Genomic DNA, 115,343 nt, shown 5'->3' with positions numbered 1-115,343 from the left:
GATTTAACAGATACTTTTAACTTTCCATAATATAAATCTAAATCAAAATAATCATTCATTCTTCCTTGTCCTAATAACTGCCTTACATCATAATGTATATGATCTGGCTTGCCAAAATAACTGATCACCTGATCGAGTGTATGACAGCCATGTCCATATAAAAATGACTGAGCGGGATCAAAAGAATGAACAGACTCAGGTACTTCGGGACGATAATAGTCATAATGCATTTCCACTTCGAGCAAGTCCCCTATTTTCCCTTCTTCAATGACCTTCTGAACAGTTAAGAAATCACTGTCAAAACGTCTGTTTTGATACGCCTGAACAAGTAACCCTTTCTCTCTTGCCATGGCAAATATTTCTTTTGCCTGTTCTGAGGTTTCCATAAAAGGCTTTTCAACCAAACAGTTTTTATTTTTGTTTAATACTAATTTTGCGTATTCATAATGACTGTCCGTTCTTGTGCAAATGACAATGAGTTGAATATCCTTGTCATTTAATAGTTCATCTAAATCAGAAGTATAATTTACTCCTGCAATCCTATCCCAACTTTCATGCTTAGGATTTCTTTGATAAATGGTTTTTACCTTTATATTCTCTCTTTGCAGTACGAACGGTAGATGGTATCTATTAGTACTTTTTCCATTTCCAATATACCCAATAGTAAGCATAGCAGCCTCCTTAAATATACTCCTGATATGTACATAAAGAGCACCTATCACGTAAGAATCAGAGATAGATGCTCTAAGAAATTTATTAAATATTACATCAAGTGGATTAAGTGGAAGACAATACCGACCACGAACAATCCAAGAATCATAATGATTGGAGAAACTTTCTTCTTAAGCAGCCACATGCAAAGGAATGTGATTAAGAGTCCTGCTAAACCAGGAATTAAGCTGTCCAAGTTGTTTTGTAAAGTAGTTACTTTAACAGGTTCTAATGAAAGACCCGCAGCTTGCTGTTGTAAGGCAGTTTTAATCCCTTCCGCTCCAGCAGGTAACTTATCCCAGTCGATATAAGCACCTTTGGAAAGTTTAACTTCAGATACCACCGGCGCAAATCTTACTGATACCCAGCGGTTAACTAATGAACCAAGGATGAACATACCCAAGATGGATGCACCTTTTGTAATATCTTGGAGTAATCCTCCAGATAAGTCGTCGGTAATTTTAGAACCAGCTTTGTAACCAAATTCTTGTGTGTACCACGTGAAGCCCATACGAATGAGATTCCATAAAACGAAGAAAATAATCGGTCCAAGGATGTTACCAGTCAAAGCAAGAGAAGCACCTAACGCACCAAGGATTGGTCTAACCGTGAACCAGAAAACTGGATCCCCAATACCTGCTAAAGGCCCCATCATCCCGACTTTAACCCCTTGAATGGCTGTGTCGTCAACTGGCGCACCATTTGCACGTTCTTCCTCAAGCGCTAAAGTAACACCAATAATAGGTGAAGCTACATATGGGTGAGTATTAAAGAACTCTAGATGACGTTTTAGTGCGGCAGCACGATCTTCTTTAGTCTTATATAATCGTTTGATTGCGGGAATCATTGTATATGCCCAGCCGCCATTTTGCATACGTTCATAGTTCCAAGAACCTTGAATGAAAGTGGAACGCCACCAAACAGAAATACGATCTTTTTTGGATAATCTCAAATCTTGTGCCATTTTTTGTCCCTCCTTCTTAGTAATTATCAATAATGGCGCCTAGTGGGTCTCCAGTATTACCGTTTCCGCCATTACCGGAACCGCCTTGTTTAGAAAGCGCTAAATAGATAAGTGCAAGTGCCACACCGATAGCACCTAGACCGATAAGTGTGATTTGTGAAATAGTCGCTAAAACGAAACCAATGGCGAAGAATGGCCAGACTTCTTTTGTAGCCATCATGTTAATAACCATTGCATAACCAACGGCTACGACCATTCCCCCACCGATTGCTAAACCGTCTGTCAACCAAGCTGGCATAGAGACAAGTAAGTCTCTAACCGGAGCTGCCCCAATAGCTACAATTAATGCAGCTGGAATGGCAATACGTAATCCCTGCATGCAGATCGCAACGACTTGCCAAAACTCAACTTTTCTGATGTTTCCTTCTTGAGCTGCAGCATCCATAAAGTGCACGATTGCTGTTGCAAGCGTACGAACGATGATAGTTAATAAAAGGCCAGCAACTGCAAGTGGAACCGCAATCGCAATTGCAGAAGCAACACCAGCTTTACCTTGTCCACCTAAAACTAAAATAATAGCAGATGCAACTGAAGCTAACGCAGCATCAGGTGCTACGGCAGCACCGATGTTTGCCCAACCTAAAGCGATCAATTGAAGAGTACCACCTAAGATAAGACATGGTACTAAATTCCCTGTAACTAAGCCAATTAACGTACAAGCAACAAGTGGCTGGTGGAATTGGAATTCATCCAAGATCCCTTCCATACCGGCTAAAAATGCTACGATAATGACTAATATTATTTGTATCACATTCAAATCCATGTTTATTAATCCTCCGTTTCCTCTGGATTTATTTTTGTTTGTTTAACTCTTCTTGAGCCCTCTTGATAATTTCATTCATGTCACCTTTTGAATCGTTCGGAACTTTACGTACATCGAAGTTCAAACCAAGTTCTTTTAACTTTTTAAAAGTATCAAGATCAGCTTGGCTGAAGGCTAACACTTTATTCGGCTGAACTTTACCAGGTGAGTGTGCCATCGAACCAACGTTAATCGTCTTCAATGGAACGCCGCCTTCAACCGCTCTAAGGGCATCTTGCGGATTTTCGAAAAGAAGCAACGCGCGCTGGCCGCCGAAGTGTTGATCATCTTTTGCAAGTTCAATCATTTTCTTGACAGGAACAACGTGTGCCTTTACACCTGGAGGAGCAGCCTGTTGGATTAATTTCTTACGAAGATCATCCTTAGCTACCGCATCAGATACAACAATGATCCGTGTAGGCTGAGTAGTTTTCGTCCAAGCAGTCGCTACTTGTCCGTGAAGCAAACGAGAGTCGATGCGTGCCAACACGTATTCAAAACTACCAGGGGCGCCTGCATTTGATGATTGAGCTGCAGGTGCAGCAGCTGATGTTGCTGGTGCTGGTTCTAATCCTTCTGGTCTTACTCTAACCCCTTCTTTAGCTGGGGCTAAAATATTTACGGCAATTTCATGCGCTGTGTTCATTGAGAAGCGCGATGCAAAAGCTTCAATCAACATTGGTAAGTTCATACCAGCAACGATTGCCCATTTGTCTTGGTGTCCCTCAAACAAGCTGTTGGCTTGGTTGAAAGGAGTTCCACCCCAAAGATCGACTAAGAATAATACTTCGTCTTGGTTATCGAAAGAGGCGATTGCTTCCTGCATTTTTGCCTTTACATCATCAGGTCCTTCGCTAGGCATCAATGTAACAGCTTTTACATTTTCTTGTTTTCCAAAGATCATCTCTCCAGATTGCAAGATACCATTGGCAAATTCACCATGACTAGCAATGATAATTCCTACCATCTTTTTACCTCCTATTATTATTGATATAGCTTAAAAAGCATGGTAACTCTTAAAGTATTTTTCTGCTCATCTAAAGCGGTTACAGTTTCAACAAAAACAATAAAAAAGGCATGAGCAAAAAGTCGACTGAATGAAGGTTTGGGTATAGATTACCCCTTTTCCTTCATTTCAATCAATACTTTTCACTCATGCCTGATCGAATCAGTAACACGTAAAAAATAATGGCTATATAAATTTATTTTGTAAACGCTGTAAATGAAGTGTTAAAAAAACAGCTTCTACATCAAATACATTCTTTTTAATATTTGCTGCAACACTTTAATGAGCTTCCATGAGGAATTATAGCACACCAGATATTCCTCTTTCAAGAGAGAATTTATTTTTTTTCTGGTTCCGCCATCTTCTCAATGTCCCAACAAAAAAAGACAAGTTCCAACCTGTCTTGTATGGTAAAACTATTACTTTTTAAATTTACTCTTCAAACCGCGTTTGATAACATCAAAGAAACTTAATGATTGGACCATATTATTCGGATCAACGTATTCACGAATTGCCCTTAATACTTTTTTCTGCTCTTTAGAAGAAAATGAATACGTCCCATTTCGCTTAGTTCGGATGGCATAACGTGGAATCCATTTCCCTTTGAACATGACCGAAGCAATCACGTAATCCACTTCTTCCCAAGGTATTTGAATAAACTTACGAGTATCCCGATCATGAAAGAATTCAAATCCCTTGTCACCGATCATGATTTTACCATAATCCGTCATTCCTGCATGTAAGGTTGCATCAATAACTAAATCGACTTTTGTATTGATTGATTGGACCATTAGATTTACTCCATTTCTTTCTTTTAATAAATAATTATTATACCCTTTTTTTCACTTAAATCAAAAAATACTTGTGACAAGTTCAGCAAAACAAAAAACCACTCCCTAAATTTATATAGGAAATGGTTTTTTCTATTTGTATAAATTATTTACGTGAGTATGATCCAGATTGCACCGTAAAGTTATTAGGCAATTTGTTCGGAATGCTCCGACACGAGCTTGTTATATAACTGTAAATCTTCTGCATATAAATTTAAATAAGTTGCCATTCCTTGACCCTTTACTATTTCAAAGGCTTCCATATCGACAATCCCGTATTCCCTATTCAACTTTTCAGCATTCGCCCAAGCCGTTTCTTCAAACTCTATATTCATCTTATGCTCCTCGATTAGCATGCCAAGAAGATTGCCATTACTGTATTGTTCGTATAGTGTATGGTTTTTCTTCATCTCGTAAAATTCCAGGGTTTTTGTCAGTGAATCCAATAAAGCCTTTCGGTCCAACGAATGCCCTAATTCATGCAGTGTAAGAGCTTTAACATACGATTCGAGTGAAACTTGACCCCGCATTTCCCTTATTGCTTCTTCTATTCGTTCAACATCGTAACCTATATAATCAAGGATAAAATTATAACTCATATTTACCCCAGTTAGTTCATGCTTCAATTCAAGATCTATTCCAACAGTTCTTATAGTGGACTGTACTAATTCTTCAATCCACTTTATTCTATTTTTTCCGTTCATTTTTACCCTTACTTTCACATTTTTTCTTATGGAGTAATCATATTTACAAAATATAACAGATGAGGTTTCCCTCAATTATATGAATATATATCAAAATAAATTCCAGTTCAACAGGTAATATATAAATTTCAAACATTACCCATAAAAAAAGTCGTTCTCTGTTAAACAGAGAACGACTTTTATCCGTGAAAGCAATAAAACCAAAAAGAAGCTGGCGAAAAACAAATTGTTTTTCACCAGCTTCTTACTATCTTTATAAACCTTTTAGACTGACTTGCTACAATTTGGATCATCTCTCGAATTCATTTCGATGATTCCTACTTACCTACTTAATCGTTGTTCCTATCGTTGTTCCTTTGGTTGGCACGTGCTTCGCCACCCTTTTGTCCAATTTCTTCGTAAAATTCCCTGTCATGATTTTTAGATGTGGCTTCGCCGCCTTTACGGCCGATTTCCTCATAGAACTCTCTGTCATGGTTTTTTGCTGTTGCTTCGCCGCCTTTGCGTCCTGCTTCTTCGACAGTCATGTTACCATTGTTGTTGTCACTGCGATTGTTCTTATTGTCCATAGCCATTTAAAAATCCCTCCATATTTTACTAGAATTGTACTACACTCCTTATATACCCGCCTTCTATTAAACTAAACACATGTTTCTTACCTTTATAATATTCGATTTACATTTGTTCTAGATTTCTATATTAAATTCTCATCGATATCACTCATAATTTGTAGATATTTCCCGGGAATTTGTTGAAATTTGAAATATTATCATTTCTTTTAGCTGATTGGGTCGAGGGGTAGATTTACAAATGTATCGGGTATCGCTATCCGCTTTATTGGTTGCTTCAATCTTTCTTTTGGTTGATACAAGCTCCTTAGCTGTATCGTCTATGTTCTTGACCATATCGGGTAACGATATGGTCGCTATAAGGTCGGAATGAACCAAGATACACGGATTGTCCCTAGCGTCATACCTTATTTTCGAAATATGGAGAAAATCCCTCCCCATTTTCCTTTGGGTTTTTGTATCGCCTCTTCTAAACGTTTATTAACATCATTTTGTGAACTCCACTCTTTTTTCTGTTCGTCCCGTAAATTTTGTATCTCTTTTTGTAAGAGTTCACTTCTTTGTTTTTCTTGCTGCAGCAATGTTTCATATTGGCTATTTTGCTGTTCAGTTAATTTTTCAATTTTAGTATTTGTTTTTTGCGCTGAATTTCCAATAGTAGAACTTATAACATGATGATCTTGCTGGAGTCGGGAAACCTTTGTTTTAAGCTCTGACATATCGTTTTTCAGTTGGACATTCATTTCCCGTGTGGCTGCGAGTTCATTGACTAAAAATGTAAAGAACTCTTTTAATTGATTAGGGTCATGAGGTAAATTTTCATATGTATCGGTTATCGCAATCTCTATTTCATTGGATCCTTCTAATCTTTCTTTTTGTTGATTCACAAGGTCTTTAGCTGTATCGTCTAAAGGCTTGTCCGTATCGCGTAACGCTATAAGCGCTCCGATGTCAGATTGAACAAAGATACGACGGTCGCCATCTTTCAAAAACACATACCCACTCCGCTCTAAGATCTGGCCATACTTTCGAACAGTGGGAGTTGCAATACCTATTTCTTCTGCCACTTCTTTGGAAGAAAAAGCTCGTTCATTCGGTTGTATATCAGGTCGCATATCGACCCCCCCTTCCTATTAAATATAAGGTTTTTAGATTTATTTGCAAGTTATATCGCCAAGCGATACAAAACAAAAAAGCTTCCCACAAGTTTAATACTGGTGAGAAGCTGCAATTTGCATCCGCTATGTGTTTTGTTTTATGTTCTCCTCCATTACTGTCCTTCACATCCTAAAAATTTTTAACCTCCTTCATTTATTTGTACAATAAGGGAGTTATACTTAAGAAACAGGAATAGCAAAGAAGTGTAGAATAATTTTTTTGGTATCCTAAAAAATATCTTACTAAAGAATCGGAGGTATTTAGCTTTGAATAGTCATGATCCACAATTTTTTATATCAAAACTTGGACTAACTCCACATCCAGAGGGTGGATATTTTAAAGAAACTTTCCACTCTACCGAAATGACTTCTGATCAAGAATTAACCATGGATTTTGAAGGGAAGCGCAAGCTGTTTACGAGTATTTACTTTCTGTTAAACTCAAATACCATTTCCCATTTTCATCGTTTGAAATCTGATGAATTATGGTATTATCATGCGGGAAGTCCTCTAACGATTCATATGATTAATGAAAATGGGGATTATAAAGAAATTAAATTAGGATTAAATGTGGATAAAGGAGAAGTCCCACAGGCGTTAGTTCCAAAAAATACGATCTTTGGATCATCTGTAATGGATAAGGATACATTCTCTTTAGTTGGATGTATGGTTTCGCCAGGTTTTGAATATAAGGACTTTGAATTATTCACACAAAACGAACTTTTGCTAAACTATCCTCAACATAAAAATGTAATAATGAAGATGGCTTATGAGAAAATTCCAATCTAATCTAACTACATAGAAAGAAAAAGAGGCTTCTCAAAAGTTTGGACAACTAATGAGAAGCCTTCAATATTAATTTATCCATTTTGATAAAATAACTCTGCGATCAATATCCGTCCCGTCAAACTACTCATGGAAAACCCTCAAATTTAGTACCTTATTTAAGAAAATGTTACCCTTTAAGTTTTTTACTAATAAATTAAATCCATTACTGAGCAGTATAACCGCCATCAATGACAACTGCTTGACCTGTAACACTCTTAATCACTGCTAAAAACCATTCATAATCGCGAAACTTGGGCAAGAATTAATGTAATAGAGAAAACCAATATTGGGTATAGACCCTATGTATGCATTTATTAAAGAGGAGGGAACGTATGAAAGCTGTAACGTTTCAAGGTGCAAAAGATATCCAAGTAAAGGAAGTAGCAGATCCTGCCCTTCAAAAGAATGAGGATATAATCGTCAGAATTACCTCAACGGCAATCTGCGGTTCCGACCTTCATATTTACAAAGGTGCTCTTCCGGCATCAAAAGATTATGTCATTGGACACGAGCCAATGGGGATTGTTGAAGAAGTCGGGCCAGAAGTAACAAAAGTGAAGAAAGGTGACCGCGTGGTACTGCCATTCAATATTTCCTGTGGACATTGCCATTTCTGCCAGAACCAAATGGAAAGCCAATGTGACCATTCCAATGGAAATCCACATATCGATACCGGCGGTTATTTTGGGTTTACAGAAAGATACGGAGGGCATCCAGGCGGCCAAGCCGAACTGCTCCGCGTGCCTTATGGCAATTTCATGCCGTTTGTGATCCCGGAATCCGCAGAGGTGCCAGATGAAGCGGTGCTGTTCTTATCTGATGTTCTCCCTACTGCTTATTGGAGTGTCGAGAGTGGAGGCGTTAAATCCGGCGATACAGTGGTCGTGCTTGGCTGCGGCCCAATTGGGTTAATGGCACAAAAGTTCGCCTGGATGAAAGGCGCTTCCCGAGTCATTGCAGTCGATAATCTTCCATACCGCCTGAACCATGCAAAAAAGATGAACAATGTTGAAACGATTAATTTTGATGACTACGAAGATGCTGGAGCATATATCGCTGAACTAACAAAAGGCGGAGCTGACGTGGTCATTGACTGTGTTGGAATGGATGGAGAAAAAACACCTAGAGAAACAGTTGAACAAAAAATAAAGCTTTCCGGCGGAACGATAAGTGCAATCAGAATTGGCATGAAAGCTGTGCGCAAATTTGGCACCATACAGCTGACAGGAGTATATGGCTCTAAGTATAATCAATTCCCTCTGGGAAATTTATTTGAAAGAAACATCCAGTTAAAAATGGGACAAGCCCCTGTCATTCATTACATGCCAATGCTGTTTGACATGATCACATCCGGCCAACTCGATCCTACAGAAATCATTACCCATCGTGTACCGCTTGATAAGGCAAGCGAAGCGTATAAAATCTTCAATGACCATGAAGACGAATGTATCAAGGTCATTTTGAAGCCATAAAGAAAAAAGGCTGCTAATCTAGCAGCCTTTGATTGTCGAGAAAGGTTTTTTCTCGGCATTTTTTTATTTTATTTATTTTCTTTGGTTGAGAAACATTGGCTTACTTGGAGGAATGGGATTAACCAAATTTCAACTTACAGGGAAGGTAATTTGTTGATGATTATATGACTTCTAAAATAAAAAAAAAGACTATTTCCGTATTTAGGAAGTAGTCTATCTCGTAAGGCCTAAAGGTTATTAAGGGTATGTAATGAACTTGCTTCAATTCAAGCTTGTAGTGTTCCTGCTGTAACATCTCTGTGCAGATAGAATTACTGGTTTAATATTTTTGTTATGGCTTAAGAAGAACCTTTAAGGCATTTCCTGATTTAATCAAATCAAAACCCTTTTCAAAATCAGCAATAGGTAGCACATGACTAATACAATCCCTAACATCTAGCCCTGCATCCAAAAGTCCCTGCATAATATTCCATGTACGGTAAAGTTCCCTGCCGGAAATCCCATACATATTTACTCCATTGTAAAATATATCCTCAAAGTTTAGACCAATTTCGCCAGAAGGCAAACCAGCCACAACAATTGATCCACCTCTCCTGATGTATTTTGTTTCGTCTATTATTGCTAGCTTACTGCCCGAAAACTCAAGGATAACTTCAGGACCTAAACCCTCGGCAGCATTTCTTACACTCGTAATGGTATCCTCTTTAAGGGGATTTACAGCAATTGTTGCGCCCATCTTTATTGCAGTATCGGCGCGATATTCATTAGTTTCGACAGCGATTATTTTTCTTGCGCCCATTTTTTTGGCTACTGCAACAGCCATAAGACCGATTGGACCACACCCAACTACGGCAACTGTTTTGCCAGCAAGTTCACACTTAGATGCCGCATGGACTGCAACACCTAATGGCTCAAGAATAGAATTGACTTCCTCAGGAAGATTGGGATCACAAATGATGGCGTTTTCATCCGGAATCACAACATATTCAGCAAAAGCCCCATCAAAATGCAATCCTATACAAGTGGTGTTAAGGCACACATTTGCCAGTCCTGCTTTACACATAGCGCAATGACCACAAACAACATGGCTTTCTGCCGATACAAACTTACCAATTCTTGTAGAATCAACACCATTTCCTACCTCAACTATTTCACCACAGAATTCATGACCAAGAATTACTGGAGGATTTAACCTTGCTGCAGCAAAGGGCTCCCAATCTTTAATATGGACATCCGTGCCGCATATTGCAGCCAATTGTACCCTAATGAGCACTTCACCAGGCCCCGGCTCAGGTATAGGTCTTTCACATAATTCAAGATTGTTCGGACCCGGCTTCGTTTTTATAACGCATTTCATCATTCCTCTCATTAACTCCCTCCTTTCTAAGTTTTATTGACTAGAATCAAGGAAAATTTTCTACCTTTCTCGATTCTGATAGAGTCATATTGTCCTCTTTTTATTGAACGTCACTTTTGTTATAGAAATTGAAAAGCTTAAACCCCATTGCCTCATCATATTTCCTGACAGGCTGGGCCTCATCTATTACATAGATGGTATATTCAATGGTGATTGCCACAGTATTAGTTCCTTCTAGGAAATGCCCTCCGTTTATCGTCTTACGATGGTCAATAAAGACACCATGAAGATGAATATCTAATTCACCATCTTCATCATGACCGATCACTCCATGCCCTGATAGCAATTCAACAGGAGTATTCCAATGTATAGGTGGAGAATAAAGCATATGATCTTCTTCATAATTTAATTGAATGATAGATACATGTGACAAAGAACCAATACAGTTCATCGTACCTGCTGTCACTTGATACTCTTCGCAAACTTTTTTAATCCCATTAATTAAGTCATCACCTGGTGCTAAACAACCAACAATGATGCCTCTTTTTTTATCATACACAGACTGAGAACGGCGGTTTACCATCATAACACCTCCGGTTTGATTAACCAATCACTGCACCTCCGTATAATATTTTGCAAAAAATCTACTCCACTATTTTATACCTAATAAATTAGGCAAAAATGTTGATATAGCTGGTATATAAGTGATCAGTATTAAAACAAAAATCGAAGCAACTACAAAAGGAACAATCGCTTTACTAATCTTATTGAGAGAAATATCTGAAATTCCACATGCAACATACAGATTGACACCTACTGGTGGAGTAAACAATCCAATTGCAAGGTTAACTGTCATAAATACACCGAACACTGTTGGGTCTACTTTTAGTGCAATCATAATCGGTAATAAAATTGGAACAAAGATATAGTAGGCAGATACTGCATCCATGAACATTCCAGCAATCAATAGAATAATATTGACAAGGATGAGAATTATATACTTATTCTCTGATATTCCGAGCACTGCATCTGATATTATAGTAGCGATTCCCTCCGTCGTGATCACGTACGCAAATAGGGAGGCTGAACTAACAATAAGCATAACAGTAGCTGTTTGTATGCCGGAATCAACTAATATTCTTTTTATATCTTTAAGTTTAAGTTCTTTATGAATGAATATCCCGACAAATAAACCATAAAACACCGCAACTACGGCCGATTCCGTTGGTGTAAAGACTCCCCCGTAAATACCGCCTAAAATGATGACTGGAACGAGTATACCCCAAATGGCACCCGTAAAAGCTGTCCATTTTTCTTTAGGAGTGGCGACTTCCCTTGTTGCAGCAATTTCAAACTCGACTCCAGCCTTCTGCGCTTCAAGCATCATTGCCTTCGTATCTTTTTTCTTTACATAGATTGCAGCCAAGTAAAAGCCAACACCCATGAGTAAGCCTGGAATAATTCCGGCAATAAACATTCTGCCAATGGAAACACTAATGGAATCTCCGGCAACAACAGCGAATACAATCAAGGCAATACTCGGTGGAATAACAATCCCTGTGGCGCCCGTTCCTGACAATAATGCAGCCGCAGATTCCTTTTTGTACCCATTCTTCACCAATGCAGGAATTAGGATACCGCCAATGGCTGCAACTGTCGCAGGACCGGAACCAGATATAGCTGCAAAGAATAGTGCAGTAATAACTGTTACAAGCGCCATCCCATGCTTTTTATGTCCAACAAATGTATCAGCAAAATTAATCAGACGCTTTGAGATCCCCGCATAGTCCATAATAACACCGGCTATAATGAAAAATGGAATGGAGAGCAATGTAAACTTCGCAACACTTGTATACATAATATCCGAAATTAACTCCAGTGAACTTATACCCATTGATGATATCAATGAGAGAATGGAAGCTGCACCAAGGGCAATAGCAATAGGTACTCTTAAAAATAATAGAAGAAAAAATACTCCAAAAAGAATTATAGCTATCATTTACATCATTCACTTTCCAAGCGTAAATTTTTGTATTCGATTACAGCAACTTCAATGGAACGGATTACGCATAATATACAGCCTAGTGGAAATGTTGATGAAACCATCCATTGGTGCCAGCCTAAGGCAGGTGTCATTTGAGCAACTGACATTTGATACAGGATCATATCTATCCCGTAATAAGCAAATAGGATAAATACTGCTGTGACTAAAAGGCCTGAAAAAACACAAAGGATCTTTTTAACTGGAAGATTGGCACGATCAAAGAGAAGGGTAAAGCCGAGGTGAGCTGAATTCTTCACCCCGACAGAAGCCCCTGCAAAAACTAAGAGAACAAATATATTGATCGTTATTTCTTCCGTAAATGCAAATGAGTTTCCTGTTACGTATCTCGATACTACATTCGCAAAGGTAATGATACACATTATGGCTGAACTAAATATGATTAAGCTATTTTCAACCATCGAAAGCAATTTGGACATAATATCACACCCTAATTATTATTTACGGATACTATTTATCTAAGAATAAATTTAAAAGGTCTTCTCCCCATACATTTTTATATTTGTCATAGATTGGCTGTGCTACTTCCTTGAATGAAGCTTTCTCTTCATCTGTTGGCGTGTAAATTTTCATTCCTGCTGCTTCTAATTCTTTGATTTGTTTTGTTTCTTTTTCTCTGGCAAGTTTAATTTGGTATTGATTCGCATTATCTGCAGCTGTTTGAATGATTTTCTTGTCTTCATCACTTAATGAATCAAATAATTTCTTGTTCATACCTAAAATTAGTGGGTCGTAAGAGTAGTTCCACATTGTAAGGTGCTTCTGAACTTCTTGAAGTTTAGAAGAGTAAATTACATCAATAGGATTCTCCTGCCCATCAACAGTTCCTTGTTGTAATGCAGTGAAAACTTCAGACATCGTCATTGTTGTTGGATTGGCACCATACATTGTCCATAAATCTGTATACATTTTAATTCCGGGGATACGAATTTTTAAGTTTTTTATATCCTTAGGAGACTTTATTTCTTTCACACTATTTGTAACTTGTCTAAAACCGTTTTGTCCGAAACCTAATGGCTCAACACCAAAATCACGAATAATTTTCTTAATTGCTTCTCCGCCTTCACCGGCTAATTTTGTATCGACATCATTTAAATCTTTGAAAAGAAATGGTGCACTTATTACACCTAGTTTATCGTTTAAGATAGAATAAATGATGGTTGAGTTATATGTTAGATCAATTGTTCCCTTTGACAAACTTTCTACAGCTTTCCCAGAATCCCCGCCAGATAACTGTTCGTTCGGATATACTTTAATTTTGATTCGGTCATTTGTTTTGTCTTTTACTTCATTAGCGAATTGTTCCGCGGCCTGATACCAAGTAGATGAATCTGATATAGTAACGGACATTTTTAAATTCATTTTTTTTCCTTCTGCAGATTTACCGCCTTCACCACTAGAGCTCTGGCTGCCACACCCCGTAATTATCAGCATTAAGATAGCGCTTACAATAAATATAAAAGATAACTTACTTTTTCTCATTTTCTTGACCCCTCTCCCGATTCACATTTTACATAACCTAGTAATCCTGATATTTTGCTCGCAATTTCAGTTCCTTCATCAACAATGGAGTATATTTTTTCATACGTAAAACGATGGGAGACACCTGAAATACTTAATGCAGCTACCATTTTATTGGTATAATCATAAATTGGAAACGCCATACCACGTAGATACTCTTCCCATTCCTGATTATCAATTGCAAAATTACAACTTCTAATTTTTGTGATTTCAGCCTTCATCTCGTCAATACTTGTAATTGTATTAACGGTAAAGGGTTTAAGCGTCTGTCTATTAAAATAGTCATCTAGTTGTTCATCACTAAAATGTGATAAGTATAATTTACCGCTTGCTACACAATATAACGGGGCTGAATTCCCTGGCTCCACCACAATTCTTAGTGTTGAATTCCATTCAATTTTATCTAAGAAATGTACAGCGTCATTTGTAAAGGACGAAAGTACTACGGTTTCATTTACTTTATTGACAAGCTCTACTAAAAATGGTTTGGCAACCTCTAGCAGGTTATTGTACCGTTCCATTTCTTTCTTTCCTAATGAATAGAGTTTTAATGTAAGCTGATAAAGCTCATTTTGATTTTTGTGGATATACCCTTGATCTTCCAATGTGGTAATAAACCTGTAAATTGTTGCTTTATTGCTGTTCAATAGAGTAATAAGTTCAGAAAAAGACCGGGGTTTTTCAGCAATTGCCTCCAAAATTCTCATGGTTTTTTCAACAGTTTTTACATTTTTTTGTTCAATCTTTTAACTCCCCCTTTATTTACAGAAAAAGTTACTGTTTGCATCTTTACTATTTTTGCAAAAAGTGAAACCTTAGTTTCATTTTTACAAGACTATATTTATAAAGTCAATAATTTTTCTGTCTTTTCTAAATATTTTTTAAAGTTCAATTTTTTAAAATAATTATTCTGTTTTTTTTCCTCCTTCTGAAATCTTACGAATTTCATTCGAAAACGGGTTATTTTTATGCCTCCCCATCCAATAATTTACTTTGAGAAACTTATTTTGAAATAACTTCCTTTTTTTGTGGAGATATTCAGTTATTTTAAATTTTTCGGAACATTGCTAATATATTCTCGTAACTACTTTTTGTTTTTTTCATATTCTATAGTTTTAAAAATTATAGAGGATTAGGGAAGGGAGAAACTTCATGAAATTATTAACAGAATTTCTGTCAAAAAGACTGCCATTGTTAATTCTATTAATTGCTGTCATTACTTACTTTTCACCAGTTTATTTACGGGCACCATCCTGGATTCCCAGTCTTTTATTAGGAATTGTTATATTTTTTACAGGGTTATCAATGGATATAGATGCCGTTAGAGGGATTAGAGAAAAAAAAAGAGAGCTCTTTATCGCTTCGCTGCTTAAATGGACCATCACCGTTTTTATTTCCATAGGGATTGCCTATTTGTTCTTCTCTTCTAATTCAGAACTAGCGGCGGGGATCATACTAGCTGGAACAGTACCAAGTGCCACTGCTGCAACTCTCTATACTTTCCTAGCCGGGGGTAATACTTCTCTTGTTATCGCTTCGTCCTTAATTGATGTTGTTGTAAGTCCGATTGTTACACCACTTTCGTTCTTGGGCATGTCAGATACTATAGTAACCATTTCTTTTTTTGATTTATTGAGGTCTTTTTTACTTATTGTGGTTCTCCCATTAACGGCTGGAATTATCACGCAAAGAAATTTCCCTAATTCAGCCTATCATTCAAAAGCAGCAACTAAATTTGGATCCTCCCTATCACTACTCTTAACTGTCCACATTATTGTCGGCAGCGGAAAGAATGCTATTGAAAAGGAAATGGCTATCCTGCCTATCCTGTGTTTGGCTATTTTTATTCAAGTTGTCTTACCTATGATTGCTTCTTATTTTATCGCGAAAAAATTATTAGTCAGTGAGGCCGATGCACGAGCCATACTATTTCAAGTTGGTTTATGCAATACCGCCTTAGCTGCAATTCTAGCCTTTGAATTTATTGGAGAGCTCGCAGCTATTGCCCCAATTATTAATATGATTATTAATCTATCAACGGGTTCGTGGATTTCCAATTATTTTGCCAGAAAAAGCATACCTAAAGAATACATGGTATCAAAAGTGCAAACGCCCGATAAGCAGAAAACAGCAAGGTAAACACAAAGGATTCGGAATTATTATATAGAATGTAGCAATATTGCATTATTTCATTGGCATTTTTGCTATAATTATGGCAGAAATGCCATAAAATTGTTGATTATTTGAGAAGGAGGGGTTAGATGGAGCGTCTTGAAAAGTTATTAAAAGATAAACCTGAATTTTTACTTCGCAAACTTATTGGCAGTTCATTTGATGGTGTAACGATCACCAATTCAAAAGGACAAACCATATGGTATAACCAATCCTTTTTACAAATGTCAGGCTTACTGCCTTCGCAGTTAGATAACTATTCCGCCGCAGAATTAATTGAAAATGGCTGGATGGAAGATTCCGCATCAATTGAAGCTATATCCAAAGGGGTTACAATTACAAAGTCCATTAAATACTCAACTGGAGTGGAAGCCTTAATATCAGCTACACCTATTTTTGATAATGATGGACAACTTTGTTATACATTTCAGAATATTAGAGACATCACAGAGCTTAATAAATTAAAGAAACAATTAGATGAAACCTATGCACTCTCAGAATCTTATAGACAAACCTTACAGGAGATTCAACTTAAAAATGTCAATGGCAGCCAAGTAGTCTATCAGAGTACATTAATGGAAAAAATTATCCTGCTTGCTCACAAATTTTCAAAAGTGAATACTCCTATTTTAATCCTAGGTGAATCTGGGGTTGGAAAAGATGTTTTAGCAAATTACATTCATACCATTGATACTCGAACCAGCAAAGGACCTTTCGTAAAAATCAACTGTGGAGCCATTCCTGAGCATTTACTGGAATCTGAACTTTTTGGATATGAATCTGGTGCTTTTTCCGGTGCGAATCGCAGTGGAAAGGCTGGATTATTTGAAATTGCTAATAAGGGGACCATTTTTTTAGATGAGATTGGGGAAATGCCCTTTTCTCTACAGGTAAAATTACTTGGCGTCTTGCAGGATATGAAAATTCAAAGAGTGGGCGGAACAAAACAAATACCAATAGATGTTAGGGTAATTGCTGCAACAAATGCGGATTTAGAAAAAATGATTAAAGAAAAACAGTTTAGGCAGGATCTTTACTTTAGATTAAATGTGTTGTCCATTACGATACCGCCTCTCCGGGAAAGACCTGATGATATCATGATCCTTATTGAGCATTTTCTGAAAATGTTTAATGCAAAACACCAGATAAACAAGTCCTTCTTGCCGACTGTCATTCAAACATTTCTTTCTTATGATTGGCCTGGAAATATACGTGAATTAAAAAATACAGTCGAAAGACTTATGATTATTTCTGATGAAAATATCATTAATGAAACACACATTCCGACTAATATGCGACAAAAAAGGAGCAGCACCGAACCTATCATGCTGGAAGATTCTGTTGAAGATGCTTCTGACATTGAGCTAAAAAGCATAATGGATGAATATGAAAAAAAGGTTCTATCTTTCTATCTTTCTAAGTATAAGCCTATGAAGCGTTGCGCTGATGTTTTAGGAATTGACCTTACTACTTTGGCCCGAAAGAAAAAACGATTTGGACTATAGTTCCTTTATTGAAGTGCTTACAAATAAATGCCAAAACATATAACCACTATGTTTTGGCATTTTCTTTTAGTTCTTATAAGAAATTATAATTTATTGATTATTTTAAATTTTGGCACGATACTTGCATATTAGTTTTATAAGTTTGATGATTTGTTGAAGAAGAGAAAAATTTTTCAGCAAAGACTTTTATTTTTTTTAAAAAAGGAAGCGTTTCCAGTTCTAGAAGACACTTATTACCACCAGGTAGAATCATTTTTTTGTCGATTTTGTTTTACCCAATAAAAATATTAGTAACGGAGAGGTGTAGAGAAATTGGTTAATGTAAAAAGCAGAATTGAAACTGAGAATACGTATTCAAAAGAATTTTTGTTGAAATTATATGAGGAAATGGTAAGGATCAGAACATTTGAAACAAAAGCAGGTGAATGCTTCAACAAAGGAGAGTTAGCAGGAAATATCCATCTTTGTATTGGTCAGGAAGCAACTGCCGTTGGTGCAAACTATGCCCTTGAGAAAAGAGATTTTATTACTAGTACCCATAGAGGACACGGTCATTGTATTGGAAAAGGCGCAAAAACAGATAAAACGATGGCTGAATTATTTGGGAAAGCAACTGGATATTGTCAAGGAAAAGGCGGCTCCATGCATATTGTGGATGTCAACTTAGGTATTTTAGGAGCTAATGGAATTGTGGGTGCAGGGATCCCAATTGCAACAGGGTCTGCATTAGCTTCCAAAATTAAAGGAAAAGATGAAGTGACACTATGTTTCTTTGGTGACTCTGGTGCGAATACAGGAGCATTTCATGAATCCATTAATATGGCTGCAACATGGAAGCTTCCTGTTGTTTACTTAATCGAAAATAATGGCCTTGGGGTTTCTGTTGACATCAAATCAGTAACTAATACACCTAATCTTTCTGTCAGAGCTTTAGCTTATGATATTCCTGGTAAAACAGTGGATGGAAATAATGTATTGGCCGTGTATGAAGCTGTCAAGGAAGCTGTTGATTACGCAAGAGCAGGCAACGGCCCATCCATCGTAGAGTGTGAAACGTTCAGACATGAAGGTCATTATTGTGGTGATCCTTCAAGCTATCGTCCAAAAGAGTATATAGAGGAAGCATATACAAAGGATGCAATTAAGAGATTAAAAGATTACCTGCTTGAAATGGATGTGACGGAAGCAGAATTAGCAGAAATAGACGGAGCCATGAAGAAAGAGATTGAAGACGCCTATCAGTTTGCAAAAAATTCTCCATACCCTGATCTCAGTGAAGCAACAACAGATGTATATTCTCAAGACAATGAAAGGAGTGTTGTACGATGAGTAAAAAGATAAGTGTTAGTGCTGCCATCAGAGAAGGCATGCATGAAGAAATGGTAAGAGATGAAAATGTCATTATGGTGGGTGAAGATTTAGGGAAAATGGGCAGCCCATTTGCTTTGACATTAGGCTTTTTAGATGAATTCGGTTCAGATCGCGTAATTGAAACACCTATTTCTGAGTTAGGATTTACCGGAATGGCTGTAGGTGCAGCTATGAGAGGAATCAGACCGGTTGTTGAACTAATGTACAATGATTTTATTAGTGTTAGTTTAGACCCCGTTATGAACCAAGCCGCAAAATTAAGATATATGACCGGCGGGCAGCTTACAATGCCGCTCGTGATTAGGGCGCCTATGGGAGCAGGACGGAGAAATGCTGGACAGCACTCACAGTGTTTAGAAGCCTTATTTGCACACATCCCTGGTTTAAAAGTAGTTTGTCCATCAACAGCAAAGGATGCAAAGGGGTTAATTAAAGCCGCCATTAGGGATAATGATCCTGTCATATTCCTGGAGCATAAACTCCTTTATGCTAAAAAGGAAGAAATCCCTGAAGGAGAATATGTGATCCCTCTAGGTGAAGCAGATGTAAAGAAGGAAGGAAAAGATATAACTATTATTACATGGAGCAGACAGGTTTACTTTGCTCTAGACGCTGCTAAAGAATTAGCAAAGTCAGGTATTGATGCGGAAGTATTAGATCTCCGCACAATCGTTCCACTTGATTGGGAAGCAATTAAAAAATCGGTTTTAAAAACACATAATGTAGTTGTAGTTGAAGAAGGGGTTAAAAGAGGCGGTTACGGTGGTGAAATAAGCGCTCAGATTATGGAAGAACTATTTGATGAATTAGATTCCCCGGTAGAACGAGTAGCCGGACTCAATATCGTATCACCTTTTAGCCCGCCATTAGAGGATGCAAATTTCCCACAAGTGAATGATATTGTCAGTGCCGTGAAGAAGGTTTTAAATAAACAAAACGCTGTGAACGTCATATAGAACTAAGCGTGTAACGAAAGAATCCCTAAAATTTATACGAACGAAAGATGAAGTATGGAAAATATGTTTGGAGGGTTTTAAATATGGCTGTTGAAGTTAGAATGCCACAGTTAGGTCTTACGATGGAGGAAGGAACCATTGACCAATGGTTAAAGCAAGTGGGTGACGAAGTAAAGGTCGGAGATCCGATTGCACAGATCCAAACTGATAAATTATCGAGTGAACTTGAGAGTGACGCAGACGGCATTTTATTGAAAATAGTAGCACAAGAAGGCGAAGATATTCCTGTTAAAGGTCTGTTAGCCTACATAGGAGCTCCAGGCGAATCAGTAGGTGCAGCAGATGAAGTAGCTGCGGCTGTTGAAGAATTAGCACCTTTGCAAGTGGAAACAAAAGTAGAAGAAACGGCTGAAACTTTCCCTGTAGTGACAGGCGGGAGAATAAAAATCTCTCCTCTTGCAAAAAAAACAGCTAAAAAATTAGGAGTAGATTATACAAATCTTAAAGGAACAGGTCCTGGGGGAAGAATTATTCAAGAGGATATCATTAAAAAGGCTGAAGAGCCGCAAGTGGAAGCTCCAATCCAAGCCCGTTCAGAAGCTGCAGCACCGAAAGGCGAAAAGGTTGAATTAATGGATGGAGATACTGTAGTTAAACTTTCCGGAATGAGAAAAACAATTGCGGAAAGAATGTACAAATCCCACAGTGAGATTCCTGTTGTAACTCAGGACGTGAAAATTGACGTTACAAAGTTAATGGAATTCAGAAAACAGCTTAATGCAAACAGAGAAACAAAACTATCGGTAAATGATTTTATGTTAAAAGCGGTAGCTAAAGCATTGAAAAGCAATAAAAATATTTTAGTCAGCCTTGATGGAGATAAGATTATTAAACGTGCTCACGTAAATCTTGGTATGGCAGTCTCCATGGATGAAGGCCTAATTGTCCCTGTTATCAAGGATGCAGACAAAATGGGCATTGAAGAATTATCAGCAGCAGCAAAAGATTTAGCAGCACGAGCAAGAGAAGGAAAACTTACGATGGATGAATATAAGGGCTCTACATTTACCATTTCTAATCTTGGCATGTACGGTGTTGACTCCTTTACCCCAATCATTAACCAGCCAGATGCAGCGATTCTTGGAGTAAATGCCATCCAAAGTGAACTGGATATGGATGATGATGGAAAAGTATTTAAAAAACAAGTGATGAAAATCTCCTTAACATTCGACCACCGGCTTCTTGACGGATCAGCAGCGGCAGTATTCCAACTAGACATCAAAAAGTTGCTTGAAAATCCTATTAATGTTCTTCTCTAATACTCAGAGAAAAAAGAACTTTTCAAAAGTTAAGGATTGTGTTTATTAAAAGTCTATTCACAAGGGAGTAAAGGAAAATTGGCTAATGAAAATGATTCAACAAAAAGTGGAAACGATGCTCAAGAAATCATTGTAATTGGTGGAGGACCTGGTGGATATGTGGCCGCAATTAGGGCCGCTCAACTAGGTGCCAAAGTAACATTAGTTGAAAAAAGTAAATTAGGTGGTACGTGCTTAAATGTTGGCTGTATCCCTACAAAAGTACTACTTCACTCTGCGGATTTATTAGCTGAAGCAAATCATGCAAATGATTTCGGCATTAATGTAAATGTAAATGGTTTTGATTGGAAAAAGGTTTTAAAGAAAAAGGATAGTGTCTCCAGTCAGCTTGTAAATGGTATTAAGGGATTAATGAAAGCAAACAAAATTAAAGTAATAAATGGAACTGCTGAGTTTCTCTCTTCCGATACCTTGTCCGTCACCAAATCAGATGGCAGTAAAGAAACATTGTCTGGCGGGAAAATCATCATTGCCACTGGCTCCGTTCCGGCAATACCACCAATCCCAGGTATTCAAGAAAATGATCATTGCATTGATTCTACAGGCGCCCTTTCCCTGCCAGAGGTTCCCAAATCACTTCTTGTAATCGGGGGTGGGGTAATCGGCGTGGAATTTGCATCCGTATACAGCCAATTTGGTACCAAAGTAACGATCATTGAAGCACTGCCAAAGCTGCTGCCTTTGATGGAAGGTGAATTAACTGCTATATTAAGAAACCGATTGGAAAAGAACGGTGTCGACATTTTTACTGAGGCAAAGGTTCAGTCGGTAGAGTCCTCATCCGTCGGCGCAAAAGTGAAAGTGGAATATAAAGGTGAAATAATAAGCTTTGAGGCAGAAAAAGTTCTTGTGGCAGTTGGAAGAAGAACAAATACTTCAAGCTTGAAACTTGAGAATGCTGGCATTGAGAATGACAGAGGCAGAATTACTGTTAATAATAAAATGGAAACAAATATAAATAATGTTTATGCTGTCGGCGACTGTTTGGGCCAAGTCATGTTAGCACATGTAGCTTCTGCCCAGGGTGAAGTCGCCGCAGAAAACGCAATGGGTATGGAAGCTTCTTATAATGGTAAAACAGTTCCTTCCTGCGTCTATACAAATCCTGAATTTGCAGGGGTTGGATTGACGGAAGAAAAAGCAAAAGATGAGGGTATTGAATATATAACCGGCCATTTCCCTCTTATGGCTAATGGAAAAGCACTTATCATGAACGGCGGAGAAGGTATGGTCAAATTAATTCTCGGCAAAGAGTTTAAAGAGGTTTTAGGTGTTCATATTTTAGGACCAAGAGCCACTGATTTGATTGCTGAATGTGCATTAGCCATCGGGATGGAAGCCACTGTAGAAGATTTAATTGAAACCATTCATGCGCATCCTACTTTAACCGAGGCCGTTAGAGAAGCAGCATTAGCTTCTGAAAATAGAGCTATACATGCAATCAATAAATAGACTCATAGAATTTAGAAAGGAGTGATTCCTATTAATAAAACAATTGGTTTTATCGGCTTGGGTATTATGGGATTACCAATGTCATTAAATCTTTTAAAGAAAAGTGATTACGCTATTATGGGCTATGATATTTTTAATGAAAAACGGAGTATTTTTATAGGAAACGGCGGTCACTCCCCAGATAACATAGACGAAATCTACCAAAATTGTGATATTATCTTTCTTTGCCTGCCTTCCAATGACCTTGTAAAAGAAAGTGTTCAGGAAATTATCCATAAAGGGAAAAAAGGTACTATTATTGTTGACCTTAGTTCTACAGCTCCTACTGTAATAAGAGAATTGTATGAGCTGGCAAAACTAGCGGAAGTAAGTCTAATGGATTCTCCTGTCAGCGGCGGTGAACCTGGAGCAATTGCTGGAACATTAGTCCTTATGTGCGGCGGTGATAGGAAAACATTTGATGAGGTTAGTCCTCTCCTTCATTGTATGGGAAGTTCCGTCACTTATATGGGCCAATCCGGGTGCGGCAGTGTTGCTAAACTTGCTAATAATATGATTGCCGGTGTTTATCTCGGTGCCCTTTCAGAAGGGCTGGCTTTTGCGGTAAAGGCTGGACTGGATCCTGAGACTCTCTTTCATGCAATAAAGGATGGATACGCTGGAAGTCCTATATTTAAAGTTAAGGCTCCCAAAATTATAAACCGAAATTTCGAAGCAAGTGCGAGAATTGCCGTCCATCAGAAAGATTTACAGAATGCAGTAGATCTAGCTAAGGAAATGGGTGTTGAAATCCCAATGTCTAATATGGTTCTCCAATATATGAATGAAATGGAGAGTTTGGGAAGGGTCAATGAGGATCACTGTGCTATCGTTAAAATTTATGAAAAAAATATGGACGTTCAAGTTAAAAGACAGCAGGAAATCAACATATAATTGATGTAATTTAGATTCTACAATTACATATTTTGAGAGTGTTTTTTCATAAAACACCGCCACAAAAAGGCACAACTAGGAATTAGTTGTGCCTTTTATCAATCTTATGTAAGAGAACCATTCGCAAAGGATTATCAGCTTATATATGGTTTCTGCTAAGCGGCTAACTTATTAATGGACTTTTGGGTAAAATACAGTTGTATTCTCACCAGAGGATAGATAAGATGTTGGAGGAATTTAGTATGAAACATTTTACAGAAGAAGAAAAGATAAAGATTTTATCTGACATTATAGCGATTAAATCTATTATTGAAAACGAAATCGAAGTGGCAAATTACTTGAAAGATTTATTTGCTGAATACGGCATTGAGTCTAAAATTGTTCCAGTTACAGACACTCGAGTTAACTTAGTAGCTGAAATTGGAAGCGGTAGTCCGGTCATTGGCGTGTCTGGTCATATGGATGTCGTTTCTCCTGGTGATGAAAGCGAGTGGACAACTGATCCGTTTAGATTGACAGAAAGAGACGGAAAATTATACGGACGTGGAACAAATGACATGAAAGCAGGTTTAGTTAACCTTGCTTTAGTAATGATTGAACTCAAGGAAAATAATGAACTAAAAAATGGCACTGTCCGTTTTATGGCAACGACTGGTGAAGAAGTCGGCGGTGCTGGTTCTAAAAAATTATACGAAGAAGGCTATATGGATGATGTAGATTATCTATGGGTAGCTGAACCTTCTCATGATACGATTATTTACTCTCACAAAGGATCACTTAACTTGCGTGTAACGTCTATTGGTGAAGCTGCACACAGTTCTATGCCTAACCAAGGTTATAATGCGATAAATCCATTGATGGAATATCTATTAGAATTAGACGAAAAATTGAATGGCGATGATCGTAAAAATGAAGTTCTAGATAAATTGGTTATGAGTACAACTATTTTTAATGCAGGGAACCAAGTAAACTCAGTTCCAGAAAAAGCAGTAGCTGAAATAAACGTGCGTACGATTCCAGAATTTGATAACGATGAAGTGATTGACTTATTCAAAACAACAGCAAGCATTTACAATAAAGAAGGCTCTGATATTAAGGTCGAAGTGACCATGTCATTACCAAGTGTTTTCACTTCAGGACAGTCTGAAATGGTTAATCTTGCAAAAGAACTCGGTAAAAAACATTTAGGTTTAGAAATTTCTGTTAAGGGCTCTCCTGGGGTGACGGATGCATCAAACTTATTACGAGGTAAAGATGACAACTTCCCATTCATGATGTTCGGTCCAGGCGAAACAAAAATGGCACACAAAACAGATGAATATGTCTACAAAGATTATTACTTTGCTTTCTTCGATATCTATAAAGAGTTAATTTTAGGATTATCGAAATAAAAGAGATTTTTTTAAACAATAAAGAGGTGACTACAATTTTGGTGGTCACCTCTTTGGAAATAAAAAAATCTTCAACGACCGCTAAGACAAATGTATCAAAGTCGTTTTAAAGTCATAATTTATTTATTTCTTAATCTACAATCATTTTTACATGTTACACGTGAAACATGTCGAATACTGTCGTTGGACTTATCCCTCAGCTTTCCTTGGCCTAAGACCACTCTATCCCTCTTTGGGTAATACCACTGCCTCATTTAAACCAACCTTAGCTGCTAAACTAGGAATAATCATTACGGGACTTTCATTGGCTAAAGCCCACTCTACTAAACCTCTCCTTTAATGAATTATATTAAAGGACCTACTCTCTTTTGTAGGACACGAGTAACCCACCGATTGGTTCTAGTCTCTTCACTGATTATATACAAATAAAATCAATGTTAACGTTTTTGTAAAACAAGTCTCAAATGCAGTTAGTAAGGAATGATACTGGTTCTCCTTCTTATGCGGTTAAAAATACTGCAATTTCCTCTTCTGACAAACTCGTTAATTGATTTTCCTGCATTAAACGCTCAACGGTTTTATCCAACAAAGCAAGCAAATAATCGAAATCAAACAGAACTGAGTATGCTTCCCAGTCTTCTAATTCTACCGTTTCAAAGACTATTCTATTATTTTTTCCAATGAATTGAACTTTTGATTCAGTTGATGTCACTCGTGATACGTGTAAACTATGAGGAACGATGGACTCATCATAAAAGCTGTAGCTTACATGACCGACATGAAGCGAACTTAAGGCTTTGTGTAAATCTGCAATCGTAAAACCCGGACTGCCAATATTTAATGAAGCACTTTTTTCTTTGAATGGAAAAATATAATTGCGGTAAAAGCTTGATTGTAATGTGACTAGAAGGAAATAAATAGCAGCCTGTGCTTCAGATTGGAAAGTTTCCAGAATGATTTCCTTTCTGCTGCCTCTTTCATTTTCGATAAATAAATAGACCCATTGATCTCCCCTTTTCTCTAGCTTATATATGTTTTCGTCCTGATGAGAAGGAATGACATGGATCGACACTTCCATTGCCTCCACTTAAATTCTTTCCTGTTCTAATAAATCAGCTACCTGCTTAATGGTCATAGTCTCTTAATCTCCTACGGCTTTTTTATGTAATTATTTTTCAATAAGTTCTCAACTGTTTCAGGAACATATTTGCCCATTCTATCCTTAACCATATAGTCCGTGTGAAATTGTGTCCCCATACCTGGTTGGTCAAACCACGGTGCAATTAGTCCAGCTTTCGCTTCCTTTTCAGAACCATTATTCATATTTTTTCTGAAACATAGACACCGTTTACTAAAGTGTATCTGTCAAAATATGTTACAAGTTTCTTTAGTTCTAACTCGAATATGGAGAAAAACATAAGAATATAAAATAAAATAATCTTTTATTTTACATCACAGCAAATTATGTTGTCAATATAAAGTTTGTGGTATCCCTGAAAATATGTTACAGTAATATGACAAGGGTTTTTTAAATCGTATTTCAAATTCTTATGTAATCTTTTTGCTGACAGAATTTGGGTGCGTTTTTTTTATATTCTTCTTACAATCGAAGGAACTGAAGAAAAATGAAAGTTGTAATGAATTTAGTTTAAATATTGAAAGTCACCTATGAAGGGCATCAACCAAATAGAAGAAAAGGCAATACAGAAACTTATCTCTAAATGGAAGTTAGTTGAATGTTGACTAAAATTTGACTCTAATTGTGTGAGCCAAATTTTAGTATTACAAGGAGGATAAAAATAATGAATCTAATCAATCAGGAAGTAACACACAAGCGTTTTGGCAAGGGAAGTGTTGTTAAACATAATGATTCTATCATAGAGATACATTTCGCAACGGAAAATAAAAAGTTTGTTTTTCCCGATGCATTTGGAAAACACCTAAAGTTACATGATAAAAGTGCTGCCAATTCACTTGAAAAGGTTATACAAAAAAAGGAAATAGAACAGGAGAAGATAGAACAGGAAAAGGAAGAAGAAAAAAAGCTACAACGTGAAAAACAGCAACTTCGCTTGGAACATGAAAAACTTATGAAGAATCATAAACTTCATCCCGAATCACAAATGGTTTTTTGGTGTGAGGCCGAAGATATGAGCAGGGTTTTTACAGAGTGGAAGGTTTTTACGGGCGTAATAAAAAGCGGTAATAACAAAGGAAAGCCAAACAAACCTATCCGCTTATTCCAAAATAGTGTTTGCCTTTTAACAGCAAGAGATTCCAGTATGCCTGAAAAAGACAGACGTATCTTAGGTGTTTATATGGTGAATGAAGATTTTATCGGTAAGTTTTGTGAAGATGGATATATTCCAGCTCATTCAGAATACAGACTACAACTTACAGAACAGGAATCTGATAGGATGCCTTTTTGGAAATATTATGTGAATGAAAAATTCCCTCAAAAAATGACTTGGAATACAGGGAAATACCGTTATTTTGATAATGTATGGATGGCTCAAATTTTACTTGATATTATTTCTTTGAAAAGTGACGCTCAGGAGCGAGAACTAGCACAGAACTTTTTTGAACATTTTTGTAAAATGAATCAGATCAGGGAAGAAGAGTTACCAGAGCCTAATGGTGCATTAATGCGTATATAGATAGTAGACATAAATATAACAAGTATTTTTACACACAACTGATGCTGTCCAAAAAAGCTATGCTGAAAAACTTGAGAATCAAAGGAAAACGTACTGAGAATTGATAAATAATGTCAAAAAAAGGTCACGAGCACAATCGTGACCTTTAATATTTTGATATAAAAGGGTTTAATGATGTTTATTACATCTTGCCTCCATAAGCTGAGGGTTTGTAATATCTTGAAAGATGTGTCTGCCGCTTTTTTAGGAATCTGCTCTTGGTCTTTCCATTCGACAGCCAAGTAGGCTAGAACTTTATAGATTTGGTCAGCCTTCTCTTTATCAAGCCCATAGCCCAAGCGGAGAGAAAGTAATAACCCATCATCATCAATCATCAGTTCCTCAAATAAATCTAAATTATCCACTACCATTCACCTCATTCGATGATTTCATATCATCAGGAGGGATGAGTCCTTCAACAAGAACTTCCAAATAACCCTTCGCCAATCTTTCTGCCGTACCCCCGAGCTGCCAGAAAAGTTTCCAGAAAAGAACAAGTTCACCGTCTATATCTAAGTATTTTAAATAAATGGTGGATTCCTCATCTGTTGTTTCAGTCTGAACTCCATCAACAGTACCTAGAATAACCAACTCCAACTCTAAAAGAGCATGATAAAAATAAAAACGTTCATCGGGTCTGCTAATTGCTGCTGACAATATTGAATCAAACGAATCTAAAGATTCCTTTAATCTTTTTACCATGTTAAACTCCAGACAGTTTTGTACTCCTATCTTACCATACCTATACATACCATTTAAGGTAAAAATATACTATCTCATTTCTATTATCATTCTTTCACTTATTAACTCATTAAAAGCTTTAAAATATGTTATAACTTTCCTTTTACAAAATTAAACAAAAAGCAACAATATCAAACAATAAAAACAGTTGATTGCCAACATATAGTTTATAGAAATTATAATAGAATAAAATTTAGTAATCTTGTGCTCCTAAAATGACTAGATTTTTCGAGTGGCACAGTACTTTCTAAATAGGAAAAACAGCCTAAAATTTAATCTTCTAAAATAAAGTATGATGTTATCTCAATAAAATTTTTTGTTGAGCGAATTTTTAACTGCCCCTGATTTTACGACAAGATATTAAGTACATTCAATTTACAATAAGCTTGTATTAAAATTTTTAGCATTATGGGGGTGCAGTTTTTGACAAAACAGAAAAAGCAGAAATGGAAAAGGAATTTAGTGGTGATGACTGCCATAACCGGACTAGGGTTCTCTACATTTTATCCAGGCCTTAGTATTCCAGTTGCAGCGGTCGAACAGCCTGACCAGCCGATTCCTAAGGAAGAATCGGTCTCAATTGTTCAACTTGTAGTACCAGATGAAAAGGCAAAGGACAAGCTTCTTGAGCTTGGAATTGACCTTACCCACAGAGTCGAAGCACACGACGGAGTCTATGAAGTGGATGCCGTTGTCACACCAACAGAAATTGCCATGTTAAAGACCTTTGGCATCAATGTAAAAGAGACCCTGATCACCGAAAATCAATGGAATACACGCGTGGCAGAGCGGCAATCTGCGGTTCAGCTGCAAGCCAGTCTGGCAGCTTCCGAGGATACACTTAAAGTCCTTAGGGCAAACCATTTTACGAATCAATCCGATACATTCCTTTATCTTGAAGTGAAATCGAGTGCTGGAGCTACGGCAAGTACAGCGCTTAAGGCAACTTGGACCGAGGATGGAATTGAAAAATCGGCAACACTTTCTAGATTCGTTGATTACGGAGAATATATCTATCACTATTTGATGTTGCCAGTAACAGCAATACCTACATCTGTAAAAATTGATAGTAGCCTAGGCGGAACAGTAACGAGCTCCGTTACGGAATGGCTAGGGAAAGAGCCGACACATCCAAAAACTGATTATGTTACGGATTTTGTTGACCACTATATGGCACCAAATGAATTATATGAACGTGCCGAAAAACTTGCAAAAGAATTTCCGAACTTAGTAGAAATCATTGATATGCCAAATAAAACAAATGGTTACAGACGTCTTGCCCAAGCAACAATCGGCGGCACGACCAATCTCGCAGTTGTTGTTTCCTCAAAAGCATGGGGGCATGAAGGCGGGAATAATGTATCGGTAGAATTCAAGAGTCCAGGAACCAATAATGCACCACTAAAAGTGACAGTGGATGGTACCAAGATTTTAGTAGATTTAGCTACTGATTCGTCAGGAAAGGCAACAAGTACCGCCGCACAGGTGGTTAAAGCACTAAATGAGAATGCTAGCCAACTAGTGACCGCGACTACATACCGCGGTAATGCTGGTGCTGGTGTTGTCGCACCAGCGACTGCGAAATTAACAGATAATCTAAAAGCAGCTGCAGACGTTTCCCGGGATCCTTTTACAGTAAAAGCGATCCGAATCGGCAAGCATCGTGATGGTTCTAAACCAGGTGTTCTTGGATATGCTCAGGAGCATGCGCGTGAATGGGTGACACCGCTCGTGACAATCGAAACAGCAGAAAGACTACTGCGAAACTATAGTCAAGATAGTGAGACAAGAAAGCTTGTCGATAACCTGGATATTTTCCTTGTTCCGTCGGTAAACCCTGATGGAGCCAATTACAGCTTTAATGATTACAATATGCAGCGTAGAAATATGACAAACTACTGTGGTCCTACTGAATCTGATCCTGCATACCGTAATTCTTGGGGAGTTGACCTAAACCGTAACCACTCGGTCGGATCTGCCTTCGACGGCTTTATTGGTGCATCAACAACAAACTGTAGAAGTGATACTTACGCTGGACCTGCTGAAAACTCTGAGCCTGAAGGAAGAAACCTTGTCTGGCTTGCTGACAAAAACCCAAATATTAAGTTTGCAATGAATATTCATAGTTACGGCGGCTACTTTATGTGGTCCCCTGGTGCATACGATTCAAAACGTACAACACTGCCACGCCCATCAGCTGGTGAAGAAGCGTTTTACTGGGCAGCTTCTGATAACATCTTAAATGATATTCAAGACCACCGCGGAACGGTCATTCTACCTAGCCGTACAGGTCCAATTCCTGACGTACTATACTCTGCTGCAGGTAACTCTGCGGACTACCTATGGTATGAAAAGGGGATTTATGCCTGGAACTTCGAAGTAGGAGCCGATTTATGGAATAAGGATACAAAAAGATGGCAGGCAGTTGGATTCCAGCCAGCCTTTGTAGAAGGCCATGAAGAAGCAATGGAATTTGCCAATGGGTTGATTGGTTTAATTAAAGTAGCCTACAATAGTGCAAAAGACCATCAGCCGCCTTCCTCAAAAGCTACACCTGGAAACGGTAAATACACAGGTCCGGTTGATGTTAAGATTGAAACAAGTGAGCCAGCTACCATTTATTATACGCTTGACGGCAGCCGCCCTACCTTCCAATCAGCTAAAATTAAATTAAGCGGCACCCGTGAATTTGCAGAAACATTAAAAATTGAAAAGACAACAACCATCAATTATTTCACTGTGGACGCCGCAGGAAACATTGAGAAAAACTACAATCCACTTGGTAATGGGAAAAACTATAATTCTGTAACGCTTACAATAAAATAACAGTTTGCAAGGGGTTGCCTTATGGGGTCAACCCCTTTTTCATTGGTACCTTTGAACTGAGTATCTTTTTTTCCGTTCCACTAAAAAATATTAATATGACTTTTTCATTAGGAAGACAACAATTCCATAAATAAATCTACTATCATTTCTAAAAGGGATTAAAGAACGCCTTCCACTTCTATTTTTCCGTTATCAAACAATGAATGCCGATTATGATTATGACCCACTATAAGAACTGGTACATCAAACGGGACAACAATCCGTGATAGCGTAGTTATGACAGCTTTGGTGCAAAATATGAAACATTAAGTAGCTAACTTATTAATAAACTTTTGGGTAAAATATAGTTGTTATCTTCAACGACCGCTAAGACAAATGTATCAAAGTCGTTTTGAAGTCATAATTTATTTATTTCTTTATCTACAATCAATTCTTACATGTTACACGTGAAACATGTCGAATACTGTCGTTGACTTATCCCTCAGCTTTCCCTGGCCCTAAGACCACTCTATCCCTTATTGGGTAATACCACTGCCTCATTTAAACCAATCTTAGTTGCTAAACTAGGAATAATCATTACGGGACTTTCATTGACTAATACCTACTCTACTAAACCTCTCCTTTAATGAATTATATTAATGGACCAAGTCTCTGTTGTAGGACACGAGTAGCCCACCGATTGGTTTCAGTCTCTTCACTGGTTATATATAAATAAAATCACTGTTAGCATTTTTGTAAAACAAGTCTCAAATGCAGTTAGTAAGGAATGATACTGGCTCTCCTTCTTATGCGGTTAAAAATATTGCAATTTCCTCGTCTGACAAACTCGTTAATTGATTTTCCTGCACGAAACGATCAACGGTTTTATCCAACAAAGCAAGCAAATAAACGAAATCAAACAGAACTGAGGATGCTTCATAGTCTTCTAATTCTACCGTTTCAAAAATTATTCTATTATTTTTTCCAATGAATTGAACTTTTGATTCAGTTGGTGTCACTCGTGATACGTGTAAACTATGAGGAACGATAGACTCATCATAAAAGCTGTAGCTTACATGACCGACATGAAACGAACTTAAGGCTTGGTGTAAATCTGCAATCGTAAAGTTTGGACTGCCAATATTTAATGAAGCACTTTTTTCTTTGAATGGAAAAATATAATTGCGGTAAAAGCTTGATTGTAATGTGACTAGAAGGAAATAAATAGCAGCCTGTGCTTCAGATTGGAAAGTTTCCAGAATGGTTTCCTTTCTGCTGCCTCTTTCATTTTCGATAAATAAATAGACCCACTGATCTCCCCTTTTCTCTAGCTTATATATGTTTTCGTCCTGATTAGAAGGAATGACATGAATCGACACGTCCATTGCCTCCACTTGAATTCTTTCCTGTTCTAATAAATCAGCTACCTGCTTAATATTCATAGTTTCTTAATCCCCTACGGCTTTTTTATGTAATTTTTTTTCAATAAGTTCTCAACTGTTGCAGGAACATAATTGCCCATTAAGTAAGTTGGCGGTAAAATTTTTCGCAATAAGTGATGTTCACGTGATGAGTTATTTATTATCATAAGGTACTAAGCCGTAGTTCATAAAAATACTGCACAATTGGATGCTTTAACTTCATCTTCTCGGTCATGTTTAAAATTCGTTTTTTTCCTACCCGTCTGTCCACTAAAGCTAGAATATTCAATAGGATATCATTGCTCTCTAGGCTTTCCTCTATAGAAGTGGATAAAAACTTATTTGCTACAACGATAAAATTTGATTTACTTAATGATGACTGCGCTGCCAAAAGCTCTTTTGCATATTCTGATAATTTTCTACCCCTAGCAATTACTTTTAGACGATCCTCAGGAACCATCCCCTTGGTTTCTTTTCTTACGGCTTCAATTTCCTCATGGTTGATAGGAATTTGGATATCTGAATCATTCTTAATTTCCAGCTCCGTCTGATACCATCTGATTAAGGTAGTTGTGTCACTCATATTGAGTACATTCTTTTTATCTACTGCAATATAACAAATCCCTGCTTTATCAGGTAAATAACGGTAGCTTGTTGCACGGTATTCAACTCTTCCATATAATGCAGGACAGAGGAAACTTTCCAGATTTTGCTTTAATTTGCTCCAGGTCATGTAATTCTCCTTAATTTCTATATTATCAATATTATGATATATATTTTTCATTAAACCTCATACCGAACTTTACATCAAAGCTCAAAATACTTTTGACAGATTTATTCGTTGATTACTTTAGTCATAGAAAGAATTAACGTTACGAATATACAGTAGTCAGACAAGAGGACGTCTCAACTCTATTTTTTCTCCTTTTCCTACCTTTTCGTCCGGTCACTTACAATATCCTTAAGTGTTTGAAGTATAACAGAGTAGTCTTTCTTAGAAATCACATAAAAGGTCGGTATGTAAACCCGCTCTCCATCCATAGTATTCAGGATATAGGCAGGGGTCTCAAATAATATCCCTACAATCCCGGCAACCCAAGATATTACTTTTCGAGCAGTGGATACTTCTAAAAAAAAACTTGCCAAAATCAACAGCACTCCCGTTATGATAAAGCCTACACATATGAGAAGACGTCCAAGAATGGTGGTTGTACGATAGTTTACTTTTTTCACATGCTCACCCTAAGTCGTTTACGAATTGTTCAGCTTTCACTTCATGGTCCAAGTTTTATTACAGAACCTTTGTCACACAAGAAAAAAAAGAGGCTTCTCATAAGTTCAGTGAACTTATGAGAAGCCTCCGTTAAAATCCTAATTATTAGCAAACCACTCTAACTCTACTCACAAACCCAGTAAAACCAAGGGTTCACGGCACTTATTACATCATGCCGCCCATACCGCCCATGCCGCTCATATCAGGCATTCCAGCAGCACCAGCAGGTTCTGGTTTGTCAGCAACAACTGCTTCAGTTGTTAAGAACATTGCAGCTACAGATGCTGCGTTTTGAAGAGCTGAACGAGTAACCTTAGTTGGGTCAACGATACCAGCTTCGATCATGTTTACCCATTCGCCAGTTGCAGCGTTGAAGCCTGTGCCAACTTCTTCACGTTTTAAGCGATCTACGATAACTGATCCTTCAAGGCCAGCATTGTGAGCAATTGTGCGAACTGGTTCTTCGATTGCACGAAGAACGATATTGATACCTGTTTGAACATCACCTTCAGCTTGGATTCCAGCAATTTTGCTGTATACGTTTAGAAGGGCTACACCACCACCGGATACGATACCTTCTTCAACAGCTGCACGAGTTGAGTTCAATGCATCTTCGATACGAAGTTTGCGCTCTTTTAATTCAGTTTCAGTTGCAGCACCAACTTTGATTACTGCTACACCGCCAGCTAATTTAGCTAAGCGCTCTTGTAATTTTTCACGATCAAATTCAGAAGTAGTTTCTTCTAATTGTGAACGGATTTGGTTTACACGAGCTTGAATATCTTCAGTAGCTCCTGCACCTTCAACGATAGTTGTATTTTCTTTTGTTACAACTACTTTAGCTGCACGGCCTAAAGATGAGATGGTTGCAGATTTAAGGTCACGGCCAAGTTCTTCCGTAATGACTTCAGCACCAGTTAATGCAGCGATATCTTCAAGCATTGCTTTACGACGGTCACCAAAGCCAGGAGCTTTAACAGCAACAGCGTTGAATGTTCCGCGAAGTTTATTTACTACTAATGTAGATAATGCTTCACCTTCGATATCTTCAGCAACTAACAATAATGGTTTACCTTGTTGAACTACTTGCTCTAATACAGGAAGGATTTCTTGAATGCTGGAAATCTTCTTGTCAGTGATTAAGATGTATGGGTTATCTAATACAGCTTCCATTTTGTCAGTGTTTGTTACCATGTAAGCCGAAACATAACCACGATCAAATTGCATACCTTCTACAACATCAAGTTCAGTTGTGAAGCCTTTAGATTCTTCAATCGTGATAACACCATCGTTACCAACACGTTCCATTGCTTCAGCAATCAATTGGCCTACTTCTTCGTCAGCGGAAGAGATGGCAGCAACTTGTGCGATAGAAGCTTTGTTTTCGATTGGTTTAGAAATAGCTTTCAATTCTTCAACAGCTGTAATAACTGCTTTTTCAATCCCTTTACGGATACCCATTGGATTAGCACCAGCAGTTACGTTCTTTAAGCCTTCACGAATCATCGCTTGAGCAAGAACAGTTGCAGTAGTTGTACCGTCACCAGCAACATCATTTGTTTTGCTTGCTACTTCAGCAACCAATTTAGCACCCATGTTTTCGAATGCATCTTCTAATTCGATTTCTTTTGCAATTGTTACACCATCATTTGTAATAAGTGGTGAACCAAATTTTTTCTCAAGAACCACGTTGCGTCCTTTAGGTCCAAGAGTAACTTTAACTGCGTTTGCTAATGTATCTACACCACGAAGCATTGCGCGACGTGCATCTTCACTAAACATAATCTCTTTAGCCATGTTAAAAAAAACCTCCTCATTTGTTTTCAATTTTTCGGCTTCGAAAGCCGTCATCTAAACTGAGTACCACTACTTGAGCACTGCGGTTTTTTATTTACTCGCCTACAATAGCAAGGATATCGCTTTCGCGTACAATTAAATATTCAACACCCTGGTATTTTACTTCCGTACCAGCGTATTTTGAGAAGATAATACGATCGCCTACAGTTACATCAAGTGCTACGCGCTCTCCACTTTCAAGTACGCGGCCAGTACCAACGGCAACAACTTTACCTTCTTGAGGCTTTTCTTTCGCTGAATCCGGTAATACGATCCCGCTTGCAGTCTTTTCTTCTGATTCAACAAGCTCAATGATAATACGATCACCTAATGGTCTTAACAAATCAAACAACCTCCTCAAATTTATATGTAATTCTGTCATTATTAGCACTCTCTATTAATGAGTGCTAACACAATTATTATAATAATGAATCTGAAAATTTTTTGCAAGTATGAAGCATAAATTTTTATAAGAAATTTACAATTTGACAACCTTATAAAGTATGGTGAAAATAGGCGTTTCTATACCTATCTTTCTAAAAAAATCGTTGAAAGTTCATCATGTTAAAAATTTTGTGGATTTGGGTAACGATGTCAATAGAGTTCATGGACCGAAATATGAATGTGGTCCCAGTCGCGGGCAATGCAACTGGGGGTTCATTTACCGTCACCGCTATACTTTCGCTCTCAGGGGTAATGTACCTGCAACTTCATTTACCGCCCCCAGTAAAATATCGCTCTCACGGGCCATCCGGATATCCGCTTCACTATAAAAAAGTACATCTAAATTGAAACTGGTCTAGTTTTAAGAGTAAAATGAATACTAGTGTTATATGCTTAATAAATATAGGGAATCAATGCTATTTAAAGGAGACAAACATTTGAAAAAGGAATATTGGATCGTCCTCATTGTCTATATTGTGATGCAGCTTTCAAGTATTGTTGGACTGCCAATTTTAATGTTCGGCTTTAAGGCTACTGGCATCAGCCAACGACTTGCTGTTCCAATTTGGCTTATCGCTAGTTTTTCCATTGCCCTTATCATCATTTTGTTTTTACTAAGAAAAGAGATGAACTCGCTGAACCTTGACAAAAGGGGCAGTTCTTTAATCAATTCCATCATCTGGGCTTTTCTAGGTATTTTCCTGGCTCTGTTTGCCCAGTACGCTGCAGCCATGATTGAAACGATGTTGGGCATTAAAATGGGGTCTGAAAATACGCAGAATATCCTCAACATTATCGAAACCTTACCATTGGCGATTTTGGTAACCAGTATCATTGGACCAATATTAGAAGAAATTGTGTTTCGAAAAATTATTTTTGGGGCTCTATATAAACGGTTTAACTTTTTTATTTCTGCTTTACTAAGCTCAGTTATATTTGCCTTGGCCCATATGGAGCCCATCCATATTTTACTATACTCAGCAATGGGCTTTACCTTCGCCTTTCTCTATGTCAAAACGAAGCACATCCTTGTGCCCATTTTTGCTCATGTTTCCATGAATACTATGGTAGTATTAGTGCAATCTGTTTACAAAGACGATATTGAAAGACTAAGACGTGAAGCTGAAGCCGTTCAAAATTTTATCGGAGGATTTTTATGAGACGTTCACCCTTGTTTTCTGGCTTAATATACTTCCTGCTGGGAGGTCTATTTACTTATTTTGCGATCGATGATGTACAAAAAAATGGCTGGGGCTTCTTCAGCTATCTCCTCGTCCTATTAGCCACATTTGATTTTGGCTCAGGACTAAAAATGATCATCTTTCACTTTAGATATAGTAAAAAACTTAAGAAATAAGAAAAGGTGTCAGGCACCCAAGGGTGCCTGACACCTTTTCTACTATTTTGACGTTTCTTACCCCTCTCAAGCTCTCTTTACATTTTTCTTTTAGTCTTGATGGTAGAGGAAGGGTCTTCTTTTAAATCCTGTGTGAATTCAATCAAACCAATTTGACAGCCTGGGCCAATCTTGACCGTTTTCCCGCGCACTACTTCGGCCTTTGTATTTTCTAGATAGATGTCATCCCCTTCAATCACCTTTGCCGCAAGTGTGCCAGCTTCTTTTCCGAACGGAAGAAGTGAATTTTTCTTTCTTTTAACGGTGATCGTTCCACCGCCAATTTCAGCAGCTGTGCTTTCACCAAAACGCAAAGCAATTTTCATTTTATCTGCTGATAATAACCCTTTGATTTCAAAGCCGCCGCTCGAATCGAAGGTCTCAAATTCGACATCTCCATTCACTGCGATGCTTCCCTTAATCGTTGCCTTATCCCCACTCAAACTTTCATCCACTTCCAGCAGCCCAAAGACCTTCATTTTTTCTAATTTGGCCTGTTTCCGGACCATCATCGAGCCCATGACGAGGGTTTCCTTAGACGCTACATCCCCTTTAAACTCTGCCTCACCCATGATCTTCAACGAACTAGTCATGACATTTTCATTGGTTTCACTCGTCCCATAAACATGGAAGGTCGAACATTCGACATCATTGACAATCGTTCCTTCTCCTCGGATGCTTATTTTATCGTATATGCCGCCAGGATAACTTCCCGAACCATTTATAACTAGATTTTTACTCATTTCGACCCCTCCTAAACCTTTCTACTCTCCCGAATAACGGCCTGTTTATCCTGTGAAAAATCTTCTGTATATTCTACTAGGCCAATTTCACAATTAGGTCCTATTTTGACGTGGTGACCTCGGACAACTTTTGCAATCGTATTTTCCAATTCAACGATGTCACCTTCGATTAAGTCGGTTTCCAATTGTGTTTTGAAAAATGGCTTAAACAACGAACCTATAAATGACCCTTTTTGCTGCCTAACAATAATGGTTTGCCCTCCGATTTCCTTTGCCTTACAATCGCCATAAATTTTAATATCCACTTGATCAGCATTGAGAAGACCGCCAATTGTAAACCGATATTCTCCCTTAAAGGTTTCCGCTTCACAATCTTCTCCGACCGTAAAAAAGCCCCGTTGACTTATTTCCTCACATTTTACTTTTCCACCTACGGAGACTTTACCTGAAACCTTTAAATGGTTCACTGACAGATTTTGATCAATCTTTGCTGTCCCTTCCACGATAAACTTGTGAGCCTCCACGTTCCCATTAAACCGGGCCGTTCCATTAATCTTTGCGTTATTGGCTGTCACATTTCCCTTCATCGTGCCAGAACCATTGCACTCAACCTCATTGCATTCCAAGTCAGTGTTAATGGTTCCCTTGCCATTTAAGGTAACAAGGTTGAATTGCCCTCCATTTGATGAACCTAATCCATTAATAACCAGGTCGCCCCTGTTTTTCGTTTCCATCGCTATTCTCCTTTAGAGTAATTTCGCTTTTATTTCCTCCATACAACTCATCAGCGATAATGACACGACCATCTTTGTGTCTTTATCAAAATGGAACTCTTCCGCATTTATTAACAGCAGACAGGTTGATACACCCAGCTTCCGCGTTACGACCAAATCACAGCTTTTTTGCTTAATTAGCTGAGCATGGTCCTTTAATACCTGAAGCAGCATTTTTCCTTCGTCTAGATTGATCTCCCCTGATTGGAGAAGCTTCTCTAACACATAAACTTCCAGCATTCTAGTAAAAGTAAATTTGTGACTGCCTTTATCGTGGGTTAAGTAAAAGCTCATCACCATATCCGAAACAATGTTACGTTTTATTAATTCATCTTTTTCCAGCTGCAAATCGCCTATATTAGGTGAAAACATATCAGCGAGCTCATCCAAGGACAAATTTTCTTTCATCATTTGAATCTTGTTAATTCTCTCTAAAATCTTCTCTTTTGGAAAAAATGTTTCTTGGCCGGTAAAGGTGGATTTTCGAATAAACCATTCTTCTGGTATAAGATCCTTCCGCTTCCATCTATACAATTGCCCGTAAGATATCCCGGCAAGATCTAATAAATCTTTTTTCGATATTAACTCCTCGCTCATTTATGAAAACCCCTTTCATGAAAACAGTGTAACATAACACTGTTACGCATGTAAAGCTGCTAATAAAAATTTTCCAAAAAAAGGGCCCCCACATTTTGTGAAAGGCCCTTTTGCTTATTCTTCTTCTTTTTCTTGAGTTGGATAATGTTTCAAAAAGTAAATCAATGATTGTAATTCAACCGCTAAATCAATGTGATGAACCCGAATCGATGACGGGACATTTAACCGTGCCGGGGTGAAATTTAAAATTCCTTTTACCTCCGCCTTCACAAGCCGGTCGGTAATCATCTGCGCAACGGGGGCTGGCACCGTTAGAATAGCAACGGAAATTTGCTCCTCCATTAATACCCTTTCAAGCTCATCCATATGGTAAACCGGTACCTCACGGACTTTTGTTCCCATTTTTTCTGGATCCACATCAAAAGCACACTCTATTTTGGTATTATTATTTTTCAAAAAATTATAATTTAAAAAAGCCGTTCCTAGATTACCTACCCCAATTAAGGCAACTTTTGTCAGTTCATCTTGGTCCAACGTTTTACGGAAGAATGTTAACAGGTAATTGACATTGTATCCATACCCTTTTTTACCTAAGGCGCCGAAATAAGAAAAGTCTCGACGGATGGTTGCTGAGTCTACCTTTACGGCCTCGCTTAATTCTGCAGATGAAACCCTTTGCTTTCCGGAAGTATGCAAGTTCTTTAAAAATCGATAATAGAGAGGCAGCCGTTTTGCTGTTGCCTGTGGAATCTTCGTCGTTTCATTACTCATAATTTCTCACACCCCTTCAAATCCCTTTGTTAAATCCGTTCATTTCTCTTAAAATCGCCATTTTTACCGCCCGTTTTTTCAACTAAATAGGTCGGTCCTATGACCATTCCTTTATCTACCGCTTTACACATATCATAAACAGTTAAGGCACAAGCCGAGGCTGCTGTGAGCGCTTCCATTTCCACCCCAGTATTCCCTTTTGTTTTAACCGACGCAGCAATATATAATTGATAGTTGTTGTTTTCGCTTTGTTCCCATGAAAAGGAAATATTTACTCCCGTTAAAGGGATGGGATGACACATCGGAATAATGTCCCATGTCTTTTTAGCAGCCATGATTCCAGCCACCTGGGCCACTGCTAAAACATCGCCTTTTTTCATTTCATGATTGGTTATTTTCTCAAAAATCTCTTTACTAACCGTAATGCTGGAATGAGCTAGAGCTGTCCGTGCTGTTTCCGGCTTGTCGCTAACATCGACCATTTTTGCTCTGCCCTCTTTATTAAAATGAGTAAACTCTGCCATATAAAAAATCCTCCTACCCCAAAATAATACACTATTATTCACATTCTGTGTGTGAAACTTTGCACGAAATAGACACTTTTTCACAAAAAACGCAAATTTCCAGTATCCAAACTACTCAAAAGTCGCGCTTTATTGCCGACATTCGGGATATAATGTACACTATTTATATGTAATAGAGGTGAATAAAAATGATTTTGTTGCAAGTGAATCAACTACAAAAATATTATGGTGCTGACCTTATTTTATCGAATATAAAGCTAGAATTACAAACACGGGACCGTGTTGCCCTTGTCGGCCGCAATGGTGCCGGAAAATCAACATTACTGAAAATTATTGCTGGTCATCTGTCACATGATGGCGGCGAGATTATCAAGCCCAAGGAAGTAACCATTGGCTATTTAGCGCAAAATACCGGCCTTGAATCCCATTTGTCCATTTGGGATGAAATGCTGACCGTTTTTGAACCGCTGCGCAAGCTGGAAAATTCGCTGCGCAAGCTCGAAGAACGAATGGCCGATCCTAGTATTTTTGAAGATTCAGCCACATACGAACGAATTTTAAAAGAATATGATCAGCTGCAAGTAAAATTTAAAGAACAGGGCGGCTATCAGTATGAAGCTGATATTCGTTCTGTCCTGCATGGTTTAAACTTTCAGGAAAGTTCCTTAATGATTTCAAGTTTGAGCGGCGGTCAAAAAACCAGGCTTGCTCTTGGAAAGTTATTGTTAACAAGACCTGATATTTTAATTCTGGATGAGCCTACCAACCATCTTGATATTGATACCCTCTCCTGGCTTGAGCAATATTTGCAGGGGTATGATGGGGCAATTTTGATCGTTTCCCATGACCGATACTTTCTGGATAAAGTCGTCACACAGGTATATGAGGTCTCACGCAAGCAAATTGGGCGGTTTACAGGCAACTATAGTTCATACCTGGAACAAAAGGCCGCCAATTATGAGCGCGATCTGAAAGTCTATGAAAAACAACAGCAAGAAGTCGCTAATCTGCAAGACTTTATTCAACGGAATTTAGCCAGGGCCTCGACTACGAAACGGGCGCAAAGCCGCCGTAAAAAACTCGAAAAAATGGAGATCATCGACCGGCCGCTTGGTGATGAAAAATCAGCTAACTTTTCCTTTGAAATTGAAAAACAAAGCGGCAATGATGTATTAATTGTCAATTCGTTAGCGGTTGGTTATGATGGTGAACAAGTGTCGGAGGCCATTTCGTTTCGTGCCTATAAAGGAGAAAGTATTGCCCTTGTGGGACCGAATGGGATTGGCAAATCAACACTTCTGAAAACCATCATCAAGAAGCTGCCTGCCCTTGCTGGAACGATTCAATACGGATCAAATCTTTTGATTGGCTATTATGACCAGCAGCAAGCTGAATTAACCTCCAATAAACGGGTACTGAATGAGCTTTGGGATGACTTTCCTTTAAAAAGTGAAAAAGAAATAAGAACCGTATTAGGTAATTTCTTATTTTCCGGTGATGATGTATTAAAAATCGTTTCAACCTTAAGCGGCGGTGAAAAGGCGAGGCTGGCGCTGGCTAAACTTATGTTAGAAAAAGCAAACCTATTAATTTTGGACGAGCCTACCAACCACCTTGACCTTGATAGCAAAGAAGTCTTAGAAAATGCGCTGATCGATTACCCTGGGACGATTTTGTTTGTTTCCCATGACAGGTATTTTATTAACCGGATTGCGACAAAGGTATTGGAATTAAGCAAACACGGCAGCATTGAGTACCTTGGCGATTATGATTATTATGTAGAAAAAAAGCTCGAACAGGAAGAGCTTGCCGCCCTTGCCTTAGCCGAGTCAGTTAAAAATAGTGCCGATAAAGCTGCCTTGGAGAAAAATAGTTATCAATTAGATAAGGAAAGTAAAAAGATAGAACGTCAGCGAAAGCGAAAGTTAGAAGAAATCGAATTACACATAGAAGAGCTTGAAAAACAAATCCAAGAGTATGAAGAACAGCTCTGTGAACCGGAAATTTTTCAAGATCACGAAAAAGTACTAGAGATTAACTTAAAAAACGAAAAGGCTAAAGCTGAGCTCGATCAACTGATGGAACAGTAAGCTGAGCTTGCGGATTAAAGATGAAAACCGGGTGGTTACCCGGTTTTTTTTCATCAATTTTCCCTTAGTTTCAGCAATTCTCAAAGTTTATTCGACAAATTTCTTTCTAAATTCACCATTATCTCAGAGAAATTCGACAAATTTTTAGGATATCCACATGATTTTTGTGTTTTTCCACAACTTTATTCACATCATAAAAGTGTATATAACAAGATATTTTAAACTTATCCACTTTATCCACAATAAACACGATATTTATCCACATTATCAACATAATCCACAGACTTATCCACATGACAATGGTTTTTAACTTCATTTTTACGATAAAATTATCCACAAAAAGAGGATTTCCCCGTAACAAAGTGCCTGACTCTCCGAATATCAATTCAGGAGAGACCAGACTCTTTTGGGAAATCCTTATTCATTGTAGAGTTCAATATCGAGTCCTGGATTGGCGTTAAGACTCATTTCAGCCCTAACTCCTTTTTCAAACATAACACTTCCAGCAGCAGCAATCATCGCAGCATTATCCGTACATAACGATATAGGCGGAATCACTAATTGAATATCCGGCTTGTTGGAAAAGGCCAGCTCGAGAGCACTTCTTAGCCCTTTATTGGCAGCAACACCGCCTGCAACTAACACTTGCTTGACGCCATATTGTGCTACAGCTTTCTCCGTCTTCTTCACCAGCACTTCTACGACACTTGCTTGAAAGCTTGCAGCTAAATCTTCTGGAGCAATTACTTCACCCCGTTGTTCCGCGTTATGAACAGTATTAATGACAGCTGATTTCAATCCGCTAAAACTAAAATCATAGGAGCCCTCTTCCAGCCATGCCCTTGGCAAATGGATCGTCGGGTTTCCTTCATGTGCCAAACGATCAATATGCGGACCGCCAGGATATGGCATATGTAACGTTCTTGCTACCTTATCGTATGCCTCCCCTGCGGCGTCATCCCTGGTTTCACCAATGACCTCAAAATGGCCATGTTCCTTCATATAGACAAGCTCTGTATGCCCTCCTGATACAACAAGCGCTAAGAGCGGGAATGTAAATTCTGTCACCAGCCGATTTGCGTAAATATGACCGGCAATGTGATGAACAGGCACGAGTGGTTTGTTATGAGCAAAGGCAAGTGCTTTGGCAGCATTTACGCCAATTAACAGGGCTCCTACTAATCCTGGACCTTCTGTAACAGCAATGGCATCAATCTCTGAAAAAGTCAGCTCTGCTTGCTGCAAGGCCTCCTCTAACACAATCGTAATTTGCTCAACATGGTGGCGGGATGCAATTTCCGGTACCACGCCGCCAAATCTTTTATGACTTTCAATTTGTGACGCGACTACATTCGCGACAATTTCTCGGCCATTTTTTATAATAGCGACTGCTGTTTCATCACAGCTTGTTTCAATTCCAAGTATATACAAATCTTTCTTCATAAGTTCACCCACATTATTAGTGCATCTTCTTGATTATCGGAATAATAATTTTTACGAATGCCGCCATTTTGAAAACCAAACTTTCGGTATAATGATTGCGCGACATGATTTGTGACACGTACTTCCAGTGTCATACTTTTTGTCCCCATCTCACGGGCAACAGACATTAATTTATTCATCAATGCCTCGCCAAGTTTTTTCCCTCTATATTCTGGCAGTATGGCAACATTGGTAACATGTGCTTCGTCCACTACAATCCAAGCCCCACAATAGCCGACAACTTTCTGATGATCTTCAATGACAATATAGACGGCAAATTTGTTATTGTGTAGTTCGTTATAAAATGCTTCCCGACTCCATGGTAATGTAAAGGAGGCATGCTCCACTTCTAACACTTGGTCTATATCCTCTTCCCTCATATAACGAAAAACAAAAGAATCTACCATTTATCTCTATCCTTATCATTTTAAAATTTTCCCTTTTGCCTCTAACCACTTCGCTTCAGCTTCCGCCAAACGAATATAATTGGGAACAAAGGAATGTATGTCTTCCCCAGGTTGGTTCATCCCAAGCAAGGCAAGCTCTGCTGGGCGTGGATTATGTTCTGTTATGCTCGCAAAAATCGCTTTTTCGCCTAACACTTCTTCAATAGCAGCTTTGTGGATGGGCAAGTCATTTCCAATAAACAAAACAGGTTTGTCTAGTTCATTTAACTTTGCTGCCCAATCGGCTAGCATAACCAATTGATCCGGTACTGCCGCTTGAAGTTCTCCGTGTTGATACTGATAGAGGGCCGTATAAACTTGTCCTCTTCTTGCATCAAATAACGGTGACACAAAACCCTCAAAGTATCGTCCCACTCCCGCCGCCAAAATTTCCAGGCTTGAAATACCAACTAACGGAATATTTAACGTCCATGCTAATGTCTTGGCAATGGTTACCCCAATTCTAACTCCTGTATAGGAACCAGGTCCCTTTGCCACCACAATCTTCGTTAAATCTGCAGGCACCCTTCCACAATCCTTCATTAAGGTCTCAATAGCCGGCATAATGCGAACAGAGTGATTCTTTTTTAAATTTGTCATATATTCCCCAAGGACCTGATTCTCTTCTAAAAGCGCTACCCCTAAGGTATAGTTAGAAGTATCAATCGCTAATATTGTCATTCAAAAATCTCCTTACATAATTGCTCATATCGTTTTCCTTTTGGTACTACAACGATTTTCCGCTGATCAGGACCTTCATGATAGAGGTTAATGGTTAACAATTCTGCTGGCAGCTGCTCATCAATTAAATGAGCCCATTCCACTACTGTAACACCATCCCCTTCAAAGTATTCATGAAAACCAAGGTCTTCACAAGCATCGGTTACCCGATATACATCCATATGGTACAAGGGCAGCCTGCCTCTATATTCTTTAATAATGGTAAATGTCGGACTGTTAACTGTTTTCTTTATTTCAAGACCCTTAGCTAACCCTTTTGTAAAAGTTGTTTTACCAGCGCCTAGATCACCCTCAAGGGCAATGACATCACCAGGTTGTAAATAGCCGGCCAACTTAATGGCAAACTCGGTCGTCTCTTCAGAATTCGTCGTATTCAGTTCAAATTGTTCCATGCCATCACCTTTTACTTTCACATAACAATCTATCTTCATTTTACCTTATTTTGGCCAAAAAAAAACCTTAGGATCTTTCCTAAGGATGCCTATACCCTATGTAGTTTACATGATTTCTTATAATTGAGCAAAAAAAGGCTCATATAGTAGCCGTGAAACGTGCGTCAATCAAGGAAAAAAGTGGAGTTCGCACTTCAATCGGCGGATAACCTCCACCAATCGGTGGATAGCCTCTCCCAATCGGCGGATAACCTCTCTCAATCAGCGAATAACTCCCCAATCGGCGGATAATCTCCTCCAATCGGTGGATAACCTCTCCCAATCGGCGGATAGCCTCTCCCAATCAGCGAATAACTCCCCAATCGGTGGATAATCCCCACCAATCGGTGGATAACCTCCTCCAATCGGCGGATAACCTCTCTCAATCAGCGAATAACTCCCAATCGGCGGATAATCCCCACCAATCGGCGGATAACCTCTTTCAATCAGCGCAGATAACAATCTGGTTTATATTCGAGTTTTGCATACTTCAAAAAGCAAGCCAACTTTTAAAGGCAAAAAAAAAGACGAAACTCTGTTTCGACTAGTTTTAAAAAACTATAAATGGCGGTCTGGACGGGACTCGAACCCGCGACCTCCTGCGTGACAGGCAGGCATTCTAACCAACTGAACTACCAGACCAAATTGCGGGGGCAGGATTTGAACCTGCGACCTTCGGGTTATGAGCCCGACGAGCTACCAGACTGCTCCACCCCGCGACAATAAAAGTATAAAAGTTGTTTATAAAATAAACAGCCTGGCAACGTCCTACTCTCACAGGGACGCGTGTCCCAACTACCATCGGCGCTGAGAAGCTTAACTTCCGTGTTCGGTATGGGAACGGGTGTGACCTTCTCGCCTTAATTACCAGACTATTTAATTAGAGGTTCATTCCCTCAAAACTAGATAATGCAGAAGAAGTTTGTAAAACATGAGTTCATCTAATATAAATGGTTAAGTCCTCGAACGATTAGTATCAGTCAGCTCCACATGTCGCCACGCTTCCACCTCTGACCTATCAACCTGATCATCTTTCAGGGTTCTTACTAGCTTGACGCTATGGGAAATCTCATCTTGAGGGGGGCTTCATGCTTAGATGCTTTCAGCACTTATCCCGTCCGCACATAGCTACCCAGCGATGCCTTTGGCAAGACAACTGGTACACCAGCGGTGCGTCCATCCCGGTCCTCTCGTACTAAGGACAGCTCCTCTCAAATTTCCTGCGCCCACGACGGATAGGGACCGAACTGTCTCACGACGTTCTGAACCCAGCTCGCGTACCGCTTTAATGGGCGAACAGCCCAACCCTTGGGACCGACTACAGCCCCAGGATGCGATGAGCCGACATCGAGGTGCCAAACCTCCCCGTCGATGTGGACTCTTGGGGGAGATAAGCCTGTTATCCCCGGGGTAGCTTTTATCCGTTGAGCGATGGCCCTTCCATGCGGAACCACCGGATCACTAAGCCCGACTTTCGTCCCTGCTCGACTTGTAGGTCTCGCAGTCAAGCTCCCTTGTGCCTTTACACTCTACGAATGATTTCCAACCATTCTGAGGGAACCTTTGGGCGCCTCCGTTACTCTTTAGGAGGCGACCGCCCCAGTCAAACTGCCCACCTGACACTGTCTCCCACCCCGATAAGGGGTGCGGGTTAGAATTTCAATACAGCCAGGGTAGTATCCCACCGACGCCTCCACCGAAGCTAGCGCTCCGGCTTCTCAGGCTCCTACCTATCCTGTACAAGCTGTACCAAAATTCAATATCAGGCTACAGTAAAGCTCCACGGGGTCTTTCCGTCCTGTCGCGGGTAACCTGCATCTTCACAGGTACTATAATTTCACCGAGTCTCTCGTTGAGACAGTGCCCAGATCGTTACGCCTTTCGTGCGGGTCGGAACTTACCCGACAAGGAATTTCGCTACCTTAGGACCGTTATAGTTACGGCCGCCGTTTACTGGGGCTTCGATTCAGAGCTTCGCTTGCGCTAACCCCTCCTCTTAACCTTCCAGCACCGGGCAGGCGTCAGCCCCTATACTTCGCCTTGCGGCTTCGCAGAGACCTGTGTTTTTGCTAAACAGTCGCCTGGGCCTATTCACTGCGGCTCTTCGAGGCTATGAACCTCAAAGAGCACCCCTTCTCCCGAAGTTACGGGGTCATTTTGCCGAGTTCCTTAACGAGAGTTCTCTCGCTCACCTTAGGATTCTCTCCTCGCCTACCTGTGTCGGTTTGCGGTACGGGCACCTTTTATCTCGCTAGAGGCTTTTCTTGGCAGTGTGGAATCAGGAACTTCGGTACTAAATTTCCCTCGCTGTCACAGCTCAGCCTTCACGGTGAACGGATTTTCCTATTCACCAGCCTAACTGCTTAGACGCGCATATCCAACAGCGCGCTTACCCTATCCTCCTGCGTCCCCCCATCACTCAAACGATAAAGAGGTGGTACAGGAATATCAACCTGTTGTCCATCGCCTACGCCTTTCGGCCTCGGCTTAGGTCCCGACTAACCCTGAGCGGACGAGCCTTCCTCAGGAAACCTTAGGCATTCGGTGGATGAGATTCTCACTCATCTTTCGCTACTCATACCGGCATTCTCACTTCTAAGCGCTCCACCAGTCCTTACGGTCTAGCTTCAACGCCCTTAGAACGCTCTCCTACCACTGACACCTGATGGTGTCAATCCACAGCTTCGGTGATACGTTTAGCCCCGGTACATTTTCGGCGCAGAGTCACTCGACCAGTGAGCTATTACGCACTCTTTAAATGGTGGCTGCTTCTAAGCCAACATCCTGGTTGTCTAAGCAACTCCACATCCTTTTCCACTTAACGTATACTTTGGGACCTTAGCTGGTGGTCTGGGCTGTTTCCCTTTTGACTACGGATCTTATCACTCGCAGTCTGACTCCCACGGATAAGTCTTTGGCATTCGGAGTTTGTCTGAATTCGGTAACCCGATGAGGGCCCCTAGTCCAAACAGTGCTCTACCTCCAAGACTCTTACTACGTGAGGCTAGCCCTAAAGCTATTTCGGAGAGAACCAGCTATCTCCAAGTTCGATTGGAATTTCTCCGCTACCCACACCTCATCCCCGCACTTTTCAACGTGCGTGGGTTCGGGCCTCCATCCAGTGTTACCTGGACTTCACCCTGGACATGGGTAGATCACCTGGTTTCGGGTCTACGACCACATACTCATTCGCCCTATTCAGACTCGCTTTCGCTGCGGCTCCGTCTTTTCAACTTAACCTTGCATGGGATCGTAACTCGCCGGTTCATTCTACAAAAGGCACGCCATCACCCATGAACGGGCTCTGACTACTTGTAGGCACACGGTTTCAGGAACTATTTCACTCCCCTTCCGGGGTGCTTTTCACCTTTCCCTCACGGTACTGGTTCACTATCGGTCACTAGGGAGTATTTAGCCTTGGGAGATGGTCCTCCCTGCTTCCGACCGGATTTCTCGTGTCCGGCCGTACTCAGGATCCACTCAGGAGGGAACGAAGTTTCAACTACAGGGTTTTTACCTTCTATGACGGACCTTTCCAGATCGCTTCATTTACCCCGTTCCTTTGTAACTCCATGTTGAGTGTCCTACAACCCCAAGAGGCAAGCCTCTTGGTTTGGGCTATGTCCCGTTTCGCTCGCCGCTACTCAGGGAATCGCGTTTGCTTTCTCTTCCTCCGGGTACTTAGATGTTTCAGTTCCCCGGGTATGCCATCAATACCCTATGTATTCAGGTAAAGATACTGCTCCATTACGAGCAGTGGGTTCCCCCATTCGGAAATCTCCGGATCAAAGCTTACTTACAGCTCCCCGAAGCATATCGGTGTTAGTCCCGTCCTTCATCGGCTCCTAGTGCCAAGGCATTCACCGTGCGCCCTTTCTAACTTAACCTAAAAGGTTATTTCTCTTAATTACTTAAGAGAGAAAACTAAAATGGCGATTACTCGATGTTTTCTTGCTTCTTCTTACGATTATCTAGTTTTCAAGGAACAAACTTTGAGAGATTGCACTCTCAAAACTAAACAAACAAAAAGCGGTCAACTTTTATCAGTCCACAAGGACTGCATATTCCTTAGAAAGGAGGTGATCCAGCCGCACCTTCCGATACGGCTACCTTGTTACGACTTCACCCCAATCATCTGTCCCACCTTAGGCGGCTGGCTCCTTACGGTTACCCCACCGACTTCGGGTGTTACAAACTCTCGTGGTGTGACGGGCGGTGTGTACAAGGCCCGGGAACGTATTCACCGCGGCATGCTGATCCGCGATTACTAGCGATTCCGGCTTCATGTAGGCGAGTTGCAGCCTACAATCCGAACTGAGAATGGTTTTATGGGATTGGCTAGGCCTCGCGGCTTTGCTGCCCTTTGTACCATCCATTGTAGCACGTGTGTAGCCCAGGTCATAAGGGGCATGATGATTTGACGTCATCCCCACCTTCCTCCGGTTTGTCACCGGCAGTCTCCTTAGAGTGCCCAACTGAATGCTGGCAACTAAGAACAAGGGTTGCGCTCGTTGCGGGACTTAACCCAACATCTCACGACACGAGCTGACGACAACCATGCACCACCTGTCACTCTGTCCCCCGAAGGGGAAATTCCTATCTCTAGGAGTGTCAGAGGATGTCAAGACCTGGTAAGGTTCTTCGCGTTGCTTCGAATTAAACCACATGCTCCACCGCTTGTGCGGGCCCCCGTCAATTCCTTTGAGTTTCAGCCTTGCGGCCGTACTCCCCAGGCGGAGTGCTTAATGCGTTAGCTGCAGCACTAAGGGGCGGAAACCCCCTAACACTTAGCACTCATCGTTTACGGCGTGGACTACCAGGGTATCTAATCCTGTTTGCTCCCCACGCTTTCGCGCCTCAGCGTCAGTTACAGACCAGAAAGCCGCCTTCGCCACTGGTGTTCCTCCACATCTCTACGCATTTCACCGCTACACGTGGAATTCCGCTTTCCTCTTCTGCACTCAAGTCCCCCAGTTTCCAATGACCCTCCACGGTTGAGCCGTGGGCTTTCACATCAGACTTAAAGGACCGCCTGCGCGCGCTTTACGCCCAATAATTCCGGACAACGCTTGCCACCTACGTATTACCGCGGCTGCTGGCACGTAGTTAGCCGTGGCTTTCTGGTTAGGTACCGTCAAGGTACCGGCAGTTACTCCGGTACTTGTTCTTCCCTAACAACAGAGCTTTACGACCCGAAGGCCTTCATCGCTCACGCGGCGTTGCTCCATCAGACTTTCGTCCATTGTGGAAGATTCCCTACTGCTGCCTCCCGTAGGAGTCTGGGCCGTGTCTCAGTCCCAGTGTGGCCGATCACCCTCTCAGGTCGGCTACGCATCGTCGCCTTGGTGAGCCGTTACCTCACCAACTAGCTAATGCGCCGCGGGCCCATCTGTAAGTGTCAGCGTAAACCGACTTTCAGCTTTTCCTCATGAGAGGAAAAGGGTTATCCGGTATTAGCATCGGTTTCCCGATGTTATCCCAGTCTTACAGGCAGGTTGCCCACGTGTTACTCACCCGTCCGCCGCTAATCTTCAGGAGCAAGCTCCTAAAGATTCGCTCGACTTGCATGTATTAGGCACGCCGCCAGCGTTCGTCCTGAGCCAGGATCAAACTCTCCGAGAAAGTTGATTTAGCTCATTTTGTTACGTTGGCTTAGTTTCAAATGAAACTAATATTATTGTTTGTTGACGTTTTTGTTTGTTTAGTTTTCAAAGAACAATATTCAAATAAGTTGGAGCGGGTGATGGGAATCGAACCCACTACATCAGCTTGGAAGGCTGAGGTTTTACCAGTAAACTACACCCGCATATAAAATTTGATGGTCGGGAAGACAGGATTCGAACCTGCGACCCCTTGGTCCCAAACCAAGTGCTCTACCAAGCTGAGCTACTTCCCGATATAATGGTGCGCCCGACAGGGGTCGAACCTACAACCTTCTGATTCGTAGTCAGATACTCTATCCAGTTGAGCTACGGGCGCAAAGTTAAAGCAACTTTTATACTATATCACAATCAACTTTACTTGTCAAGAAGTTAATTGGTGCGGCCGAGAAGACTTGAACTTCCACGGGATTTAACTCCCACTAGGCCCTCAACCTAGCGCGTCTGCCATTCCGCCACGACCGCGTATTAATCAGCGACAATGATTATAATATCACATCACCCAAGATGATACAAGAGGAAATAATTGGTGCGGGTGAAGGGAGTCGAACCCCCACGCCTTGCGGCGCCAGATCCTAAGTCTGGTGCGTCTGCCAATTCCGCCACACCCGCATATAATTATTTTAAAAGAAAATGGCTGGGCTAGCTGGATTTGAACCAACGCATGTCGCAGTCAAAGTGCGATGCCTTACCGCTTGGCTATAGCCCAATAATATTTACAAAAGATGAATAAGAAACAGGAAATGAATCAAAGTCATTCCCCGTCCCAGATGACCCCTACGGGACTCGAACCCGTGTTACCTCCGTGAAAGGGAGGTGTCTTAACCGCTTGACCAAGGGGCCGACAAAGAAAAATTATATGGCGGAGAAGGAGGGATTTGAACCCTCGCGCCGGTCACCCGACCTACACCCTTAGCAGGGGCGCCTCTTCAGCCACTTGAGTACTTCCCCATATGGCTCCGCAGGTAGGACTCGAACCTACGACCGATCGGTTAACAGCCGATAGCTCTACCACTGAGCTACTGCGGAATAATATTGAAATAAGGCATTTGCCCTATCGACTCTTTACATTATAATGACGTTACAGAATAAAGTCAATATGATTTTAGATAAAGATTTTCCCATCCGATTACATACATCATTATATATCTATTTCACTTATTTTAATCAGCTTTCCCCTGCATTTTCCACAGACATATCTGCTAGTATTGATACTTTTTTTTCGTTGATAGGTTAAGTGGCATTTTGTGCATTGATAAATAAGAAGTTTTTTGGCCGTACGTTTTGCTTTTCTTTCAGGGAGCTGATTACAAAATCGTGGTGCACCGGTCCTTTTTAATAATGCCTTAAACTCTGGATCCCTATGCTGATATCCTTTCTTTTCAAGATGAAGGTGATAATGGCAGAGTTCATGCTTAATGATTCCGATTAACTCATTTTCACCCAACTGGTCTAAATACTTTTTGTTGATTTCTATATTATGAGTGCCGAGGAGATACCTTCCCCCCGTAGATCTCAATCGCGGATTAAACGAAGCTTGATGCTTAAATGGCTTTCCAAATGATTCAACTGATATTTTTTCCACCAATAATTGAAGTTCTCTCTGTTCCATTTTCAGAGTTCCTCACTTTCTAGCGAACGTGACAACCTATTATAGCATATATTGTATATACCTTTAATGAGATGTGTTTTTTCGGGAGGTTTTACATTATGCCAAATTGGTTGCAAAACCAAATGAAAAGGGCTTTCTACGAGAAGGACCGCTATCAGATAAAGCTCCTAAACCAGTGCTGGTTTTTATACAGAAAAAAACACTGCTCCTAAAAGCAGTGTTTCCCTTCTTATCATGTCCAAATGAATCTTATTTTGGCGCCAGCATTGTTAAGGCAACACGGCCTTTCTTCATATCAACTGAGTCCACCCAAACGGTTACTACATCACCAACGGAGACAATATCTAATGGATGTTTAACAAAGCGATTGCTCAATTTTGAGATATGAACAAGCCCATCCTGCTTCACACCGATGTCAACAAAAGCCCCAAAGTCTACGACGTTACGAACGGTGCCTTGGAGTTCCATGCCTGCCTGTAAATCCTCTAACTTTAAAACATCCTTTTTCAGTAAAGGACGTGGTAATTCATCACGTGGATCTCGTTCGGGTCTTACTAATGCATCAATGATATCCTTTAGGGTTAATTCGCCAATCGATAACTCTGCAGAGATTGATTTCAAATCAAGGCCGTTAAGCGCCGCTTTTAGTTCTTCGGTACCTAAATCCTTAGCCGTAAAACCTAGGCTGGTTAATAACTTTTTCACTTCATCGTAGTTTTCTGGATGAATCCCAGTCCGATCAAGGGGTTGTTTACCATCTAATATTCGCAGGAAGCCAATTGCCTGCTCATAGGTTTTCGCTCCGAGACGAGGAACTTTCTTTAATTGAACCCTGCTCGTAAACTTCCCTTCCTCTTCCCGTTTTTTCACAATATTATTGGCAGCTGTTTTGTTTAGTCCAGCTACATATTGTAATAGCGAAGAGGAAGCCGTATTGACGTTAACACCAACCTGGTTTACCGCTGTTTCCACCACAAAGTGCAACGATTCTGATAAGCGTTTTTGGGAAACATCATGCTGATATTGACCAACCCCTACCGATTTCGGGTCAATTTTCACCAATTCCGCTAAAGGATCCTGCAAGCGCCGGGCAATCGAGGCAGCACTTCTTTCTTCAACATGTAAATCTGGAAACTCTTCTCTAGCAAGCTCTGAGGCAGAGTACACGCTAGCACCCGCTTCATTGACAATTAAATAGAAAATTTCCTCATCCATTTCTTTTAAGATATCAGCAACAAACTGTTCTGTTTCCCTCGATGCTGTACCATTTCCAATGGCGGCCATTTCTACTTTATACTCGCGTAGGATATTGATAAATTTCTCGCGGGCCTCTTTTGTTTTTGAAACAGGGGGATGAGGGTAAATGACATCAATTTTAAGTACTTTTCCAGTCTCATCCACTACCGCTAATTTACAGCCTGTCCGGTAGGCAGGGTCAACCCCAATGACTACCTTCCCTTTTAATGGCGGCTGCAACAACAAATTCCTAAGATTTTCAGAAAAAATATGTATTGCTTGCTCTTCACCTTTTTCAGTTAATTCTGCCCGAATCTCCCGTTCAATCGATGGCTGAATCAATCTCTTGTAACTATCTTCGATGGATTCCAATACAATCGAGGCTGCAGGTGAGTGCTGTTGGCGAATCCACTTTCTCGACAAATACGTAATGATGAGATCAGCATTCATTTTAACCGCGACACGGAGGACCTCTTCCTTTTCACCCCGATTTAAAGCTAGGATTCGGTGAGGAACAATTTTGTTTACCGGTTCTTCATATTCATAGTACATTTCATAAATATTTTTCTCGTCTTTTTCAGCATCCTTAACCACCGATGCAACAGTACCTGATTTAAAGGTTTCTTTACGAATCCATTTACGGCTTTCCGCATCATCGGAGACTTGTTCAGCTAAGATGTCTTTCGCACCGGCAATCACATCTTCTATTGTAAGCACCTGCTTTTCTTCCGAAAGGAATTCCTTTGCCTTTTCATCGATTCCTTCCTTAGGGAATGTCATCAGCCATTCCGCAAATGGTTCTAGCCCTTTTTCTTTTGCGATTGTCGCCTTGGTCCGTCTTTTTTGTTTATAAGGCCGATATATATCTTCAACTTCTTGGAGCTTTTCCGCCTTTGTAATAGCCTTCGTTAATTCATCCGTTAACTTTCCTTGTTCTTCAATAATACGAAGGACTTCTCCTTTTCTTTGTTCAAGGTTTTGAATATATTGCCAGCGGTCTAAAATGTTCCGAATTTGCACTTCATCAAGCGCACCTGTCATTTCTTTTCGATAACGGGCGATAAATGGAACAGTGTTCCCTTCATCCAAAAGGGAAATAACACTCTTTACTTGTTTTGATGATATCGCCAGCTCCCCAGCAATTTTACCTAAAAGCTGATCATCCTTTACAACTGTATCGTTCAAAGATTCTTCCTCCATCCTTTTTTCCATATTGTATCAAATTCACGGTCCATTTTCATGTTGTCTGGCAAATGAACTATTTTCAGACAAAAAGAAAAGCAAGCTAATAAAAGCTTGCTCATAAGCAGAATGATTAAAGAGACAGGGTATGTATGAAAAAACGCCCTTTAAAAAGAGCGTATTTTAAACTAGAATTCGATGAGACCTAAGCTAATCTGTAAGGCTTCATCCACTTTTTCCATCATTTCGTCATCGAGATGGGTGATTTTGTCGGTTAACCGCTGCTTATCAATTGTACGAATTTGCTCTAACAGAATGACCGAATCTCGTTCAAATCCGTAGCGCTTCGCATCAATTTCTACATGTGTAGGAAGCTTGGCTTTTTGAATTTGAGCAGTAATCGCTGCAATAATCACTGTGGGACTAAACCGATTCCCGATGTCGTTTTGGATGACAAGTACAGGTCGGACGCCGCCTTGTTCAGAACCAACAACTGGGGATAGGTCCGCGAAATAAACGTCACCACGCTTGACAATCAAGGGTTTATCCTCCGCTGACAAGACGTTCAACTGCGTGTTCTGCCTCGTATTCTGCTAGGAATGCTTCCGATGCAATGGTTAGATTGATCTTTGCCATTTCCATGTATCCACGTCTCATGGCTTCGCGAATTTGTCTCTTTTTCCGTTCGCGTAAATACATTTTTGTTGCTTGGTAGATAAACTCGCTTCGGTTTACATTTTCTTGTTTAACGAAACCATCTAACTCAGTTAAAAGATGTTGCGGTAACTTCACTAAGATTTCCGTAGTTGCGCCAGATTCAGCCACAAACATACACCTCCACCATCACTACACACCATTTTTTCTCTGTACCATATTTTATAATAACACTAATCGAGCCCAATTCATAGACTAAATATAATTCTACTGTATTATAAGCCAATAAAAGATGCTTTTATGCACAATTTACCGCAATATCATAAATATGTGCGAATTTCTTTATTTACGCATATTAATTGGTTAAAAGGTAATTTTTTAAATCGACAATTTTCCCACCTTGTTTATATAGGCGCGGAACTCGATTTGCAATAATACAAGGCACCTCATAATTAATTGTCTCTAGTTTCGCTGCAATCTCATTAACAGATATAAATTGATGATCCTGACGGCCGATTAATGTGACCGTTGTCCCAATTGGAATATATTTAGGGAGACGGATCATACATTGATCCATACAGATCCTGCCGACAATGGGCGAACGCTGCCCATCCACTAGTACTTCCTGACCTTGAAGCCGGCGAATCCAACCATCAGCATAACCAATTGGAATGGTCCCAATCCACTCGTCTCCCTCACTTTCGTAAGTGGCCCCATAGCTCACCTTATCGCCCTTTTTCAGTTGTTTCACATGGACAAGCCGCGTCCGTAGTGAAAAGGCTTCATGTAATGGAAAAGGGATTTCTTGTTCCATTTCAGGTGATGGCGTTAAACCATACATCGCAATCCCAATTCTTACCGCATTAAAGTAGGTCTTAGGAAAACGTAAGGCCGCTGCACTATTACTGCAATGAACATATCTTGGACGTTTTTTAAGGACACTAAGCATTCTCTCAAATTGTGCGAATTGCTGCTTGGTGTAACTTGTATCCAGTTCATCCGCTGTAGCAAAATGCGTGTAAATCCCTTCTAAATCAAAACGCTTATCCGCAAGAATCATCTCTTCCACAGCTTTTAATTCCTCGCTGTCACGAACCCCAATTCTACCCATACCTGTATCGACCTTAATATGCACGGATACTTGATCATCTACATTTAAGTGTTTTTGCCCTTCCTGTAACCAATCCTTCTGAAAAACAGTAAGGGTAATATGATACTCTGCAGCCATTCGAATATCCTCAGGGCGAGTTGCTCCTAATACAAGGATAGGAGCATCGACTCCTTTATTTCTTAGAGCAATTGCTTCATCCATAAAAGCAACCGCTAAATAGCTTGCCCCAGCTTCAAGTGCCGTTTTCGCTACCTGCACATCACCATGACCGTAGCCATTTGCTTTTACAACCGCAAAAATATCAACCTCTTGGGGTAAATGGTTTCGAACGGATGTAATATTTTCAGCAATGCAATCTAAATCAACTTCTGCCCATGTATCTCGATAAAAATAGGCTTCCTCTACCATATTTTCACTTCCTAATTGAACTTACATTATTTCATTTTACCACAAAAAATTTTTCATTCTAGTTTTACACTTTACCAAATTACAGGAAAAAACAGGCCCCTGAATAAGGGCCTGCCGAGTGAAAAATATTATTTTATCGCATCGCCTTGGACAGATTGTGCTACTTCAATTAATTCTTTCTTCGTCAGGTTCTCCGATGCAATCATATAATCAACACCATCATGCGACCATGAAATCGTGTGATTAGATATCGCTCCAACCGTCACACCTAAATCAACGATGTCGCCTTCCACGAGGGTAGGAGAAGTAGACGCCACTTTTGCCGTTACTTTTTCCTGGACTAGTGTGAACGATTTTTTACCATCATAGGTAAGAACAACCCGCTTACCATCTTCAATATTAACCGATTTCTCCTCAATTAATTTGGTTCCTTTTAGCTCGAAGGTTGGATACATAACGGTGAAATCTTTATCCTTTCCTTCAGCCATGGCTGGTAAGTTTAACTGGGCACGTGTCATGTTCTTCTTCATATCGAAATCATCTTTGTCAAAGTCAGCGTTAAATTTCACCTTTGAAAACTCAACAGTCACGAGCGCATTTCGATCGGGGTCCATTACTTTTACAACGGCTGGTGATAAATCACCCTTATTCAGCTTAATTTCTTGGAACGGCAGCATGCTATTATTTTGATAACGGGTTTTTGTTTCAAATACATAATGATCTTTTGTCGAGGAGAATTTGGCTTCTTTATCTGCCACAATATCTTTGATTAAGGATTCGTATAAATAGGCTTGGCTGCTGTTTTGCGGCCAATCGCTTTGGAAACGGAAACTCTTATTTAAGGCTGGTGTCAGAACAAAAACACCCTCGTTATTTCTTAAAATCATTTGACTTTGGTCTTTTTCAGCATTTTTCAAATTAACGCGATAAAAAGTAGGATCCTTATGCCAGATTTCTACGTTATACACTTGTGACTCAGAGCCCATTTTCAATGTCATCTTCGCATTTACCTTATAACTGGTTAAGTCACCCTGTTTACTCTTTAATTCCTTCACCACATCATCTTGTGATTTTGAGCCACAGGCAGCAAGTAAGAAAATGACCATCAATCCCGTCATGAGCAGCAACCACTTTTTCCTCATTCCTTCAACCCCCAACTTGTCATATTTCATATGATAATCTAAGAAGAGAAAGGCAGGAATCAGGCTTCCAAAACCATAGCTGACCTTGTCTCTCCTATTTCCCTATGAATATATGAGACAACCTAGGGGAATATGCTAATCAAGTTGCCAAGCCAGCTATAAAAAAAGTAAACTGCTCGAACTATGCAAATCCGTTATTCTTCAATGATGACCTCAGCGACAGCATAGTCTCTGCTATGCGAGATGGACAAGTGGGCTTGAATGGACGGTTTTTCAAAGAAAGGCTTCCCGGTGGAATCTGTATTAATTTCAATATCTAAAAACGACAATTCTTTTCCTATCCCAGTGCCCATTGCTTTTGAAAAAGCTTCCTTCGCTGCAAATCTCCCTGCTAAAAATTCCACCTTCCTCGCATCAGATAAAGGCATGAATGTTTCCTTTTCCTTTATCGTTAAAATTCTATCGACAAATTTGCCCTGTCTATTAATGAGATCACGCACTCTTGAAAGCTCAATAATATCAATGCCTATCCCTTTAATCATTGTACATCTTCCTTCTATTTAAATTCCTGCCAGCATAATAGTGTAAAGAAATGCAAATCCGTATATGATGTTATAGAGAGGAGTTTTTGCCATGTTTACTAGAACGGAAAGCTTCCGCGAATTTATTCGCTTTTATCCGATGGTCTCTATTATTGTTGCCATCCACCTACTATTATATCTGTTAACCATTTTGCCCATGTTTCCAAACTACTGGTTCTTTGAACATTTTTCGGGCGTCAACTTGTATATTATGGAGGGGGAATTCTGGCGGCTGATTACCCCTACATTTATGCATAGCGGTTTTTCACATATGTTGTTTAATAGTTTTTCGCTGGTTCTTTTTGGGCCCGCACTTGAGAGAATGGCGGGCAGCGGCCGATTTTTATTCATTTATCTCTTATCAGGGCTCATCGCTAATGCAGCCACATTGATATTTGAACCATTGACCTATACCCATGTTGGTTCAAGTGGAGCGATCTTTGGTCTATTCGGCTATTATATTGCGATTATTATGTTTCGGAAACATCTGTTGTCCTGGCAAAACTCACAAATCATTCTCACTCTCAGTGTGGTCAGTCTCATTATGACCTTTATTCAGCCTAATATTAATATTATTGCCCATTTATTTGGATTACTAGGCGGCTTCCTTCTCGGCGCCATTCCTTACTATAATAAAAAGGGCCTGTCAGATTCACTTAGAACCACCACCACTTGGGCTAGCAGTAAACGAAGCGGTCTATCTTTTCAATCACCTCTAAAGGTACTGATCTGGTCAATCATTATCATTATCGCTATTCTTGGATTTTGGAGTCAACAATAGCAGGGAGTATCCCGAATTTCTGTTTATTTTTCGGGAAACTCCCCTTTCCGTTCCCATGAGAATACCACTGATAAATCCGCTGAATATCCGCCTGTTCCAGATCGACGACCCTGCCTCCCGCACTGCCGAATCCCGACTTTACAAAGGCCTCCAAGGTTCCAAGCTCCTGCTTTTTTTGAAAATAACTCACTCTCGCCTCTAAACTTTGAATCTTATTTTTCTTCATATATACCGTTGTCCGTTTATTAGTCCGATATCGCAGACTTAGCTGCTGTTGATCGAGACTCCAGCCAGCAGCTTGGTATTTTAAAACAGCCCTTATGGTTACAGCTGCGACAAGCACTAAAGATAGTAAACCCCATAACTTAAAAAAAATGAGGGCGATTATCACAATTGGGATTACCATGTACCAACTCCGTAAAATATACCTCCATAAAGCCCTCTTTGGTGCAGGATGGAAGTTGGTCGTGAAACTATAATCCGGTAAATAGTTCTCCAGAAGGGGGCAAATTTGATTAATCTTTACGATTGGCAGTAAAGTAACTTTGGCACCTTCTTGATCGGCTGATGATCCCCCCGCGCTTTCAACATAAACAGTACCATAGCCAAACATTTGCCTCACCATATTTTCACTAATATGTATCGCTTGAATACGCTTCAAAGGAATAGTGATTTGCCTTTTCTCCAGCAGTCCCTGTGAAATGACTAATTCATGATCTATTTTCTGCACGGTAAAGTTTGTGTATTTCACCATAGTGATGATTAATCCGATGATCCATACAAAGAGAAACCCAATAAACACTAGTAGTAGTACCATCGCTACATTGTGAAGGAGCAGCAATTCGAATCTGCCAAATATTTTTTTATATGAAATGAAATCATCAATTTGCGAAAATAACGCCAGTACAGCCGAAAAAACCACTCCCATCCCACCAGACGTTAATGAAAGAACGATTAATTGCTGTGTTGAAATTTTAAAAATGGTCTCACTCTCCACCTCAAAACCATCATTTAGTGGATGACTATGTTTAGCGTCGTGAACATAGGTTTGAATTCGCACGGCCTCCTCTTTTGAGATCGCAGATAAAACGGCTTCTGCCTCATCCCCACCACCTGCTGTTTCGATTTTCACTTTAACAAGGCCGAACAATCGCTGTAAAATTCCCTCGGTTACATTGACACTCTGAATTCGTTCATAGGGAATATACCTCTTTTTACGCAGAAAAATTCCATATTCGATCCGCAGCTCGTCCTGCCCAAACCGATACGTAAACCGCAGCCAGGATAGGATACCCGTAATGAATGTAAATAGAAGAACAATAGCTGATATAATTAAGGCAATGAGTAATGAAATCCTGCCGTCTCGCCCTCCTGAGGCGTTGATAACAATCATCGGAATGATCAGGTTCTTTATTAGTTTGCCTGTGTTAAGAACGCTGGAAATCGGATGGAGTCGCTTAGATTCAGACATCTTCTTCTGCCACCCTTGCTAATCTAGAAATATATCCTCTCAATTCCTCTGCTTCATCCTCTTCTAATGCGGGAATTTCATGAGCGGTGGCAGCTGTGTGAATCAAGACGGAGGCTAATTTGTATTTTCTTAAAATAGGCCCTTGAACCGTATCCACATGTTGAACTCGAATCATGGGGACTAACGTCCGCGTTTTGAAAAAAATCCCTTCCTCCAATTCCACTTCTTCCTCACGCACTTCATATCTCCATGATTTCCAGCGCAGCACAGGGGAGAAAAAGATATGATAGCATGGGAAAACTACTCCAAGCACAATCAAGATGAGCGATATCCAAAATGGAACATCAAAAAGATGTAGAAAAAATAGAATAATAGCTGTTACAGCCCATCCAATCAGGGATTTTATGGCACCACCAATTCGCCATACGATTAAGGCCCTTTTCGAAATTCGTTTTTGTGGTATGCCCAGCAACTTGCCTCTCCTCCATAAACACCGTCTTTCCCTAAGTATACATAGTTTATCAAACCAAAACATAGCCTTTTTTCATATTAAAACTTGATTGATCGAGCCATTCCAATCCTTCATGCTCTTTTAAGTCTTTAACAAGCTGAAAAAGAGCTGCATCCTTTTGTTTGGCTTCGATCATACAATGAATTTCTGGAACCGATCCGTTAATGTCATGTAAAAATCTCAGAAACATGTCGGAATCAATGGTATCGGCATGCGCCCTAAAATCATGGTCGGACCGCGGACTAGAAATATGCATTTTAATCGGAAGGGGGGATTGATCCCAGGTAGCTATAATTCGCTCCCAATCTGACCGCCACTCTTCTGCTTCATGATTGGCCAAGTGGTGATGATAATCAAACACCATTGGAATGCCTAATTTTTCACAAAGGTATAAGGTGTCTTTTACCGTAAAGGTTGTATCATCATTCTCCAGCATAATCATTTTTTGAATCGATGGCTTCACATAAGCCCAATTATGGATAAATAGTTCGAGCGCTTTTTCCTTATCGTGGTAACCCCCGCCGACATGGAGGACACAGCGGTGTTCTGGGTCAATGTTCATTCCTTTTAAAAGCGCTTCATGCATGGCAAGTGTCTTTAGAGAGTTTTTTAAGATTTCCTTATCTGGTGAATTCAAGACGACAAAATGGTCCGGATGAAAGTCAATTCTGGCCGGGTGCTCCTCTATAAAATGGGCTAGCTTTTTAAGGGGCTCTTTCAATGGCCTTATATAGTTCCAATCATGTAGGTCTTCGTGATTCGCGAGCGGAATTAAACGGGAACTCAATCTAAAAAAATGAATGTCATTTGCCACATTATGCTTGAATAAACGGAGACAGTTTTCAAGGTTTGATTCGGCTATTCTTTCTAACTTCCGTATCGCTGCTTCCCGGTCTTTTATCTTTTGAAATTGAGCATACGTCATGGTTTGTGAGGGTGAGGCATTTTGCAGTTCTACGCTCATTGCTACATAACCAAGTTTAACAATCATGGCATTTTCCCTCCTTCATAATTCCTTTAAAAACTATATACTTATTCTCACCTATCTTTCATTTTCAACAACCAAATATTTTCACTAAAAAGGGGAACGCTAAGAAAAAGTTTATGGAGTGAAAATGATGCCCCTTTTCTCAAAAACAAAAAAACAAAATCAGCCGAATAGTAATACTCCAGAACAAGTATTTTTGGGAGATCATTTTGATATTCGCCTAACTTGGTTAAAACAGACTTTTGATCAATGTTCTGATGTATCCATTCATGAACTAACCGCCAATCATACACGGTGTGGGATTGTCTACTTAGCTGACATGGTTGATCAACAGCTATTTGACGAACAGGTCCTATCTTATATTGTTTCCGAGGATTTTGCTTCCTCTCACAAAGAGTTTTTTCATAAATTACTTGACTTAAAAATGGTTAGCTCTATGAAAAGCAGCATTGTCACTGATATGCAGCAAGCTGTTCAACTTGTCCTCGATGGTAATATTTTTATTTTTTTCGAAGGTGATTCAAGAATGCTTGCTTTTCCAATGAAAAGCTTCAATATGAGGGAAGTTAGTGAACCAGCCAACGAAAATGTTATTAGGGGCCCTAGAGAAGCTTTTGTTGAGGATATTAACACAAACATCACATTAATTCGTCGAAAAATTAAGTCGCCCTCTTTAAAAATGGAGCAACTCATTTTCGGTAAATATACGAAAACAAAAGTAGTAATAGGCTACCTCGAGGGAGTATGCAGGAAGGAATTAATCGAAGAGGTTCGACAGCGGTTAAATCGTATTAAAATGGACGGTGTATTAGGAAGCAGTTACTTGGAAGAGTGTATCGATGATTTCCCATTATCCCCCTTTCCACAGTCGCAAAAAACGGAGCGGCCTGATGTGGTTGCAGCTGCCTTGCTTGAAGGAAGAGTGATGATTTTGGTTGACGGTACACCGATTCCACTGATTGTACCTGTGTCTTTCTTCATGTTCCTTCAATCACCAGAAGATTATTACCAACGCTATATTTCCGCCAATTTCATTCGCTGGATGCGGGTGGCTTTTTTAATTGTATCATTGCTTTTTCCGTCCTTTTATATTGCCGTGACCACCTTTCACCCAGTTATGATTCCAACTGACTTGTTAATCAGTGTTGCCGCTGCAAGGGATCTCGTTCCTTTCCCCGCAATGGTGGAGGCATTGATGATGGAAATATCCTTTGAAGCATTAAGAGAAGCAGGTATTCGAACACCAAAAGCCATAGGCCAGGCGATTAGTATCCTTGGTGCTTTAGTGATTGGACAGGCAGCCGTACAAGCTGGAATTGTGTCCGCACCCATGGTTATTATAGTTTCCTTAACAGGAATTGCTTCCTTTATTATCCCTTATTTTGATTTAGGATTTACGATTCGGTTATTGCGATTTCCGATTATGATCCTATCTGGTACCTTTGGCTTATTTGGACTGATGGTTGGCTGCCTGCTCATTTTTATTCATATGGTCCATCTCCGTTCATTTGGCATGCCTTACCTTGCCCCGGCCGCACCATTACGGATTAGTGATTTAAAGGATGTATTTATTCGAGTCCCGTGGTGGGGGATGAAACGTCGTCCTTCGTTCGTTGGGACAGCAGATTCTGAGCGGTCTAATACGAACTATCCCTTGTATGAGGAGGATCAAGATTGAAGAAAACCTTCATTTGCATAATCGTCATGAGTACACTTTTTTTAAGTGGATGCTGGTCTAGTACGGAAATAAATGATCGAGCCTTTGTGTCAACCTTTATGGTAGATAAAGGGGAAAACGGCCAAATTGAGTTAACACTAGCCTTTCCTCTCCCAAATCGACTTGCTACCGGACAAGCAGGAGCATCTTCAACTACTGAAAATCCCTATGCAACCTTAACTTATTCTGGTGCTAATATTTCAGAGGCCTACCACAAAGCCCAGGTAGATTTACCAAGAAAAATTACTTGGGGACAAGCTAAGATTGTCGTGATCGGTGAAGAAATGGCCAAGGAAGGGATTGAAAAAGTACTGGAATTTATCATACGCCAACCTAGTTTAAACATTAACATCGTCATGTTTGTCACTCCAGGAAAGGCAAAGGAAATTATTAATATGGTTCCTGCCTTTGAAAAGTCGCAAACTAGAATACTATTGGGATTCACTAAAAATCAAATCGCTTTATTAACGACACCAAAGGACTTTTTAGAATCGGAAACCGGTGATATGGTCATTAGCATGTTGAAGATTGGGAAACAAAAATTGGTTAGTGAAAAAGGAAAAAAGGCCGTTTGGGTTGGGACAGATGGCATGGCCTTATTTCACCATTACAAAATGACAGGAAAATTAAGTTCTTCCGAAGGCAGGGGAGCCTTATGGCTCAAGAACAGAGTCAAAAATGCACTCGTCACCATTAAATCCCCAACAGATCACAAGGACATTAGCTTTAACGTCTTACAAGCAAAAACTAGCATTCAGCCATCAAAAAGGGAACCATTTACATTTGATGTTCATGTCAATGTGGAAGACGATATTGCAGAGACGAACTCCTCGATTGATTTAAAGAGTGAAAAAAATATAAAAAAATTAGAAATGCTCGCAGAAAAAGAGATTAATGTCAGAATTAAAGATGCATTTACTTCTTCTAAAAAGTTAGGGGCAGATGTTTTTCAATTCGGTGAATATTTATCATGGTATAAACCAAATATATGGAAAAATGCAAAAGGAAATTGGCAAACTATTTATCAAGATAAAGTAAAACTAAATATTAATGTTAATTTAAAAGTAAAACGCAGGGGTACTGAAAATAATCCATTTTGGACAAGGGAATTAAGCTCATGATAATTATCATTTTAATCTTCCTACTGATTTTTTTGTACGAGTTTAATTACCTTAATAATAGAAAACGAAAAAGAAGAACATACCTGCTTGTCCTTTTCGTTATGGGCCTATCTTTCCTTTACTGTATATCGACGTACTTTTTTAATACGATTCTAAATCCCAATGATTTGATTAATTTCCTATTTAAACCCCTTCAAAAAAGAATTCTAGGTTAGGTGGAGCATAGTTTGAAAACAGAGGGTATCACACAAGGTCAAATTTTACTTTTTTTGATTCTTTATTTTTTCTCAACATTTGTCGGATTTTCTTCTGTCCAACTTATTCAAATGTCACAATACGACTCACTACTTGTGCTTTGTATAGGGGGTTTAGTGTCATTCCTTTTTGCATTTTCTGCCATTAAGCTTGCAAATCGAAGACCCACTGAATTTATCGTTTATTACGGGAGAGATATTTTCCCCTATTGGATTCATCTCCCGCTCATGGTGTTCATGTTCTTTTTCTGCCTTCATGGGTGTGCCTTCATTTTAAGGGAATATGAAGATTTTATCGTCCAGGTCTATCTCCCGGAAACACCCAATTGGGCAATTGGGGTCGTATTCGGAGCTACTGTTGCATTTATTGCTCGATTGGGGATTGTCACCCTTTTTAGATCAGCACAAGGATTATTTTTTATCACAATGTTTGCCATTTTATTAAACACTGTTTTTGTTGGAAAAGAATTACGCTGGGAACGGTCCATGGCATTTATTACAAATCACAATCTCCATGGGATTTTCCAGGGATCTTATTTTATTACCCCCTTCTTTAGTGAAGCGGTCCTATTGATTTTTATCTATCCCTATTTTTTTAAAAAGGAAAAAACACTAAAATCCGTTTTTTGGGCGACGGTTTCTTCCATTAGCATAATTATCATCTACATTGCCCTTTTACTACTTCTTTTTGGACCAAATTTAATCTCACACTTAACATTTCCAATCTTGGAAATGGTCCGTTTTATCCATATAGCGGAATTTATAGAGAACTTAGATCCTCTGTTAATTGCCGTATGGTCAACAATGGTTTATATCAAAATCAGTTTTTTCTTTTTTATTGCTGTTTTCATTCTTGCCCAATTATTGAACCTCAAAGATTACCGGCCGTTAACTTTTTCCTTAGCGGCTGTCATGGTGTCGATATCAGTCAATATGGCAGAAAACTATGCAAATATTGTGGACGTTTATGAAAATTCCTGGCCGACCTTTGCCTATTTTATAGAGCTTATCCCCTTTTTATATTTACTTGTAGATACCCTAAAGAGAAAGATCAAGAAAAAGACAACTGAACAAAACCACCACAACACATAAAGAGCATGGACGAATGTCCATGCTCTTTTGATTTATTAATTAATGATTAAAACTTCTTGGCTTTGATGATGATTTTCCACCAGTTCTTTTTTCACCGCTTCTTGGCTTTGCCGGTGCCTTTTTTCGATTACGATCGCCACCGCCGTAAGACCCTCTAGAATCATCTCTTCTTCTACGGTCACGGTCATATGGCTTTCTCTCGCGTTTTTGTGGCAACTGTTCTTCCGTCAACTTAACCGGTGTTTGATCCGGTTCTTTTGTCAGCATTTTTAGAACTGCCGCAATAACGGTTTCTGCATCATTTTCTTCGAGAAGCTCTTGTGCAGCCGCTTTATAGTAATGTAAATTATTTGATTCAATCGTTGCGACGATTTTTTCAACAACTGCTTTTTGTTGACCTTCTAATGCTTCATCAAGGGTTGGAGCCTTCATTTTTTCCATCTTGTGTTTAGTTGTTCTTTCCACAACAGCAAGATATGATTTTTCCCGTGGTGTAATGAAGGTTAAAGCAATCCCCTTCTTCCCAGCACGACCTGTACGGCCGATACGGTGAACATAGCTTTCTGGGTCTTGTGGAATGTCAAAGTTGTAAACATGTGTCACGCCAGAAATATCAAGCCCACGTGCGGCTACGTCTGTTGCAACAAGAATATCAATCGTACCCTCTTTAAACTTGCGAAGGACCGACATACGCTTAGCTTGGGTTAAATCACCATGAATACCTTCTGCAGTATAGCCTCTTAACGTTAATGCTTCAGATAATTCATCCACACGGCGTTTCGTACGTCCAAAGACAATCGCTAGTTCTGGTGATTGAATATCAAGAAGTCTTGTTAATACATCGAATTTATTTTTTTCTTGCACTTCAAGATAATATTGTTCAATCGAAGGCATGGTCAATTCTTTCGTTTTTACACGAACGATTTGTGGTTCCTTCATGAATCTTTCAGCCATTCTTTGAATTGGTGCAGGCATGGTTGCAGAGAAAAGTAATGTCTGACGTTCAGCTGGAGTTGCCGCTAGAATGGATTCAATATCTTCAATGAATCCCATGTTTAACATTTCATCCGCTTCATCAAGAATGACCGTATTCACTGTATCAAGGTGCATCGTTTTTCTGTTAATGTGGTCTAACACACGTCCAGGAGTACCCACAATGATATGTGGTGCTTTTTTCAATGAACGGATTTGACGGCTGATATCCTGCCCACCGTAGATTGGTAAGACACGAACTCTTTTTCCAGAGCCGATTTTATAAAGCTCTTCCGAAACCTGAATCGCTAATTCACGTGTTGGCGCGATAATGATCCCTTGAATAGCATCCCTTTTCGTATCAATTTTTTCCACTAAGGGAATACCGAATGCAGCAGTTTTACCTGTTCCTGTTTGAGCTTGACCGATCAAATCAATACCCTTTAGCCCTAGTGGAATCGTTTCCGACTGAATTGGTGTAGCTTCCTCAAAACCCATTTTGAGGACAGCTTTTAAAGTGGCCTGACTTAGGCCTAGTTCTTCAAACTTTGTCAATGTTTTCATTCTCCTTCAACATGTGAAAATTGTTTTATTACAAATAGTGCTGAATATAAATACGCATCAAAATGCGATAGGGGCTTCTTTATTTTACAAAAAAAACCAACTTGATTTCAATTTTCCAACCCAATCATGGAAAAGGGTCAGATTATGAGTGGACACCGAAAAAAAGCGGTGCGAGCGAAGCTTAACCAAACAATATTAGTGAATCATTTAGTTTATTAACAATCCGACTCAAGTAGTATGAACGAAGTTGGTGCAGCTCCGCCCCTTTTTCCACATAAAAAGACATTCTCTAAAAGAGTATGCCCTTAATTAATCGTTCTTTAGACACGTTGATGAATATCATACCACTATTGCTAGTATTTTGCAATGAAGACATGTTTGATATAGTTTAAAAAACAGCCTCATTACTCCATCAAAAAGTCAAACACTTGTGAAAACAGGGCTTCTTTTTCCTCACAGTGGCAAATATGATGTTTTGATTGCTTGATAAAGGTGAGCTTTTTCTGCTTTGCACCTATGGTTTGAAATAAATATTCAGCACTTTTGGGCGGTACAATCCCATCACATTCCCCTTGTGCAATTAAAGTTGGTGCTTCCACCTGATGCAGTATTGGCTTGATAAAGGAAACAAGTCGACGGAATTGAATGGTAGCAGCAAAAGGGGTTTCTGTTATTTTTCGTTTATAACGCAGAAATAATTCATTATCTTGTAAGTTTCCCATGAATGCATCCCGAATAATTCTCGTGAGGTCACTAGCTAGCTGTTTTGGGTTAATATAGTATGCAGCGGCACTTAAAAGGATCAGCTTGTCCACAGGGTAATGGGCGGCGAGATAGCTGGCAATCATGCCGCCCATCGAAAAGCCGATCACATAGACCTCATCACAGGTTTCTATTAGTTTTTGCAGCTCCGCTTCCGCGTGATCAAGCCATTGTTGGTACTGAATTCCTTTTAATAATCCGGGTATACCATGTCCAGGCAATGTGGGCACGGAAAATTCCCAATCTGTTCGATTTTGTAAAAAGTCGACAAGTGGTTCTACTTCATATGGTGCACCCGTAAACCCATGAATACATAAGCAGCCAATCATGCCTCACACCTGCCCCTACATATTCTTTACTTTTTTTGTAAAGCTGAAACAATATCTTCTAAGCGCATGCCTCTTGATGCCTTTACCAGCACTAATGTCGTTTCATCCACGAAATTTTTTAATTTTTCGATGAGTGCTGCTTTATCATTGAATGAAAATACTTTTTGGTCATCTAGCACTGTCCGGGCACCGTTAGCAATAAATTCACCTAATGAGCCAAAAGTGAAGAGATAATCTACTTTTTCTGGGTCAAGACCTTCACCTATTTGCAAATGGTATTGTTCCTCCTGCGGTCCTAGTTCAAGCATATCACCCAGTACCAATATTCTTCGTTTATACCCTTGGAGATTGGATACCAATTCAATTGCAGCCATCATCGATGTGGGGCTGGCATTATAGGCATCATTAATAATTTTCTCCCCGTGCTGTCCTTCAACCAGTTCCATCCGCATGTTGGTTAATTTAATCCTTGAAAGGCCTTCGTTCATTTTTTCAAATGGAATAGAAAAATATTGAGCAATCAACATAGATGCTAGTGCATTTAGAATGTTGTGTGTGCCGAGAACTGGAAGCTCGTAAATCGTTTCAGAAGCATTAATTTTGAAGGAGTTTCCTTGCTCAATTTGCCTAATATCAATTGGGTAGAGATCGTTTGTTTCATTTCTGCCAAAGGTTTGGATATTTACATTTCCTTTATACTGGTAAATCCTTTCCATTAGCAGCGGCTCATCACCATGAAGAACAGCCAGACCGCCATCTTGAAGACCTTGAAGAATCTCTAGTTTAGCCTCTGCGATTCCTTCGCGGGAGCCAAGGTCCAGTAAATGGGATTCCCCTATATTGGTAATAACAACGGCATCTGGGCGTGCAAGTTTTGTCAGGAATTCAATTTCCCCCCTGCCGCTCATTCCCATTTCAAGTACAGCAATCTCGGTGTCTTCTTGTAAGCTTAATACGGTTAACGGCAGGCCTATATGATTGTTGTAATTTCCTTCTGTTTTTTGAACTTTATATTTTAGGGACAAGAGCCCAGCTGTCATATCCTTTGTCGTCGTTTTACCATTACTTCCCGTAATGCCAACCACCTTAACAGGTAATTGCTTCCTATAATTCCGTGCTAATTCTTGTAAAGCAACTAGGCAATTTTCGACAATCAGGATTGGCAAATCCTTGGGCGGATTTGGAACATCCTTTTGCCAAAGGGCAGCTGCTGCCCCCTTCCGAATTGACTCCTCTACATATTTATGACCATCTGAGTGTTCCCCTTGAAATGGAATAAATAAGTTTCCTGGTTTAATTTTCCTAGAATCAATTGTTACTCCTTCAATCAACTCATCGGCATACACAGAACAATCATTTAGGGCAGAAACCATTTCTGAAATCTGCTTTAATGTACGCTTAATCAATTTGTTACCCTCCTTTAGCTATTATATTCTTCAAAAAAATTATTTTTTCGGGCGCTTCTGCTTTTCTTATTGTCTAGCTCCAGCGCCCTAGCGGCTACTGTCCTTCGCTCTCCGCCCTACGATAAGTCAACATCGAATCGCCTCCGGCTCTTCGTGTTTCCTATATCTCAGTTGGAGCGCTCCAGGCCATACGCCGCTGACCAGGGCGCTTCCGCTTTTCTTTACAACAGAAAGCGACACGGCAGCTCCGCCGTGTCTCTAATGTCCCGTTCATGTTAGTTAAAAAGTATATTTTATATTTTGTTTTTCTGCATGTCTTTCTTTCGCAAGTTCGACGAGACGCTCAATTAATTGCGGGTACTCTAAACCAGTTTCTCTCCATAAAAGCGGGAACATGCTAACCGGGGTGAACCCTGGCATGGTATTTACTTCATTGATTATGGCCTTGCCATCTTTTGTTAAAAAGAAATCAGCACGAACCAGTCCAGAACAATCTAATGCTTTAAAGGCACGAATGGCCATTTCTTTGATTTCTGTGTATTCTTCTTCCGTTATATCCGCAGGGATAATGAGTGCTGTATCCCCATCTTCATATTTTGCTTTGTAATCATAAAAATCCTTTTTCGGAACAATTTCGCCTGCTACAGAACATTCTGGCTGATCATTTCCTAATACAGCAATCTCGACTTCGCGGGCAATGACACCTTCTTCAATAATTACTTTACGGTCAAATTGGAAGGCTTCTACAAAAGCAGTTTCTAATTCCGCGCGATTTGTACATTTACTAATTCCAACGCTGGAACCAAGGTTGGCGGGTTTCACAAAACATGGATAGCCTAGTTTTTCTTCTACCTGTGAATACGCCTCTTCCTTCGCCTGTGTCCATTCGCTTTTAATAAAGGAAACATAATCTACTTGTGCCAATTCAGCTTGGGCAAAGATATTTTTCATGATCACTTTATCCATACCTGCAGCAGAAGCAAGAACGCCATTCCCTACGTAAGGCAGGTTTAATAATTCTAATAAACCCTGTACTGTTCCATCTTCGCCATTTGGTCCATGCAGTAATGGAAAAATGACATCAAGTGAAGCAGATGCTTGCTGCTCGGCTTGGAAAAGAGACGGTGCTAAAGAAAGGGGTGATAATGTATTCTCTTTAGAAAATTCGAGTGCCTGGACGTTTTCGACTGGTCCGGTTAACTGTGGCCCTTTAATCCACTGTCCTTCGGTATTTATGTAAATAGGAGTAATTTCAAATTTCTCAAGATCCAATGCTCGAATAACAGCAAGAGCTGTTTGTAAGGAAACCTTATGCTCAGCGGATTTTCCTCCGTATAATAATCCCAATTTTGTTTTCATTGTACTACCTCCATATTGTCTTTCACCGTTTTATTTTAACACTTTCTTAAGTAAGAAAGGAAATGCTGAAGTCCTGTTTTTTCTTATTTCCACTTATTATTTTATGATAGATACAGCTTGCTTCAACACCAGCCATCCTAAATTTGTCATTAATTCCACATATACTCTTTCCACTTTTCTTGTATGATTGAGTTATGTAGAAAAGATGGAGGCGGAATGAATTGTGAGTGGGTCATTATTATCTATACTTTTACTAGGATTTTTACTGGGAATGAAACACGCCATTGAACCAGATCATGTCATAGCGGTTTCTACCATCGCTAGTGAATCGAAAAATATAAAGCGCTCGGTCTTTGCTGGGGTATATTGGGGCATCGGTCATACTGCCACCCTTTTTATCGTCGGCATGATATTCATTTTGGCAAAAAACACGATTACCGACAAGGTCGCCCTAAGTCTTGAATTTTTAGTAGGGATTATGCTCGTATCCCTTGGTATTAATAGTATTTTTTCAATGGTAAAAAAAAATCACCGGCACTCCCATTCTTTATCGGCACCTAAAAAAAAGCAACCACATATTAAATCCTTTATGATTGGACTCATCCATGGACTCGCCGGCAGTGCCGCTATGGTGCTGTTAACCATGAGTACTGTGTCAACCATCTGGCAGGGGGCACTCTACATTTTAATTTTTGGGTTTGGAACCGTTGTTGGCATGCTTTGTTTTTCGACTGTAATTGGTATTCCATTTGTGTTAACGGCAGGGAAAAACTTGAACCGCTACTTAAATAATTTGGCAGGCATTATTAGCATATTGTTTGGTATTTATTATATGTATAACTTAGGGGTGAACGAAGGACTTTTCTCACTTTGGTTAACCTAACACTTGCCTATTGATGTCAAACCCTTCCTACATACAGCCTCTAAAAAAACAGTCCCCATTAAAAGGACTGTTTTTTCAGCAGCTAGATCACATTCAGCTTCCACTCTTTTGTTTTTTTATCAAAAATCAACTTTGCATGATAGGGTTTATTAGATATTTGCTCGTATTCTTCATACATATCATCCATATTTGCAAAATCCCCCATCACCCAAATGGGTATTTCGATTTTAGTCCGCTGGTGATCAGCATCTCTTAATGAGATACAAATTCCCTCCTTAATAAAGGGGGTCAGCGAGAGGAGAATTTCTTTATTTACCTGTGGATATTCTCGTTTTTTCCGAATGCCGAGAATCGACTTTTCTAATTTTAACTCTCCCAATTTGCTGGCAATGGCGTCACTTAATAATTGAAAAAAATCCTTAAAGCTCCGGTAATAGGTTTTATTAAACCACCCATCATCCTGGGCTAAATAAACAAAACGATTTCCCAGTTTATTATAAAAAGGTAATTTTAAATGATGCTTTTGGTGACCTAGATAGAGTAATTCCGCTATTTCCTGGCCTGTAAGTTCATTAAGCACATCTTCTTCAATAAAATCAATCCAGCAAAAATTTCCGTAACTATAGACATCTTCCGCAGCTAACTTCTTAATCCTATCTTCCGGACAATATTCAAGCAGTGTATGCATATTAAAATCAGCATCATCAAAACGGTGCGCAAGTAGCAGCAGATGATTTAATGAACCTGAAAAAGCAGCAGCAAATTCACTGAATTCGATACCGTAAGACATTACATACTGGTCTGTTTGGTTTAAATGAACATAGATAAGATCCTGTATGTCTTGATGATGCTTTTTCAAAGCCGAACTCCTCCGATCAACCACAAAAATTATTATTCATTGGCAATTTCCACGAAATTTCCAATTCGTTTTATAAATACTTCCTTATTTTATCAAATTATAGGTCGAATATCATATTTCAATTCTTTTACAAATAAATATCTGCAGTTACACATACTAATTTTATGTCCTATTGACTATTTTGTTGTTCGAATTTACTGAACGATTAGCGAGGCGGGTATACCATACTCGAGGAAAGGGGCGTATGTCCATGATTAAAGATATGTCGCCAGATGAAATTAGTCTTTATATTATAAAAACATTAAAGGAAAATAAAAAGCCAGATTTTGAAGCCATTCTTGAAGAACTTCAGCCCTATGATATCGCAAAAATTTATGAGGACTTACCCGAAAAGCACAAGGGACGATTTCTCTTATTTTTACAAAATGACATACTAGCCGATTTGATGGAAGAACTTGATAAAGAGGAGCAGCTGGACTTATTAAATATTCTTGGTATCGAGAAGTCTAGCAAGGTTCTGGATTTAATGGACAATGACGACTTGGCCATGTTACTTAACGAGTTATCCCCTGAGAAAAAGGCGTCCTTACTATCTGGGATGAAAGTAGAGGAATCCAAAGCCGTTACCGACATTATGAAATATCCAACCGAAACGGCCGGCAGGATTATGACCAATCGTTTTGTATGGATTCGAGATTATTTTACTGTTCGAGAGGCGGTTGATAAGTTTAAAGTCTTCGCTGAATTTGCCGAGTCTATTAACTATTTATATGTCATTGATGAAGCAAGCAAACTAGTGGGGGTCGTCTCATACCGTGATTTGCTGTTAGCGGAACCGGAGGAAAAAATCCGCAAGATTATGTACGAACGGGTCATATCTGTATCTGTTACAACTGACCAAGAAATTGCTGCACAAATGGTACAACGATATGATTTTTTAGCTATTCCTGTTGTCGATGATAACAATGTCCTCGTCGGTATTGTGACAGTCGACGATATTATTGATGTCGTAATCAGGGAAGCTAACGAGGATATTGAAAAATTATCAGCGTCTGGAAAAGCGATTGACTTCGATACCAAGACCTTGGTTGCCGCGGCAAGACGATTACCTTGGCTCATTCTCCTTTTGTTTATTGGGGTCCTTTCTGGAAGAATTATCAGCAGTTTTGAGGATACTTTAAAGCAGGTCGTTGCCCTTGCCTTTTTTATGCCCATGATTGCTGGGATGACAGGAAACACTGGAACGCAATCACTTGCGGTCGTGGTCAGAGGGTTAATCACCGCTGATATTAATCGGGGGGTCATTACTCGTTTAATAATAAGGGAACTCGGTGTTGGCATTACGATCGGTTTAACCTGCGCCATCTTAATTGCCATCATTGCCTACATATGGCAGGGAAACTGGATATTAGGGGCTGTCGTAGGCTGCTCGTTATTTTTCACTCTCATTATCGGAACTCTTGCTGGAACCATTATCCCTATCATTCTGTACCGTCTAAAGATTGACCCTGCAGTGGCTTCAGGACCATTAATTACAACCCTAAATGATATTTTTTCCTTACTCACTTACTTCGGAATTGCCACGATGTTTTTAAAACATCTCATGTGAAGTTTTAAAATTAAATGAAACCTTTTTAGCACTTAATCGTTATGTAATAGGGAGGCTGTCAAAACTTTCTAGAAAGTGGATTGTGAGTAATTCTGTTGTCTGATAGTGTTGAGTTAACAATTATAGAAATAAATGGGTGTTGTCGATGGCAAACTACATGAAGAAATCTGAACGTTTTGATTGGACGTTAACTTTATTATTATTTCTTTTTTTCCTCGTCAGCTGCGCAGCCATTTATAGTGCCCAGGGCTCAGGGCAATATGGGGAAACCAACTTTTTACTCATGCAAATATTTTGGTATATCATCGGGGCCGTTATTATTTCCATTTCCATTTTTATTGACGGCTACCAATATAAACGGCTTTCTTGGTATTTATATGGCTTTGGCTTATTTTTACTTATAACCGTTTATGTTGCACCCGAGTCGATTGCTCCTGTACGAAACGGTGCAAAAAGCTGGTTTGTTATCCGGGGGGTCGGGCAAATTCAGCCTTCTGAGTTTGTGAAAACCTTTTTAATCTTAGCGTTAAGTCGGCTTATAACCACCCACCATGAAAAACATCTTGAAAAAACAGTAAAAACAGATTTTCTTTTGCTGATAAAATTAGGAATTACCACCGCCGTACCATTAGGATTAATTATGCTTCAGCCCGACCTTGGAACGGGGCTGGTCATTTTATCGATCCTAACTGGGCTGATCTTGATTTCCGGGATATCATGGAAAATTATCATCCCCATTTATAGTTTAGGTGCGTCCTTTGTAGCACTTATTTTCTATCTTGTACTAATTAAACCTGACTTTCTGGAAAAATACCTGCACGTCCAAACCTATCAATTTAATCGTATATATGCCTGGCTTGACCCTCATAGCCACTCAACTAGTTCTAGCTATCATCTATTAAAATCATTGAGTGCCATTGGTTCAGGCCTTATTACAGGGAAAGGTTTTAGCAATCGTGAAGTTTATATTCCTGAGGCCCATACTGATTTTATATTCAGTGTGATTGGTGAAGAGTATGGCTTTGTCGGCGGTAGTTTTGTGATTGGTCTCTTTTTTCTGCTTATCTATCATTTAATCAAAACGGCCTTAGACACAAAAGATCCGTTTCATACCTATGTTTGTACAGGGATTATTAGTGTTATCACCTTTCATGTCTTTCAAAATGTCGGGATGACGATTCAAGTTCTCCCAATCACGGGAATTCCATTGCCGTTTATCAGCTATGGCGGCAGTTCGCTCATGGGTAATATGTTTGCGATGGGTCTGGTCTACAGTATCCGCTACCACCATAAAACGTATATGTTTGCAACTGACAAATCTCTCAGGATGTAAGCGTGATGTATGAATGAGGTGCACTTTCCACCGATTGAATTGCGTTGTCTGCTGGTTGGCTCTCGTTATCCGCCGGTTGGTTCGTGCTATCCGCCGATTGGCTCTTACTATCCGCCGGTTGGTTCGTGCTATCCGCCGATTGGCTCGTGCTATCCGCCGATTGGCTCTCGTTATCCGCCGATTGGCTCTCATTATCCGCCGGTTGGTTCGTGCTATCCGCCGATTGGCTCTTACTATCCGCCGGTTGGTTCGTGCTATCCGCCGATTGGCTCGAGCTATCCGCCGGTTGGCTCTTACTATCCGCCGATTGAAGTGCTTACACCATCTAATTGAGATATCAGACAAACTAGTTTAAAATTAGTAAGATAAAAGGAAGCTCCGTTTTACAGGGGCAAATATTAGTATATTTACATAAGCGAAGGTGAACTATGACAGATTTTATTAATACTGTATTGGAGTTCTTATCACAACTAGGCTACCTCGGTATTGCTTTAGGATTAATGATTGAGATTATCCCAAGTGAGATTGTTTTAGGCTATGGCGGTTATATGGTTTCGCAGGGACACCTCAATTTTATTGGTGCGGTTATTGCCGGAACTATTGGGGGCACCATTGCCCAACTATTTATTTACTGGGCTGGTTATTATGGCGGCAGACCATTTCTGGAAAAATACGGTAAGTATATCCTTATTAAAAAGCATCATATTGATGTGGCGGAACATTGGTTTGAAAGGTATGGTGCTGGTGTCATTTTCACTGCCCGGTTTATTCCTGTTGTCAGACATGCCATTTCCATTCCAGCTGGAATTGCCAAAATGCCTGCTTCAAAATTTACACTTTATACTGTAGCGGCCGTTTTACCGTGGTCCATTCTTTTTCTCTATCTAGGAAAAGTGCTAGGCAAGAACTGGTCGCACGTTAAAGAGTTTGCCCAGCCATATGTTTTACCGCTGATTATCGCAGCTGTTATTTTAGGTGTCATCTACTTTTTAATCAAAAGAACAAAGAAAACCACCGATTAAACTCTCATCGGTGGTTTTTCTTTATCTCTACTTTTTAAAATGATATGGGAGTGTAGCTACAATGACCCTCTTTTTAAAGATTAGGTAGGTCCTAATCAATAAGCTTGATTGATTGTGTAAAATATTGTGCCAGTTCTTTTTCGTAATAAACTGCGGAATCAACACGGTAACTCGATAATTATTTTCACTAGCCTTATGCTCAACCGTATCAATGAATTTTGATAATGGCTGCAATACACTGCGGTAATGCGATTGCAACGTCACCAGCCGAACTTCTGGCTGCCACTTCTGCCACTTTTCTTCAAATTTCTTCTCATCTTCCCGATCAAAAGATACGTACACAGCAAATATTTGATCCGTTATTGATTTAGCGTAGTTGATGGAGTTTTCAACAACCTTTGTGATTCCAGCAACCGGTACAATAATCACATTTCCTTCAATCGGAATAGCAGGTTGCTCTGGCTGGATTCGCAATTGCTCACCAACCAACTCATAATGCGAATGAATTCTTCGAAAGAAAATAACAATGGCCGGTAAAAAAATGATGACAAACCATACCTGGCTAAATTTTGTGACAAAGAAAATGATTAACACCGATAACGTTATAATTGCGCCGATTAAGTTGGCAGCTAGCTTTGTTATCCAGCCAGTCGGCTGTTCCCGAACCCATTTGATAATCATTCCAGTCTGCGACAAGGTAAACGGAATAAATACGCCTACCGCATAAAGTGGAATCAGGTGCTCAGTTCGCCCTTGAGAGGCAATAATAAGTAAAATAGAGGCAAATCCTAAAGAAACAATTCCATTTGAATAACCAAGTCGATCGCCTCTTATTGTAAACATCCTTGGCATATACTTATCCTTGGCTAAATTAAAGGCTAATAAAGGAAAGGCTGAGTATCCTGTATTAGCGGCAAGAACTAAAATAAGTGCCGTTGTCCCTTGAATAAAGAAATAGACCAAATTACGTCCGAAAATTTCTTTTGCAATTTGGGAGATAACTGTTTCATTATGTTTTGGCGCAATCCCATAATAATACGCAAGAAAGGTAATCCCAGTAAATAGCACCGCTAAGAGGGAGCCCATTAAAATTAATGTTTTGGCCGCATTCTTTGGTGCTGGGTCTTTAAAATTGGGAATTGCATTTGAAATGGCTTCTACACCTGTTAGGGCAGAACACCCTGAAGCAAAAGCACGAAGCAGTAAAAATAAGGTAATCCCTTGGACTGGCGCTCCAATCGGTGCATGGTAAACAGTTGGAGATACATTTCCCGTTACAATCTTAAACAGACCCACACCAATTAAAATAACCAGTGCAACGACAAACAAATAGACCGGATAGGCTAAAATAGTCGCTGACTCTGTTAGTCCACGGAGATTTAATATGGTAATCGCCACCACTAGAATACATGCGATGGAAACCGTATGCTCATGTAGAGCTGGAAACGCTGATGTAATGGCATCCGTACCCGCCGAAACACTTACGGCAACGGTTAGGATGTAATCGACCAATAACGATCCGCCTGCAACTAAACCTGCTTTCTCACCTATATTCTCTTTAGAAACCAGATATGCCCCTCCACCCTGAGGGTAAGAATAAATAATTTGCCGATATGAAAGAATAAGTGCTGCCAAAAGAAATAGCACCCCGACCGCAATCGGAACTGAATACCAAAAGGCAATGACCCCAATGGTTGCGAGGACAAGTAAAATTTGTTCCGTACCGTATGCAACAGATGATAAGGCATCAGATGATAGAATCGCTAACGCCTTAAAAATATTTAATTTTTGTTCGCCTAAAGCCGTTGATTTTAACGGACGGCCAATTAACAATCTCTTAAAAGAAGAGAGCACGAAACTCACCCACCACATTGAAGTTAAATTACCGATTGATTTTATCATTCATTGTATCTAATATGAAGTGTTTTCTTTATGACGATTTTACTTTATTTTGTCCTACATTAGAGGATTATGAGTAAAGGAACAAATAAATTGAAACAAGGTATGGAGATGATTACTCCATACCCGCTTTTCACTTTTTAAATCGCTCTCTGTTAGTTATGCCGAATTTATCTAAAAGCCAACATTTTAAAAAAATCAATGTAAATTAATCTGCTTCTATAACTCGTTTCATCGCCTGTATTTGCCCTAGATGGAGTGACTCATGAAAAACGGCAAAGTTAGCAATTTCACCAAAGGTTTCTTGACCAAGAAACGGTGTTTTTAACTTTTCTGAGAAACTTTCAGCTGGGATGGCTTTTATTCTGCCAAGCTGCTCCTGCAATTGCCCGATTAATACTTGGACAGATGGAATCTCACCTTGCCAATCAGCCGGTTTAGTACCAGTCGCGAAAAGTTCCATATAATTTGCCGGAAGGGCGGTTGATTTTTTCGGAAAGCCAAACATAAATTGCTCAGCGACCGTTAACACATGCCCTATATGCCAATGTAGAGTGTTATTAAAGCCATGCGGCTGCACATCGACAATCCCTTCTCCTAGTCCACTTATCGTTTGTAAAAACTTTCCCCTCGTTAACTCGAAGCTTTTAAACAGTAGTTCACTCATTCAATTGTTGCCTCCTCTCATGACATACTTTCATTTTAAACCATAATTAGGAAATTATAAATGAATTGCCTTACATTTCCTCTGGTGCTTCAATTCCTAATAAACGCAGGCCTTCTTGAAGGACAACGGTTACCGAGTAGACTAAGGCTAATCGTGCTTCCCGCTCCTCGCCTTCCTCTAGGATTTTGACTTCTGCATAATATTTATTGAATGCTTGAGCTAAATCAATAATATATTTGGCCACCTGCGAGGGGTCAAAGTTTTCACAAGCTCTTTTAATTGCAGGGGCAAACTCCATTAATAGGCTCACTATCTTCCATTCTTTGTCCCAAGTAATAGAAAAGGTTGAATCCTCTGCATCAGCCTGATAATTCGCTTTCCGTAAAATAGAGCACGCACGGGCATAGGTATATTGTACATAGGGACCTGTCTCCCCTTCAAAACGAAGCATTTCTTCTAGAGAAAATTCAATATCATTCATTCGATTGTTCTTTAAGTCGTGAAAAATGACGGCGCCAACACCGACCTGTTTAGCTACTTCATCTTTATTGACCAGGTTGGGATTCTTTACTTCGATATTTTGTTTCGCCATTTCAATTGACTCATTTAACACTTCTTCTAGTAAAACGACCTTGCCTTTCCGTGTCGACATCTTTTTCCCATCTTTCAGCATCAGTCCAAACGGTACATGGGTCATCTTCTCGGCCCAATCATAACCCATTTTTCCTAACACGGAAATTAACTGTTTAAAGTGCAAGCTTTGCTCATGACCGACAATATATAGAGACTTTACAAAGTCATAGTTTTCTTTACGGTAAAGTGCTGCGGCTAAATCACGGGTCGCATATAAGGTTGCTCCGTCCGATTTTTTAATCAAGCATGGCGGGAGCTGTTCTTCGTTTAATTCAACTACCATAGCTTGATTGGATTCTACTAATAATTGTTTTTCTTCTAGCAGCTTAACAATCCGGTCCATTTTATCATTATAAAATGCTTCACCTGCAAAAGAATCGAATTGAACGTTCATTAACTCATAAATTCTCGAGAATTCTTTTAGCGATTCATCACGAAACCACTGCCATAAATGTAAGGCCTCTTTGTCGCCATCTTCTAATCGCTTAAACCAACTGCGCCCTTGGTCTTCCAGTTCGGGGTGCTTTTCTGCCTCAGCATGAAACTTAACATAAAGCGTCAATAATTCCTTAATGGGGTTTTGTTTTACCTTTTCCGGATCGCCCCAAAGCTGATAAGCTGTAATTAACTTTCCGAACTGGGTTCCCCAGTCACCGAGATGGTTAATTTTAATCGGCTTATAGCTGCACTTTTCTAGGATTAAGGCGAGGGCGTTACCAATAACAGTCGAGCGCAAATGCCCCATTGAAAAAGGCTTAGCAATATTTGGTGACGACATGTCAATGGTGACATTGCCGTCTTTTCCAAAGTCTAATCCAGCAAATTGGTCTTTTTTCGTCATTACTTCAGTAATTAGTTCTTCCGCCACTACCTTTTTATTTAAAAAGAGATTGACGTAGGCTCCGACCACTTCCACATGCTCAAATGTTGGCGATTGGATTTTTCCACTTAACTCTTGGGCAATCAGCTGGGGAGATTTGCGTTTAAGCTTAGCCAAAGTGAAACATGGAAACGCCAAATCCCCCATTGAAGCGTTTTTCGGTTTTTCAATCATCAATTCTAAATTTGTTACAGAAATTTCTTGGTCAAGCAGCTCATAGAGGATCGCTGCCAATTCCTTTTTAAAATTCATTATCATGACCTCCTTTTTTACTTTTAAACACAAAAAACTCCCGCCTCTATAAAAGAGACGAGAGTTTGAAATCCCGCGGTACCACTCTAATTGTTCAGAAAAGAACCAGCTTTTCCTTTGTAACGGAGTATTCTCCGGCATACCCTACTATGTTCAGGTTAGCATCTCAAAAGTGCGCTTCGTTATCTCCTCCGTATCAGGCTTGCACCATCCCTGACTCGCTATCACTTCCTAGATAACTACTCTCTTTTTCATCGATTTTTTCCGACTTGATTATCAGTTATTATACTGGAAAGATAAGGATTTATCTAGTCATGGCTGATTAATTTTTTCATATTGGTCATCCTAACAAAAAGGAGGGATTGATATGGCCAGAAGAAATAAAATCCTTGTCCCTGAAGCACGCAATGGACTGGATGCGTTAAAAGCGAAGGTCGTCCAAGCAGGGAGCCCTGAGGATGCCAAATTTGAGGCAGCCGAAGAAGTCGGTGTACCCTTGAAAAAGGGCTATAACGGACAGCTGACATCTGAACAAGCTGGAAAAGTCGGAGGCAGGCTCGGCGGAAGCATGGTGCGCGAGCTTGTTAAAATGGCACAGGAAAACTTAAAAAGACAATAATGGTCGAAAAGCGGAAGCGCCCTGGTCAGCAGCGTATGGCCTGGAGCGCTCCAACTGAGATAAAGGAAACACGAAGAGCCGGAGGCGATTCGATGTTGACTTATCGTAGGGCGGAGAGCGAAGGACACTAGCTGCTAGGGCGCTGGAGCTGGACATTTCTCAAAGTTGGAATTTATAATTTCTTACTCTATGAAAAGGACTCGTGTAGAATTCTACACAAGTCCTTTGTTATTTATTCGATAGTCCCCTTAGTAAAAATACCTTCATGACTTCGGCAATTTGCTCGGAGCTCAAGGGTTCATGGTTGCGTTCCCAGTCCGACACAAGTGCGATGTACATTTTTAACAAAAGGAAACTAGTTATTTCTGTATCAGATGCGGGAATGGCGCCTTTAGAAATCGCTATTTCCACCTTTTTCTTTAAATAAGCAATAATTTCATTCTCTACATGCTGCAGCATATCAGATACGGCTAATGTTCCCATTTCCGCTTCCTCTTGGATCAGCTTAATCATGAGCTGGTGCTGTGAGCGAAATGCTAATAAACGGGTAAGTGCGCGATGAACATTTTCCGTAAATGGAAGGTCCGGCTGGATTACCGCCTCAGCCTCAGCAATCATTTCCTTCACGAGTGTTGAAATGATTTCTTCAAACAGTTCTTCTTTATTTTTAAAAAAGGTATAGATTGTTCCTTTACCCACATTGGCGAGACGCGCTACTTGGTCCATTGTTGTGGCTTTATAGCCGAATAAGGAAAACGATTTTGTTGCCGCTTCCACAATCATCTTTCTTCTGTCGGGTGCCATAGTCTTGGAAGAACCCCCTTTATGACTAATTTAGTTCTTTGGTCATGTTTTTACTATAGCATGATTTATTTTTGGTTTCAAATGGTTTAGGAACCTGTTGAGTGGTAGTGCCTGACACCCATTTGCCAAATGAAGAAACAAGGTACAATAAATAGACTACCGGCTGCCGGGATTAACAATTGTATGAAGGCGTTTCCTTCGCTTTTTCCGAGTATATACATGAGCGGCAAATAATTCACAGTTCCAAACGGGATTACGTAGGTAAAAAAACGCATGACCCATTTTTGATAAATATTTAAAGGATATTGTGCCATTTCACGGCCGCCGTCGGTAAAAATATTGGCTACTTCCAGTCCCTGAACTGTCCAGAAACACATCGTGGCCGCCACCATATAGATACCGGTAAAAATGAAAATACCACTGACAATCATTAGAATCAGTGTGATTATTTTTATAATGCTCCATTCAATTGGAAGATTACTCAATGCCCAGACTAACACGAGGAAACTTTGAAGCAGTCGGCCCACCCTTGTAAATTCAAATTTTGACCCTAACACTTGTAAAAACGTACTTCGCGGCCGAACTAACAGTCTGTCAAATTCCCCTTTTATAATCAGACTGGAAAAAGTATCAAACCCACGGGCAAAGCATTCGCTCAAACTAAAGGCGAGGTGAATGATAGCAAAGCAAAGTGCGACCTCCAAAAATTTCCACCCTTTAATGTGACCGAATCGCTCAAACAAAAAATAAAGACCGGCAAAGACAGTAAATGGAATAAAAAATTGGCCAATTGATAACAGCCAGAAAGATGTCCGATATTGCATTTGTGATTTAAAGTGAATCAACAGATATTTAAAGTAGAGACCCATGCTTATCATCCCCCCTGAACAACAACTTTTTCGAGTACACGGTTCAGAGCCTTTCTCCCTAACAAGACAAGAATAAGTAAATACCCTAATTGGATGAGAATACCGATCACTGCCTCAGCCTGCGGGATATGACCCGAATAGATTCGGAACGGAAAATCTGCCGTCCAGCGAAACGGCAGGACATAGGCAATTTTTTGCAGCCACTCTGGCATCAACGGAACTGGAATAATTAAACCGGCAAAAAATTCTCCCAGAACGGAAAACACGAGTAGAGACCCTGCAGGCGACATCGTGATAAATACGGATATATATAAGAACATTGAGATGGTCACTACAAGAAATAGACCTAGCAGCAGTGCTGTTAAAAACAATAGAAAAGCAGGTAAACTAGGTGAAAATGTCATGTTGTAAGGTTTAGGCAGAAAAAAGGAAATGATTAAGATGGGAAAGCAGCGAAGGATCGCGCTCGATAATCGCTGTGCAAGCAGTTTTGCAAACCAAAATCCATATAGTTCACATGGGCGGCACAGCTCATAAGCAATATTTCCGCTGGTAATCAAGTCAAACAACTCGTTATCGCGAAACCACATGGTAATGAAAACCAGAAAGGCTTGCTGCAGCCATATGTACGCAATGAGATCATGTAAGGATATAGGTGATGTTTGGGTGGAATTTTTATAAAATGCTTCAAAAACCATAATCGTAATAAATCCCCAGAAAAATTGCGTTGCCACTCCCGCGAGTGCTGCTGCCCGGTACTGCATGCCATATTGGAGACGGAGCTTCAAGACCGATCCATACACCCTCATATTTTGTACTCCTTGTAAAGCTCTACGATTATGTCTTCTATTGGCTGCGGTTCAATCGTCACATCTTGGAGGTCGACTTGACTGGACAATTGAGCGATGATATCCGAGGTTTTAATTAGCTCTGTATCGATGGTGAGTATGATACGTTCTGGTGACCAAGAAAGTGTGGATGCCTTAGGGATATTAACTGGAGTTAGGTTTTTTCGATAATCAGCTGTAATCGTCTTATGAGTTCCAAACCGTTTCCTCAGTTCCTCTAAGGACCCATCGTATAACTTGCTGCCCTTTCCTATTAAAATCATTCTGTCTGCTAATGCTTCTATATCATTCATATCGTGGGTAGTAAGGATGACCGTGACTCCCTTTTCCTTATTGATGGTTTTGATAAATTCGCGGACGGCCATCTTTGAAACAGCATCCAATCCAATCGTCGGTTCATCTAAAAATAAGATTTTGGGGTTGTGAATCAGGGAAGCAGCAATTTCACAGCGCATCCTCTGCCCGAGGCTCAGCTGTCGGACTGGTGAATGGATAATAGTTTGCAATTCGAGTGTTTCGATCAGTAGATTAATCGTAGTTTGATAGTCTTGTTGTGCGACTTTGTAGATGTCTTTGAGCAGTTCAAATGAATCCATTACGGGCACATCCCACCAGAGCTGGGAACGCTGACCGAAAACAACGCCAATATTTCTTACATATTCCGTTCGGTCCTTCCAAGGTGTGTAGCCCATAATCGTGCATGTCCCGGTGTCAGGCACCAGGATACCGCTCATGATTTTAATGGTAGTTGATTTTCCTGCCCCGTTTGGACCAATATAGCCAACAATTTCTCCTTGATTAATTGAAAAGGAGATGTCTGTTAGGGCTTCTATTATGGTTTGTTCTCGATAAAAGAGAGCTTTTACAGCTTGCCTTAGACCTGATTGGCGTTTGGCAATCTTATAGGATTTGCTTATTCCTTCTAAATGGATCAACTAGTTCCCTCCCCGCTTTTTAGAGTCGTAGGGGAAAATAATATCACCTATGGAAGTTTATTGTCAATAATTTTCTGAACATTACATTTTCACAAAGTATTCATGGTTCGGCACCTCCCTTGCTGGTATTTTTTTATACAATGGTGTTGGAGTGGAATTTGATTTGAAAGGACGTGGAATATGGCCTATAAAAACCGTACTGAATCAACTGAGTTAATGATCCTCAGAATCTTAAACAAACGAATGAATTTGCCTGATAAGGACAAACAGCACTTTTTCAGTTTAAAAAAAGGCTATGAAGGGGAGGTAATGTTTGATTCTTTAACCGAGAAGCTCCAGCTTGAATGCTATATCTTAAACGATTTGCTGCTCAAAATAAACAATACCACGTTTCAAATCGACTCCCTGATTATTACTTCAGAAATGATTTATTTATATGAAGTGAAGAATTTAGAAGGTGATTATTATTATGAGGCTGACAAAGATAGATTGTATAAAACCCCCAGAAAAGAGTATAATAATCCACTACTTCAATTGAATCGTTGTGATTCTTTACTTCGTCAATTACTGCACAATCTAGGAGTTCCTCTCCCCATTGAGGGCAAAGTGGTTTTTATCAATCCCGAGTTCACCCTGTACCAAGCCCCCCTTAACAGGCCTTTTATGTTTCCAAGCCAAATAGATAGTTATCTAAAAAAGTTAGATACGACAGCATCAGAACTAAATGGAAAGCATAAAAAGCTAGCTGACAAATTACGTTCACTTCATATTGAAGAAAATCCTTATACAACATTACCAGCTTATAATTATGAATCGACTCGAAAAGGGATTACCTGTGCATGCTGCGACTCGTTTTCAATTTCTCTATGCGGGAAGAAGTGTGTGTGCGAAGATTGTGGACATGAAGAATTAGTTACTTCTGCTGTTTTGCGGAGTGTGAAGGAGTATGTGCTTCTTTTTCCAGATCGGAAAATTACTACTAATAATATTTATGATTGGTGTAAGATTATTGGGTCAAAAAAGAGAATAGCAAGGATTTTAGAGAGGAATTTTAAGATAGTCGGGATTGGGCAATGGTCCTTTTACGTGAACAGAGATCCCAGTACAGAGAAAGATAATCTAACAAGGTTTGATTGAAATAAAAATTGAGGACAATTGTTCTGCTTTCTCGGGACTTTTGTCCTTAAATTAATGGAGACACTTCCACCAGCTTCCTTGCTTGGTTTGTCTTTAAGACTGCTTGTTAAAGACAGTTCCACCGGTTGCTTTGCTCTTTTTGTCTTTAAGACCGTTTATTAAAGACAGTTCCGCCGGATTCCTTACTCTTTTTGTCTTTAAGACCGCTTATTTAAGACAGTTCCACCGGTTGCCTTGCTCTTTTTGTCTTTAAGACCGCTTATTTAAGACAGTTCCAAAGGCTTCCTCGCTCTTTTTGTCTTTAAGACCGCTTATTTAAGACAGTTCCAAAAGCTTCCTTGCTCTTTTTGTCTTTAAGACTGTTTGTTAAAGACAGTTCCAAAGGCTTCCATGCTCTTTTTGTCTTTAATACCGCTTCTTAAAGACAGTTCCAAAGGCTTCCTCGCTCTTTTTGTCTTTAATACCGCTTGTTAAAGACAGTTCCACCGGATTCCTTACTCTTTTTGTCTTTAAGACCGCTTATTTAAGACAGTTCCACCGGTTGCCTTGCTCTTTTTGTCTTTAAGACCGCTTATTTAAGACAGTTCCAAAGGCTTCCTCGCTCTTTTTGTCTTTAAGACCGCTTATTTAAGACAGTTCCAAAGGCTTCCTCGCTCTTTTTGTCTTTAAGACCGCTTATTTAAGACAGTTCCAAAAGCTTCCTTGCTCTTTTTGTCTTTAAGACCGCTTATTAAAGACAGTTCCAAAAGCTTCCTCGCTCTTTTTGTCTTTAAGACCGCTTGTTAAAGACAATTGCACCGGTTTCCTTGCTCTTTTTGTCTTTAATACCGCTTATTTAAGACAGTTCCAAAGGCTTCCTTGCTCTTTTTTGTCTTTAATACCGCTTATTTAAGACAGGTTCACTGCTTAATAGCTTTTTCCACCTAAAGTGTAACTATATTAAATAAAAAAATTCCTTTATTGTTAGTAAAGGAATTTTCATTGTTACCTATTACCCTCCACCCGCTTTACCTCCTCAAAAGGCTGAACTACAACAAATCCATCTCCCTCAAACCGCATTTGAATAGATTCGCCGCTGCCTCTTCCGAAAAATGTTTTTAAACTAATATCGGTTTGAAACTCCGGTTGGAGGTTTCCTGACCATGCTACGGTTGCATTCGGGTCAGTAATGACCGGTCTTCCTGGCGTAACACGCAATGTTAAAGGTTCATAATGTGTGGTAATCGCGAGCATTCCTGTACCTTCACAGCGGACATTAAACAATCCACCCGCCATCATCCCGGCGACTTTTTTCATCAATTTAATCTTCCATTTAATACTTGGTTCAAACGCCAGCAGATCATTGCCATTCACATAGATGGCCTCATTTTGCAGATTTAGAATAATGATCTTTTTCCCTTCGTCGGCCAGATACAATTTCCCTTGGCCGTTCGCTTTCATTAACGAAGCCCCTTCACCGGTAAGTGCCTTTTTGAAGGCCGTCCCTAGACCGTGCTCTAAAATCCCTTCACGTACAAATTTAATCCCGCCATGGTAGGCAACCATTGACCCCGCTTTTGCCCACACTTGACCATTTAGGTTCACCTCGAGCATCCGAGGTGTTTCTAATTCAAAAAAGCCTTCTCCCTTATCCTCTTGCTCCGTTTGCTTAATAAATTCTTCAATTGAATACCTGCTCATTAGACGCACCGCCCTTTCCTTCCTTATCTACGAACATCATACACTTAGGTTTCGTTTTACGGTTTAGGATTAATCGCCGCCCATGATAATCCAATCATTAAAAAAAGAAAAATAAAAATGAAGATACATAGGGAGAGCCCCCAGATGGCAAAAAGTCTATCTCGTTTCTCAGAAAATAAGCCTACAAGGCCAAGGAAAAGTCCTAACAAGGGCAGCTGGTAGATAAAGATCCCGAAAAACACACCTTGTTTGATAAATTGTCCCACATTTAACCCAGCTAACGCTAGTAGCGCTATTGAAAATGATAAGAACCCGGCAATCGATGGCAGACGGCGAAGCAAGCCTTTTTTCTTTATTCCCAATTCCATAATTTCACTTCCCCTACCTTTAATTCCTTGATTTCTTTCAAACCTTCCAGCTTCCTAAGTTCCTCTGTCGGCCCTGTGATCACCGCTCCGTAAACCTTTATCCCATTTGCTTTAATATAAGCGAGCCGGCTGTTTAAAGATAATGATTTAGCACGAGCTACCTTTTCTGCAACATCCTCATTCTTTTTCAACATAGTTAACATATCTATGAATACTTTTTCATTATCGCCATTTTTAAAAGGCGACCACGTGGTTGAATCAGATTGGGCAGGATAGCCTAACGGGGTAATCGGGACACCTTCATCGTCAACTTGTTTGCTTTCTAACCCTGTATCGACAGCCAACCAGCGCAAATCCATACCTTTCGGCAGGCTTTTTCTCAACTCTTCTGGTTTCATAACATGATCCAGCGAAACATATACCTCCGCAACAGTTCCATCCGGAATTTTTTTCAATATATCCCAATTATCTTTGGTAGAAAAACGAGGACTGGCGTCTGGGTGCACGAGGACTTCTGTTTCCTCACTTGGATTTTCCGCTAACGGCCGTTCAAGCAGCAGATTTTTTTTCGGGAAATTAGGCTGATCTAAAATAAAATCAATATCATAATTTCCTGCCTTATAATTCTCTTTTCCAATTCTTTTAAACACATCAAAGGTGATATTCATTGAAAAAAATCCAATGTCATCCTCTAAATTCAATCTCTCTAGGCTCATATTGGGTTCCGTTACGTAAATGGTGTTAGTCACAACATCAATCAAATTATTGGCTCTGCCGCCAATTCCGTAATAAAGGTAGGTTGCTAACGTCATGATGGGTACAATCAGCAGCAAAATGGCCAGACTAATCATAATATTGGTTTTTCGGGCCCTCTGTTTACCAATCTGAACGATCTCTGTTTGTGCTTCATTTGTATACGGTTGCCAGTCTTTCATTCCATTTAAGGAATCCTTTAGATAACTTTGATAGGCATCTTCTTCGTTATCAAATTTGTTCTTTTCATCGCTCATCGCTCTTCTTCCTTTCCTTTATTTTCTCCATCACTTTTCTCCGTCCCCTTAATAAATGGCTTTTCACTGTATTAAGGTTCATTTCAAGGATTTCCGCCGCTTCATGGTATTTTAACTGGTGCAAATCACATAACAACAGCACATGTCTTTCCTGTTCTTTTAAGGAATGGACATCTTGCATCAGTAATTGAAAACTCTCTTTTTCAAGCAGTCTTTTTTCAGGTGTTTCCTTTGAAATGGTACTCTTATCTTCCACCTGATTCTGTATGACCAGACGCTTATTTTTCCTTTGGTAGTCAATAAACGCACGATACGCCACCTTAAATAGCCATGCTTTGATATTAGAGATCTGATAATCTTCCAACTGCAAGTAAGCTCGGTAAAATGCCTCTTGCACTAAATCCTCAGCGATAAAATGATCCTTCGAAAGGGAGAAAAGATAACGATATAAATCATTCACATATTCTTGATATGCTCTATCTAGTTCCACTGCTGCTCCCCCTTTCAACCTAACCACGTTTAAAGATAACAAATAGTTGCAGAATTAAAAATATTTTACATAAAAAAAGCGAACGGTGCCTGACACCGTTCGTAATTCTAGTACAGTGATAAACTGACAAATCCCTGCTTGTTTATTTATGCACGACTAGATGGGCGAAGTGAAAATGGTCAAAAGCATGCAAGTCATCGTCTCGGTTTGTGAAATAGAGTTCCTCAATATTGGCCGGTGAGAGATTTTCATAGACTAACATATTGCAGTCTTGCAGCTCGCAGTCTAGTTCGAATGGGTCGAACCCTGTGATGATTGGCTCACCAGTTTGGGCAGTAATGTGTCTCATTTGTATGATTTTCTTAGAGGCTGTTTTTTCATGGAATGCGGTATCATCGAGGTAATCAAAGATGAAAGAACTTCCGTTCATCGCTAAATCGGAAATCATAGATAAAAGCTGATAAAAATCCTTTTTTTCTAGGTACATGACCACGCCTAACAGGCTGAAATAACTATAAATTTGTTCCTTAAATCCGCTTTTCTTTAGCTCCTCGCCTAATGACTGGGTCTTAAAATCGACTGGAACAAATTTAACATGATCGGGAATCTCAATCCCCATTTCTTGAAGACGCCTTATTTTAAATGCTTGGGTGGCAGGATGGTCCACTTCATAGATGGTAAAGTCTTTTGGAAGATTGTTGCGTCTGTAAGCAAACGTATCTAATCCCGATCCTAAAATAACATATTGCCTAAAACCTCGCTCGATTGCAGCAATCAGTCCATCTTCCGCATATCTTGATCGGCTGACTAATTGTGGAATCGTTTGATTGTTCATCACCCACTGCAGCTTTTCCTCCATTGTGTGTAGAGTTGCACTCTTCTCTGGATTAAAAAAAGAAATCGCATTGGCCCAGTTGGCGGCAATGAGCTGTTTCTCCTCTTCTTTTAAAAGTGAACTTGCCACAAAATCGTTAAAGATGGGTGATTCGCTGTTTGTTGCATGATATCCCCTCGCAAAACAGCTTACAATGGCAGTTAAGCTCTCCTTCGTACCTTCCAAATAAAATCCCCCTTTTAATTGAATCAAAAGAAAAAGACCCCTAACAGAGTTTCTGCTAGAGGTCTATTTTATACCGCAATTAATTAGTCGTCAATAAAAATAAAATTATAACATATTATTATTCAAAAGTCAATACCTTTTTATAAAATTTTATAATAATCAAGAGGAATCCATATTATTTCACCAAAATTTAACAAAAAAGACAAAAAATTTATCAAATTAGTACTTACAAATCCTTTCTTTCAGATTAAGATAAACTTGTATAACTACGATCCTAATCGTTGTTATTATTTTTTCACCACCCTATAAAAATATTTAATATAAGTTATTGAATTAATTAATATACTGGGAGTGTGGCTATGAATTTAAATAAACTAGAAGCATTCATTCGGGTAGTGGAGAAAAAAAGTTTTTCAGAAGCAGCGCTTGCTCTGAAAAGTTCACAACCGACGATCAGTCTGAAGATTAAAAGTTTAGAAGAAGAGCTGGGTTTGGAGCTTTTAGACCGTGGTTTATCAGGAATTCATCCTACGGCAGCCGGGGTGCTTGTCTATCAGGCTTCGAAAGAGATGCTTCATAGATGGCAAAGGCTTGAAGATGATCTTCATGGCTTTCAAGAAACTTTAACAGGAACTTTAACCATTGGCGCTAGTACCATCCCTGGAACATACCTTGTACCAAGCTGGGTTAAGTCGTTTCGAAGCCTCTATCCAAAAGTCGATGTTTCTATTGAGATTGGTGATTCTAAAGAAATTCTCCAAAAGGTACAAAATCAACAAGTCGATGTGGGCATTACCGGACTAGATCAAGCATCTGACCAACTTACTTCTAAAAAGGTCGCTTCCGATTCCCTTGTGTTAATTGCCCCTCTTGAGCATCCATTGGGGCAATCCAATGTGCCCACCTTTGAACAGATGAAACAGTATGATTTTGTGATTAGAGAGGCTGGTTCCGGTACTAGAAAAGTCATGGAAGAGTTTTTATCCCATCACGATTATTCATTAATAGATTTAAAATCGGTTGTATCAATTGGGAGTACGGAAGCCGTAATTGCTGCCGTTGAAGCCGGGCTCGGAGTCAGTTTTGTGTCAAAACTTGCGGCAATTCCAGCTGAAAAGGCAGAGCGAATTCAAATTATTGATAAATTTGAACCATTCTACCGCAGCTTTTATTTTACAACCCTGAGTGATGCGACCAACCGGCCAATCATTAAGGAATTTACAGAGGTGTTAAACAAGGGGTGATGGTTTATATACCCCTATTTAAACATATAAAAGGAGAGAGAAACATGATAAAAACTAGCAAAACGATGATTCTAACGTACTCAGCATTGGCAATCGCATTAAACGTAATCTTAGGGACGGTAGTTTCATCACTGAAAATCCCCCTCTTGTTCCTCGATACTATTGGTACTGTATTAATCGCCGTATTATTTGGGCCTTGGTGGGGAGCATTAGCTGGCGGTTTAACCAATGTGGTTATGGGCGTGACAACAGGACCGGGGGCAATGTTTTTTGGACTCGTTAATATTGCCATTGCCTTAGTGGCTGGTTATATGGCTAAAAAGTTTGATTTTAGGAAATGGTATATCGCCCTGATTACTGGTCTTATGTTATCAGTTGTAGCCCCGCTAATCGGGACACCGATTGCGGTTGCCGTTTACGGTGGTTTAAACGGAAGTGGCATGGATTTAGTCGTCTTATGGATGCGCTCAGCTGGTGAAAGTGTATTTGCTTCTACGTTTATCTCAAGAATAACGGGGAATTTCGTTGATAAGATCGTTACCTGTCTGCTTGTAGCGTTTATGATTTCCCGCGTTCCTAATTTCGCAAAAATCATTAAGAAGGAAAAAAAGAATGCAGCGTAGTAAAAAAATCTTAATTGTCTCCCATTGCATTTTGAACCAGAATACGGTCATTGAAAACGAAGCACGTGCAGAAGGTGCCGTTCTCTCCGCTGTGGAGTGGGCCATGAAAGAGGGGTACGGATTTCTCCAGCTGCCCTGTCCAGAATTTACCTTTCTCGGCCTGAACCGCCCTTCGATGACGTATGATGAATACAATACACCCGAATACAGGAAACACTCGCGAGAAATCTTATTGCCCATTCTTCAACAGGCTGAAGATTACGTAAAAAGCGGTTACGAGATTGTTGGATTGCTAGGAATTCAAAGCAGTCCCTCCTGCGACCCAACCCGAGGCATCTTTATGGAAGAGCTAACGGCCATGTTTGCTGAAAAAGGAATCTCGTTGAAGACACTTTGGTATTTACCAAACACAAGTGAACCTGTATTTAAAGGTGATACACATTTTATAAAAAAACACCACGAGTAAAATAAAAACAAGCCAGTTTCCGGAGGGAAACTGGCTTGTTTTACTAATTATTTTGTTCCATAGGAGATTCAATTTCTGCTGCCGTTAAAAATCTCATGAAATCTATCGTGGCCTCACCTGTGGAAAAACCATGCCCATTTAGCGAGCTGTTCAGAATGACCTCTTTTCCATACTTATCATAGGGAATCCAGCCAAAGTACATCTCATCAGCAGGGAAAAAACCACTAAAAGGCGACGTATTGACCGATTTTATCTTACTATAAGAATTAATCAAGGTTCCCCAGTCATCCGGGAGTTTTACTACACCATAGGACTTCTCCGCCACATTCACCTTTTTCTCAAGTTGGATTCTTGGGTCGTATCTTTCTTCCCCGGCCATACTACTGAATCCTCTTTCTCTTATAAAATAGAAATCCAAATAGCTGGCCCGATCATCAGGATGTATGTTCCATACAACTCGGAAGGAGGAAGGGTCATCGCTATTAATCTTCCACACATACGGTTCTCCTATTGTGTTAATTGAAACAGGCTGCCATTCATGCATTTCCCATTCCCAATAACTAACTCCATATTTATCTTCCTCAGAAATAAACGGAACGAATACATGGCGCTTATCTATGTGAATCTTATCTTGGATAGTAGCAGCCTCTGCTTCTGGTGAAACTTGATTTATCTCCTTAATTAGTTGACTATTTTTCGGAAAAACGGCCGGTTCTGAAAAATAAAAATGATTTGCCAAAACAGCCGACAGAACTACTATACCTAACAATGGTATAAGCCAAAGTCTATTTTTCTTCACTATTATTCTCCTCCTTTTAAGACAGACTCTTCGGAGCGAAAATAAAGCTGCTTTTTGGGCGTAGTAATCAACATCCCTTTTCCATCTTCTTCAATATAAATAACGGTCTCTAGGCCACTTCCCCATTTAGAAGCAGCTCCCATAAGTTGATAGGGAAACCGTTCATTTCTAACCGGTACATCTCCACTATAATCATGGTCTGCATACCACTGGACACCTCGGTTTGGCTCCCTCCTCATGCTAGGGAGCTGCTTTAATAAACGATTTTTATCCAGCGAACGTTCCTCTGCCGAAGGGTGAATAGTCATAATCGATGAATGATCTATGTTTGAGATGTAAGTGGATAGTTCATTTTCAGGATACATTAGCTGCTGTGCAGGTATTGCGATTAAAGCCGCTGCCAAAAAAATAAAATTGGCAAAGAAGCCAAACCAGGCAAAAGACCGATATCGCTCCCAACGCCCTTCCCTTCCTTTTAAGATTCCGTACAAAATCCATACACCCAGCGGCAGGATAGCAACCTTAATGACCGTTTCAAATAAAGGCAAGTTAAATGAAAAAGAAAATAGGCCGACAAAAAAGCTTATGAACACTTTCCAAATCTTTGGCTTATTAAGTTGGTTTTTATATAAACGATAAACAATGAACCCAATCGTAAGCCATGCTAAGGATTCAGTTATAGCTCCAATCAGATTAAACGAAAACTCAAATGAAATCCCCAATTCTCCCCCTCCTATTCGTTCAATCAAACGTTTGATTAGTTTTTTTCTCTTTTAATTAAACGTTTGGTTAGTTTTCTTCTCTTTTAATCAAACGTTTGATTAGTCTTTTCCTCATCCGCTAGCGGAAAGAAAAATGCACTCATATCAAGGGCTCAGCCTTGTTTAATCAAACGTTTAATTAGTTTTTATCTCTTTTAATCAAACGTTTAGTTAGTTTTTTTCATTTAACCAAACGTTTGATTAGTTTTTTTCTTAGTTAATCAAACGTTTAATTAGTCTATTATTCTACTAACTTAGTAGAGTTGATTAATTCTTGGTATGATTGGCTTCAACCAATTTTTTCAATGTCGAATGAATATTAGTAAGACTCATCAGTATGAAACCCAACATCACGAATGTAACGATCTCACCAGTATAAAAAGAAACAACCGCTAAAATAACTGCATATACACCATATAACCAGGTATTCATTTAATCGCTGCCCCCAATCGGAATATTTATCCTATTTATGAATAGATTAACATAAACTTCCACTTCTCTATAGTGATTTTTCCGGATAAAAAGCCTACCTGCAGGTAAAAAACTTGGAACATTCACAAGAATTTCTTCATGACATTTGAAGGTTCTATTTTAAATGCCGCTCACCTTCCACTATAATGAGGAGTGAGGTGAGAACATGGCACGAGAACGAAAATTCTCAACAGATGATTTATTTCAAGCAGCAAGACAGCTTCTTCTTGAACATGGCTATGAGGGGTTTACGTTTAGTCTATTAGCAGAACAACTAGGAATCTCAAGAGGAGCCATTTATAAATATTATGAAAATAAAGAAGAACTCATCACCGACTTTATGCTCTTTGAAATGAATCACTTTTTAACAGAGTTAAAGGAAATCGAATCACATAAGGGCTTTGAAGCACAGTTTAACTTTTTACTCGAGCTTATTTTTAAAAATACGACCATCCCTCATTTAATTGAGTTAGGCCGTCGCATCCCCGTTAATGGTAACAAAAAAGTGAAAGAGAATATTGAAAATCTGGAGAAGCTCCATTTGATTATGTATCACTCTTTACAAAGCCTTATTACGCTAGGGAGGCAGGAGAGCCGGCTGCAGGAAGATATTCCGGACCCATTGATTCTAGGTTTTATTTTTCAATCGATTATGATTCCCAATCATTTTGGTATTCCCCATTCAGAATGGGTCGGCTCGATCAAAAGGATTATTCGCCACGGAATGTTAAAAGAAGAGTAATTGACACTTGTGTCACTTTGAAAGATAATGAAAGTGATAAAAGTGTCAATAATTATCCTAAAAGTGACAGTGGTGTCACTTTCATCACCTAATTCTTAGTTTTAGAAAGGAGAATAGAATGAAAACACTTCTACAGTCGATTACCGATCGAGTCACAACTAAAAAGGGAATGTGGATCACCCTGATATCATGGCTTGTGGTAACGATTACTTTAGCCGTCTTTGCCCCAAGCGTTCGGGATTATGAAGTCTCGAATATTGCTACCCTGCCTGATGATGCAAAATCAGTCATTGCTCAAACTAAGGTAGATCACTATTTTAAGAATAATGATGGGCTTCCCGCTATCTTAGTCTTTCAAGCTAGTAAAGGGGAAGTAGAACTTGCGGACCTTACCAAGATCGTCGATCAATACCAGAGTGCCAATATTAATGGGCTCCAGCAGGTGGTTCCATTATCATCCTTACCGCCCCAAGCTACGGCCGATTTCTTCTCGGCTGACAAGTCGACCGCCATCCTGCCGTTAACCTTTGACTCCAAATTGGAAACAAAGGAAATAAAGAAATCGATTGAACAAATGACCAAGATTACAAAAGAATTGTCCAACCTTGAAATGTATGTTACCGGACCTGCTGGAATCGCAACTGATACCCTTGACCTCTTTTCTCGGGCGGATCTGGTGCTCATTTTTTCAACGATTGGACTCATCCTTATTCTGTTAATCGTCATTTATCGCTCGCCATTATTAGCGCTTATTCCGCTGCTTGCAGCTGTCTTTGTCTATGAAGTGGTTACCCAGACACTTGGTTTAATGGGAAAAGCCGGACTCGTCATGAGCAGTCAAACGGTTTCGATTATGTCGATCCTTTTATTTGCGGCAGTGATAGATTATTCTCTATTTGTTTTCTCACGTTACCGTGAGGAATTGAAAGCACATGAAAGTAAATATGAAGCGATGCATGCAGCAATGAGAGAAACGGGGATGCCTGTTTTCTTCTCAGGAGGGACTGTGTTGGCTGCGATGCTCGTCTTATTCTTTGCCAGGTTTGGTGACTATCGAAATTTTGCCCCAACCTTTGCCACTACCATGGTCATCATCATGATTGCATCAATTACACTTGTTCCCGCCTTGTTTACCCTGTTTGGCAGAAAGTCATTTTGGCCAAAGGTTCCTAAGGTTGGCGATCAATCTGTGAATAAAAATTCCCTTTGGAGCCGAATCGGCCGTTTTGTCGCTAAAAAGCCAGGCTTATCGGTTTCCGTTATTGGGATCTTGCTGTTATTAGCTGCCAGCAATATGTTTAATCTTAAATATGAATTTGACACGATGAAGTCTTTTCCTAAAGATATGCCATCGCGCCAAGGGTATGAAATTTTAGAAGAAAAATTTGAAAAGGGCGACCTTGCACCGACAACTGTTCTTCTGGAATCAACGGATGCCGTCACGTCTGAGCAGCAAGCAAAGTTAACAGATACCCTCGCCAAACAGCCGCTGGTGAGCAGTGTTCGTGTGAACGGAATGACAGAAGATCAAAAAGTAATTAATTTCAGTCTCACCTTTAAAGGAAATCCATATGCCACCACGACAATTGATGCGATGGAAAAAATTATTGATAACGCTAAAAAAATAACAGCTGACAGCGGCCTGGATGGGAAGTTGTACTTTGCAGGGGAAACACCTACCAAGGTGGATGACCGTTCCGTTAATAATAGAGATGTCATTGTCATTGTCATTCTGGAAACGATCTTAATTTTTGGCATGTTAATCATTCTGACTAAATCGATTAAAATGCCCATATACATGATGGGAACAATCTTAATTTCCTTCCTCGCCGCTCTCGGACTCGGAATGTTTTTAAGCAACCTGTTCTTTGATATTAATACGATCAGTGACCGCGTGCCGCTTTATTCGTTTGTCTTCCTGGTAGCTCTAGGGATTGACTACAATATTATGTTAATCTCACGGTTTCAAGAAGAACGAAAAACACATTCTGTTAAAGAATCGGTTGAAATTGCTGTTGCTAACACCGGCGGCGTGATTTCTTCAGCCGGCATCATTCTTGCTGCAACCTTTGCTGTCTTGATGACCCAGCCAATTCAATTACTATTTGTATTTGGCTTCATTGTCGCAGTCGGCATTTTGTTAGATACTTTCTTAATCAGGGGCATTTTATTACCCGGCCTAATTGTTTTATTGGAAAAGGATAAAACCGTTAGCGAAGGTAAGTAGTCTTTACACATAATGGGTCAGTCCCTCACTGTTCTCAAGGTGAAGGGGCGGACCCTTTATAACTAAAATGAGGAAAAAATTAGTGTTTTTAAAGACTTAATTGCAAAAAAATTCGGTATACTATGCTAGTATAGTTATTGGAAATAAATTTTTGGAGGAATAAATATGGTGTTACCAAATTTTGAAGAAAACCTACATAAATATGCAAAACTTTTAACAGCTAAAGGAATTAATGTCCAACCAGGTGATTGGGTGAAAATGACGATTACCGTTGATCAAGCCCCATTAGCACGTTTAGTCACCAAGGAAGCTTATGCATTAGGTGCTGAAAAGGTAATTGTCAAATGGTCTGATGATGAAATCAGCAAAATGCATTACTTGCATCAACCAATTGAAGTGTTGACCGATATTCCAAAATATGAAATTGAAGAATCCGAAGATCACGTCTTAAATCATCGCGTTAGTCGTCTCTCGATTATTTCGAGTGATCCAGGCCTCTTAAATGAAGTTGATCCTGCTAAAATTGCTGCTTTTCAAAGCAATGCTGGTAAAGCCTTTAAAGCACAACGAGTTGCCACGCAAAATGATGATTTGAAATGGACAGTTGCCTCTGCCGCAGGTGCCGGCTGGGCAGCAAAGGTATTCCCTGACTTAAAAACCTCGGAAGAACAAGTAGATGCTCTTTGGGATCAAATTTTTAAAACTTGCCGTGTTTACGAAGATGATCCAATCGCTGCCTGGGATGAACATAAGAAAACGTTGAATGAAAAAGCAGCAAAGTTAAATGAAGTTCAGTTTGATGCCTTGCATTATACGGCACCTGGGACCGATTTAACACTAGGCTTGCCAAAGAACCATATTTGGATGAGTGCAGAAAGCCATAATCCAAAAGGGGAAGAATTTATTGCCAACATGCCAACAGAAGAGGTTTATTCTGCTCCCGATACCCACCGCATGGATGGTGTCGTTCGCAGCACAAAACCACTTAGCTATGCTGGTACATTAATTGAAGGCATTGAAGTACACTTTAAGGACGGAAAGATTGTGGAGATCTCTGCTGAAAAAGGCGATGAAACAATCAAGAAATTGGTGTTTGACAACGAAGGCGGTACAGGCTTAGGTGAAGTGGCCCTAGTTCCAGATCCATCACCTATTTCGCAATCAGGCATTACCTTCTTTACGACGCTGTATGATGAGAATGCCTCCAACCACTTAGCCATCGGAGCAGCATATCCTACTACCATCCAAGGTGGAACGAAAATGTCCGAAGAGGAATTATTAAAAAATGGGATGAACACCTCCACAGTTCATGTTGACTTCATGATTGGCTCTGACAAAATGAACATTGACGGTATCAAGCAAGACGGTACTATCGTTCCAATCTTCCGTAACGGCGATTGGGCCATATAGATTTTGAGAATATTGATTTTTATTAAAAAGCCCGCAAGACAAGCGTTTCAAGCTGTCTCGCAGGCTTTTTTTCAAAATTCAAATTGTAAATAGTGACGTATTGTTTGTTAGGATATTTGTTCGCGTAAATTTGTTTGGACATGTTTCGGTGCTTTCTTTTGTACCCTTACATAAATATTATTGGACAACAGGGCAATAATGATTAATACTGTACCAAGAAAATCAAACAGCGTTATATGGTACCCTTGAAAAATGGAAACGGCAAGGGTTGTAACAGGAACAAAGTTTATGAATAACAGCGCATTAATTGGAGATAAAATGCTCACGCCAATGTTCCAGCCAAGCAGCGCAATCAGTCCGGGGAAGATGATCATAAATAACAGATGCGGACTTACAGCCTTTAGAGCTTCCTCTGATGGGACAGATATAGATCCAAACAGCGTCGCTCCTACTACAATTACAATAGCCGTAATCGTTCCAAGTAAACAGCTTAACGTTGAGTACCTTAGTGCAGACCAACCGCTAAACTTACTGCCGCCCATTGTGTAGATAACCCATCCAATAACGGCGATTAATATGAGGACGGTAGGAATAAAATGTTCCGTTGCACCTAGAAATGCTTTTATATCACCTTTTGTAATCACTAACACAGCACCGATAAATGAAACCATCACACATATCAATGTAATGAAATGGGGACGTTTATTAAAAATCATCCAAACAATCACAATAGATATCATTGGCATAAGTGATTCCATAATGGATGCCACCATTACCCCTGGTTCACCTAATAAATTCTCTCCCCAGAAGATAAGTAAATTATAGACGGTAAATGCCATTGTCCCAAAGAACCACAAGTGAAAACCTTTGCCTTCAAATTTAAAAGCCTGCTTTCCTTCTTTCCAAAATAGGATTGCCACTAAAAGAATTGTAACCGATCCATACCGAATGATTGTAAAATAGAAAGGATCAATATATTTAAAGGCCGCATGTGCAACAGGAAACATCGCTCCCCATGAAACTGCCGCAATAAAGCATAAAATGGCTCCTAACAATACATTATTTCTCAACTTGCTTCTTCCTCCTTGACTAAACTGATATATCCATTATCTATCCATTTAGGTATCTCGTAAAATGAATATAAATAATACATTCCCATCATTTTTCGTGATATTATAAGAATATAAAAATAGTAATGGGGGTACGATAGTGGAATTTAAAGACCTGGAGATTTTTCAGATGGTGGTTGAAAAAGGAACTATTACAGAAGCAGCAAAAGCGTTAAGTTATGTGCAATCAAATATTACTTCAAGAATTCATAAGCTGGAGACTGAACTGAATACCCCATTATTTAACCGACACCGCCATGGTATGAGTTTGACACCTGAAGGAAAAAGGCTCTTAACTTACAGCCAGAAGATATTATCGTTAACAGAAGAAATGAAAAAGGCCGTTCAAAATTGTAACGAACCATCAGGTAAATTAAATATCGGTACAGTTGAAACTGTTATACATTTACCAACAATATTGTCTACCTTTGTGAAGAAGTATAAAAATGTAGATTTGTCAGTCAATACTGGTGTCACAGAAACATTAGAAGAGGAGGTATTAGATCATAAATTGGATGGAGCTTTTGTAAGTGAATCTGACTTCCACCCCAATCTTGTCTCACATGAAGTATTTCAGGAAGAGCTTGTATTAATTTCCGATAGGCGTGCCTCCTCACTGGATGAATTGAAAGAGGAACCTATTTTATGTTTTAGTAAAGGCTGTGGATACCGGGCACGTCTTGAAGCGTGGTATAAAGACCAAAATATCACACCACAAAAAGTGATGGAATTCGGTACATTAGAAACCATCTTGCGAAGTGTTGTGGTAGGGCTTGGGATTACATTCGTTCCTAGGTCAGCAGTCACCCAATTGGAACATAGCGGACTCATCCAATGTCATACACTTCCAGAGCAATACAGTAAAATTAAAACAGTTTTTATAAGAAGAGCTGATACTTACTTAACTTCCACCATTGAAAAATTCATCGAAACAATCGAATTAAGCAAACAAGGTCCAATTGAACAGATGAGTTCTTATAAAGCGACAGTCTAATTTTGAATATTCACTGAATTCCCGAATCTGTAGGTATTCATACACCTGTCATAGACAATTCAACAGCAGTCGCAAAGGCAAATAGATTTCCATGCTCTACGACTGCTATAGTTTAAGTGAATTCCATGTTCCTGCAGTGACAATAATGGTTCCCTCTAATGGGTCAACAGCAATATCTACTTCAGGTCGATCACCTATAACTAGTTGTTCACCAAATTTCAATCATGTCTTGCCTCTCTTTCGACAACTTTTTATATTTGCTCCTTAATCTGCACACTTTATTTTCAATTAAAGATTCTTTAATTTGAGATATTCACAAAAAAAGAAAAGCCACTTTTTACTCCCTGGACTATATTTTTCTTTTATACAGCGATTTTAACATCTATATTATGAACGTTTAATAATCCTTCTAACACAGAGAGTTTTGCAATATACTCCTGGATTTCTATATCACTAACTACATTTGCATGTTTATAATTATAGATTTTTTTCGTAACTAATTGCTTGAATTCCGGAGATTCAATTAATAAATACTCAATTAGTTCAATTGCAGCCTGCTTTTCCAGTTCTTCCTTAACTGCAAAGATACTTTGTTGTTCCGGTTCAAATACCTGGATAGATTGTAAGTCCTCTGTAATTCTTAAACCAAAGTAGCTTTTTTTCATTCCATAAAATTCATTATTCCGTATTCGAATTAAATCTAAGCCCACCATCATTTCATAATAGGGAAAGTTCTTCTTAGGATAGTGAAAACCACTAAGTTCAATATTTGAACTTTCGTCAATAAATATTTCCGTTTCTAACTTAGTTTGGATAACCTTTGATTCTAATAAGTTCATTACGAAAACCTCTCTTTCTATTTTGACTTACAATATATTTAATAAAAAGCGCGTTCATCTGCTAATAAGGATAGAAAAGCAGTCCATCTAACTTGGAGAAACACGCGATGCTATTTTGTTAACCGTTTTACCAAAGCCTCTTTTTCCGCTTCATAGCCAGGCTTGCCAAGTAAAGCGAACATGTTTTTCTTATATGCTTCAACCCCAGGTTGATTAAATGGATTTACCCCCATGAGTAAGCCGCTAATTCCACATGCTTTTTCAAAGAAATAAACCATTTCGCCGAATGTATATTCAGTTAATTCGTCTAATTCTACAACCATGTTTGGTACACCGCCGTCAACATGTGCCAAAACCGTTCCTTGGAATGCATTTTTATTAACTTCATCCATGGTTTTACCAGCTAGGAAGTTTAAGCCATCTAGATTGGCTGCATCTTCTTGTATCGTTAATTCTACTTTTGGTTTGGACACTTGGACAACCGTTTCGATCAAATCACGACGGCCTTCTTGCACATATTGCCCCATGGAATGTAAGTCGGTTGAAAAATCAACGGAAGCTGGGAATAGTCCTTTATGATCTTTTCCTTCACTTTCCCCAAAAAGCTGTTTCCACCATTCAGATACATAATGAAGGGCAGGCTCATAATTAACGAGCAATTCGATAGTTTTCCCCTTACGGTACAAGGCATTACGAACCACTGCGTATTGATAGCTTTGATTGGCTGCCAGGTCATCATGATTGTATCGGTCGGCTGCAGCTGAAGCACCTGCCATCATTTGATCAATATCCAATCCTGCTGTTGCAATTGGTAATAAACCAACTGCTGTTAAGACCGAGTATCTTCCCCCAACATCATCAGGAATAACAAATGTTTCAAAACCTTCTTCAGTGGCCAGTTGTTTTAATGCCCCTTTTTGTTTGTCGGTTGTGATGTAAATCCGTTTTTTCGCTTCTTCTTTCCCATATTTCTTTTCTAAATAATCGCGGAAAATACGGAAAGCGACAGCCGGTTCTGTTGTGGTACCTGATTTAGAAATTACATTTATGGAAATATCTTTGCCTTCTAACATCTCCAATAAATGAGAGATGTAAGTGGAACTAATATTTTGACCAGCAAAATAAATTTGTGTATTGCCGCTCATTTGATTATGGAATGAATGCGAAAGAGCTTCAATCGCTGCTCTTGCACCTAAATAGGATCCCCCAATTCCAATCACAACTAACGCATCGGAAGACTCCCGAATTCTTTTAGCCGCTTGCTTAATTCTTGAAAACTCTTCTTTATCATAATCGTGCGGAAGGGTAACCCATCCTAAATAATCAGACCCTGGACCTTTTTTGTTATGTAGCATATGGTGGGCTGCTTTGACGAATTCAGATAGATTTTCTACTTCACTTTGTTCCATAAATGGTAATGCATTTGCATAATCAAAAGATATTGTCATTTTTTCTATCCCCTTTAGCTACTTTTCAGAATTTATTTAAAAAAATAGACGTTAGCATACCATCGTATCGTTCATACCTGCTAACGCCCTTCCTTCCCTCTTAGTGTTTAGGTTCGACCCAATCTGCAGCAAATTTTTCAATTCCTTGATCGGTTAGTGGATGCTTAGCAAGCTGTTCAATCACTTTGTAAGGAATCGTCGCAATATGAGCACCGGCCATAGCCACACGTGTTACATGATCTGGGTGGCGGACAGAGGCTGCAATGATTTGCGCATCAAGATTATGAATACGGAATAACTCGGCAATTTTTGAAACGAGTAGAACACCATCTTCAGAAATATCATCTAAACGGCCTAAGAATGGTGAAACATAGGCTGCCCCAGCTCTTGCTGCTAATAGTGCTTGGTTGACAGTGAAAATAAGGGTAACATTTACTTTCACACCTTTTTTGGCAAGATACCGGGTTGTTTCTAAGCCAGCTAAATTCATTGGCACTTTAATGGTAATATTTTTATCGCCGCCATTGATTTTGATTAATTCATCTGCCTCTGCCATCATTTCTTCAGCTGTCACTGCATGTGGCGTTACTTCAGCAGAGACCGATTCCACTTCGGGAACAGTTTTTAAAATTTCTGCAATCCGGTCTTCAAATTTTACCCCTTCTTTGGCAACCAAGGATGGATTAGTGGTGACTCCTGATAGGATTCCTATTTTGTATGCTTTTTTAATTTCCTCAAGGTTTGCTGTGTCTATAAAAAATTTCATGGCTGATTTCCTCCATTTTTTTGTGATTTTGTTGATTCTTTTTCTTAGGCCTTCTCTACTGCATGTCCACCAAATTCATTACGCAGGGCAGCTACAACTTTTCCGTCAAAAGTATCGGTCTCTAATGAGCGATAGCGGGATAATAATGACAAAGCAATAATTGGTGTTGATGCTTGAAGATCTAAAGCTGTCTCTAATGTCCATTTTGCTTCACCTGATGAATGCATGATTCCTTTAATCCCTTCAAGTTTAGGATCTTTAGAGAAGGCATGTTCAGTAAGTTCCATTAACCATGACCGAATAACAGATCCATTGTTCCAGACCTTAGCTACTTTTTCATAATCAAAGTCGAACTCGCTTTTTTCTAATACTTCAAACCCTTCACCAATAGCAGCCATCATGCCGTACTCAATGCCATTGTGAATCATTTTCAAGAAATGGCCGCTGCCAATTTTCCCGGCATAGAGGTAGCCATTTTCTACTGCTGTATCACGGAAAAGCGGTTCAACGAGTTGCCATGCTTCTTGATCGCCGCCGATCATATAACAAGCACCATTGCGGGCACCTGCCATTCCACCTGAAGTTCCAGCGTCCATATAATAGATTCCCATTTCTTTTAATTCATCATACCTGCGGATTGATTCTTTATAATGGGAATTGCCTGCTTCAATAACAATATCGCCTCTTTCTAACAGTGGTGTAACCTCACTAAGAACGGAATTCACTACAGTATGGGGAACCATGATCCATAACACTCTAGGGGTCTCCAATGAATTAACTAATTCCTTTAAATTAGAGGTGGCTTGGGCTCCAAGTTTATTCATTTCTTCTACAGCCTTTGGGTTCAAATCATAAGCCACTACCGAATGATCGTGATCTAATAAATTTTGCCCTAAGTTGAAGCCCATTTTTCCTAAACCGATTAATCCAACTTGCATCCTAATTCACTCCTAATGATGTATTTGCTAACCTTGTTTATATTGCTTTCTTCTATTTAAAATAGATGATGGTTGATTTCCCCTAAATCGCCTAGGCATTTAATAAATCTTTCGCCGTTTGAACGACATTATCAATCGTAAAACCAAATAGTTCCATCACTGCTGCACCCGTTCCTGAAGCACCAAAGGTTTCAATAGACATCATTTTTCCCTTCGGTCCAACATAGCGCTCCCACCCGAGTGAGATCCCCATTTCAATAGACACACGTTTTGACACTGTCGATGGAAGAACAGATTCCTTATAGCTCGCAGTTTGATGATCAAATAGTTCCCAGCTTGGCATGGCGACAACACGTACCGATACTTCTTCTTTTTCCAGTTCAGCTTTTGCAGCTACAGCAAGGGAAACTTCAGAACCAGTAGCAATAAAAATAAGATCCGGATTTTCATTTGTTTCTGTTAATACATAGGCCCCTTTTGATAGGTTCTCAAGATTGGCTTTCGTTTCTTCAAACACTGGAAGGTTTTGGCGGCTTAGAATTAGAGCTACTGGACCTGCTGTGTTTTGCAGGGCAAATGCCCAAGCACTCGCTGTTTCATTTGCGTCTGATGGGCGAATGACTGTAAGACCAGGAATCGAACGCAGTGCCGTTAATTGTTCAACTGGTTCATGTGTTGGGCCATCTTCTCCAACGGCAATAGAATCATGTGTAAATACATAGGTTACAGGCAGCTTTTGTAAGGCCGCTAACCGTATCGATGGACGGAGATAATCACTAAACACAAAGAATGTACTTACAAATGGTTTCACACCACCGTGCTGTGCCATTCCGTTACCGGCTGCGCCCATGGCATGCTCACGAACTCCAAAGTATACATTACGACCTAAATAGGATTCCGCAGCATAAGCTGCTTCTCCAGTGATATCTGTCATAGTGGAGTGAGAAAGGTCTGCACTTCCGCCAAAGATCGAAGGAACGATTTTCACAAAATGATTGATGGCATTCCCACTAGCCACCCGCGTCGAAACCGTCTTTTCAGAACTGAAGGTTAAAATATCTTTCACATCAATCAATACTTTTCCTTCAATGGCATCAGCAAGTTCTTTCCCTAATTGCGGATAGGCCTCTTTGTATGCTTGAAACAATTCATTCCACTGATCTTCAGCCTCAATACCTAATTGTTTTAAAGATTCAAAATGAGCTTTTACTTCTTCTGGTACGTAGAACTCTTCAGCATAATCCCAGCCATACGCTTTCTTTGTAGCGATTGCTTCCTCTGTTCCAAGAGGAGCACCATGAGCTTTATTTGTCCCAGCTACTTTTGGACTTCCATAACCGATAATGGTTCTTACTTCAATCAAGGTTGGCTGCTGTCTATTCATTTTTGCTTCTGCAATTGCTTTTGTGATTTCTTCTACATTGTTTCCATCTTCCACACGCAGGTATTGCCAATGGACGGATTCTGCTCTTTTCTTAATATCTTCTGAAAATGATAGATTTAATTCACCATCTAGAGAAATATCATTTGAGTCGTATAATACAACCAATTTGCCAAGCTTCATATGACCAGCCATTGACATAGCTTCATAAGAGATCCCTTCTGATAAATCGCCATCTCCTACTAATGCATAGGTATAGTGATCCATCACAGGGAATTTCTCTTTATTGAATTTTGCAGCTAAATGAGCCTCGGCCATTGCCATCCCGACTGCATTGGCAATCCCTTGTCCCAAGGGTCCAGTCGTGGCGTCTACACCGTCCGTATGGCCAAACTCAGGATGACCCGGTGTTTTACTGTTTAGCTTACGAAAGTTTTTTAAATCATCAATCTTCACATCATAGCCAGTAAGATGAAGTAAGCTGTATAACATGCTTGAACCATGGCCAGCAGATAAAACAAAGCGGTCACGATTAAACCACTCTGCATGCTGTGGGTTATGCTTTAAATGATTGGCCCATAAAGCATATGCACTTGGTGCAGCACCCATCGGCAGACCTGGATGACCAGAATTTGCTTCATTAATTGCATCAATGGATAAGGTACGGATTGTATTTACTGCTAAATTTTCTATTTTTGTACTCATATGATTGAATCTCCTTCTAGACATTGTTTTATTGTACGGCTAATTCAACTGAAGTCTTATCTTCTACCAGATTGGCATCCATCCACCATTTGAATCCATCCTCACGAAGTAGGCGATGGGCTGCCTCAGGACCATTGGATCCTGCTGGGTATTGTTGAAGTGGGATTAGGTTCTCTTTAAATGCCTCAAGAATTGGCTGGACCCATTTCCAAGATAGTTCAACTTCTTTCCAATGGGCAAAGAATGTGGAATCCCCACGAAAGGCATCAAAAATTAATCGTTCATACGCTTCAGGGATGTCTGCTTGCTCTGTAGAAAAACTGATCTGCACAGGCTCAATTTTTCCATTGATTGGGTTTCTGCTATTTAATTGTAGAGATACATTTTCATTTGGACTGATTTCAATAATCAAAAGATTAGGAGCAATTTCTTTTCTATTTCCTTTTTTAAAAGAGCTTTTAAATTCAACGACAATCCTTGTTGATTTCTCAGCCATTCTTTTCCCAGTTCGAATATAAAATGGTACCCCTTGCCAAAATGGATTATCGATCCAAAGTCGTGCCGCCATAAAGGTATCATTTTCGGAAGAAGCTGCAATTCCAGGTTCATTTTTATAGCCAACCACTTCACTGCCTTGAATTTGTCCAGCGCTATATTGTGCTCGAATCACATCGAAGCTTGCCTTTTCTTTCTTAAGAGGTCGAACAGATTCGATTACTTTTCTCTTCTCATTGCGGATTTCATCAGGGCTAATGCTTTTAGGCAAATGCATGGCGGTCATCATTAAGATTTGCAGCATATGATTTTGGAACATATCACGGATTGCCCCTGATTTGTCATAATACCCAGCACGTTCTTCTACCCCAACGGTTTCGCTCGCTGTAATTTGTACATTGGCAATATGTTGATTGTTCAATAAGGTTTGCAATACAGGATTTGAAAATTTAAGTGACTCTAGATTTTGAATCATGGATTTACCAAGATAATGATCAATTCGATAGATTTCATCTTCTTCAAACGCTTTGCTTAAGATGGTATTTAGTTCATGAGCTGACTGTAAATCACGTCCAAATGGTTTTTCGATAATTAATCGTTTCCAGCCAGTCGTGGAACCTAAATCACTTTCTTTAATATTTAAAGCAATAGGGCCAAAAAGTTCAGGTCCAACTGATAGGTAAAACATTCGATTTTCCGGGATTTTCAGTTCACTTTCACGTTGCTTGACAACTTGTAGTAGTTCCCGATAGTCCTCAACTTTTGATGCATCGAGAACACTATAACGAAAGGCCGCTAGGAATTGATCCATTTTGTTGTAATCGACATCTGCCCTTCTTGAAAAGGTTCTTACTGATTGCGCAACATACTCTTGAAATTCCTTGTCCTCCATATTACGTCTGCCCAACCCAATGATTGAAATGGGTTGTGCCAATTTTTGGTCAAGATATAAATTATATAAAGCTGGGAATATTTTTCGCTTTGCTAAATCCCCTGTCGCACCAAATAAAACAAAAGTCATTGCATCCATTTACGTTCCTCCTTTGCTTTGCGTAATTGTGGTACATTATTTACTCCATTGTTGTTTAACTTGTTTCTCCGCCAAAAACCTTATGGCCTCATTTGACATTCCTTTATTAGCAATGACATTTGTTTTATATCTTTTTCCATTAAATTCAACAGTCACTTCTACTTGGCACATGATGTTCTCCTTTCTTCTCTTTTCCCCTATTTTAAAATATCTTTAATTCGAGATATATTTTCAAAAAAATAGCTAAAACATTTATATTTAGTTGTTTAAAAGTCACTTTAATTTGTTGCGTTTTAATTATCAAGTAACTTTATGTAACCATAATAATTCTTTTATTTTTTTCTGTCAACACATTTGTGTCTATTTTGTGACATTTTTTCATGAGGGCTGAAAATAAAGGGTAAAAATCACAAAAAACCTCTCCATTCGTAAATGAATAGAGAGGTTCTTAAATTTGCAAATTGGTTCTATTTCTGTGTTTTTATTTAAAAATTATTAGTACTAACCGTTTACACACCAGAATAGGCATTGAATGCTCCATCAACAGGTATGACAACCCCATTTACAAAGCTGGATGCTTCATGGCTAACTAAATACAATAAAGTACCAATTAGCTCTTGCGCCTCACCAAAGCGATCCATAGGTGTATGGTGAATTATTTTTTCAGACCGTTCCGTAAATGAGCCATCTTCATTTTTTAATAATTTTTCGTTTTGTCCGGTAATGAAGAATCCTGGTGCAATGGCATTTACACGAATACCGACTTTTGACATATGCACAGCAAGCCACTCAGTGAAATTGCTCACGGCGGCTTTTGCACCGCTGTAAGCTGGAACTTTTGTTAAAGGAGTAAAAGCATTCATAGATGAAATATTAATAATGGTTGCTCCAGGGCGATTAATCATATCTGAAGCAAATTCTTGAGAAGGCAACAACGTCCCTAAGAAATTCAAGTTAAAAACAAATTGAACTCCTTCAGGATCCAAATCAAAAAATGTAATTGTGTCATCATGCTTTTCTTTTAGGTCTTCTGCAAATAAATATTCTTTTGTTGTTTGACCTTTTGGATGATTACCACCAGCGGCATTGATTAAGATATCAACCAAACCCAGTTTTTCACGAATGACTTCATGCGCTGCTTTTAAGCTTTCTTTATTAACGACATCGCCTTTTACACCAATGGCAATACCACCATTTCTTTCTACTTCTAATGCTTTTTCCTCAGCCATTTCAAGTCTACGGGCCAAAATAGCCACTTTTGCTCCACATGCGGCTAGGGCATCGACGAACTGTCCAGCAAGCACACCTGTTCCACCAGTTACCACTACAACCTTATCCGTTAAATCAATATGAAACGGTAATTTTATCATGATCATGCCTCCTGTATTGTCTCCTAAAATTTATTTTTCTCAGTCTTGTTCAAAAATAAAATCTTGAAATCGAATATTCTTAAGTAAGGATAATTATAGTGTACCTATTGATATATTGTCAATTTTGTAACCTAGTAACTTTTAGTAACAAAAATTACTTTATTTTTTTCCTATCCTTTGATATTATTAGAATAAAGATAATTCCAGAATTAGTTATTTTATATAACCAAATTCCAAAAAGGAGGGATATTGGTGAGTAATGAAAAAATCGTGTGTAACGAAAAAGTAGAAAAGTGCTACCAAATAATAGGTAAAAAATGGATGGGTCTTATTATTCATACGTTAATGTCAGAACCAAAAAGGTTTAGTGAGCTTCATGCTTATATACCTGATTTAAGTAAGCGGATGTTAAATGAGCGGATTAAAGAACTTGAAGATTGCGGAATTGTACTAAGAAATGTAATTACTGACCGACCCGTTCGAACAGAATATTCATTAACTAAAAAAGGAACAGAACTAGGAAGGTCTCTTAAAGTAGTAGAGACTTGGGCGGAAAAATGGTTATGAGACTGAAAAGAAGCAGATCCAAAAGGTAGTCGAAAAACGATTTTTTGGGATCAGCTTTTTTTTTCACTGTTTTTTGGGACACCTTCCTTATACTCGTCCATTAATGATAATGTTCTTCTCTCTATTCAAGGTAATGACTTTATCAGCCATTCCAACAAAAAGTCCATTTTCGACAACACCTGGAATCAGATTCAAACTCTTCTCAAGTTCTCCTGGATGTTCTATTAGTGGGAAGCTGCAATCAAAAATATAGTTACCACTGTCACTTAGAAAAGGAATTCCATTGCTTTGCCGTAACTTTGGGCTGCATCCAAGATCTTGGATATGTTTCATGGTCATTTCATATCCAAAAGGCACCACTTCTACTGGAAGTGGGAATGCCCCTAATTTATTCACCCTTTTGTGGGAGTCGGCTATAACGATAAAAGATTTAGCTGCTTTTGCGATAATTTTTTCTCTTAAAAGGGCACCTCCTCCTCCTTTTATGAGATTAAACTCATCATCAACTTCATCTGCACCATCAATTGCCAAATCAATTTGTTCTATTTCATTAAAAGTAACAAGTGGGATTCCTACTTCTATTGCCAATTTCTCCGTTTGGTTTGAAGTTGGAATTCCTTTAATAGACAGTCCCTTTTTTACTAATTCTCCAAGCTTAGAGATAGTATGAAATACCGTAGACCCCGTTCCAAGTCCAACTACCATGCCATCTTTCACGTATTCTACGGCCTTTTCGCCAACCACTTTTTTATCATCCATGGATTTTTACCTCCATTCATCAAAAAGAACATCTTGACTACAATATCTTGAATTAAGTGTAAAATAATTATATCCAATCTAAACTACTTTTCAACATTTACGGTTTTAACAGAGATTTATTTATTATTGAACTATCTCCATCAAATTGGAAAAAGCCTGTAAATAACAATTAAGAGTTGGCATTCTTATCTTTTGGAACAAAATAGGTTCCAGTCCAAACATTCATTTTTGGAGGACGAAGAATGCTTAATTTCTGACCGGGTACAATCACACGACTTTTTAAATGGTTTTGTTGCATTAATGTTTCCTCGCTAATAGCGTGACGATTAGCAATCGCCCAAATACTGTCACCTGCTTGCACAAAATAAGTAGAACCAGGTATCAACATTGCCTGGCCAAGGACTAATTGGCTATTCTTAGCTAAACCATTTAATTTTGCAAGTTCATCTCTGTCCATTTTGTATTGTTTTGATATTTTGCTAAGGCTATCTCCTGACTTCACTTCATGGATGACTTGAGCAAAAATCGAAATGGGAGTCATTACTATCATATAAACTGCCATGATCAATATCAATAAATTCTTAGCCATAAAAATCCTCCAGGAAAATTATTTTTCTTAACTCTCTTAGATGCCTTAAAACACAATTTGTTGTGTTGTGTTAATTGGATATAGTTTTCCGTTTAAGGCAAATGAAATTTTCCCTGTTTCTTCGGAAACAACCAGTGCGAGTGCATCACTTTGTTCCGATACTCCTAGAGCAGCACGATGACGTGTGCCAAGCTTTTTTTCTGTAATCATCTTCGTTAATGGAAGGATATTAGCTGCTGAATAAACTTCGTTTCCTCTGATTAAAACTGCTCCATCATGTAATGGGTTACCCGGATAAAAAATGGATTCTAATAGCTTTGGTGTTACCATTGCACCGATAGTTGTTCCTTTTTGAATAATATTATCTAGAGAGTCACTTCGTTCAATTACAATCAACCCACCATGTTTACGTTTCGATAGATGTTGAA

At 39.5% G+C, this 115,343-nt stretch carries 110 protein-coding genes, 11 tRNA genes, 3 rRNA genes, 2 pseudogenes and 1 other annotated feature (2 of these 127 only partly in view); of the genes and pseudogenes, 34 read left to right on the top strand and 92 right to left on the bottom strand.

Translation table 11 applies throughout. The annotated features are described in order from the left end of the window. The 9 genes and pseudogenes from AC4E8C_RS01765 to AC4E8C_RS01725 form a co-directional block, all read right to left on the bottom strand. Positions 1-671 carry the 5' portion of an oxidoreductase gene (locus AC4E8C_RS01765; protein WP_490209782.1) on the bottom strand. The gene continues 346 nt to the left of window position 1, outside the view, so 671 of the gene's 1,017 nt are visible here — the first part of the coding sequence; the start codon lies at positions 669-671; its stop codon lies beyond the left edge, outside the window. A 92-nt stretch (positions 672-763) separates the two neighbouring features. After that, positions 764-1,675, bottom strand: a complete 912-nt coding sequence (locus AC4E8C_RS01760) for a PTS system mannose/fructose/sorbose family transporter subunit IID (RefSeq protein ID WP_490209780.1) — start codon at positions 1,673-1,675, stop codon at positions 764-766. A gap of 16 nt (positions 1,676-1,691) precedes the next feature. Beyond that, positions 1,692-2,498: a PTS mannose/fructose/sorbose transporter subunit IIC gene (locus AC4E8C_RS01755; RefSeq protein ID WP_490209778.1), complete on the bottom strand. Its 807-nt coding sequence runs from the start codon at positions 2,496-2,498 to the stop codon at positions 1,692-1,694. A 28-nt stretch (positions 2,499-2,526) separates the two neighbouring features. Next, positions 2,527-3,504, bottom strand: coding sequence for a mannose/fructose/sorbose PTS transporter subunit IIA (locus AC4E8C_RS01750; RefSeq protein WP_490209777.1), 978 nt, complete (start codon positions 3,502-3,504; stop codon positions 2,527-2,529). A gap of 225 nt (positions 3,505-3,729) precedes the next feature. Next, positions 3,730-3,890, bottom strand: a pseudogene (locus tag AC4E8C_RS01745) (PRD domain-containing protein); the annotation flags it as partial. Positions 3,891-3,962: 72 nt separating this feature from the next. Beyond that, positions 3,963-4,334 carry a DUF956 family protein gene (locus AC4E8C_RS01740; protein WP_490209776.1) on the bottom strand — a complete coding sequence of 124 codons (372 nt, stop codon included), beginning with the start codon at positions 4,332-4,334 and terminating at the stop codon, positions 3,963-3,965. 185 nt (positions 4,335-4,519) lie between these two features. Beyond that, on the bottom strand, positions 4,520-5,077 hold the full coding sequence (locus AC4E8C_RS01735) for an integrase (protein WP_490209775.1): 558 nt from the start codon (positions 5,075-5,077) through the stop codon (positions 4,520-4,522). A gap of 329 nt (positions 5,078-5,406) precedes the next feature. Further along, complete coding sequence (locus AC4E8C_RS01730) at positions 5,407-5,652, bottom strand: con-10 family general stress protein (RefSeq protein WP_490209773.1); 246 nt, start codon at positions 5,650-5,652, stop codon at positions 5,407-5,409. A 401-nt stretch (positions 5,653-6,053) separates the two neighbouring features. Next, on the bottom strand, positions 6,054-6,761 hold the full coding sequence (locus tag AC4E8C_RS01725) for an SH3 domain-containing protein (RefSeq protein WP_490209771.1): 708 nt from the start codon (positions 6,759-6,761) through the stop codon (positions 6,054-6,056). Between the two features lie 309 nt (positions 6,762-7,070). Here AC4E8C_RS01725 and AC4E8C_RS01720 point away from each other — a divergent pair, with 309 nt between their 5' ends. Then, on the top strand, positions 7,071-7,592 hold the full coding sequence (locus AC4E8C_RS01720) for a cupin domain-containing protein (protein WP_490209770.1): 522 nt from the start codon (positions 7,071-7,073) through the stop codon (positions 7,590-7,592). A gap of 202 nt (positions 7,593-7,794) precedes the next feature. On the opposite strand, the pseudogene AC4E8C_RS01715 reads toward AC4E8C_RS01720, so the two are convergent. Then, a pseudogene (locus tag AC4E8C_RS01715) lies at positions 7,795-7,875 on the bottom strand (3-hydroxybutyrate dehydrogenase); the annotation flags it as partial. 88 nt (positions 7,876-7,963) lie between these two features. On the opposite strand from AC4E8C_RS01715, the gene AC4E8C_RS01710 reads away from it, so the two are divergent. Beyond that, entirely contained in the window at positions 7,964-9,103 is a 1,140-nt protein-coding gene (locus AC4E8C_RS01710; protein ID WP_490209768.1) for a zinc-dependent alcohol dehydrogenase, read from the top strand. A gap of 331 nt (positions 9,104-9,434) precedes the next feature. Here the strand turns inward: AC4E8C_RS01710 and tdh are convergent, their stop codons facing one another. The 6 genes from tdh to AC4E8C_RS01680 form a co-directional block, all read right to left on the bottom strand. Then, complete coding sequence (gene tdh / locus AC4E8C_RS01705; RefSeq protein ID WP_490209767.1) at positions 9,435-10,472, bottom strand: L-threonine 3-dehydrogenase; 1,038 nt, start codon at positions 10,470-10,472, stop codon at positions 9,435-9,437. Between the two features lie 88 nt (positions 10,473-10,560). Next, entirely contained in the window at positions 10,561-11,070 is a 510-nt protein-coding gene (locus AC4E8C_RS01700) for a PPC domain-containing DNA-binding protein (RefSeq protein WP_490209766.1), read from the bottom strand. Positions 11,071-11,112: 42 nt separating this feature from the next. Next, positions 11,113-12,459 (bottom strand): TRAP transporter large permease, encoded by a 1,347-nt coding sequence (locus AC4E8C_RS01695; protein ID WP_490209764.1) that lies wholly within the window; start codon positions 12,457-12,459, stop codon positions 11,113-11,115. A gap of 5 nt (positions 12,460-12,464) precedes the next feature. Continuing rightward, positions 12,465-12,941: a TRAP transporter small permease gene (locus AC4E8C_RS01690; protein WP_490209763.1), complete on the bottom strand. Its 477-nt coding sequence runs from the start codon at positions 12,939-12,941 to the stop codon at positions 12,465-12,467. Between the two features lie 31 nt (positions 12,942-12,972). Then, positions 12,973-14,004, bottom strand: coding sequence for a DctP family TRAP transporter solute-binding subunit (locus tag AC4E8C_RS01685; protein ID WP_490209761.1), 1,032 nt, complete (start codon positions 14,002-14,004; stop codon positions 12,973-12,975). Beyond that, on the bottom strand, positions 14,001-14,786 hold the full coding sequence (locus AC4E8C_RS01680; protein WP_490212432.1) for an IclR family transcriptional regulator: 786 nt from the start codon (positions 14,784-14,786) through the stop codon (positions 14,001-14,003). Before AC4E8C_RS01680 ends, AC4E8C_RS01685 begins: the two co-directional genes overlap by 4 nt. A gap of 409 nt (positions 14,787-15,195) precedes the next feature. Here AC4E8C_RS01680 and AC4E8C_RS01675 point away from each other — a divergent pair, with 409 nt between their 5' ends. The 8 genes from AC4E8C_RS01675 (at position 15,196) to AC4E8C_RS01640 (ending at position 25,202) form a co-directional block, all read left to right on the top strand. Next, positions 15,196-16,182: a bile acid:sodium symporter family protein gene (locus tag AC4E8C_RS01675; RefSeq protein ID WP_490209760.1), complete on the top strand. Its 987-nt coding sequence runs from the start codon at positions 15,196-15,198 to the stop codon at positions 16,180-16,182. A 122-nt stretch (positions 16,183-16,304) separates the two neighbouring features. Next, positions 16,305-17,720: a sigma-54 interaction domain-containing protein gene (locus tag AC4E8C_RS01670; protein ID WP_490209758.1), complete on the top strand. Its 1,416-nt coding sequence runs from the start codon at positions 16,305-16,307 to the stop codon at positions 17,718-17,720. A gap of 312 nt (positions 17,721-18,032) precedes the next feature. Beyond that, positions 18,033-19,049 carry a thiamine pyrophosphate-dependent dehydrogenase E1 component subunit alpha gene (locus AC4E8C_RS01665; protein ID WP_490209756.1) on the top strand — a complete coding sequence of 339 codons (1,017 nt, stop codon included), beginning with the start codon at positions 18,033-18,035 and terminating at the stop codon, positions 19,047-19,049. After that, entirely contained in the window at positions 19,046-20,047 is a 1,002-nt protein-coding gene (locus tag AC4E8C_RS01660) for an alpha-ketoacid dehydrogenase subunit beta (protein ID WP_490209755.1), read from the top strand. Before AC4E8C_RS01665 ends, AC4E8C_RS01660 begins: the two co-directional genes overlap by 4 nt. An 83-nt stretch (positions 20,048-20,130) precedes the next feature. Then, entirely contained in the window at positions 20,131-21,366 is a 1,236-nt protein-coding gene (locus AC4E8C_RS01655) for a dihydrolipoamide acetyltransferase family protein (protein WP_490209753.1), read from the top strand. 78 nt (positions 21,367-21,444) lie between these two features. Next, the gene (lpdA, locus tag AC4E8C_RS01650) at positions 21,445-22,878 is read left to right on the top strand and encodes a dihydrolipoyl dehydrogenase (RefSeq protein ID WP_490209752.1); all 1,434 of its coding nucleotides are present in this window, start codon (positions 21,445-21,447) and stop codon (positions 22,876-22,878) included. A 21-nt stretch (positions 22,879-22,899) separates the two neighbouring features. Further along, on the top strand, positions 22,900-23,811 hold the full coding sequence (locus tag AC4E8C_RS01645; protein WP_490209750.1) for an NAD(P)-dependent oxidoreductase: 912 nt from the start codon (positions 22,900-22,902) through the stop codon (positions 23,809-23,811). A gap of 242 nt (positions 23,812-24,053) precedes the next feature. Further along, positions 24,054-25,202: an ArgE/DapE family deacylase gene (locus tag AC4E8C_RS01640; protein ID WP_490209748.1), complete on the top strand. Its 1,149-nt coding sequence runs from the start codon at positions 24,054-24,056 to the stop codon at positions 25,200-25,202. A gap of 499 nt (positions 25,203-25,701) precedes the next feature. Here AC4E8C_RS01640 and AC4E8C_RS01635 read toward each other — a convergent pair whose 3' ends face one another. Together AC4E8C_RS01635 and AC4E8C_RS01630 are read right to left on the bottom strand one after the other, a co-directional pair. Then, the gene (locus AC4E8C_RS01635; protein ID WP_490209747.1) at positions 25,702-26,274 is read right to left on the bottom strand and encodes a hypothetical protein; all 573 of its coding nucleotides are present in this window, start codon (positions 26,272-26,274) and stop codon (positions 25,702-25,704) included. A 77-nt stretch (positions 26,275-26,351) separates the two neighbouring features. Next, positions 26,352-26,525, bottom strand: a complete 174-nt coding sequence (locus AC4E8C_RS01630) for a glycohydrolase toxin TNT-related protein (protein WP_490209745.1) — start codon at positions 26,523-26,525, stop codon at positions 26,352-26,354. 479 nt (positions 26,526-27,004) lie between these two features. On the opposite strand from AC4E8C_RS01630, the gene AC4E8C_RS01625 reads away from it, so the two are divergent. Further along, positions 27,005-27,859 (top strand): malate synthase, encoded by an 855-nt coding sequence (locus AC4E8C_RS01625; RefSeq protein WP_490209743.1) that lies wholly within the window; start codon positions 27,005-27,007, stop codon positions 27,857-27,859. A 113-nt stretch (positions 27,860-27,972) separates the two neighbouring features. Here AC4E8C_RS01625 and AC4E8C_RS01620 read toward each other — a convergent pair whose 3' ends face one another. Beyond that, entirely contained in the window at positions 27,973-28,263 is a 291-nt protein-coding gene (locus AC4E8C_RS01620) for a hypothetical protein (protein WP_490209741.1), read from the bottom strand. Then, positions 28,256-28,600, bottom strand: a complete 345-nt coding sequence (locus AC4E8C_RS01615; RefSeq protein WP_490209739.1) for a hypothetical protein — start codon at positions 28,598-28,600, stop codon at positions 28,256-28,258. The genes AC4E8C_RS01620 and AC4E8C_RS01615 overlap by 8 nt, the downstream gene beginning before the upstream one ends. Before the next feature lie 462 nt (positions 28,601-29,062). On the opposite strand from AC4E8C_RS01615, the gene AC4E8C_RS01610 reads away from it, so the two are divergent. Continuing rightward, positions 29,063-31,465, top strand: coding sequence for a M14 family metallopeptidase (locus tag AC4E8C_RS01610; protein ID WP_490209737.1), 2,403 nt, complete (start codon positions 29,063-29,065; stop codon positions 31,463-31,465). Between the two features lie 785 nt (positions 31,466-32,250). Here AC4E8C_RS01610 and AC4E8C_RS01605 read toward each other — a convergent pair. The 5 genes from AC4E8C_RS01605 to groES all read right to left on the bottom strand — a co-directional run bounded on the left by AC4E8C_RS01605 (position 32,251) and on the right by groES (position 36,317). Further along, entirely contained in the window at positions 32,251-32,886 is a 636-nt protein-coding gene (locus tag AC4E8C_RS01605) for a hypothetical protein (protein ID WP_490209736.1), read from the bottom strand. Positions 32,887-33,028: 142 nt separating this feature from the next. Beyond that, positions 33,029-33,598 (bottom strand): SF0329 family protein, encoded by a 570-nt coding sequence (locus AC4E8C_RS01600; RefSeq protein ID WP_490209734.1) that lies wholly within the window; start codon positions 33,596-33,598, stop codon positions 33,029-33,031. Between the two features lie 197 nt (positions 33,599-33,795). Then, on the bottom strand, positions 33,796-34,098 hold the full coding sequence (locus AC4E8C_RS01595; protein WP_490209733.1) for a hypothetical protein: 303 nt from the start codon (positions 34,096-34,098) through the stop codon (positions 33,796-33,798). A gap of 205 nt (positions 34,099-34,303) precedes the next feature. Further along, on the bottom strand, positions 34,304-35,935 hold the full coding sequence (gene groL, locus AC4E8C_RS01590; RefSeq protein ID WP_490209731.1) for a chaperonin GroEL: 1,632 nt from the start codon (positions 35,933-35,935) through the stop codon (positions 34,304-34,306). A gap of 94 nt (positions 35,936-36,029) precedes the next feature. Then, positions 36,030-36,317 (bottom strand): co-chaperone GroES, encoded by a 288-nt coding sequence (gene groES / locus AC4E8C_RS01585; RefSeq protein WP_490209729.1) that lies wholly within the window; start codon positions 36,315-36,317, stop codon positions 36,030-36,032. 538 nt (positions 36,318-36,855) lie between these two features. On the opposite strand from groES, the gene AC4E8C_RS01580 reads away from it, so the two are divergent. Continuing rightward, positions 36,856-37,578: a CPBP family intramembrane glutamic endopeptidase gene (locus tag AC4E8C_RS01580; protein WP_490209728.1), complete on the top strand. Its 723-nt coding sequence runs from the start codon at positions 36,856-36,858 to the stop codon at positions 37,576-37,578. Next, entirely contained in the window at positions 37,575-37,775 is a 201-nt protein-coding gene (locus tag AC4E8C_RS01575; protein WP_490209726.1) for a YdiK family protein, read from the top strand. The genes AC4E8C_RS01580 and AC4E8C_RS01575 overlap by 4 nt, the downstream gene beginning before the upstream one ends. 77 nt (positions 37,776-37,852) lie before the next feature. On the opposite strand, the gene AC4E8C_RS01570 is transcribed toward AC4E8C_RS01575, so the two are convergent. From AC4E8C_RS01570 to moaC, 5 genes are all read right to left on the bottom strand, one after another. Next, positions 37,853-38,557: a cytoplasmic protein gene (locus AC4E8C_RS01570; RefSeq protein ID WP_490209725.1), complete on the bottom strand. Its 705-nt coding sequence runs from the start codon at positions 38,555-38,557 to the stop codon at positions 37,853-37,855. Positions 38,558-38,568: 11 nt separating this feature from the next. Beyond that, the gene (locus AC4E8C_RS01565) at positions 38,569-39,291 is read right to left on the bottom strand and encodes a polymer-forming cytoskeletal protein (protein WP_490209723.1); all 723 of its coding nucleotides are present in this window, start codon (positions 39,289-39,291) and stop codon (positions 38,569-38,571) included. Positions 39,292-39,303: 12 nt separating this feature from the next. After that, a complete protein-coding gene (locus AC4E8C_RS01560; protein WP_490209721.1) occupies positions 39,304-39,927 on the bottom strand; it encodes a YhbD family protein in 624 nt (207 codons plus the stop codon). Between the two features lie 114 nt (positions 39,928-40,041). After that, positions 40,042-40,698: a redox-sensing transcriptional repressor Rex gene (locus AC4E8C_RS01555; protein WP_490209720.1), complete on the bottom strand. Its 657-nt coding sequence runs from the start codon at positions 40,696-40,698 to the stop codon at positions 40,042-40,044. A 29-nt stretch (positions 40,699-40,727) separates the two neighbouring features. Beyond that, complete coding sequence (moaC, locus tag AC4E8C_RS01550; RefSeq protein WP_490209718.1) at positions 40,728-41,222, bottom strand: cyclic pyranopterin monophosphate synthase MoaC; 495 nt, start codon at positions 41,220-41,222, stop codon at positions 40,728-40,730. A gap of 188 nt (positions 41,223-41,410) precedes the next feature. Here moaC and AC4E8C_RS01545 point away from each other — a divergent pair, with 188 nt between their 5' ends. Continuing rightward, positions 41,411-43,312 (top strand): ABC-F family ATP-binding cassette domain-containing protein, encoded by a 1,902-nt coding sequence (locus AC4E8C_RS01545; RefSeq protein ID WP_490209717.1) that lies wholly within the window; start codon positions 41,411-41,413, stop codon positions 43,310-43,312. A gap of 417 nt (positions 43,313-43,729) precedes the next feature. Here the strand turns inward: AC4E8C_RS01545 and tsaD are convergent, their stop codons facing one another. The 20 genes from tsaD to AC4E8C_RS01445 form a co-directional block, all read right to left on the bottom strand. After that, positions 43,730-44,755 carry a tRNA (adenosine(37)-N6)-threonylcarbamoyltransferase complex transferase subunit TsaD gene (gene tsaD / locus AC4E8C_RS01540; protein WP_490209715.1) on the bottom strand — a complete coding sequence of 342 codons (1,026 nt, stop codon included), beginning with the start codon at positions 44,753-44,755 and terminating at the stop codon, positions 43,730-43,732. Then, the gene (gene rimI / locus AC4E8C_RS01535; protein WP_490209713.1) at positions 44,752-45,201 is read right to left on the bottom strand and encodes a ribosomal protein S18-alanine N-acetyltransferase; all 450 of its coding nucleotides are present in this window, start codon (positions 45,199-45,201) and stop codon (positions 44,752-44,754) included. The genes tsaD and rimI overlap by 4 nt, the downstream gene beginning before the upstream one ends. Positions 45,202-45,216: 15 nt before the next feature. Continuing rightward, positions 45,217-45,921: a tRNA (adenosine(37)-N6)-threonylcarbamoyltransferase complex dimerization subunit type 1 TsaB gene (gene tsaB / locus AC4E8C_RS01530; RefSeq protein WP_490209712.1), complete on the bottom strand. Its 705-nt coding sequence runs from the start codon at positions 45,919-45,921 to the stop codon at positions 45,217-45,219. After that, positions 45,918-46,373 carry a tRNA (adenosine(37)-N6)-threonylcarbamoyltransferase complex ATPase subunit type 1 TsaE gene (gene tsaE, locus AC4E8C_RS01525; RefSeq protein WP_490209710.1) on the bottom strand — a complete coding sequence of 152 codons (456 nt, stop codon included), beginning with the start codon at positions 46,371-46,373 and terminating at the stop codon, positions 45,918-45,920. Before tsaE ends, tsaB begins: the two co-directional genes overlap by 4 nt. Positions 46,374-46,630: 257 nt before the next feature. Continuing rightward, the gene (locus tag AC4E8C_RS01520; protein ID WP_490209708.1) at positions 46,631-46,798 is read right to left on the bottom strand and encodes a hypothetical protein; all 168 of its coding nucleotides are present in this window, start codon (positions 46,796-46,798) and stop codon (positions 46,631-46,633) included. Positions 46,799-46,977: 179 nt separating this feature from the next. Beyond that, a tRNA-Asp gene (locus AC4E8C_RS01515) sits at positions 46,978-47,054 on the bottom strand. A 3-nt stretch (positions 47,055-47,057) separates the two neighbouring features. Beyond that, positions 47,058-47,131, bottom strand: a tRNA-Met gene (locus AC4E8C_RS01510). A 36-nt stretch (positions 47,132-47,167) separates the two neighbouring features. Next, positions 47,168-47,284 (bottom strand): 5S ribosomal RNA (gene rrf, locus AC4E8C_RS01505). Between the two features lie 78 nt (positions 47,285-47,362). After that, a 23S ribosomal RNA gene (locus AC4E8C_RS01500) occupies positions 47,363-50,299 on the bottom strand. Positions 50,300-50,484: 185 nt separating this feature from the next. Further along, positions 50,485-52,034 (bottom strand): 16S ribosomal RNA (locus tag AC4E8C_RS01495). The 16S, 23S and 5S rRNA genes sit together here with 11 tRNA genes alongside, the layout of an rRNA operon. 110 nt (positions 52,035-52,144) lie before the next feature. After that, positions 52,145-52,218, bottom strand: a tRNA-Gly gene (locus AC4E8C_RS01490). Positions 52,219-52,231: 13 nt separating this feature from the next. Then, a tRNA-Pro gene (locus tag AC4E8C_RS01485) sits at positions 52,232-52,308 on the bottom strand. Positions 52,309-52,314: 6 nt separating this feature from the next. Beyond that, positions 52,315-52,391 (bottom strand) — tRNA-Arg (locus AC4E8C_RS01480). Between the two features lie 58 nt (positions 52,392-52,449). Beyond that, positions 52,450-52,537 (bottom strand) — tRNA-Leu (locus AC4E8C_RS01475). Positions 52,538-52,599: 62 nt separating this feature from the next. Continuing rightward, positions 52,600-52,684 (bottom strand) — tRNA-Leu (locus AC4E8C_RS01470). Positions 52,685-52,706: 22 nt separating this feature from the next. After that, a tRNA-Gln gene (locus tag AC4E8C_RS01465) sits at positions 52,707-52,781 on the bottom strand. 62 nt (positions 52,782-52,843) lie between these two features. Continuing rightward, positions 52,844-52,915: transfer RNA gene (locus AC4E8C_RS01460), tRNA-Glu, on the bottom strand. Positions 52,916-52,932: 17 nt separating this feature from the next. After that, a tRNA-Ser gene (locus AC4E8C_RS01455) sits at positions 52,933-53,023 on the bottom strand. A 3-nt stretch (positions 53,024-53,026) separates the two neighbouring features. Further along, positions 53,027-53,101, bottom strand: a tRNA-Asn gene (locus AC4E8C_RS01450). A 112-nt stretch (positions 53,102-53,213) separates the two neighbouring features. Further along, complete coding sequence (locus AC4E8C_RS01445) at positions 53,214-53,684, bottom strand: SprT family protein (protein ID WP_490209706.1); 471 nt, start codon at positions 53,682-53,684, stop codon at positions 53,214-53,216. A gap of 98 nt (positions 53,685-53,782) precedes the next feature. Between AC4E8C_RS01445 and cmpA the strand changes: the two genes are divergently transcribed. Further along, the gene (gene cmpA / locus AC4E8C_RS01440; protein WP_490209704.1) at positions 53,783-53,896 is read left to right on the top strand and encodes a cortex morphogenetic protein CmpA; all 114 of its coding nucleotides are present in this window, start codon (positions 53,783-53,785) and stop codon (positions 53,894-53,896) included. 37 nt (positions 53,897-53,933) lie between these two features. Here the strand turns inward: cmpA and AC4E8C_RS01435 are convergent, their stop codons facing one another. From AC4E8C_RS01435 to acpS, 6 genes are all read right to left on the bottom strand, one after another. Next, positions 53,934-56,120, bottom strand: a complete 2,187-nt coding sequence (locus AC4E8C_RS01435) for a Tex family protein (protein ID WP_490209702.1) — start codon at positions 56,118-56,120, stop codon at positions 53,934-53,936. A gap of 170 nt (positions 56,121-56,290) precedes the next feature. Further along, entirely contained in the window at positions 56,291-56,641 is a 351-nt protein-coding gene (gene ndoA, locus AC4E8C_RS01430) for a type II toxin-antitoxin system endoribonuclease NdoA (RefSeq protein ID WP_019156408.1), read from the bottom strand. Positions 56,642-56,645: 4 nt separating this feature from the next. Next, positions 56,646-56,927: a CopG family ribbon-helix-helix protein gene (locus AC4E8C_RS01425; protein WP_490209699.1), complete on the bottom strand. Its 282-nt coding sequence runs from the start codon at positions 56,925-56,927 to the stop codon at positions 56,646-56,648. Positions 56,928-57,111: 184 nt separating this feature from the next. Next, positions 57,112-58,275 (bottom strand): alanine racemase, encoded by a 1,164-nt coding sequence (gene alr, locus AC4E8C_RS01420; protein WP_490209697.1) that lies wholly within the window; start codon positions 58,273-58,275, stop codon positions 57,112-57,114. A gap of 128 nt (positions 58,276-58,403) precedes the next feature. Continuing rightward, a complete protein-coding gene (locus AC4E8C_RS01415; RefSeq protein ID WP_490209695.1) occupies positions 58,404-59,417 on the bottom strand; it encodes a LolA family protein in 1,014 nt (337 codons plus the stop codon). A gap of 194 nt (positions 59,418-59,611) precedes the next feature. Then, a complete protein-coding gene (gene acpS / locus AC4E8C_RS01410) occupies positions 59,612-59,959 on the bottom strand; it encodes a holo-ACP synthase (RefSeq protein ID WP_490209693.1) in 348 nt (115 codons plus the stop codon). A gap of 91 nt (positions 59,960-60,050) precedes the next feature. Here acpS and AC4E8C_RS01405 point away from each other — a divergent pair, with 91 nt between their 5' ends. After that, positions 60,051-60,779: a rhomboid family intramembrane serine protease gene (locus AC4E8C_RS01405; protein ID WP_490209691.1), complete on the top strand. Its 729-nt coding sequence runs from the start codon at positions 60,051-60,053 to the stop codon at positions 60,777-60,779. On the opposite strand, the gene AC4E8C_RS01400 is transcribed toward AC4E8C_RS01405, so the two are convergent. From AC4E8C_RS01400 to uvsE, 3 genes are read right to left on the bottom strand one after another with little or no spacing between them, the layout of a single operon-like run. Next, positions 60,751-62,250 carry a PH domain-containing protein gene (locus AC4E8C_RS01400; protein WP_490209689.1) on the bottom strand — a complete coding sequence of 500 codons (1,500 nt, stop codon included), beginning with the start codon at positions 62,248-62,250 and terminating at the stop codon, positions 60,751-60,753. The two genes, AC4E8C_RS01405 and AC4E8C_RS01400, sit on opposite strands and share 29 nt — an antisense overlap. Further along, positions 62,243-62,722, bottom strand: coding sequence for a PH domain-containing protein (locus tag AC4E8C_RS01395; protein WP_490209687.1), 480 nt, complete (start codon positions 62,720-62,722; stop codon positions 62,243-62,245). The genes AC4E8C_RS01400 and AC4E8C_RS01395 overlap by 8 nt, the downstream gene beginning before the upstream one ends. 49 nt (positions 62,723-62,771) lie before the next feature. Next, on the bottom strand, positions 62,772-63,752 hold the full coding sequence (gene uvsE, locus AC4E8C_RS01390; protein WP_490209685.1) for a UV DNA damage repair endonuclease UvsE: 981 nt from the start codon (positions 63,750-63,752) through the stop codon (positions 62,772-62,774). Positions 63,753-63,876: 124 nt separating this feature from the next. Between uvsE and AC4E8C_RS01385 the strand changes: the two genes are divergently transcribed. From AC4E8C_RS01385 to AC4E8C_RS01375, 3 genes are all read left to right on the top strand, one after another. Further along, positions 63,877-65,427: a spore germination protein gene (locus AC4E8C_RS01385; protein WP_490209683.1), complete on the top strand. Its 1,551-nt coding sequence runs from the start codon at positions 63,877-63,879 to the stop codon at positions 65,425-65,427. After that, positions 65,424-66,587: a Ger(x)C family spore germination protein gene (locus tag AC4E8C_RS01380; RefSeq protein ID WP_490209682.1), complete on the top strand. Its 1,164-nt coding sequence runs from the start codon at positions 65,424-65,426 to the stop codon at positions 66,585-66,587. The genes AC4E8C_RS01385 and AC4E8C_RS01380 overlap by 4 nt, the downstream gene beginning before the upstream one ends. A 215-nt stretch (positions 66,588-66,802) precedes the next feature. Next, positions 66,803-67,933: a GerAB/ArcD/ProY family transporter gene (locus AC4E8C_RS01375; protein ID WP_490209680.1), complete on the top strand. Its 1,131-nt coding sequence runs from the start codon at positions 66,803-66,805 to the stop codon at positions 67,931-67,933. A gap of 39 nt (positions 67,934-67,972) precedes the next feature. On the opposite strand, the gene cshA is transcribed toward AC4E8C_RS01375, so the two are convergent. The 4 genes from cshA to AC4E8C_RS01355 form a co-directional block, all read right to left on the bottom strand. Next, the gene (gene cshA, locus AC4E8C_RS01370; RefSeq protein WP_490209678.1) at positions 67,973-69,460 is read right to left on the bottom strand and encodes a degradosome RNA helicase CshA; all 1,488 of its coding nucleotides are present in this window, start codon (positions 69,458-69,460) and stop codon (positions 67,973-67,975) included. Between the two features lie 413 nt (positions 69,461-69,873). Then, a complete protein-coding gene (locus AC4E8C_RS01365; protein ID WP_490209676.1) occupies positions 69,874-70,560 on the bottom strand; it encodes an alpha/beta hydrolase in 687 nt (228 codons plus the stop codon). A gap of 26 nt (positions 70,561-70,586) precedes the next feature. Then, positions 70,587-71,966 carry a UDP-N-acetylmuramoyl-tripeptide--D-alanyl-D-alanine ligase gene (locus AC4E8C_RS01360; protein ID WP_490209674.1) on the bottom strand — a complete coding sequence of 460 codons (1,380 nt, stop codon included), beginning with the start codon at positions 71,964-71,966 and terminating at the stop codon, positions 70,587-70,589. Between the two features lie 279 nt (positions 71,967-72,245). After that, complete coding sequence (locus tag AC4E8C_RS01355) at positions 72,246-73,325, bottom strand: D-alanine--D-alanine ligase (RefSeq protein WP_490209672.1); 1,080 nt, start codon at positions 73,323-73,325, stop codon at positions 72,246-72,248. Positions 73,326-73,548: 223 nt separating this feature from the next. Here AC4E8C_RS01355 and AC4E8C_RS01350 point away from each other — a divergent pair, with 223 nt between their 5' ends. After that, positions 73,549-74,208 carry a sulfite exporter TauE/SafE family protein gene (locus AC4E8C_RS01350; RefSeq protein ID WP_490209670.1) on the top strand — a complete coding sequence of 220 codons (660 nt, stop codon included), beginning with the start codon at positions 73,549-73,551 and terminating at the stop codon, positions 74,206-74,208. Between the two features lie 82 nt (positions 74,209-74,290). On the opposite strand, the gene AC4E8C_RS01345 is transcribed toward AC4E8C_RS01350, so the two are convergent. After that, complete coding sequence (locus tag AC4E8C_RS01345) at positions 74,291-75,067, bottom strand: hypothetical protein (RefSeq protein WP_490209669.1); 777 nt, start codon at positions 75,065-75,067, stop codon at positions 74,291-74,293. Between the two features lie 250 nt (positions 75,068-75,317). On the opposite strand from AC4E8C_RS01345, the gene mgtE reads away from it, so the two are divergent. From mgtE to uptA, 3 genes are all read left to right on the top strand, one after another. Beyond that, complete coding sequence (gene mgtE, locus AC4E8C_RS01340) at positions 75,318-76,676, top strand: magnesium transporter (RefSeq protein WP_490212431.1); 1,359 nt, start codon at positions 75,318-75,320, stop codon at positions 76,674-76,676. A 145-nt stretch (positions 76,677-76,821) separates the two neighbouring features. Beyond that, complete coding sequence (locus AC4E8C_RS01335) at positions 76,822-78,009, top strand: FtsW/RodA/SpoVE family cell cycle protein (protein WP_490209667.1); 1,188 nt, start codon at positions 76,822-76,824, stop codon at positions 78,007-78,009. A gap of 428 nt (positions 78,010-78,437) precedes the next feature. Next, entirely contained in the window at positions 78,438-79,031 is a 594-nt protein-coding gene (gene uptA, locus AC4E8C_RS01330; protein ID WP_490209666.1) for an undecaprenyl phosphate transporter UptA, read from the top strand. A 27-nt stretch (positions 79,032-79,058) separates the two neighbouring features. Here uptA and AC4E8C_RS01325 read toward each other — a convergent pair whose 3' ends face one another. From AC4E8C_RS01325 to argS, 3 genes are all read right to left on the bottom strand, one after another. Further along, on the bottom strand, positions 79,059-80,885 hold the full coding sequence (locus AC4E8C_RS01325) for an APC family permease (protein ID WP_490209664.1): 1,827 nt from the start codon (positions 80,883-80,885) through the stop codon (positions 79,059-79,061). 253 nt (positions 80,886-81,138) lie between these two features. Continuing rightward, on the bottom strand, positions 81,139-81,597 hold the full coding sequence (locus AC4E8C_RS01320) for a DinB family protein (protein ID WP_490209662.1): 459 nt from the start codon (positions 81,595-81,597) through the stop codon (positions 81,139-81,141). Between the two features lie 70 nt (positions 81,598-81,667). Continuing rightward, positions 81,668-83,362, bottom strand: a complete 1,695-nt coding sequence (argS, locus tag AC4E8C_RS01315; RefSeq protein WP_490209660.1) for an arginine--tRNA ligase — start codon at positions 83,360-83,362, stop codon at positions 81,668-81,670. A gap of 50 nt (positions 83,363-83,412) precedes the next feature. Continuing rightward, positions 83,413-83,626 (bottom strand) — a binding site (T-box leader). A gap of 103 nt (positions 83,627-83,729) precedes the next feature. Between argS and AC4E8C_RS01310 the strand changes: the two genes are divergently transcribed. Beyond that, positions 83,730-83,981 (top strand): alpha/beta-type small acid-soluble spore protein, encoded by a 252-nt coding sequence (locus tag AC4E8C_RS01310; protein WP_490209658.1) that lies wholly within the window; start codon positions 83,730-83,732, stop codon positions 83,979-83,981. 228 nt (positions 83,982-84,209) lie between these two features. On the opposite strand, the gene AC4E8C_RS01305 is transcribed toward AC4E8C_RS01310, so the two are convergent. The 4 genes from AC4E8C_RS01305 to AC4E8C_RS01290 all read right to left on the bottom strand — a co-directional run bounded on the left by AC4E8C_RS01305 (position 84,210) and on the right by AC4E8C_RS01290 (position 87,437). Further along, a complete protein-coding gene (locus tag AC4E8C_RS01305; RefSeq protein WP_490209656.1) occupies positions 84,210-84,785 on the bottom strand; it encodes a TetR/AcrR family transcriptional regulator in 576 nt (191 codons plus the stop codon). 86 nt (positions 84,786-84,871) lie between these two features. After that, on the bottom strand, positions 84,872-85,654 hold the full coding sequence (locus AC4E8C_RS01300; protein ID WP_490209655.1) for an ABC transporter permease: 783 nt from the start codon (positions 85,652-85,654) through the stop codon (positions 84,872-84,874). A 5-nt stretch (positions 85,655-85,659) separates the two neighbouring features. Beyond that, entirely contained in the window at positions 85,660-86,463 is an 804-nt protein-coding gene (locus tag AC4E8C_RS01295) for an ABC transporter permease (protein ID WP_490209653.1), read from the bottom strand. After that, the gene (locus AC4E8C_RS01290) at positions 86,460-87,437 is read right to left on the bottom strand and encodes an ABC transporter ATP-binding protein (RefSeq protein ID WP_490209652.1); all 978 of its coding nucleotides are present in this window, start codon (positions 87,435-87,437) and stop codon (positions 86,460-86,462) included. Before AC4E8C_RS01290 ends, AC4E8C_RS01295 begins: the two co-directional genes overlap by 4 nt. A gap of 180 nt (positions 87,438-87,617) precedes the next feature. Here AC4E8C_RS01290 and AC4E8C_RS01285 point away from each other — a divergent pair, with 180 nt between their 5' ends. Next, positions 87,618-88,574: a nuclease-related domain-containing protein gene (locus AC4E8C_RS01285; RefSeq protein ID WP_490209650.1), complete on the top strand. Its 957-nt coding sequence runs from the start codon at positions 87,618-87,620 to the stop codon at positions 88,572-88,574. A gap of 984 nt (positions 88,575-89,558) precedes the next feature. Here AC4E8C_RS01285 and AC4E8C_RS01280 read toward each other — a convergent pair. The 5 genes from AC4E8C_RS01280 to AC4E8C_RS01260 form a co-directional block, all read right to left on the bottom strand. After that, entirely contained in the window at positions 89,559-90,254 is a 696-nt protein-coding gene (locus AC4E8C_RS01280; protein WP_490209648.1) for an AIM24 family protein, read from the bottom strand. Between the two features lie 56 nt (positions 90,255-90,310). Beyond that, the gene (locus AC4E8C_RS01275; protein WP_490209646.1) at positions 90,311-90,622 is read right to left on the bottom strand and encodes a hypothetical protein; all 312 of its coding nucleotides are present in this window, start codon (positions 90,620-90,622) and stop codon (positions 90,311-90,313) included. Beyond that, a complete protein-coding gene (locus tag AC4E8C_RS01270; RefSeq protein WP_490209644.1) occupies positions 90,607-91,632 on the bottom strand; it encodes an anti-sigma factor in 1,026 nt (341 codons plus the stop codon). The genes AC4E8C_RS01275 and AC4E8C_RS01270 overlap by 16 nt, the downstream gene beginning before the upstream one ends. After that, positions 91,622-92,122: a sigma-70 family RNA polymerase sigma factor gene (locus AC4E8C_RS01265; protein WP_490209642.1), complete on the bottom strand. Its 501-nt coding sequence runs from the start codon at positions 92,120-92,122 to the stop codon at positions 91,622-91,624. The genes AC4E8C_RS01270 and AC4E8C_RS01265 overlap by 11 nt, the downstream gene beginning before the upstream one ends. A gap of 142 nt (positions 92,123-92,264) precedes the next feature. Next, a complete protein-coding gene (locus tag AC4E8C_RS01260; RefSeq protein WP_490209640.1) occupies positions 92,265-93,182 on the bottom strand; it encodes a class I SAM-dependent methyltransferase in 918 nt (305 codons plus the stop codon). 359 nt (positions 93,183-93,541) lie between these two features. Between AC4E8C_RS01260 and AC4E8C_RS01255 the strand changes: the two genes are divergently transcribed. Genes AC4E8C_RS01255 through AC4E8C_RS01245 form a run of 3 tightly spaced genes read left to right on the top strand, consistent with a single transcriptional unit; the run spans position 93,542 to position 95,515 of the window. Next, positions 93,542-94,426, top strand: a complete 885-nt coding sequence (locus tag AC4E8C_RS01255; protein WP_490209638.1) for a selenium metabolism-associated LysR family transcriptional regulator — start codon at positions 93,542-93,544, stop codon at positions 94,424-94,426. Further along, on the top strand, positions 94,426-95,049 hold the full coding sequence (locus AC4E8C_RS01250; protein WP_490212430.1) for a CD3073 family putative ECF transporter S component: 624 nt from the start codon (positions 94,426-94,428) through the stop codon (positions 95,047-95,049). Before AC4E8C_RS01255 ends, AC4E8C_RS01250 begins: the two co-directional genes overlap by 1 nt. Then, positions 95,039-95,515 carry a CD3072 family TudS-related putative desulfidase gene (locus AC4E8C_RS01245; RefSeq protein ID WP_490209637.1) on the top strand — a complete coding sequence of 159 codons (477 nt, stop codon included), beginning with the start codon at positions 95,039-95,041 and terminating at the stop codon, positions 95,513-95,515. The genes AC4E8C_RS01250 and AC4E8C_RS01245 overlap by 11 nt, the downstream gene beginning before the upstream one ends. A 43-nt stretch (positions 95,516-95,558) precedes the next feature. Here the strand turns inward: AC4E8C_RS01245 and AC4E8C_RS01240 are convergent, their stop codons facing one another. From AC4E8C_RS01240 to AC4E8C_RS01230, 3 genes are all read right to left on the bottom strand, one after another. Beyond that, positions 95,559-96,314: a hypothetical protein gene (locus tag AC4E8C_RS01240; protein ID WP_490209635.1), complete on the bottom strand. Its 756-nt coding sequence runs from the start codon at positions 96,312-96,314 to the stop codon at positions 95,559-95,561. A gap of 2 nt (positions 96,315-96,316) precedes the next feature. Beyond that, positions 96,317-97,036 carry a hypothetical protein gene (locus tag AC4E8C_RS01235; protein WP_490209633.1) on the bottom strand — a complete coding sequence of 240 codons (720 nt, stop codon included), beginning with the start codon at positions 97,034-97,036 and terminating at the stop codon, positions 96,317-96,319. Between the two features lie 306 nt (positions 97,037-97,342). Further along, positions 97,343-97,507 (bottom strand): hypothetical protein, encoded by a 165-nt coding sequence (locus tag AC4E8C_RS01230; RefSeq protein WP_490209631.1) that lies wholly within the window; start codon positions 97,505-97,507, stop codon positions 97,343-97,345. A gap of 205 nt (positions 97,508-97,712) precedes the next feature. Between AC4E8C_RS01230 and AC4E8C_RS01225 the strand changes: the two genes are divergently transcribed. From AC4E8C_RS01225 to AC4E8C_RS01215, 3 genes are all read left to right on the top strand, one after another. Beyond that, positions 97,713-98,288, top strand: coding sequence for a TetR/AcrR family transcriptional regulator (locus tag AC4E8C_RS01225; protein ID WP_490209629.1), 576 nt, complete (start codon positions 97,713-97,715; stop codon positions 98,286-98,288). Positions 98,289-98,406: 118 nt separating this feature from the next. Next, positions 98,407-100,515 (top strand): MMPL family transporter, encoded by a 2,109-nt coding sequence (locus AC4E8C_RS01220; protein ID WP_490209627.1) that lies wholly within the window; start codon positions 98,407-98,409, stop codon positions 100,513-100,515. Between the two features lie 165 nt (positions 100,516-100,680). Further along, positions 100,681-101,925 carry an aminopeptidase gene (locus AC4E8C_RS01215; RefSeq protein ID WP_490209625.1) on the top strand — a complete coding sequence of 415 codons (1,245 nt, stop codon included), beginning with the start codon at positions 100,681-100,683 and terminating at the stop codon, positions 101,923-101,925. Positions 101,926-102,032: 107 nt separating this feature from the next. On the opposite strand, the gene AC4E8C_RS01210 is transcribed toward AC4E8C_RS01215, so the two are convergent. After that, entirely contained in the window at positions 102,033-102,995 is a 963-nt protein-coding gene (locus AC4E8C_RS01210) for a DMT family transporter (protein WP_490209623.1), read from the bottom strand. A gap of 139 nt (positions 102,996-103,134) precedes the next feature. Here AC4E8C_RS01210 and AC4E8C_RS01205 point away from each other — a divergent pair, with 139 nt between their 5' ends. After that, entirely contained in the window at positions 103,135-104,028 is an 894-nt protein-coding gene (locus AC4E8C_RS01205) for a LysR family transcriptional regulator (RefSeq protein ID WP_490209621.1), read from the top strand. A gap of 105 nt (positions 104,029-104,133) precedes the next feature. Here the strand turns inward: AC4E8C_RS01205 and AC4E8C_RS01200 are convergent, their stop codons facing one another. From AC4E8C_RS01200 to AC4E8C_RS01160, 9 genes are all read right to left on the bottom strand, one after another. Next, positions 104,134-104,250 (bottom strand): fructose-bisphosphatase class II, encoded by a 117-nt coding sequence (locus AC4E8C_RS01200; protein WP_490209619.1) that lies wholly within the window; start codon positions 104,248-104,250, stop codon positions 104,134-104,136. Positions 104,251-104,390: 140 nt separating this feature from the next. Then, the gene (locus tag AC4E8C_RS01195) at positions 104,391-104,867 is read right to left on the bottom strand and encodes a hypothetical protein (RefSeq protein ID WP_490209617.1); all 477 of its coding nucleotides are present in this window, start codon (positions 104,865-104,867) and stop codon (positions 104,391-104,393) included. 110 nt (positions 104,868-104,977) lie between these two features. Continuing rightward, the gene (locus AC4E8C_RS01190; protein ID WP_490209615.1) at positions 104,978-106,315 is read right to left on the bottom strand and encodes a glucose-6-phosphate isomerase; all 1,338 of its coding nucleotides are present in this window, start codon (positions 106,313-106,315) and stop codon (positions 104,978-104,980) included. Between the two features lie 100 nt (positions 106,316-106,415). After that, a complete protein-coding gene (fsa, locus tag AC4E8C_RS01185; RefSeq protein ID WP_490209613.1) occupies positions 106,416-107,081 on the bottom strand; it encodes a fructose-6-phosphate aldolase in 666 nt (221 codons plus the stop codon). 44 nt (positions 107,082-107,125) lie between these two features. Continuing rightward, positions 107,126-108,019, bottom strand: a complete 894-nt coding sequence (gene gnd, locus AC4E8C_RS01180) for a phosphogluconate dehydrogenase (NAD(+)-dependent, decarboxylating) (RefSeq protein WP_490209611.1) — start codon at positions 108,017-108,019, stop codon at positions 107,126-107,128. A 91-nt stretch (positions 108,020-108,110) separates the two neighbouring features. Further along, positions 108,111-110,105, bottom strand: a complete 1,995-nt coding sequence (gene tkt / locus AC4E8C_RS01175; protein ID WP_490209609.1) for a transketolase — start codon at positions 110,103-110,105, stop codon at positions 108,111-108,113. 28 nt (positions 110,106-110,133) lie between these two features. Beyond that, positions 110,134-111,630 carry a glucose-6-phosphate dehydrogenase gene (gene zwf / locus AC4E8C_RS01170; protein WP_490209607.1) on the bottom strand — a complete coding sequence of 499 codons (1,497 nt, stop codon included), beginning with the start codon at positions 111,628-111,630 and terminating at the stop codon, positions 110,134-110,136. 36 nt (positions 111,631-111,666) lie between these two features. Continuing rightward, positions 111,667-111,801 (bottom strand): BA3454 family stress response protein, encoded by a 135-nt coding sequence (locus AC4E8C_RS01165; protein ID WP_490209605.1) that lies wholly within the window; start codon positions 111,799-111,801, stop codon positions 111,667-111,669. A gap of 338 nt (positions 111,802-112,139) precedes the next feature. Further along, positions 112,140-112,997, bottom strand: a complete 858-nt coding sequence (locus AC4E8C_RS01160) for an SDR family oxidoreductase (protein WP_490212429.1) — start codon at positions 112,995-112,997, stop codon at positions 112,140-112,142. Positions 112,998-113,252: 255 nt separating this feature from the next. Here AC4E8C_RS01160 and AC4E8C_RS01155 point away from each other — a divergent pair, with 255 nt between their 5' ends. Beyond that, entirely contained in the window at positions 113,253-113,567 is a 315-nt protein-coding gene (locus tag AC4E8C_RS01155) for a winged helix-turn-helix transcriptional regulator (protein WP_490209603.1), read from the top strand. 87 nt (positions 113,568-113,654) lie between these two features. Here AC4E8C_RS01155 and rpiA read toward each other — a convergent pair whose 3' ends face one another. From rpiA to cdaS, 3 genes are all read right to left on the bottom strand, one after another. Further along, on the bottom strand, positions 113,655-114,326 hold the full coding sequence (gene rpiA, locus AC4E8C_RS01150) for a ribose-5-phosphate isomerase RpiA (RefSeq protein ID WP_490209601.1): 672 nt from the start codon (positions 114,324-114,326) through the stop codon (positions 113,655-113,657). Positions 114,327-114,495: 169 nt separating this feature from the next. After that, positions 114,496-114,915, bottom strand: a complete 420-nt coding sequence (locus AC4E8C_RS01145; protein WP_490209599.1) for a LysM peptidoglycan-binding domain-containing protein — start codon at positions 114,913-114,915, stop codon at positions 114,496-114,498. A gap of 45 nt (positions 114,916-114,960) precedes the next feature. Further along, positions 114,961-115,343, bottom strand: the 3' portion of a protein-coding gene (cdaS, locus tag AC4E8C_RS01140) for a sporulation-specific diadenylate cyclase CdaS (RefSeq protein ID WP_490209597.1). The gene runs 241 nt beyond the window's last position; the window shows 383 of its 624 coding nt (coding positions 242-624); its start codon lies off the right edge, out of view; the stop codon is at positions 114,961-114,963.

This window comes from Neobacillus sp. SRL179, from assembly GCF_984799095.1.
This window is presented reverse-complemented; position numbering and strand designations above follow the sequence as displayed.

Excerpts from the sequence above, each read along its gene's own strand:
- AC4E8C_RS01760 (WP_490209780.1), bottom strand. The coding sequence starts at position 1,675 with ATGGCACAAGATTTGAGATTATCCAAAAAAGATCGTATTTCTGTTTGG.
- AC4E8C_RS01755 (WP_490209778.1), bottom strand. The coding sequence starts at position 2,498 with ATGGATTTGAATGTGATACAAATAATATTAGTCATTATCGTAGCATTT.
- AC4E8C_RS01750 (WP_490209777.1), bottom strand. The coding sequence starts at position 3,504 with ATGGTAGGAATTATCATTGCTAGTCATGGTGAATTTGCCAATGGTATC.
- AC4E8C_RS01740 (WP_490209776.1), bottom strand. The coding sequence starts at position 4,334 with ATGGTCCAATCAATCAATACAAAAGTCGATTTAGTTATTGATGCAACC.
- AC4E8C_RS01735 (WP_490209775.1), bottom strand. The coding sequence starts at position 5,077 with ATGAACGGAAAAAATAGAATAAAGTGGATTGAAGAATTAGTACAGTCC.
- AC4E8C_RS01730 (WP_490209773.1), bottom strand. The coding sequence starts at position 5,652 with ATGGCTATGGACAATAAGAACAATCGCAGTGACAACAACAATGGTAAC.
- AC4E8C_RS01725 (WP_490209771.1), bottom strand. The coding sequence starts at position 6,761 with ATGCGACCTGATATACAACCGAATGAACGAGCTTTTTCTTCCAAAGAA.
- AC4E8C_RS01710 (WP_490209768.1), top strand. The coding sequence starts at position 7,964 with ATGAAAGCTGTAACGTTTCAAGGTGCAAAAGATATCCAAGTAAAGGAA.
- tdh (WP_490209767.1), bottom strand. The coding sequence starts at position 10,472 with ATGAGAGGAATGATGAAATGCGTTATAAAAACGAAGCCGGGTCCGAAC.
- AC4E8C_RS01695 (WP_490209764.1), bottom strand. The coding sequence starts at position 12,459 with ATGATAGCTATAATTCTTTTTGGAGTATTTTTTCTTCTATTATTTTTA.
- AC4E8C_RS01690 (WP_490209763.1), bottom strand. The coding sequence starts at position 12,941 with ATGTCCAAATTGCTTTCGATGGTTGAAAATAGCTTAATCATATTTAGT.
- AC4E8C_RS01685 (WP_490209761.1), bottom strand. The coding sequence starts at position 14,004 with ATGAGAAAAAGTAAGTTATCTTTTATATTTATTGTAAGCGCTATCTTA.
- AC4E8C_RS01675 (WP_490209760.1), top strand. The coding sequence starts at position 15,196 with ATGAAATTATTAACAGAATTTCTGTCAAAAAGACTGCCATTGTTAATT.
- AC4E8C_RS01670 (WP_490209758.1), top strand. The coding sequence starts at position 16,305 with ATGGAGCGTCTTGAAAAGTTATTAAAAGATAAACCTGAATTTTTACTT.
- AC4E8C_RS01660 (WP_490209755.1), top strand. The coding sequence starts at position 19,046 with ATGAGTAAAAAGATAAGTGTTAGTGCTGCCATCAGAGAAGGCATGCAT.
- AC4E8C_RS01655 (WP_490209753.1), top strand. The coding sequence starts at position 20,131 with ATGGCTGTTGAAGTTAGAATGCCACAGTTAGGTCTTACGATGGAGGAA.
- AC4E8C_RS01640 (WP_490209748.1), top strand. The coding sequence starts at position 24,054 with ATGAAACATTTTACAGAAGAAGAAAAGATAAAGATTTTATCTGACATT.
- AC4E8C_RS01630 (WP_490209745.1), bottom strand. The coding sequence starts at position 26,525 with ATGAATAATGGTTCTGAAAAGGAAGCGAAAGCTGGACTAATTGCACCG.
- AC4E8C_RS01625 (WP_490209743.1), top strand. The coding sequence starts at position 27,005 with ATGAATCTAATCAATCAGGAAGTAACACACAAGCGTTTTGGCAAGGGA.
- AC4E8C_RS01615 (WP_490209739.1), bottom strand. The coding sequence starts at position 28,600 with ATGGTAAAAAGATTAAAGGAATCTTTAGATTCGTTTGATTCAATATTG.
- AC4E8C_RS01605 (WP_490209736.1), bottom strand. The coding sequence starts at position 32,886 with ATGAATATTAAGCAGGTAGCTGATTTATTAGAACAGGAAAGAATTCAA.
- AC4E8C_RS01600 (WP_490209734.1), bottom strand. The coding sequence starts at position 33,598 with ATGACCTGGAGCAAATTAAAGCAAAATCTGGAAAGTTTCCTCTGTCCT.
- groL (WP_490209731.1), bottom strand. The coding sequence starts at position 35,935 with ATGGCTAAAGAGATTATGTTTAGTGAAGATGCACGTCGCGCAATGCTT.
- AC4E8C_RS01575 (WP_490209726.1), top strand. The coding sequence starts at position 37,575 with ATGAGACGTTCACCCTTGTTTTCTGGCTTAATATACTTCCTGCTGGGA.
- AC4E8C_RS01570 (WP_490209725.1), bottom strand. The coding sequence starts at position 38,557 with ATGAGTAAAAATCTAGTTATAAATGGTTCGGGAAGTTATCCTGGCGGC.
- AC4E8C_RS01565 (WP_490209723.1), bottom strand. The coding sequence starts at position 39,291 with ATGGAAACGAAAAACAGGGGCGACCTGGTTATTAATGGATTAGGTTCA.
- AC4E8C_RS01560 (WP_490209721.1), bottom strand. The coding sequence starts at position 39,927 with ATGAGCGAGGAGTTAATATCGAAAAAAGATTTATTAGATCTTGCCGGG.
- AC4E8C_RS01555 (WP_490209720.1), bottom strand. The coding sequence starts at position 40,698 with ATGAGTAATGAAACGACGAAGATTCCACAGGCAACAGCAAAACGGCTG.
- moaC (WP_490209718.1), bottom strand. The coding sequence starts at position 41,222 with ATGGCAGAGTTTACTCATTTTAATAAAGAGGGCAGAGCAAAAATGGTC.
- AC4E8C_RS01545 (WP_490209717.1), top strand. The coding sequence starts at position 41,411 with ATGATTTTGTTGCAAGTGAATCAACTACAAAAATATTATGGTGCTGAC.
- tsaD (WP_490209715.1), bottom strand. The coding sequence starts at position 44,755 with ATGAAGAAAGATTTGTATATACTTGGAATTGAAACAAGCTGTGATGAA.
- rimI (WP_490209713.1), bottom strand. The coding sequence starts at position 45,201 with ATGGTAGATTCTTTTGTTTTTCGTTATATGAGGGAAGAGGATATAGAC.
- tsaB (WP_490209712.1), bottom strand. The coding sequence starts at position 45,921 with ATGACAATATTAGCGATTGATACTTCTAACTATACCTTAGGGGTAGCG.
- tsaE (WP_490209710.1), bottom strand. The coding sequence starts at position 46,373 with ATGGAACAATTTGAACTGAATACGACGAATTCTGAAGAGACGACCGAG.
- AC4E8C_RS01445 (WP_490209706.1), bottom strand. The coding sequence starts at position 53,684 with ATGGAACAGAGAGAACTTCAATTATTGGTGGAAAAAATATCAGTTGAA.
- cmpA (WP_490209704.1), top strand. The coding sequence starts at position 53,783 with ATGCCAAATTGGTTGCAAAACCAAATGAAAAGGGCTTTCTACGAGAAG.
- AC4E8C_RS01435 (WP_490209702.1), bottom strand. The coding sequence starts at position 56,120 with ATGGAGGAAGAATCTTTGAACGATACAGTTGTAAAGGATGATCAGCTT.
- alr (WP_490209697.1), bottom strand. The coding sequence starts at position 58,275 with ATGGTAGAGGAAGCCTATTTTTATCGAGATACATGGGCAGAAGTTGAT.
- AC4E8C_RS01415 (WP_490209695.1), bottom strand. The coding sequence starts at position 59,417 with ATGAGGAAAAAGTGGTTGCTGCTCATGACGGGATTGATGGTCATTTTC.
- acpS (WP_490209693.1), bottom strand. The coding sequence starts at position 59,959 with ATGATTAAAGGGATAGGCATTGATATTATTGAGCTTTCAAGAGTGCGT.
- AC4E8C_RS01405 (WP_490209691.1), top strand. The coding sequence starts at position 60,051 with ATGTTTACTAGAACGGAAAGCTTCCGCGAATTTATTCGCTTTTATCCG.
- AC4E8C_RS01400 (WP_490209689.1), bottom strand. The coding sequence starts at position 62,250 with ATGTCTGAATCTAAGCGACTCCATCCGATTTCCAGCGTTCTTAACACA.
- uvsE (WP_490209685.1), bottom strand. The coding sequence starts at position 63,752 with ATGATTGTTAAACTTGGTTATGTAGCAATGAGCGTAGAACTGCAAAAT.
- AC4E8C_RS01385 (WP_490209683.1), top strand. The coding sequence starts at position 63,877 with ATGATGCCCCTTTTCTCAAAAACAAAAAAACAAAATCAGCCGAATAGT.
- AC4E8C_RS01365 (WP_490209676.1), bottom strand. The coding sequence starts at position 70,560 with ATGATTGGCTGCTTATGTATTCATGGGTTTACGGGTGCACCATATGAA.
- AC4E8C_RS01355 (WP_490209672.1), bottom strand. The coding sequence starts at position 73,325 with ATGAAAACAAAATTGGGATTATTATACGGAGGAAAATCCGCTGAGCAT.
- mgtE (WP_490212431.1), top strand. The coding sequence starts at position 75,318 with ATGATTAAAGATATGTCGCCAGATGAAATTAGTCTTTATATTATAAAA.
- AC4E8C_RS01335 (WP_490209667.1), top strand. The coding sequence starts at position 76,822 with ATGGCAAACTACATGAAGAAATCTGAACGTTTTGATTGGACGTTAACT.
- uptA (WP_490209666.1), top strand. The coding sequence starts at position 78,438 with ATGACAGATTTTATTAATACTGTATTGGAGTTCTTATCACAACTAGGC.
- AC4E8C_RS01320 (WP_490209662.1), bottom strand. The coding sequence starts at position 81,597 with ATGAGTGAACTACTGTTTAAAAGCTTCGAGTTAACGAGGGGAAAGTTT.
- argS (WP_490209660.1), bottom strand. The coding sequence starts at position 83,362 with ATGAATTTTAAAAAGGAATTGGCAGCGATCCTCTATGAGCTGCTTGAC.
- AC4E8C_RS01310 (WP_490209658.1), top strand. The coding sequence starts at position 83,730 with ATGGCCAGAAGAAATAAAATCCTTGTCCCTGAAGCACGCAATGGACTG.
- AC4E8C_RS01305 (WP_490209656.1), bottom strand. The coding sequence starts at position 84,785 with ATGGCACCCGACAGAAGAAAGATGATTGTGGAAGCGGCAACAAAATCG.
- AC4E8C_RS01300 (WP_490209655.1), bottom strand. The coding sequence starts at position 85,654 with ATGGGTCTCTACTTTAAATATCTGTTGATTCACTTTAAATCACAAATG.
- AC4E8C_RS01295 (WP_490209653.1), bottom strand. The coding sequence starts at position 86,463 with ATGAGGGTGTATGGATCGGTCTTGAAGCTCCGTCTCCAATATGGCATG.
- AC4E8C_RS01285 (WP_490209650.1), top strand. The coding sequence starts at position 87,618 with ATGGCCTATAAAAACCGTACTGAATCAACTGAGTTAATGATCCTCAGA.
- AC4E8C_RS01280 (WP_490209648.1), bottom strand. The coding sequence starts at position 90,254 with ATGAGCAGGTATTCAATTGAAGAATTTATTAAGCAAACGGAGCAAGAG.
- AC4E8C_RS01275 (WP_490209646.1), bottom strand. The coding sequence starts at position 90,622 with ATGGAATTGGGAATAAAGAAAAAAGGCTTGCTTCGCCGTCTGCCATCG.
- AC4E8C_RS01270 (WP_490209644.1), bottom strand. The coding sequence starts at position 91,632 with ATGAGCGATGAAAAGAACAAATTTGATAACGAAGAAGATGCCTATCAA.
- AC4E8C_RS01255 (WP_490209638.1), top strand. The coding sequence starts at position 93,542 with ATGAATTTAAATAAACTAGAAGCATTCATTCGGGTAGTGGAGAAAAAA.
- AC4E8C_RS01250 (WP_490212430.1), top strand. The coding sequence starts at position 94,426 with ATGGTTTATATACCCCTATTTAAACATATAAAAGGAGAGAGAAACATG.
- AC4E8C_RS01245 (WP_490209637.1), top strand. The coding sequence starts at position 95,039 with ATGCAGCGTAGTAAAAAAATCTTAATTGTCTCCCATTGCATTTTGAAC.
- AC4E8C_RS01230 (WP_490209631.1), bottom strand. The coding sequence starts at position 97,507 with ATGAATACCTGGTTATATGGTGTATATGCAGTTATTTTAGCGGTTGTT.
- AC4E8C_RS01225 (WP_490209629.1), top strand. The coding sequence starts at position 97,713 with ATGGCACGAGAACGAAAATTCTCAACAGATGATTTATTTCAAGCAGCA.
- AC4E8C_RS01220 (WP_490209627.1), top strand. The coding sequence starts at position 98,407 with ATGAAAACACTTCTACAGTCGATTACCGATCGAGTCACAACTAAAAAG.
- AC4E8C_RS01215 (WP_490209625.1), top strand. The coding sequence starts at position 100,681 with ATGGTGTTACCAAATTTTGAAGAAAACCTACATAAATATGCAAAACTT.
- AC4E8C_RS01195 (WP_490209617.1), bottom strand. The coding sequence starts at position 104,867 with ATGAACTTATTAGAATCAAAGGTTATCCAAACTAAGTTAGAAACGGAA.
- AC4E8C_RS01190 (WP_490209615.1), bottom strand. The coding sequence starts at position 106,315 with ATGACAATATCTTTTGATTATGCAAATGCATTACCATTTATGGAACAA.
- fsa (WP_490209613.1), bottom strand. The coding sequence starts at position 107,081 with ATGAAATTTTTTATAGACACAGCAAACCTTGAGGAAATTAAAAAAGCA.
- gnd (WP_490209611.1), bottom strand. The coding sequence starts at position 108,019 with ATGCAAGTTGGATTAATCGGTTTAGGAAAAATGGGCTTCAACTTAGGG.
- tkt (WP_490209609.1), bottom strand. The coding sequence starts at position 110,105 with ATGAGTACAAAAATAGAAAATTTAGCAGTAAATACAATCCGTACCTTA.
- zwf (WP_490209607.1), bottom strand. The coding sequence starts at position 111,630 with ATGGATGCAATGACTTTTGTTTTATTTGGTGCGACAGGGGATTTAGCA.
- AC4E8C_RS01165 (WP_490209605.1), bottom strand. The coding sequence starts at position 111,801 with ATGTGCCAAGTAGAAGTGACTGTTGAATTTAATGGAAAAAGATATAAA.
- rpiA (WP_490209601.1), bottom strand. The coding sequence starts at position 114,326 with ATGGATGATAAAAAAGTGGTTGGCGAAAAGGCCGTAGAATACGTGAAA.
- AC4E8C_RS01145 (WP_490209599.1), bottom strand. The coding sequence starts at position 114,915 with ATGGCTAAGAATTTATTGATATTGATCATGGCAGTTTATATGATAGTA.